Origin of the sequence: Pseudophaeobacter sp. EL27, from assembly GCF_900313025.1 — a bacterium.
Lineage (GTDB): Bacteria > Pseudomonadota > Alphaproteobacteria > Rhodobacterales > Rhodobacteraceae > Pseudophaeobacter.
Genome location: NZ_OMPQ01000010.1, coordinates 1 through 110,683, shown reverse-complemented (window position 1 = coordinate 110,683; position 110,683 = coordinate 1). Strand labels below are relative to the sequence as shown.

113 protein-coding genes, 3 tRNA genes, 2 pseudogenes and 1 riboswitch are annotated in these 110,683 nt (G+C 59.0%); of the genes and pseudogenes, 58 read left to right on the top strand and 60 right to left on the bottom strand.

The annotated features are described in order from the left end of the window. The 4 genes and pseudogenes from ED661_RS12370 to ED661_RS12360 all read right to left on the bottom strand — a co-directional run. Positions 1-383, bottom strand: a pseudogene (locus ED661_RS12370) (transposase); the annotation flags it as partial. A 242-nt stretch (positions 384-625) separates the two neighbouring features. Then, positions 626-757 carry a hypothetical protein gene (locus ED661_RS22340; RefSeq protein ID WP_256385560.1) on the bottom strand — a complete coding sequence of 44 codons (132 nt, stop codon included), beginning with the start codon at positions 755-757 and terminating at the stop codon, positions 626-628. Next, complete coding sequence (locus ED661_RS12365; RefSeq protein WP_122074229.1) at positions 757-2,169, bottom strand: DnaB-like helicase C-terminal domain-containing protein; 1,413 nt, start codon at positions 2,167-2,169, stop codon at positions 757-759. The genes ED661_RS22340 and ED661_RS12365 overlap by 1 nt, the downstream gene beginning before the upstream one ends. Continuing rightward, positions 2,166-2,324 (bottom strand): hypothetical protein, encoded by a 159-nt coding sequence (locus tag ED661_RS12360; protein WP_162930127.1) that lies wholly within the window; start codon positions 2,322-2,324, stop codon positions 2,166-2,168. Before ED661_RS12360 ends, ED661_RS12365 begins: the two co-directional genes overlap by 4 nt. Before the next feature lie 104 nt (positions 2,325-2,428). Between ED661_RS12360 and ED661_RS12355 the strand changes: the two genes are divergently transcribed. Further along, on the top strand, positions 2,429-3,655 hold the full coding sequence (locus tag ED661_RS12355; protein WP_122074227.1) for a recombinase: 1,227 nt from the start codon (positions 2,429-2,431) through the stop codon (positions 3,653-3,655). 78 nt (positions 3,656-3,733) lie between these two features. On the opposite strand, the gene ED661_RS12350 is transcribed toward ED661_RS12355, so the two are convergent. Continuing rightward, a tRNA-His gene (locus ED661_RS12350) sits at positions 3,734-3,810 on the bottom strand. A gap of 43 nt (positions 3,811-3,853) precedes the next feature. Continuing rightward, positions 3,854-4,336 carry a GNAT family N-acetyltransferase gene (locus tag ED661_RS12345; RefSeq protein WP_122074226.1) on the bottom strand — a complete coding sequence of 161 codons (483 nt, stop codon included), beginning with the start codon at positions 4,334-4,336 and terminating at the stop codon, positions 3,854-3,856. An 87-nt stretch (positions 4,337-4,423) separates the two neighbouring features. Between ED661_RS12345 and ED661_RS12340 the strand changes: the two genes are divergently transcribed. After that, complete coding sequence (locus ED661_RS12340; protein ID WP_122074225.1) at positions 4,424-4,612, top strand: DUF6324 family protein; 189 nt, start codon at positions 4,424-4,426, stop codon at positions 4,610-4,612. A 19-nt stretch (positions 4,613-4,631) separates the two neighbouring features. Here the strand turns inward: ED661_RS12340 and ED661_RS12335 are convergent, their stop codons facing one another. From ED661_RS12335 to ribB, 5 genes are all read right to left on the bottom strand, one after another. After that, positions 4,632-5,135 (bottom strand): MmcB family DNA repair protein, encoded by a 504-nt coding sequence (locus ED661_RS12335; protein ID WP_122074224.1) that lies wholly within the window; start codon positions 5,133-5,135, stop codon positions 4,632-4,634. A gap of 413 nt (positions 5,136-5,548) precedes the next feature. After that, positions 5,549-5,878 carry a hypothetical protein gene (locus tag ED661_RS12330; RefSeq protein WP_122074223.1) on the bottom strand — a complete coding sequence of 110 codons (330 nt, stop codon included), beginning with the start codon at positions 5,876-5,878 and terminating at the stop codon, positions 5,549-5,551. Between the two features lie 200 nt (positions 5,879-6,078). Beyond that, the gene (gene nusB / locus ED661_RS12325; RefSeq protein ID WP_122074222.1) at positions 6,079-6,561 is read right to left on the bottom strand and encodes a transcription antitermination factor NusB; all 483 of its coding nucleotides are present in this window, start codon (positions 6,559-6,561) and stop codon (positions 6,079-6,081) included. Beyond that, positions 6,558-7,109: a 6,7-dimethyl-8-ribityllumazine synthase gene (locus tag ED661_RS12320; RefSeq protein WP_122074221.1), complete on the bottom strand. Its 552-nt coding sequence runs from the start codon at positions 7,107-7,109 to the stop codon at positions 6,558-6,560. The genes nusB and ED661_RS12320 overlap by 4 nt, the downstream gene beginning before the upstream one ends. A 1-nt stretch (position 7,110) precedes the next feature. Then, positions 7,111-8,232 carry a 3,4-dihydroxy-2-butanone-4-phosphate synthase gene (gene ribB / locus ED661_RS12315; protein ID WP_122074220.1) on the bottom strand — a complete coding sequence of 374 codons (1,122 nt, stop codon included), beginning with the start codon at positions 8,230-8,232 and terminating at the stop codon, positions 7,111-7,113. A 182-nt stretch (positions 8,233-8,414) separates the two neighbouring features. Here ribB and ED661_RS12310 point away from each other — a divergent pair, with 182 nt between their 5' ends. After that, a complete protein-coding gene (locus ED661_RS12310; RefSeq protein WP_122074219.1) occupies positions 8,415-9,467 on the top strand; it encodes a proline racemase family protein in 1,053 nt (350 codons plus the stop codon). Between the two features lie 124 nt (positions 9,468-9,591). On the opposite strand, the gene ED661_RS12305 is transcribed toward ED661_RS12310, so the two are convergent. Beyond that, positions 9,592-10,179 carry a riboflavin synthase gene (locus ED661_RS12305; RefSeq protein ID WP_122074218.1) on the bottom strand — a complete coding sequence of 196 codons (588 nt, stop codon included), beginning with the start codon at positions 10,177-10,179 and terminating at the stop codon, positions 9,592-9,594. Positions 10,180-10,473: 294 nt separating this feature from the next. Between ED661_RS12305 and ED661_RS12300 the strand changes: the two genes are divergently transcribed. The 3 genes from ED661_RS12300 to ED661_RS12290 all read left to right on the top strand — a co-directional run bounded on the left by ED661_RS12300 (position 10,474) and on the right by ED661_RS12290 (position 15,036). Then, positions 10,474-11,766: a capsule biosynthesis protein gene (locus ED661_RS12300; RefSeq protein ID WP_122074217.1), complete on the top strand. Its 1,293-nt coding sequence runs from the start codon at positions 10,474-10,476 to the stop codon at positions 11,764-11,766. Positions 11,767-11,861: 95 nt separating this feature from the next. Then, the gene (locus ED661_RS12295; RefSeq protein WP_122074216.1) at positions 11,862-12,998 is read left to right on the top strand and encodes a polysaccharide biosynthesis/export family protein; all 1,137 of its coding nucleotides are present in this window, start codon (positions 11,862-11,864) and stop codon (positions 12,996-12,998) included. 4 nt (positions 12,999-13,002) lie between these two features. Further along, positions 13,003-15,036 (top strand): capsular polysaccharide biosynthesis protein, encoded by a 2,034-nt coding sequence (locus tag ED661_RS12290; protein WP_122074241.1) that lies wholly within the window; start codon positions 13,003-13,005, stop codon positions 15,034-15,036. A gap of 7 nt (positions 15,037-15,043) precedes the next feature. Here the strand turns inward: ED661_RS12290 and ribD are convergent, their stop codons facing one another. The 18 genes from ribD to ED661_RS12200 form a co-directional block, all read right to left on the bottom strand. Beyond that, entirely contained in the window at positions 15,044-16,141 is a 1,098-nt protein-coding gene (gene ribD, locus ED661_RS12285) for a bifunctional diaminohydroxyphosphoribosylaminopyrimidine deaminase/5-amino-6-(5-phosphoribosylamino)uracil reductase RibD (RefSeq protein WP_122074215.1), read from the bottom strand. A 126-nt stretch (positions 16,142-16,267) separates the two neighbouring features. Further along, positions 16,268-16,735 (bottom strand): transcriptional regulator NrdR, encoded by a 468-nt coding sequence (nrdR, locus tag ED661_RS12280; RefSeq protein WP_122074214.1) that lies wholly within the window; start codon positions 16,733-16,735, stop codon positions 16,268-16,270. A gap of 120 nt (positions 16,736-16,855) precedes the next feature. Further along, on the bottom strand, positions 16,856-17,275 hold the full coding sequence (locus ED661_RS12275) for a secondary thiamine-phosphate synthase enzyme YjbQ (RefSeq protein WP_122074213.1): 420 nt from the start codon (positions 17,273-17,275) through the stop codon (positions 16,856-16,858). An 82-nt stretch (positions 17,276-17,357) separates the two neighbouring features. Further along, complete coding sequence (locus tag ED661_RS12270) at positions 17,358-17,801, bottom strand: hypothetical protein (RefSeq protein WP_122074212.1); 444 nt, start codon at positions 17,799-17,801, stop codon at positions 17,358-17,360. A gap of 87 nt (positions 17,802-17,888) precedes the next feature. Further along, complete coding sequence (locus ED661_RS12265) at positions 17,889-18,299, bottom strand: hypothetical protein (RefSeq protein WP_254054833.1); 411 nt, start codon at positions 18,297-18,299, stop codon at positions 17,889-17,891. A 202-nt stretch (positions 18,300-18,501) separates the two neighbouring features. Then, on the bottom strand, positions 18,502-18,909 hold the full coding sequence (locus ED661_RS12260; protein WP_122074211.1) for a hypothetical protein: 408 nt from the start codon (positions 18,907-18,909) through the stop codon (positions 18,502-18,504). Positions 18,910-19,052: 143 nt separating this feature from the next. Then, positions 19,053-19,361 carry a hypothetical protein gene (locus ED661_RS12255; protein WP_122074210.1) on the bottom strand — a complete coding sequence of 103 codons (309 nt, stop codon included), beginning with the start codon at positions 19,359-19,361 and terminating at the stop codon, positions 19,053-19,055. 102 nt (positions 19,362-19,463) lie between these two features. Beyond that, positions 19,464-20,000: a DUF4166 domain-containing protein gene (locus ED661_RS12250; protein WP_122074209.1), complete on the bottom strand. Its 537-nt coding sequence runs from the start codon at positions 19,998-20,000 to the stop codon at positions 19,464-19,466. Next, a complete protein-coding gene (locus tag ED661_RS12245; protein ID WP_254054832.1) occupies positions 19,993-20,463 on the bottom strand; it encodes a thiol-disulfide oxidoreductase DCC family protein in 471 nt (156 codons plus the stop codon). Before ED661_RS12245 ends, ED661_RS12250 begins: the two co-directional genes overlap by 8 nt. Then, on the bottom strand, positions 20,464-20,952 hold the full coding sequence (locus ED661_RS12240; protein ID WP_122074208.1) for a hypothetical protein: 489 nt from the start codon (positions 20,950-20,952) through the stop codon (positions 20,464-20,466). 46 nt (positions 20,953-20,998) lie between these two features. After that, the gene (gene rpoD, locus ED661_RS12235; protein ID WP_122074207.1) at positions 20,999-22,987 is read right to left on the bottom strand and encodes an RNA polymerase sigma factor RpoD; all 1,989 of its coding nucleotides are present in this window, start codon (positions 22,985-22,987) and stop codon (positions 20,999-21,001) included. A 126-nt stretch (positions 22,988-23,113) separates the two neighbouring features. Further along, entirely contained in the window at positions 23,114-25,144 is a 2,031-nt protein-coding gene (dnaG, locus tag ED661_RS12230) for a DNA primase (RefSeq protein WP_122074206.1), read from the bottom strand. Between the two features lies 1 nt (position 25,145). Further along, positions 25,146-25,484, bottom strand: coding sequence for a hypothetical protein (locus ED661_RS12225; RefSeq protein WP_122074205.1), 339 nt, complete (start codon positions 25,482-25,484; stop codon positions 25,146-25,148). Between the two features lie 36 nt (positions 25,485-25,520). Then, entirely contained in the window at positions 25,521-26,066 is a 546-nt protein-coding gene (locus ED661_RS12220; protein ID WP_122074204.1) for a sarcosine oxidase subunit gamma, read from the bottom strand. Continuing rightward, entirely contained in the window at positions 26,059-29,004 is a 2,946-nt protein-coding gene (locus ED661_RS12215; protein ID WP_122074203.1) for a sarcosine oxidase subunit alpha family protein, read from the bottom strand. Before ED661_RS12215 ends, ED661_RS12220 begins: the two co-directional genes overlap by 8 nt. Next, complete coding sequence (locus tag ED661_RS12210; protein ID WP_122074202.1) at positions 29,001-29,270, bottom strand: sarcosine oxidase subunit delta; 270 nt, start codon at positions 29,268-29,270, stop codon at positions 29,001-29,003. Before ED661_RS12210 ends, ED661_RS12215 begins: the two co-directional genes overlap by 4 nt. 150 nt (positions 29,271-29,420) lie before the next feature. Further along, on the bottom strand, positions 29,421-30,674 hold the full coding sequence (locus ED661_RS12205) for a sarcosine oxidase subunit beta family protein (protein ID WP_122074201.1): 1,254 nt from the start codon (positions 30,672-30,674) through the stop codon (positions 29,421-29,423). Between the two features lie 418 nt (positions 30,675-31,092). After that, positions 31,093-32,523: a Glu/Leu/Phe/Val dehydrogenase gene (locus ED661_RS12200; protein WP_122074200.1), complete on the bottom strand. Its 1,431-nt coding sequence runs from the start codon at positions 32,521-32,523 to the stop codon at positions 31,093-31,095. A 343-nt stretch (positions 32,524-32,866) separates the two neighbouring features. Here ED661_RS12200 and ED661_RS12195 point away from each other — a divergent pair, with 343 nt between their 5' ends. Genes ED661_RS12195 through ED661_RS12185 form a run of 3 tightly spaced genes read left to right on the top strand, consistent with a single transcriptional unit; the run spans position 32,867 to position 35,607 of the window. Continuing rightward, the gene (locus ED661_RS12195) at positions 32,867-34,456 is read left to right on the top strand and encodes a pilus assembly protein TadG-related protein (RefSeq protein WP_122074199.1); all 1,590 of its coding nucleotides are present in this window, start codon (positions 32,867-32,869) and stop codon (positions 34,454-34,456) included. Next, complete coding sequence (locus ED661_RS12190) at positions 34,453-35,004, top strand: TadE/TadG family type IV pilus assembly protein (RefSeq protein WP_122074198.1); 552 nt, start codon at positions 34,453-34,455, stop codon at positions 35,002-35,004. The genes ED661_RS12195 and ED661_RS12190 overlap by 4 nt, the downstream gene beginning before the upstream one ends. A gap of 3 nt (positions 35,005-35,007) precedes the next feature. Further along, positions 35,008-35,607: a TadE/TadG family type IV pilus assembly protein gene (locus tag ED661_RS12185; protein ID WP_122074197.1), complete on the top strand. Its 600-nt coding sequence runs from the start codon at positions 35,008-35,010 to the stop codon at positions 35,605-35,607. A gap of 19 nt (positions 35,608-35,626) precedes the next feature. Here ED661_RS12185 and ED661_RS12180 read toward each other — a convergent pair whose 3' ends face one another. Next, on the bottom strand, positions 35,627-36,100 hold the full coding sequence (locus ED661_RS12180; RefSeq protein WP_122074196.1) for a hypothetical protein: 474 nt from the start codon (positions 36,098-36,100) through the stop codon (positions 35,627-35,629). Between the two features lie 163 nt (positions 36,101-36,263). Between ED661_RS12180 and ED661_RS12175 the strand changes: the two genes are divergently transcribed. Together ED661_RS12175 and ED661_RS12170 are read left to right on the top strand one after the other, a co-directional pair. Continuing rightward, positions 36,264-37,463, top strand: coding sequence for a 4Fe-4S double cluster binding domain-containing protein (locus tag ED661_RS12175; protein ID WP_122074195.1), 1,200 nt, complete (start codon positions 36,264-36,266; stop codon positions 37,461-37,463). 107 nt (positions 37,464-37,570) lie between these two features. Beyond that, positions 37,571-38,497, top strand: a complete 927-nt coding sequence (locus ED661_RS12170; protein WP_122074194.1) for a pirin family protein — start codon at positions 37,571-37,573, stop codon at positions 38,495-38,497. Positions 38,498-38,727: 230 nt separating this feature from the next. On the opposite strand, the gene ED661_RS12165 is transcribed toward ED661_RS12170, so the two are convergent. After that, on the bottom strand, positions 38,728-39,315 hold the full coding sequence (locus ED661_RS12165) for a TetR/AcrR family transcriptional regulator (protein ID WP_122074193.1): 588 nt from the start codon (positions 39,313-39,315) through the stop codon (positions 38,728-38,730). 200 nt (positions 39,316-39,515) lie between these two features. Between ED661_RS12165 and ED661_RS12160 the strand changes: the two genes are divergently transcribed. The 6 genes from ED661_RS12160 (at position 39,516) to ED661_RS12135 (ending at position 44,717) form a co-directional block, all read left to right on the top strand. Beyond that, positions 39,516-39,779 carry a hypothetical protein gene (locus tag ED661_RS12160; protein WP_254054831.1) on the top strand — a complete coding sequence of 88 codons (264 nt, stop codon included), beginning with the start codon at positions 39,516-39,518 and terminating at the stop codon, positions 39,777-39,779. 193 nt (positions 39,780-39,972) lie between these two features. Further along, positions 39,973-41,259 (top strand): homoserine dehydrogenase, encoded by a 1,287-nt coding sequence (locus ED661_RS12155; RefSeq protein WP_122074192.1) that lies wholly within the window; start codon positions 39,973-39,975, stop codon positions 41,257-41,259. A 156-nt stretch (positions 41,260-41,415) separates the two neighbouring features. Next, positions 41,416-42,387, top strand: coding sequence for a class II fructose-bisphosphatase (gene glpX / locus ED661_RS12150; protein ID WP_122074237.1), 972 nt, complete (start codon positions 41,416-41,418; stop codon positions 42,385-42,387). Between the two features lie 124 nt (positions 42,388-42,511). Beyond that, a complete protein-coding gene (gene recJ / locus ED661_RS12145; RefSeq protein ID WP_122074191.1) occupies positions 42,512-44,257 on the top strand; it encodes a single-stranded-DNA-specific exonuclease RecJ in 1,746 nt (581 codons plus the stop codon). A 120-nt stretch (positions 44,258-44,377) separates the two neighbouring features. Then, positions 44,378-44,452 (top strand) — tRNA-Glu (locus ED661_RS12140). A gap of 190 nt (positions 44,453-44,642) precedes the next feature. Continuing rightward, a tRNA-Glu gene (locus ED661_RS12135) sits at positions 44,643-44,717 on the top strand. Between the two features lie 228 nt (positions 44,718-44,945). Here ED661_RS12135 and ED661_RS12130 read toward each other — a convergent pair. The 5 genes from ED661_RS12130 to ED661_RS12110 form a co-directional block, all read right to left on the bottom strand. Then, positions 44,946-45,968: a GGDEF domain-containing protein gene (locus ED661_RS12130; protein WP_122074190.1), complete on the bottom strand. Its 1,023-nt coding sequence runs from the start codon at positions 45,966-45,968 to the stop codon at positions 44,946-44,948. After that, positions 45,965-46,552, bottom strand: coding sequence for a heme NO-binding domain-containing protein (locus ED661_RS12125; RefSeq protein ID WP_122074189.1), 588 nt, complete (start codon positions 46,550-46,552; stop codon positions 45,965-45,967). Before ED661_RS12125 ends, ED661_RS12130 begins: the two co-directional genes overlap by 4 nt. A gap of 581 nt (positions 46,553-47,133) precedes the next feature. Beyond that, entirely contained in the window at positions 47,134-48,687 is a 1,554-nt protein-coding gene (locus ED661_RS12120) for a trimethylamine methyltransferase family protein (RefSeq protein WP_122074188.1), read from the bottom strand. A gap of 280 nt (positions 48,688-48,967) precedes the next feature. Beyond that, positions 48,968-49,657, bottom strand: coding sequence for an HAD family hydrolase (locus ED661_RS12115; RefSeq protein WP_122074187.1), 690 nt, complete (start codon positions 49,655-49,657; stop codon positions 48,968-48,970). Positions 49,658-49,741: 84 nt separating this feature from the next. After that, positions 49,742-50,026, bottom strand: a complete 285-nt coding sequence (locus tag ED661_RS12110; protein WP_122074186.1) for a DUF3572 domain-containing protein — start codon at positions 50,024-50,026, stop codon at positions 49,742-49,744. A 115-nt stretch (positions 50,027-50,141) separates the two neighbouring features. Here ED661_RS12110 and ED661_RS12105 point away from each other — a divergent pair, with 115 nt between their 5' ends. After that, positions 50,142-51,596: a diguanylate cyclase gene (locus ED661_RS12105; RefSeq protein WP_122074185.1), complete on the top strand. Its 1,455-nt coding sequence runs from the start codon at positions 50,142-50,144 to the stop codon at positions 51,594-51,596. Positions 51,597-51,693: 97 nt separating this feature from the next. Here ED661_RS12105 and ED661_RS12100 read toward each other — a convergent pair whose 3' ends face one another. The 4 genes from ED661_RS12100 to ED661_RS12085 all read right to left on the bottom strand — a co-directional run bounded on the left by ED661_RS12100 (position 51,694) and on the right by ED661_RS12085 (position 53,803). Then, positions 51,694-52,197 carry a periplasmic heavy metal sensor gene (locus tag ED661_RS12100; RefSeq protein WP_122074184.1) on the bottom strand — a complete coding sequence of 168 codons (504 nt, stop codon included), beginning with the start codon at positions 52,195-52,197 and terminating at the stop codon, positions 51,694-51,696. Next, positions 52,194-52,604, bottom strand: a complete 411-nt coding sequence (locus ED661_RS12095) for a hypothetical protein (RefSeq protein ID WP_122074183.1) — start codon at positions 52,602-52,604, stop codon at positions 52,194-52,196. The genes ED661_RS12100 and ED661_RS12095 overlap by 4 nt, the downstream gene beginning before the upstream one ends. Next, positions 52,597-53,160 carry an RNA polymerase sigma factor gene (locus tag ED661_RS12090; RefSeq protein ID WP_254054830.1) on the bottom strand — a complete coding sequence of 188 codons (564 nt, stop codon included), beginning with the start codon at positions 53,158-53,160 and terminating at the stop codon, positions 52,597-52,599. Before ED661_RS12090 ends, ED661_RS12095 begins: the two co-directional genes overlap by 8 nt. A gap of 136 nt (positions 53,161-53,296) precedes the next feature. Then, positions 53,297-53,803 carry an EF-hand domain-containing protein gene (locus ED661_RS12085; RefSeq protein WP_122074182.1) on the bottom strand — a complete coding sequence of 169 codons (507 nt, stop codon included), beginning with the start codon at positions 53,801-53,803 and terminating at the stop codon, positions 53,297-53,299. A 210-nt stretch (positions 53,804-54,013) separates the two neighbouring features. Here ED661_RS12085 and ED661_RS12080 point away from each other — a divergent pair, with 210 nt between their 5' ends. Both ED661_RS12080 and ED661_RS12075 read left to right on the top strand, forming a co-directional pair. Further along, entirely contained in the window at positions 54,014-54,436 is a 423-nt protein-coding gene (locus tag ED661_RS12080) for a DUF983 domain-containing protein (protein ID WP_122074181.1), read from the top strand. A 36-nt stretch (positions 54,437-54,472) separates the two neighbouring features. Further along, a complete protein-coding gene (locus ED661_RS12075; RefSeq protein WP_122074180.1) occupies positions 54,473-55,204 on the top strand; it encodes an NUDIX hydrolase in 732 nt (243 codons plus the stop codon). Between the two features lie 35 nt (positions 55,205-55,239). Here the strand turns inward: ED661_RS12075 and ED661_RS12070 are convergent, their stop codons facing one another. The 3 genes and pseudogenes from ED661_RS12070 to ED661_RS12060 form a co-directional block, all read right to left on the bottom strand. Next, a complete protein-coding gene (locus ED661_RS12070; RefSeq protein ID WP_122074179.1) occupies positions 55,240-56,142 on the bottom strand; it encodes a DMT family transporter in 903 nt (300 codons plus the stop codon). An 18-nt stretch (positions 56,143-56,160) separates the two neighbouring features. Continuing rightward, positions 56,161-57,090 carry a fatty acid desaturase gene (locus ED661_RS12065; RefSeq protein ID WP_122074178.1) on the bottom strand — a complete coding sequence of 310 codons (930 nt, stop codon included), beginning with the start codon at positions 57,088-57,090 and terminating at the stop codon, positions 56,161-56,163. A gap of 55 nt (positions 57,091-57,145) precedes the next feature. Next, positions 57,146-57,340 (bottom strand): annotated as a pseudogene (locus tag ED661_RS12060) (DUF2061 domain-containing protein); the annotation flags it as partial. 110 nt (positions 57,341-57,450) lie between these two features. On the opposite strand from ED661_RS12060, the gene ED661_RS12055 reads away from it, so the two are divergent. After that, the gene (locus ED661_RS12055; RefSeq protein ID WP_122074176.1) at positions 57,451-58,332 is read left to right on the top strand and encodes a helix-turn-helix domain-containing protein; all 882 of its coding nucleotides are present in this window, start codon (positions 57,451-57,453) and stop codon (positions 58,330-58,332) included. 114 nt (positions 58,333-58,446) lie between these two features. On the opposite strand, the gene ED661_RS12050 is transcribed toward ED661_RS12055, so the two are convergent. The 3 genes from ED661_RS12050 to ED661_RS12040 form a co-directional block, all read right to left on the bottom strand. Continuing rightward, positions 58,447-59,217, bottom strand: coding sequence for an SDR family oxidoreductase (locus ED661_RS12050; RefSeq protein ID WP_122074175.1), 771 nt, complete (start codon positions 59,215-59,217; stop codon positions 58,447-58,449). Next, positions 59,214-60,686: a carnitine 3-dehydrogenase gene (locus ED661_RS12045; RefSeq protein ID WP_122074174.1), complete on the bottom strand. Its 1,473-nt coding sequence runs from the start codon at positions 60,684-60,686 to the stop codon at positions 59,214-59,216. The genes ED661_RS12050 and ED661_RS12045 overlap by 4 nt, the downstream gene beginning before the upstream one ends. Before the next feature lie 194 nt (positions 60,687-60,880). Beyond that, positions 60,881-61,798, bottom strand: coding sequence for a 3-keto-5-aminohexanoate cleavage protein (locus ED661_RS12040; protein ID WP_122074173.1), 918 nt, complete (start codon positions 61,796-61,798; stop codon positions 60,881-60,883). 133 nt (positions 61,799-61,931) lie between these two features. Between ED661_RS12040 and ED661_RS12035 the strand changes: the two genes are divergently transcribed. Then, on the top strand, positions 61,932-62,969 hold the full coding sequence (locus ED661_RS12035; RefSeq protein WP_122074172.1) for a GlxA family transcriptional regulator: 1,038 nt from the start codon (positions 61,932-61,934) through the stop codon (positions 62,967-62,969). 238 nt (positions 62,970-63,207) lie between these two features. Here ED661_RS12035 and ED661_RS12030 read toward each other — a convergent pair whose 3' ends face one another. Then, positions 63,208-64,251 carry an aldo/keto reductase gene (locus tag ED661_RS12030; RefSeq protein WP_122074235.1) on the bottom strand — a complete coding sequence of 348 codons (1,044 nt, stop codon included), beginning with the start codon at positions 64,249-64,251 and terminating at the stop codon, positions 63,208-63,210. Between the two features lie 208 nt (positions 64,252-64,459). Between ED661_RS12030 and ED661_RS12025 the strand changes: the two genes are divergently transcribed. The 3 genes from ED661_RS12025 (at position 64,460) to ED661_RS12015 (ending at position 67,054) form a co-directional block, all read left to right on the top strand. Then, positions 64,460-64,861, top strand: a complete 402-nt coding sequence (locus ED661_RS12025) for a rhodanese-like domain-containing protein (protein WP_122074171.1) — start codon at positions 64,460-64,462, stop codon at positions 64,859-64,861. Between the two features lie 276 nt (positions 64,862-65,137). Beyond that, entirely contained in the window at positions 65,138-65,743 is a 606-nt protein-coding gene (locus ED661_RS12020) for a YceI family protein (protein WP_122074170.1), read from the top strand. Positions 65,744-65,824: 81 nt separating this feature from the next. Then, entirely contained in the window at positions 65,825-67,054 is a 1,230-nt protein-coding gene (locus ED661_RS12015) for an MFS transporter (protein WP_122074169.1), read from the top strand. A 52-nt stretch (positions 67,055-67,106) separates the two neighbouring features. On the opposite strand, the gene ED661_RS12010 is transcribed toward ED661_RS12015, so the two are convergent. Together ED661_RS12010 and ED661_RS12005 are read right to left on the bottom strand one after the other, a co-directional pair. After that, entirely contained in the window at positions 67,107-68,813 is a 1,707-nt protein-coding gene (locus ED661_RS12010) for a flotillin family protein (protein ID WP_122074234.1), read from the bottom strand. A 105-nt stretch (positions 68,814-68,918) separates the two neighbouring features. Continuing rightward, positions 68,919-69,689, bottom strand: a complete 771-nt coding sequence (locus tag ED661_RS12005; RefSeq protein ID WP_122074168.1) for an OB-fold-containig protein — start codon at positions 69,687-69,689, stop codon at positions 68,919-68,921. Positions 69,690-69,936: 247 nt separating this feature from the next. On the opposite strand from ED661_RS12005, the gene metG reads away from it, so the two are divergent. From metG to glpD, 13 genes are all read left to right on the top strand, one after another. Then, positions 69,937-71,655 carry a methionine--tRNA ligase gene (metG, locus tag ED661_RS12000; RefSeq protein ID WP_122074167.1) on the top strand — a complete coding sequence of 573 codons (1,719 nt, stop codon included), beginning with the start codon at positions 69,937-69,939 and terminating at the stop codon, positions 71,653-71,655. A 310-nt stretch (positions 71,656-71,965) separates the two neighbouring features. Further along, complete coding sequence (locus ED661_RS21955; protein WP_162930125.1) at positions 71,966-72,133, top strand: hypothetical protein; 168 nt, start codon at positions 71,966-71,968, stop codon at positions 72,131-72,133. Continuing rightward, positions 72,130-72,300, top strand: a complete 171-nt coding sequence (gene hemP, locus ED661_RS11995) for a hemin uptake protein HemP (RefSeq protein ID WP_122074166.1) — start codon at positions 72,130-72,132, stop codon at positions 72,298-72,300. The genes ED661_RS21955 and hemP overlap by 4 nt, the downstream gene beginning before the upstream one ends. After that, positions 72,297-72,776 (top strand): hypothetical protein, encoded by a 480-nt coding sequence (locus tag ED661_RS11990; protein ID WP_122074165.1) that lies wholly within the window; start codon positions 72,297-72,299, stop codon positions 72,774-72,776. The genes hemP and ED661_RS11990 overlap by 4 nt, the downstream gene beginning before the upstream one ends. 42 nt (positions 72,777-72,818) lie before the next feature. Further along, the gene (locus ED661_RS11985) at positions 72,819-74,087 is read left to right on the top strand and encodes an imelysin family protein (RefSeq protein WP_122074164.1); all 1,269 of its coding nucleotides are present in this window, start codon (positions 72,819-72,821) and stop codon (positions 74,085-74,087) included. A 92-nt stretch (positions 74,088-74,179) separates the two neighbouring features. Further along, a complete protein-coding gene (locus ED661_RS11980; protein ID WP_122074163.1) occupies positions 74,180-75,196 on the top strand; it encodes a porin in 1,017 nt (338 codons plus the stop codon). A 231-nt stretch (positions 75,197-75,427) separates the two neighbouring features. Continuing rightward, complete coding sequence (locus ED661_RS11975; protein WP_122074162.1) at positions 75,428-75,721, top strand: bacterioferritin-associated ferredoxin; 294 nt, start codon at positions 75,428-75,430, stop codon at positions 75,719-75,721. Next, positions 75,669-76,157 (top strand): bacterioferritin, encoded by a 489-nt coding sequence (gene bfr, locus ED661_RS11970; protein ID WP_122074161.1) that lies wholly within the window; start codon positions 75,669-75,671, stop codon positions 76,155-76,157. The genes ED661_RS11975 and bfr overlap by 53 nt, the downstream gene beginning before the upstream one ends. Further along, complete coding sequence (locus tag ED661_RS11965; protein ID WP_122074160.1) at positions 76,147-77,700, top strand: di-heme oxidoredictase family protein; 1,554 nt, start codon at positions 76,147-76,149, stop codon at positions 77,698-77,700. The genes bfr and ED661_RS11965 overlap by 11 nt, the downstream gene beginning before the upstream one ends. Positions 77,701-77,710: 10 nt before the next feature. After that, positions 77,711-78,706: an imelysin family protein gene (locus tag ED661_RS11960; RefSeq protein ID WP_122074233.1), complete on the top strand. Its 996-nt coding sequence runs from the start codon at positions 77,711-77,713 to the stop codon at positions 78,704-78,706. A gap of 24 nt (positions 78,707-78,730) precedes the next feature. Next, on the top strand, positions 78,731-79,816 hold the full coding sequence (locus tag ED661_RS11955; RefSeq protein WP_122074159.1) for a DUF1513 domain-containing protein: 1,086 nt from the start codon (positions 78,731-78,733) through the stop codon (positions 79,814-79,816). Positions 79,817-79,948: 132 nt separating this feature from the next. Continuing rightward, positions 79,949-80,746 (top strand): DeoR/GlpR family DNA-binding transcription regulator, encoded by a 798-nt coding sequence (locus tag ED661_RS11950; RefSeq protein WP_122074158.1) that lies wholly within the window; start codon positions 79,949-79,951, stop codon positions 80,744-80,746. Continuing rightward, the gene (gene glpD / locus ED661_RS11945) at positions 80,739-82,316 is read left to right on the top strand and encodes a glycerol-3-phosphate dehydrogenase (RefSeq protein ID WP_122074157.1); all 1,578 of its coding nucleotides are present in this window, start codon (positions 80,739-80,741) and stop codon (positions 82,314-82,316) included. Before ED661_RS11950 ends, glpD begins: the two co-directional genes overlap by 8 nt. Positions 82,317-82,391: 75 nt before the next feature. Here glpD and cobO read toward each other — a convergent pair whose 3' ends face one another. After that, entirely contained in the window at positions 82,392-83,027 is a 636-nt protein-coding gene (gene cobO, locus ED661_RS11940; protein ID WP_122074232.1) for a cob(I)yrinic acid a,c-diamide adenosyltransferase, read from the bottom strand. Positions 83,028-83,078: 51 nt separating this feature from the next. After that, positions 83,079-83,315: riboswitch (cobalamin riboswitch) on the top strand. Between the two features lie 97 nt (positions 83,316-83,412). Here cobO and ED661_RS11935 point away from each other — a divergent pair. The 7 genes from ED661_RS11935 (at position 83,413) to cobJ (ending at position 91,594) form a co-directional block, all read left to right on the top strand. Next, a complete protein-coding gene (locus tag ED661_RS11935) occupies positions 83,413-83,844 on the top strand; it encodes a DUF1636 family protein (RefSeq protein WP_371412440.1) in 432 nt (143 codons plus the stop codon). Positions 83,845-83,849: 5 nt separating this feature from the next. After that, entirely contained in the window at positions 83,850-84,884 is a 1,035-nt protein-coding gene (gene cobW / locus ED661_RS11930) for a cobalamin biosynthesis protein CobW (RefSeq protein ID WP_122074156.1), read from the top strand. A gap of 160 nt (positions 84,885-85,044) precedes the next feature. Continuing rightward, positions 85,045-88,290, top strand: a complete 3,246-nt coding sequence (gene cobN, locus ED661_RS11925) for a cobaltochelatase subunit CobN (protein WP_122074155.1) — start codon at positions 85,045-85,047, stop codon at positions 88,288-88,290. After that, positions 88,287-89,459 (top strand): precorrin-3B synthase, encoded by a 1,173-nt coding sequence (cobG, locus tag ED661_RS11920; protein WP_122074154.1) that lies wholly within the window; start codon positions 88,287-88,289, stop codon positions 89,457-89,459. Before cobN ends, cobG begins: the two co-directional genes overlap by 4 nt. Before the next feature lies 1 nt (position 89,460). After that, complete coding sequence (locus ED661_RS11915; RefSeq protein WP_122074153.1) at positions 89,461-90,090, top strand: precorrin-8X methylmutase; 630 nt, start codon at positions 89,461-89,463, stop codon at positions 90,088-90,090. A gap of 2 nt (positions 90,091-90,092) precedes the next feature. Further along, entirely contained in the window at positions 90,093-90,809 is a 717-nt protein-coding gene (locus ED661_RS11910; protein WP_122074152.1) for a precorrin-2 C(20)-methyltransferase, read from the top strand. After that, complete coding sequence (gene cobJ / locus ED661_RS11905; RefSeq protein WP_122074151.1) at positions 90,806-91,594, top strand: precorrin-3B C(17)-methyltransferase; 789 nt, start codon at positions 90,806-90,808, stop codon at positions 91,592-91,594. Before ED661_RS11910 ends, cobJ begins: the two co-directional genes overlap by 4 nt. Here cobJ and ED661_RS11900 read toward each other — a convergent pair. Further along, positions 91,591-92,331 (bottom strand): cobalt-precorrin-6A reductase, encoded by a 741-nt coding sequence (locus ED661_RS11900; RefSeq protein WP_122074150.1) that lies wholly within the window; start codon positions 92,329-92,331, stop codon positions 91,591-91,593. The two genes, cobJ and ED661_RS11900, sit on opposite strands and share 4 nt — an antisense overlap. Between ED661_RS11900 and cbiE the strand changes: the two genes are divergently transcribed. The 6 genes from cbiE to cobF all read left to right on the top strand — a co-directional run bounded on the left by cbiE (position 92,330) and on the right by cobF (position 97,972). Beyond that, positions 92,330-93,538, top strand: coding sequence for a precorrin-6y C5,15-methyltransferase (decarboxylating) subunit CbiE (gene cbiE, locus ED661_RS11895; RefSeq protein ID WP_122074149.1), 1,209 nt, complete (start codon positions 92,330-92,332; stop codon positions 93,536-93,538). The two genes, ED661_RS11900 and cbiE, sit on opposite strands and share 2 nt — an antisense overlap. Continuing rightward, positions 93,535-93,912, top strand: a complete 378-nt coding sequence (locus ED661_RS11890; protein ID WP_122074148.1) for a cobalamin biosynthesis protein — start codon at positions 93,535-93,537, stop codon at positions 93,910-93,912. The genes cbiE and ED661_RS11890 overlap by 4 nt, the downstream gene beginning before the upstream one ends. Then, the gene (gene cobM, locus ED661_RS11885) at positions 93,909-94,703 is read left to right on the top strand and encodes a precorrin-4 C(11)-methyltransferase (RefSeq protein ID WP_122074147.1); all 795 of its coding nucleotides are present in this window, start codon (positions 93,909-93,911) and stop codon (positions 94,701-94,703) included. Before ED661_RS11890 ends, cobM begins: the two co-directional genes overlap by 4 nt. A gap of 156 nt (positions 94,704-94,859) precedes the next feature. After that, complete coding sequence (locus tag ED661_RS11880; RefSeq protein WP_122074146.1) at positions 94,860-96,176, top strand: cobyrinate a,c-diamide synthase; 1,317 nt, start codon at positions 94,860-94,862, stop codon at positions 96,174-96,176. Further along, positions 96,173-96,925, top strand: a complete 753-nt coding sequence (cobA, locus tag ED661_RS11875) for a uroporphyrinogen-III C-methyltransferase (RefSeq protein WP_122074145.1) — start codon at positions 96,173-96,175, stop codon at positions 96,923-96,925. The genes ED661_RS11880 and cobA overlap by 4 nt, the downstream gene beginning before the upstream one ends. A 291-nt stretch (positions 96,926-97,216) precedes the next feature. Next, positions 97,217-97,972, top strand: a complete 756-nt coding sequence (cobF, locus tag ED661_RS11870) for a precorrin-6A synthase (deacetylating) (RefSeq protein ID WP_122074144.1) — start codon at positions 97,217-97,219, stop codon at positions 97,970-97,972. A gap of 22 nt (positions 97,973-97,994) precedes the next feature. Here cobF and ED661_RS11865 read toward each other — a convergent pair whose 3' ends face one another. Next, a complete protein-coding gene (locus ED661_RS11865; RefSeq protein ID WP_122074143.1) occupies positions 97,995-98,861 on the bottom strand; it encodes a DMT family transporter in 867 nt (288 codons plus the stop codon). Between the two features lie 37 nt (positions 98,862-98,898). Further along, positions 98,899-100,284 carry a PLP-dependent aminotransferase family protein gene (locus ED661_RS11860; protein WP_122074142.1) on the bottom strand — a complete coding sequence of 462 codons (1,386 nt, stop codon included), beginning with the start codon at positions 100,282-100,284 and terminating at the stop codon, positions 98,899-98,901. 192 nt (positions 100,285-100,476) lie between these two features. Between ED661_RS11860 and ED661_RS11855 the strand changes: the two genes are divergently transcribed. Both ED661_RS11855 and ED661_RS21950 read left to right on the top strand, forming a co-directional pair. After that, a complete protein-coding gene (locus tag ED661_RS11855) occupies positions 100,477-100,902 on the top strand; it encodes a DUF983 domain-containing protein (RefSeq protein WP_122074141.1) in 426 nt (141 codons plus the stop codon). Positions 100,903-101,056: 154 nt separating this feature from the next. Further along, positions 101,057-101,335, top strand: coding sequence for a hypothetical protein (locus ED661_RS21950; protein WP_162930124.1), 279 nt, complete (start codon positions 101,057-101,059; stop codon positions 101,333-101,335). Here the strand turns inward: ED661_RS21950 and ED661_RS11850 are convergent. The 5 genes from ED661_RS11850 to ED661_RS11835 all read right to left on the bottom strand — a co-directional run bounded on the left by ED661_RS11850 (position 101,302) and on the right by ED661_RS11835 (position 104,476). Beyond that, a complete protein-coding gene (locus tag ED661_RS11850; RefSeq protein ID WP_122074140.1) occupies positions 101,302-101,682 on the bottom strand; it encodes a VOC family protein in 381 nt (126 codons plus the stop codon). The genes ED661_RS21950 and ED661_RS11850 overlap by 34 nt on opposite strands. Before the next feature lies 1 nt (position 101,683). After that, positions 101,684-102,697: a zinc-binding alcohol dehydrogenase family protein gene (locus ED661_RS11845; protein ID WP_122074139.1), complete on the bottom strand. Its 1,014-nt coding sequence runs from the start codon at positions 102,695-102,697 to the stop codon at positions 101,684-101,686. A 64-nt stretch (positions 102,698-102,761) separates the two neighbouring features. After that, on the bottom strand, positions 102,762-103,859 hold the full coding sequence (locus tag ED661_RS11840; RefSeq protein WP_122074138.1) for an L-dopachrome tautomerase-related protein: 1,098 nt from the start codon (positions 103,857-103,859) through the stop codon (positions 102,762-102,764). A gap of 135 nt (positions 103,860-103,994) precedes the next feature. Then, positions 103,995-104,156, bottom strand: coding sequence for a hypothetical protein (locus ED661_RS21945; protein WP_162930123.1), 162 nt, complete (start codon positions 104,154-104,156; stop codon positions 103,995-103,997). Positions 104,157-104,185: 29 nt separating this feature from the next. After that, complete coding sequence (locus ED661_RS11835; RefSeq protein WP_122074137.1) at positions 104,186-104,476, bottom strand: putative quinol monooxygenase; 291 nt, start codon at positions 104,474-104,476, stop codon at positions 104,186-104,188. A 104-nt stretch (positions 104,477-104,580) separates the two neighbouring features. On the opposite strand from ED661_RS11835, the gene ED661_RS11830 reads away from it, so the two are divergent. From ED661_RS11830 to ED661_RS11810, 5 genes are all read left to right on the top strand, one after another. Beyond that, positions 104,581-105,477: a LysR family transcriptional regulator gene (locus ED661_RS11830; protein WP_122074136.1), complete on the top strand. Its 897-nt coding sequence runs from the start codon at positions 104,581-104,583 to the stop codon at positions 105,475-105,477. 757 nt (positions 105,478-106,234) lie between these two features. Next, positions 106,235-107,374 (top strand): AraC family transcriptional regulator, encoded by a 1,140-nt coding sequence (locus tag ED661_RS11825; RefSeq protein WP_162930122.1) that lies wholly within the window; start codon positions 106,235-106,237, stop codon positions 107,372-107,374. A gap of 144 nt (positions 107,375-107,518) precedes the next feature. Further along, entirely contained in the window at positions 107,519-108,739 is a 1,221-nt protein-coding gene (locus tag ED661_RS11820; RefSeq protein ID WP_162930121.1) for a DUF1566 domain-containing protein, read from the top strand. A 73-nt stretch (positions 108,740-108,812) separates the two neighbouring features. Further along, positions 108,813-109,343, top strand: a complete 531-nt coding sequence (locus ED661_RS11815; protein WP_122074133.1) for a ricin-type beta-trefoil lectin domain protein — start codon at positions 108,813-108,815, stop codon at positions 109,341-109,343. Between the two features lie 94 nt (positions 109,344-109,437). Continuing rightward, on the top strand, positions 109,438-110,334 hold the full coding sequence (locus ED661_RS11810; RefSeq protein WP_216822453.1) for a hypothetical protein: 897 nt from the start codon (positions 109,438-109,440) through the stop codon (positions 110,332-110,334). 31 nt (positions 110,335-110,365) lie between these two features. Here ED661_RS11810 and ED661_RS11805 read toward each other — a convergent pair. Next, the coding region (locus tag ED661_RS11805) for an integrase core domain-containing protein (protein WP_162930120.1) at positions 110,366-110,683 on the bottom strand (318 nt) is incomplete at its 5' end.

Below are 110,683 nucleotides of genomic sequence, written 5' to 3'. Positions count from 1 at the left end.
CCGTTGTGTGGACCGGTGTTGGCCCAGGACACGGCAAACGCGACGCTCGGAAACCTTCATCTTGCTGCGAATGAGGTCGATGCAGGCACGGCGGCGCGAGGGGCTCAGAAGTTTCCCTTTGCGGCCTCGGACAGGATCAATTTGTCCAGCGTCAGGTCCGTTACCGCCCTGCGCAGGCGCTCGTTTTCCTTCTGGAGCCGCTTCAGTTCCTTAAGCTGCTCTGTGCCCATTCCGCTGTACTTCTTCTTCCAGCGGTAATAGGTTTGCTCCGTCACGCCGATCTGACGGATTGCATCAATCCGGGGCATCCCTTGCCCCATCAACACTTCAACCTGCCGTAACTTCACGACAATCTCTTCGGGCTTCGGTCTCTTAATAGCCATCTATGGTCCTCCGCTTTTCTAAACATAGGGGCGGACCACTTCATTGGGGGAGGCTCAATGCAGCAAAAAGCGGGAGTATTCCGCTCTATATTTCGCTCGATGACCTGGCTCTCGGCAAGGTACATAACGTTGCTTTTCGCCTAGCAGGGATGTCCGATATGTCCTAAAATTAGCACGATTTTCTTCTCATAAGCAGACATCATTTGGCTTTTCAGATTGATGATGTGATAGAATATAACCCCTTACATGCCGCCCTTGTCTTTCCAGCTCATCACCTTTTCTCGCTCTTCGCTGGCCACCTGCTCCACCTCCTCGACAGCGGTGCAGGCCCGCAGCCGGTCTTTGATCCAGTTGGCTTCGGCCAAGACGGTCATCAGAACGCAATCTCTTCCTGCCCGTCATCCAGATCCCAGAATCGGTTGGTGCTGAGATCACAGCCGACTTTGACGCTGCAAATCTCCCCCATGCGGGCCTTGCCGATGATGATTTCCGCCTTGCCCTTCCACTGCAAGAACTCGGCCTCCCAATCTGCCCGGTCCTCCGGCTTCTTTGGCACCGTGAAACGTGGCGGGGTCAGGTAGTATTCAGGCCGGAAGATGAACATCACATTGTCGGGGGCGTTCTCGAGATCACCGGAACCACGCAGGTGGGCGAGATTTGGGCGGGCCTCTGAAAAGTCGTCCACCTTGCCAAGGTTCCTGTCGATCTGAGCCAGAGCGATGACATGCACGTCCAGCTGCTTGGCTATCTGCTTGAGATCATTGGCGACCTGAGACAGCCGCACGAACTGGCTTTCCCCACGCCCGCGAACAAGCTGAATGTAGTCGATAATCAAGAGCTTAAAGCCTTTGAAATTCTCAGTCTCTTTCCACTTGCGCTTGAGCTTTTTGCCCTCTGACAGGATGGCCGGCACATCACGCACCCGTTCTGAAAAGACTTCCAGTGGCAGGTTCTGGAGATCCTGCGCCGCATTAACCACCTGGCCAAAACTGGCGTCACCCATGGGGCGATCATAGCCACGGTACTCGATGCCGCTGACTGCGCTGTTAATCCGGTTGGCCAGATCCTCCTCCGGCATCTCCAGAGTGACGAACCCGACCCCATAGCCAGCTCTGGCAGCAGACAGGACCATGTGCAGGGCCAAGGCTGTTTTCCCCATCGAGGTTGCCCCACCGAGGATCGTGTAGCGCTTGGGCGCCAGAGAAACCTTGTCATCCAACGTCTTGAGACCGGACGGGACGCCCCGCAGGTTGCCTTGCTTGATCTCGTGCATCTGTTCCAGCGCCAGCTTCTGCGCCTTGAGGAAAGACATCGTGCGTGGCTCTGAAGAGGTCTCTTCGCGCTGGTGCAAGATCATTTCCATCTCGGCGGCCACCTCGTCAGAGGACCGACCGTCGCGCAGCTCTCTGGTCAGCTTTTCCAACCGACCGGCAAGCGACCGGCGGCCATGGGCCTCTACCACGATGTTGGCATAATCCTTGATCGCAAAGGCCGAGACCGAGCCTGTAATCAGTTTTGCCAGATACGCCATGCCCCCAAGCTGTTTCAGCCCTTCATGGTCTGCCAGATCTTCTTTGAGGGTGATCGGGGAGGCCAGGTGGTCGCGCTCGATGCGCGCGCTGACGTTGCGCCAAATGGCAGCATGGGTGGGGTCGCGGAAATGTTCGTCTCGGATCTGACCGGAAATTTCGTGATAGCGATCATTGTTGGCCAAGACCGCGCCCAGGATCTGCTGTTCGGTTTCTGGAGCAAAGCCGTCACCGGCTGGGTTGAAATGCTGGGTCATCGCTTACATCCATATTTCTTGAGCCAAAACTTCGCCGCTGCATTGGGCTCGCCATCAGTCTCCATCGAGGGCGGCACCCTGCCCGCCTCCAGCGCCCGGCGCTGGCTATTGCTGAGATCTTCGATTGCAAACTCCTCGCCACCGGCTTCTGCCAAGAATGGTTCCCACCCGGGTTGCCGCAGCCAGGGGAGCGTTCCCTTGAACGACAATGTTGTCATCAGTGGTGGTGCTCTTGAACCCCTCAAGGAGGTAAACCTAGATGCACTTTAAAGAAGGATTATGGGACGGTTCCGACCCGCTCTATGCCCCAGGCATAAGCTGGGGTGGCAAAAACAAAGAACGGAGGCATGCACACTGGAAGTGCCCAAAGAAGTACTCAGAAGCGGGATACGCGATCACGAATGTCAAACTCCCACCGCCTGGCAAGCCAACCGATGAGCATCAGCCTGGCCGGGCCCTCAAGTGCCGAGAGCTGACCCGCGAAATGCTCAAGTGGTTCGATGAGCAGGACCAGCCCAAGGTAAATCCTGAAACATGGAAGTACCTGATTGGTCGCTACAAGACCGACGACTTTTCTCCTATTCAAGAAGTCAAAGACAACACTCGCGTCGGCTATCACGAGCAGTTAGCCAAGCTGGAAGAAGTCATTGGGCACACCAAGGTCGCGGATATGTCCTATGAGGTCATCAAGACCATTCAGCAGGCTATGGTCACAAAGGGGCGTTCAACTTCCTATATCCATCGTTTCTTCAATACCCTCCGCCGAGTTGCCAGATACGGCAAAGCCCTGAAAACTCCAGCGGCAGCCGAAGTGGCCAGTGTGCTTTCCGAGGTGAAACTGAAGAACAGCCCAGCAAGACAGACGGTGCCTACACGTGAGCAAGTTTACTCGATTATCCACCAAGCAGACCTGGAGGGTTCCACTCACTTCGCACTAGGCATCATGATCCAATACGAGTTTGCACTTCGCGCCGTGGATGTTCGCGGACAATGGCTGAAGACGGACGAAACCAAAGGTGGGATCATTCGCAACGGAAAGCGTTGGCAGGACGGTTTGACTTGGGACATGTTCGATCCAGATCTCACCACCATGACCAAGCTCATCTCGAAGACACAGAACTCTTTGCCTGAGCCATACGAGTTTGACCTGACAGCAGCTCCAGAAGTTAGGAAAAGGCTCTTGGCTATACGTCCTGATAATGCCGTTGGGCCAGTTTTGCTTGCTCGCCGTAGCGGAGGCCTCCCCTTCACCAAGAGCGGGTGGACACAAGCCTGGTCACGTTTACGGGGGAAGGCAAAGGTGCCTAAAGAGATCTGGATGATGGATTTGAGAGCTGGTGCTGTGACTGAGGCCAAGGCCTTGGGTGCGGATCCGTATATGCTCCGCGATGCAGCTCAACATGTGCAATCGCAAACCACAGATCGCTACTCTCGATCCCGGTCAGATGGGGCGAATAACGTGGTTCGACTCAGGAACTCTGGCTAGGTCGGATCAAAATTACCGAAACCTTGATCCGACAATAATCCGACACCATTTTGAAAAACTTGTAAGTTATTGATTTTGTGGTACCACCTCCCCGGCTCGAACGGGGGACCTCCTGATCCACAATCAGGCGCTCTAACCTACTGAGCTAAGGCGGCACTGCGGGCGATTTAGCCTAGAGAAAACCGAAGCGCAAGAGCTTTATAGCACAACTTTCCAGCTTTGTTCGATCAAATCCTGCCCAAAGGAGTGAACCGGCTTGCTTGAGACCAGTTGCCAGCCAAAAGCCGCATAAAGCGCGCAGGCGGCATGATGGCTTTCATGGGTCCAAAGCTGCATGTCGTGGTAGCCAGAGCTGCGGGCAAAGGACATGCACTGGCGCAACAGTTCTTTGCCCAATCCCTGCCCACGGGCCTCAGGTGTCAACAGAAACAGCCGCAGCTTTGCGGTAGTTTCACCCTGGCGCACACAAAAGATCGACCCCAGCCGTATCGCACCACGATGCGCAATCCAGCCCCGTTCGCACTGCGGATCGTGAGTTTCACAAAACTTTTGCAAAATCTCAGCCACCAAAGGGCCAAAACTGTCATCAAACCCCTCATCGCGGGCATAGAGATCCTGGTGGCGCGCCACCAGCCATTGACAATCTGAAGGTTCGAATCGACGCAGTGCTACATCTGCCATACCTCATCAAAGCCCAGAGCAGCTTGCCTTTCAAGCCACCGCAGGCTAGCACCAAAGACTGCAATAGACCTGCGGCAGGAGAAGACAATGGGTATCAATACCGAACGCGATATCGAAGCAAACATCCAAATCGGACCCACCGATCAGGGCATGGTCCGGTTGTTCATCGAAGCCGATGGCGTCGAAATCCCGATGGACTTTGACCCTGAAGAGGCCGAAGAAATCGCCGACGAGCTGCGCGCCGCAGCCCAGGCTGCCCGTATTGTTTCGGGTTAAACAATCCTAGCTCCGGCCTTCAGCCCCGGATAGGGGGATCAGTGAAAAGCTGACCTCCCCGACCCGGGCGCGGATCGCAGAGCGACTGCAGGCGCCGCGCCGCATCCCTGGCAAATTTCTGGGTCAGTTTCCTGCGCCGGGGGGCTGCCAGCTTCTCTTCTGGGGCCATACGGATCACCTCAGCATCATAGCCATCCGCTATGATCAGCCCAGTGCCCTGAGGCAGCAGATCAACGGGGAATTCCGTGTCCACCGCCCAAAAATAGCGGTCACACCATTCCAGATACCCCTGCCACTTCCTGTCAGACTGAAAATCCGCCCGGCTAGATTTGCATTCAACCACCCAGAGCTCCCCCTTGGGCCCCAGCCCCAGCACATCCACCCGCAGCCCGCGCGTGGGCACGAACTCTTGTAAGGAGGCAAAGCCAAGAGCGTGCAGATGGCGCGAGACCCCACGGGCCAGTCGCTGACCTGGTTGCAACTGCCCTTGCGGCGCGGGATTGGAACGGCGAAAGGATGTCATAAAATCACCGTGAACAATTAGGGAACAAAAGGCAAGCCCTGGGCCTACTGTCTGGCGCAGGGCGCCCTGGAAAAACAGATTGCTCTTTGCAGCTCTTGCTTTGCCCGCGTCAGGGCACTACCTAGAAGGCGTGGCGGGTTCTGCCCCTTCAGTGACCGGAAGCATTCCAGTGGCCTTAAGCAATTCCACGGGAGCTGGCTCTGTTCGGACCCTGGTCCGTTTACCTGGCGCCCACCTGTACATACAGGTCCCCGGGAATCAAAACCGCACGTCTGCGGTGGTCCCGTCACATTTCACCCCCTCGGGGCTCGATATAAAAAGCCGCGCAGCTCTGCCCAGAGCGCGCGGTTTTTTGTCTCTCACTCATCAGTGCAATCTGCTGTACCAGCCAGCGGTTGGCTAATGGTGCAGGCTTAGCGGCGTTTGCTCAGTTGGCGCTTTTGCCCGGAAACAGCCTCGGCCCGCACAGGTGCGGGTTCAAAACGATGGGCAACCGGTGTTCCGCCGCGGGGGCCATCGTCCTTTTGGGCCATCGACATGATCACCCAGGCAAATTGCACCCCGGCAAAGACGATGCCATTCATGAACCAGAGCAAGAACACCGCCAGCAGGCCATCACTGGACTGGCTGATCAGCCCCCAAAGGTTCATCACATTGAACCACAGCAGCATGGCAACAAAACCAGCGGCGATGCAGAAACCAATGATAACATTCTTGATGTAGAGTTTTACCAGCTTGGGCATGACGACCTCATCTCTGTTACAGGCAAAGACTAGCACTCCGCGCCGCAGGGTCCAGCCATACTGGCGTCAAATGCTATCGCTGGCACAGAAATAATGTCGCACCCTGGGGTAAGCCCACCGGGAAGGGCTCAAACAAAAAGCGCACCTCAAGGGCGCGCTTTTATAAATGTCGAATCAGATCAGTCCCAAAAGGTTCTGGATCAGAAGGCTTCCGGCTTTGCCTCGCGCGCCATGTGATCAAGCACGGCATTGACGAATTTTGCCTCTTTGCCCTCTGGAAAGAAGGCGCGGGCAATGTCGACAAACTCGTTGATCACCACCTTTGGCGGGGTGCTGGACTGAGTGAACTCAGCCCCAGCGGCCCGAAACAGCGCCCGCAGCGTCGGGTCAATGCGGGCAATCGGCCATTTTGCCACCAGCGCCCGGTCGGTCATCTGATCGATTGGAGCCTGAAAGTTCACCGCATCTTTCAACAGCTTACGAAACAGGCCGGTGTCGCCCTCGGCCATTTCCCCATCTTCATAAACAGCGCCAAAGCGATGGTTTTCAAATTCAGCACTCACCTTGTCAAAGGTCAGATCGCTGTGCTCCATCTGAAACAGCGCCTGCACGGCATAAAGCCGGGCGGCAGATTTCATCTGGGTTTTGCCATTGCCCTTAGGGGCGCTGTCCGAATTGGTCATGCTGTGCGGGGTCCGTTTTCTGTGCCAGCCAGCTGAATGGCTTCGGAAGGCGCCTTGAAGCCGACTCCCTTGGTCTGGGCGCCCCACTTACGCGTGAGCGCAATAAGATGCAAGGCCGCAGCCGCCGCGCCGCCCCCTTTGTTCTGATCCGCAGGATCTGCACGCACTTCGGCCTGTTTGCGGTTTTCCACGGTCAGAATGCCATTGCCAATGCACAGGCCCTGCAGACCCAGCAATTGGATGGCGCGACTGCTGTCGTTGCAGACCGTATCATAATGGGTGGTTTCGCCGCGAATGACGCAGCCCAGCGCAACAAAGCCGTCAAAATTGGAGCTGCGATCCGCAATGGCGATGGCCGTCGGGATCTCCAGCGCGCCGGGCACTTCAACCACCTCGTAAGAACCGCCAGCAGCCTCGATCTCGGCCTTGGCACCGACCAGCATGTTGTCGGCGATATCCTTGTAATAGGGCGACATCACGATGGCGAGTTTCACCGGCTTGTCGAATTCGGCGCGCGGCATGATGTAGTGCTGTTCGTGTCCGGCCATATCAGGATTCCTTCAGAATGGGGCGGGTGCCAACAATGGAGAGCCCATAGGCGTCAATGCCAAGATAGGTGGTAGAAGGGGAATCAGTCAGTAGCTCCAGTTCCTCGACCCCCAGTTTTGACAGGATCTGCGCGCCAAGGCCGGTGTTCTTGATGGTGCGCGGGCCTTCATCCTCGGGCGCATAGAGCGAATGACGCGGTTCGCGGAACAGGCAGACAACGCCGCGCCCTTCCTCGGCGATCAGCTCCATGGCGCGGGGCAGTTCCTTGACCGGTTTGGGGCCAAGGCCCAGAATGTCAGAGGCTTCATGCAGGGCATGGGTGCGGGTCAGCACTGGGCCACCCGAAGCAATATCGCCCTTGATCAGCACCACATGCTCAACCCCATGGGTCTGGTCGGTAAAGATACGCATATCCCACTCACCACCAAACTCGGAGGTCACTGTGCTGCGGTCGGTTTCCACCACCAGATTGTCATTGCGCGAACGATAGGTGATCAGATCCGAAATGGTGCCGATCTTGAGATCGTGTTTTTCAGCGTAATCCACCAGATCGGGCAGACGCGCCATGCTGCCATCTTCATTCATGATCTCGCAGATCACCGAAGAGGGATAATGCCCGGCCAGACGTGCCACATCGCAGCCTGCCTCGGTATGGCCGGCCCGCACCAGCACTCCACCGCGCCGCGCGCGCAGCGGGAAGACATGGCCCGGAGTGGCGATATCAGCCGCGGTTTTTTCGGGGTCAATCGCGGTCGCCACGGTCAGGGCGCGGTCTGCGGCAGAAATGCCGGTGGTCACGCCTTCGCGCGCCTCGATCGAGACGGTAAAGGCGGTCTCATGACGCGACGAGTTGTGCATCGCCATCATCGGCAGACCAAGTTCTTCGATACGTTCCGCAGGCAGGGTCAGGCAGATCAAGCCGCGCCCATGGGTGGCCATGAAGTTGATCGCAGTCGCATCGGCGCTCTGCGCCGGAATGACCAGATCGCCTTCGTTTTCGCGATCCTCATGGTCGACCAGAATGAACATCCGCCCCGCACGGGCCTCATTGATGATCTCTTCGATTGGGCTGATCGCCGCGCGCAAACGGGCCTCGACCGGCCCCGGTGTTTCAAAGCTCATGCTGATAGCCTTTCGGTACAGATGCCCCAAGGGCCCATCGCCCGGCGGGTATATAGGCGAAATAGCCCAGCCTCGCGACAAAGGCCAGCCCCACCAGCGGCACAGCTTAGGCTAGACGCGGCGTTTTGCTTCGGGCAGAAAGGTGATATTGGATACAATATTCACAAACCCGGAGAGAGTCCATGCGTGCATCCCGCATTCTGCAAGCCGTTGACGCCCATGCCGAGGGCGAACCAGGCCGTGTCATCACCGGTGGCATGCCTCTGCTAAAGGGCAATTCTGTCTTTGAGAAAATGCAGGATATGGCGCAAAATCATGATGATATCCGCCTGCAGATGCTGCGCGAGCCGCGTGGCAATCCGGGCCTTTGTGGCAATGCCATCGTGCCCCCCTGCCATCCGGAGGCTGATGCGGGGTTCATCATCTTTGAACAGACAGAATATCCGCCCATGTCTGGCTCCAACACCATCTGTGTGGTGACTGTGCTTTTGGAAACAGGCATTGTGCGCATGGTGGAGCCGGTGACGGAACTGACGCTGGAGGCGCCAGCTGGGCTGATCAAGGTGCGGGCCGATTGCTGCGACGGCAAGGTGACGCGCGTGTCCTTTGAAAACGTCCCCGCCTTTGCCCTGCATCTGGATGCCCCGGTTGAGGTTGCAGGTCTTGGCACCATCAAGGTTGATGTGGCCTGGGGCGGCATGTTCTTTGTGCTGATCAACGGGGAGACCATTGGCCTGGATCCCAGCGCCGAGAATGGCGGCGAAATTGTGCGCATCAGCGAAGCCATCCGCCATGCCACAGCAGAGCAATTGCCCGTGGCGCACCCCAAAAACCCGGAGATCACCGGCCCCACCATCACCAATCTCTGGGCACTGCCGCAGGCGGAGGGCACCCATGGGCGCGGTACTATCACCATTTCAACCGGGGATTTTGATCCCGCGCGCCCACAGGATGCCAGCGGCATTCTGGATCGCTCCCCCTGTGGCACCGGCACCTGCGCCAAAATGGCGGTTCTGCACGCGCGCGGTCAGCTTGGGATCGGCGAGGACTATGTCAATGCCGGTCCTCTGGGCACCACATTTACCGGACGCATTTTAAAAACCACGACAGTAGGAGGCCACCCGGCCATCGTGCCTAGCCTGTCAGGCCAGGGGTGGATCTATGGCCTGGCCTCTTACACGCTGGATCCAAGCGATCCCTTTCCGCAGGGCTATACCGTTGGAGATATGTGGTAGGAGGCGGTAAAAAGAGGGGCGCTGCCCCTCGGCCTCGCGGCCTCACCCCGGAATATTTTTGGAAAGATGATATCAGAGGAGGCTGCCAACCCCGGCGGCACGGCAGACTGGCAGGAGTGGAAAATCAGCCTGCCTCATGCAGCCGGGCCACATAACGCGCCAGGGTGTCGATCTCAAGGTTCACCTGATCGCCCAGCTTTACATCCCCCCAGGTTGTCATCTCTTTGGTATGCGGGATGAAGTTGATGCCAAAATCGCGGCCCTGCACATCGTTCACCGTCAAGGACACCCCGTTTAGGGCAACCGATCCCTTGGTGGCGATAAAGCGCGCCAAGGCCTGAGGCGCGCGCAGGGTAACACGGGTGCTGTCGCCTTCGTCGCGCAGCTCAACCACTTCGGCAATCCCATCCACATGCCCCGAGACGATATGGCCCCCAAGCTCATCGCCGACTTTTAGGGCGCGCTCCAGATTGACCCGTTTGCCCAGCACCCAGGCGGCGACATTGGTCTTTGACACAGTTTCGGCAGAAATCTGCACGTCGTACCAATCGGTACCCAGCTCGATCACTGTAAGACAGACCCCATCCGAGGCAATAGAGGCCCCCAGGTCAATGCCTGCGGTGTCATAACTGGTCGTAATCCGCGCGCGCAGATCTCCCTGCTGGTCCAGCTGGGCAATGGTTCCAATGTCAGTGACGATACCGGTGAACATCGTAAGCGCTCCTAGGCTTTGGCTACGGCGGGAATTTCCTATGTCAGAGGTAGCCCAAGCAGCCCCAGTTTCACAAGCCCTCCTCTGCACCCGGCCAACGCCTCTGCCCAATCGGGTAACAAGAGCAATGCACCCGAAATCTCAAGTCCCGAAGGTCGGCTTGCTGCCCCCCTCTATTGGCCTTAATGTGGCACATACCCCTTGTTGGCACTCCTGGTCATAGTTATGCCCCAGTCAGGCGTTAATCTCTGATGCAAGATTAGCAAAACCTTAAAGCAAAATGCCGCAACTCTGATGCAACACAACAGCTCCAAACGACGCGCCTTTCTGCTCCTTCAGGGACCACATGGGCCGTTCTTCAACGCTCTGGGCAGGATGCTGTGCACTGCGGATTGCGAGGTTTGGCGCATTGGCTTTAACGCGGGTGATCAGGCCTTTTGGCGCGACAAGGCGCGGTATCTGCCCTTTCGCGACGCCCTGCCCGAGTGGCAAGGTTTTTTCGAACAGACCTGCCGCGACAAGGCAATCACCGATATTGTCCTTTATGGCGACACCCGACCAATCCACGCTGAGGCCATTCTTGTCGCCCGGCGTCTGAGCCTGCGGGTGCATGTGTTTGAAGAGGGTTACCTGCGCCCCTATTGGGTCACCTATGAACGGGACGGGTCTAATGGCCATTCACGGCTGATGCAGACAAGCGTCGGTGAGATGCAGAAGGCCCTGGAACTCTCGGATATGGAGGCCCCACTGCCGCCCTCTCATTGGGGCGACATGCGTCAACATGTATTTTACGGCGCGCTGTATCATTGGTTTGTGATGTTCTGGAATCGCAAGTACCGCAATTTTCGCCCCCACCGCACCCTGTCCGTGACCCAGGAGTTTCGGCTTTATCTGAAACGGCTGCTTCTGATGCCGGCGCAGGCATTGGAACGTCGTCTTGCAACACGCCGCATTCGCAATGGCGGCTTCCCCTACCATCTGGCACTGCTGCAATTGGAACATGACAGCTCGTTTCAGATGCATTCCCCCTTTGACAATATGAGCAGCTTTCTGGCGGAAGTGATCTCAGGCTTTGCCGCCGGTGCGCCGCGTCACCACCATCTGGTCATCAAGGCCCATCCCTTGGAAGACGGCCGAAGCCCGAACCGCCGTGAGCTGCGACGCCTGGCCCGCGCTCATGACATATTGGATCGTGTACACTACGTACGAGGCGGCAAACTGGCGGAACTGCTGAACGAGGCGCGCACCGCAGTCACCGTGAACTCCACCGCTGGTCAACAGGTGCTTTGGCGTGGCATTCCGCTCAAGGTCTTTGGCGATGCGGTCTATGACAAGGACGCATTCACCTCAGCGCAGCCCCTGGCCCAGTTCTTTGCCGCACCAACCCGGCCAGACAACCGCGCCTACAAGGACTACCGGCGTTACCTGCTGGAAACCTCGCAGGTGCCAGGGGGGTTCTATTCCCGCTCTGGGCGACGCCAATTGCTGCGCCATGTTGTTGATATGATGCTGTCACCCCATGATCCCTATGATGCGCTGCGCCACGGCACAGCGGCTCCGCGGCAACAGTTATCGGTGGTCCGGTAAACGAAACCTCTCGCAAGACTGGATTTTCTCCTCAAACCGCGCTAGCCTATCCAAAAAACTGAGGCAGAACAATAATAGGTCGAGGAGACCGAGCAGTGAAAAACGTCCCCTTTTCATGGGTGCGGCCCGTGGCGATTCTCGCTGCATTGACGCTTGCGGCGTCTTGCGGTCTGCCCAAAGTTGGCCCCAACAAACGCGAAATCTTTGCCGGATCGGTGCAAAAGGAAGGCGATGCCTTTATCGTCTCCGTCAATGACCGTGTCACCCGCGCCACCGCAGTGGTTCCCGCGCTTGGCTTCTCTCAAGGCTTTATCAATGCCGGGCGCTTGACCTCGGACACCATCCGACCCGGCGATGTCCTGGGACTGACCATCTGGGAAAACGTCGATGACGGGCTCTTGGCCAATGAGGCCACAAACGCCACCACTCTCGAAGAGGTACAGGTCGATAGCGCCGGCTATATTTTTGTCCCCTATGCCGGACGTTTGCGCGCCTCAGGGAATACGCCTGAACAGCTGCGCGAAGAGATCACCAAAAAACTCGAAGACCAAACCCCCGACCCGCAGGTGCAGGTACGCCGTGTGGCCGGGGATGGCTCCACCGTCAGCCTGACTGGCGCCGTGGGCGGTCAGGGTGTCTATGCCATCGAACGCCCCACCCGCACTCTATCGACCATGCTGGCCCGTGCGGGCGGCGTCGCGATTGAGCCCGAGATAGCCCAGGTCACCGTGATCCGTGGCAAGGAACAGGGCAAGATCTGGTTCCAGGATCTGTTCAACCATCCAGAACTGGACATCGCCCTGCGTGGCGGTGACCGTATTCTGGTTGAGGCCGACAGCCGCTCCTTTACCGCTCTCGGCGCCACCAGTGCCCAGGCGCGGGTGGCCTTTGAAAGCCAGGATCTGTCAGCGCTGGAAGCCATCGCTCAGGTTGGTGGCTTGATCTCCACCACCTCTGATCCCACCGGGGTTTTCATCTTCCGCAACGAGCCGGCAGAAATTGCCAATCAAGTTCTGGGGCGCGACGATCTGGTTGGCGCACAGCGCATGGTCTATGTTCTGAACCTGACCCAGCCCAATGGGTTGTTCATCGCTCGCGACTTTGTGGTGCGGGATGAAGATACGCTTTATGTCACCGAAGCGCCTTATGCACAGTGGACCAAAACCATTTCGCTGCTGGCCAGCCCGCTGACACCTCTCGCCAGCGTCGAAACGCTGTTTGGCGGCAGCTAACAACGTGACCGGCTCATCTGCCAAAACCAAAGCCGGGAGCCAAGGCTCCCGGCTTTTTGTTTATAATGGTGGCTTTGTCACCCAAACACGGCTGCGCCGAATTCTCGATCTGGCGGGTTACAAGGTCCGCCTCGGCCTGCCGCGACAGGATGATCTTGTTGCTGTCTGGGGCAATTCTCCAACTGCGCACCGTGGCCGCGCCGTGGCCGCCAAATATAGCGCCGAGCTGCTGCGCGTGGAAGACGCCTTTTTGAGGTCAATCCATCCCGGTCGCGCCGGGGAGCCGCCCCTGGGGCTGCTTTTGGACCGCAAGGGTGTGCATTTTGACCCTGCCCAGCCGTCGGATCTGGAAGAGCTCCTGGCCACCCACCCGCTGGACGACAGCCATATGATGCGGCGTGCCCGCAATGCCATTGGCCGAATACAAGACGCGCATCTCAGCAAATACAACGGCTTTCTGCCCAATGCTCCAGTGCCGGATCCTGGATATGTCCTGGTGGTGGACCAACTGCGCGGCGATGCGTCAGTCACCGCCTCTAAGGCGGACCGCGCGCGTTTTCTGGAAATGCTGGTCTTTGCCCAGGAAGAACACCCTGGCGCCCGCATTTTGATCAAGACACACCCCGAAACCCGCGATGGCCACCGGCCCGGGCATTACGCTGACAAAGACGCCCAGGGACGGGTTGAGATATTCAGCGATGCGGTTTGTCCCTGGATGCTGCTGGAGGGGGCAGTTGCGGTCTATACCGTTTCTTCGCAGCTTGGCTTTGAGGCCATACTTGCAGGCCATAAGCCGCGGGTCTTTGGCCAGCCTTTCTATGCCGGCTGGGGCCTGACCCAGGATGAAGACCCGGTGGCGCGACGACAGCGCAAACTCACCCGCGCCCAGTTGTTTTCGGCGGCAATGTTTCTCTACCCTACCTGGTATGATCCCTATAACGACCGCCTCTGCGAGCTGGAGCGGGTTATCGACACCCTGGAGGCAGGCACCCGCGCCTGGCGTCAGGATCAGGTCGGTTGGGTGGCCTCTGGCATGCGACTCTGGAAACGCAAGCCACTACAGGGGTTCTTTGGCCAGACCCGCAAACTGACCTTCACCGAGAGCCCGGAAGAAGCGCGCAAAAGCGGGCGCAACTGGATGATCTGGGCCAGTAAGGCTGATGCCAAGACCCATGCAGGCGCCACCCGTGTTGAAGATGGCTTTCTGCGCTCACGCGGCTTAGGTGCCGATCTGGTGCCGCCGATGTCCTTGGTGCTGGACCGTCAAGGCATCTACTACGACCCACGTCAGCCCTCTGATCTGGATGATCTGATCAGCCAGCGCGCCGACCTTGGCCCCGCCGAGGCGCTGCGGGCAGAGGCCCTGATCCAGCAGTTGATCCGCAACAGCCTGTCAAAATACAACCAGTCGGGCGAAACGCCCGCCCTGCCCGAAGGCCATCGCATTCTTGTTCCCGGACAGGTGGAAGATGACGCCTCTATTCTGGCCGGATGCGGGCGGATCAACAGCAATCTGGAATTGCTGCGCGCTACCCGCAAGGCCAACCCCAAGGCTGTTATCATCTATAAACCCCACCCGGATGTCGAAGCAGGCCTGCGCCCAGGGGGGCTGTCCGCGACCGGGATCCCAGAGGATCTGGCCGATGTCGTAGCCAGAAATTGTGATCCTATGGCGCTCTTGGATATGGTGCAGGAGGTCTGGACCATGACCTCGCTATTGGGCTTTGAAGCCCTGCTGCGCGGCGCCAAGGTCACCACCCTGGGACTGCCCTTTTATGCCGGCTGGGGGCTCACCACCGACAAGCGCACCGCACCGCCCTGGCGCGCAGCACGGCCCGACCTGCTGGGGCTGGCTCATGCAGTGCTGATTGACTATCCGCGTTACTTTGACCCCGTAACCAATCGCCCCTGCCCCCCCGAAGTTGTGGTGGAACGGTTGATTTCAGGGGAGCTGCCACAGCCAAGCCTGAGCAACCGCTCCCTGTCAAAGCTGCAGGGGATCTTTGCCACCTATGCACATCTGTGGCGCCGCGGCTGAACTCTGGTTAGCTCGCCCGCCGCCAGCGATGCATTACATCGGCGCCAATGACGCTGGTTTCTACCAGATCAAACCGATTGGCTGCCTCAAGACTGTGCAGCCCCAGAGCCCCGATCGAGGGCAGCCCCTCGGCGCCGATCCCCAGACCGGCAGTAAAGCCGATCAGCTCATCCACCAAGTCAAAAGCCAGCAGCGACGCAGCAAGTGCGGAGCCGCCTTCGCAGAACACTCGCGTCAGCCCAGCATGGCCCAGCTGTTGCAAGATATCATGCGGGTCCAGCTGTACACCTCGGCTGGCACAGGGCAGTAGCCGCGCCCCCAAGCCCTCCCAGGCCTGTTTGCGCTCAATATCCGCGCCTTGGCCGTGGCACAGCCACAAAGGCACCTCAGCGGCAGAGGTGGCCAACTGGCTGATGAGAGGCAGGTCCAGATGGCGAGAGATCACCACCCGCACCGGCTGATGCTCAACGCCAAGGTCGCGCACCGTCAGTGAGGGATCATCCGCCCGCGCGGTCCCCGCGCCGACCATGACTGCATCATGGCGGCTTCGCATCGCGTGAACTGCGCGGCGCGCCTCTGGTCCGGTGATCCATTTGCTTTGGCCCGACCCGGTGGCAATACGGCCATCAAAACTGCTGGCCATCTTAAGCGTCACCAGCGGGCGGCCTTGTTCGGTCTTGTAAAAGAACCCGGCGTGATCGCGCGCGGCCTCCTCAGCCAGCACTCCAACCTGAACCTCGATGCCAGCCTTGCGCAGCATCTCAAACCCCTGCCCCGAGACCCGCGGATCGCTATCGCCAACGGCTGCCACCATCCGGGCAATCCCCGCGTCAATCAGTGCCTGGCTGCAGGGTGGGGTTTTGCCGTGATGCGAGCAAGGCTCCAGCGTGACATAGGCGGTGGCACCGCGCGCCTGATCGCCAGCCTGCGCCAGCGCCACGACCTCGGCATGGGGGCGGCCACCGGGTTGGGTCCAGCCGCGCCCGACAATGCGCCCGTCGCGCACCAGCACACAGCCCACCGCCGGGTTGGGCCAGCATTTGCCCTGACCTCGTCGCCCCAGCGACAGGGCCAGCGCCATAAATCGACTATCCGTTTGGGTCACGTCTCGCCCACCTATCTGTTGTCACACACGCGCCCGGATCAGGCCTTAGCCAATCCGGGCGCGGGAAAGTCTGAGTTCAAGCCTGAAACTGGCCGTGCCCTCGGTTAGGGGCGCACGGCACTGGCGTCATTCTTCGTTTGGCGTATCAGGGCGCAATTCATGGACAAAGTCCTCAAAATCATCCGCCGCCTGGAAGTTCTTGTAGACACTGGCAAAGCGCACATAGGCCACCGTATCGATCCGGGCCAGCGCCTCCATGACGATCTCGCCGATCTTGCTGGACGAGATATCCGTCTCCCCCATGCTTTCCAACCGGCGCACAATACCCGAGATCATCTGATCAATGCGTTCGGGGTCGATGGGACGTTTTTGCATGGAAATACGGATCGAACGCTCCAGCTTGTCGCGATCAAAATCTTCACGTTTGCCGTTGGTCTTCACCACCACCAGATCGCGCAGCTGCACCCGCTCATAGGTGGTGAACCGGCCACCACATGCGGGGCAAAAACGACGTCGACGGATTGAAACGTGATCCTCGGCGGGACGTGAGTCCTTTACCTGAGTATCGATATTCCCGCAAAACGGACAGCGCATCTGCGGATCCCCTTTTCCTGATATCTGTCATTTGTGCTAAAACCCGCACAGTTATCCACAACTATAGGGCAGCCGCTAGGAATTGGGTAGAGGGGAAATTCAACCGCTAGATCAAGCGGCTTAGCCACTGATATGTGCAATGATTTGACGTCTGTGGGGGGCGTCGCGATGTTCAAACAGGTAGATCCCCTGCCAGGTGCCCAAGGTCAGCGCGCCATCCGTGATTGGGATCGACAGGCTGACAGGCAGCAGAGCCGATTTGATATGGGCTGGCATATCATCCGGGCCCTCATAGGTATGGCGCAGATAGGTCATCGAAGGGTGGGTTGAGGGCGGGACCAAGCGAGAAAAGAAGGCCTGCAGGTCGTCCTGCACCTCTGGATCGGCATTTTCCTGTATCAGCAAGGAGCAGGAGGTGTGACGTACAAACAAGGTCAGAAGCCCCTGGTCACAGTCCAGATCCGCCAACCAGCCCCGAACCTCTCTGGTGAATTCATAAAGTCCCGGACCACGGGTCGCGATGTGAAACAGTTTCTGCATGGGTAAGCTCTGCTACAGGCCATGAGGTTTCGCAAGGGGCTCTCTTGACCCGGTGCGCCTATCGGTCCCGCCCCATGAGCGCTCAATTGAAGCGAAAGCGAAAATCGTCAACCCGATCATAGCAGTAATTCCGCGCGGTCGCGGCGTTCAGATTGTCCCCTCTGACCTTAACGCTCAGTGACAGGCGCGGAGTGGTGTCGCTGCCCGGTGGCGGTGACAGTGAGAACTGCACCGACCTACGCCCCGGACGATTCACTGCAGGGCCGATTCCTTGCCAAACATAGATCCGCTGGGTGGCCTGGGTGCGCAGCTGTCGAATGGCAAAATCACCAATGCCACACCAATAGTCCTGCGCGCCAGAACCCACCCTGTTGACGACTTCCCAGACACCTTTGGAAACCGGCAGAACCTCATGGCGGTTCCAGGCCCGCCAGGCCTCTGCGCTCAATGGCAGACAGATCAGGCTGCCCAGCAGCCCTGCTGCCAGCCATGATTTAGATCCGTTTTTGCCAACCCTCTTTTGCATCTCAAAGCTACCTTTTGCAGCGAAGCCCGCGTTACCACTGTCAAAAAGACACTAACAGGCTTCGACAAATCCGCCAAATGGGCGCTATCAAAATCCCACAGGCAGCTGATTACAGAGATTGAAGGCATCGCGAACCCGCATATTGTCACCGCGCGCCAACGCGTTAACACTGCCAAAGGCGCCGGTTGGCGGAGAGCCCGCTAAGGAAGGCTGCAAAGTGAACTGTACCGCAGAGCGTCGGTTTGTAGTCTCACTCGCCCCACGAGATCGGGAAATGTAGAGATGCGCCTCCCAGGGGGACTTTAACGCGCGCTGTGCGTAGTCTCCAGCCGCGCACCAATAATTGCGCCCCAGACCACCAGCCTTGGGAACAACTTCAAACACCGCGTCAGAGACAGGGTTCACCCGACTTCCATCGCGAGCCGAGAATGCACTGGCACCCGTTGCAACCAGGCCCACCAGGCCAAGAGACAGGACTGTAGAAGAGAGAATTTTCATAGCATATCTTTCCCTTGTCATACCAAGAGGCAGGGATTTCTAAGCCAGCAAACCTGGCCTAGTCTCCGCATGCCTGACCACAGGATAGGCGTGCCGCCCCGCAGCGCCAGTCACGTCACTGTGCTACACGCAACCGTGTGGCCTGACCGGCATCCCAAAGGAACACCATGCCAAGGAACGCGTCCCCAAGCATGTGGTGGTATTAAAGTCGAACGGGGGATTGACCACAGTAGCTACGGGCCTCTTGCACTGACATTCTATTTCCAGGCTTGATCCCCAGAGCCAGCCACCCCTGCAGAGGCGGCGCCACCCCAACCTGTTCAGGCGACAGAGTGAACTGCACAGCCGAACGTCGTCCGGTTGTCACGCTGGCGCTGCGCCCCTGAACGACATGCACCAAGTCCTGCCATCCCGCTCCTTTGACCCGGCGCGCATATTCAGACGCCCCGCACCAGAACTCAGAAAACGTCCCGGAGGATTTTGGAATCACTTCAAAGACCAGATCATTGACCGGGTTCACCCGTACCCCACCTGGGGTGGTAAAGGCTTCAGCCACGACAGGCGCCACAAGCGCCGCAGTCAAACCAAATGCAAGTAGTGTGTTTTTCATAAGAGGCGCTCCTGGATTTCGACCTACATAGGGAGCACATTGCGGGGTTCCAAGGGGAAAGCTCACAAAACCGTAATGCCGTGTGAAGAGCGTTTCCGATGGTTATCAGATCGCTTCAGGCCGCTTGTCACGGATTGCCGCGATCAATCCGCTTGCTTCACTGCAGTGCCGGGAAAGGGGATGATTTCAGCCCCAAGACCTGAGCCCAGACTTTTCTCCAGGATATTCAACACCGCCGCATCAGGAGAGGCTCCCTGCTCGGGGCTGAACTGGGCCCGCGCCTGTTGCCGCAACATCTCGCGGGCTGGCTCCGCCTCCATGGATTTCAGGGTGTCGCCCTGTTCTTTGAGGGCCGAGACCATAAACTCATTTGCATTGGTCAGGGTTTTCAGCGCTTCCAGCTGATCTTGCAGCACGGCCAGCGCCGCAGTCAGGTTTTGATTTGCAGACATCGGTCCCCCATTGGCGTTTAGATCTCAGACAGGCAGCGAGACAGGTAACTCCATTCTAGAGGCCGAGGGCTGAGCACGACAAGCCATGATGTTAAGCAATGGTTAACGCGGCATGGGAACCTCAAAACTGCCTTGATATCGAACCAGCAAACCGACCCCTGGCAGACTGGCTGAAATATCAAAGCCAAAATCACCTTGGGATGTTTCAAACTCTGACGAGACAGACCTCGGGGTCAGCCAAACAGGCAAAGGAATACCCATGAAACATGTGCGCAACACGTCAACAGCCAGCCCCTCTCCCTGCATCCTCAACCCCATCTCAATCCGAATGGGACCAAAGCTTTCAACCGCACAGTGCCGCCCATTGTCATATCTAAGATACGAGGAGGTCGTGCTGCGGCCAAAGCGACGGGACCACAGGTGACCCTCGCCCTCTGGGCGTGTTGTAATCTCAAAATCCACTGTCAGACCCGGAGGCGGAAACCCGGCAAACCGGGCAATCAAGCGGGCCACAAGATTGCCTCCCTCAACCTTGGCACTGCCGCGATACCGCCCGGTATCGGCAGCGTGAAAACGTGCAACTACTGATGGTACTCGCAGACCCTTCTCTGCGACAATGCGGGCAAAGGCATCACTCATCTGGCGCCGCCTTACCCCGGGCAGGTTTCCAATCCACAAACCGTGCTTGGATCTCTGGCGCGGGCACCATGCAAACCTCGGTCCGACCAAAGAGGCGGTAGCGATTTCGAGCCACCGCATGATAGAGCGGATCTTTCACAAAGGCGGGCAGAAAACGGCACAGCCCAAGAACCGGCCATAGCCCCGGCAAGGCCCGCATCGCCGCAGCAAAAGCATCCAGCCGCTGGTAGCAGCGCCCCTCGACAAAAACGAGATTGGTCTCAAAGTCATCCATGGGCAGACCCCGTTCGCGGTAGAGCCGCTGACCAAATTCGGATTGCGCCGTGGCAAAGGAGAACCGCTGGCCCTTGTCATGGCGCAGCATGAACTGGAAGAAATGTGAGCACAGCACACATTCGCCGTCAAAGACGATGAGGTCTGAGGTCAGCTGGCTAAAGTCATTTCCGATTGAACTCGCCAACACCTATCGCCAGCTCCTGGTTTCAAGTGAATAGATCTGTCCTGCGCGTTCCTTGGCCTCATACAAGGGCAAGCCATAGCCGGAACTTTGCACGCTCCCCGGGTCGCATTGCAAATGCGCCAGCTCCTTACCGCCTTGCTCGACAATGACACCGCCAGCCAACGGCAGCTCCGCGCTCGGATCGCGCTCCTGGCTGTAGTAAACAGTGTAGGACGTGCCCTCATTGTCAAAAGTGAACTCCTCCCAAATCGACCTGCCAATCCCTGGCCAAGGCACCATATTCACTTCCCGCACGTTGCGCTGCAGCGCCAGATCGGCATCAGCGCCCCTGCGGCCAAAGGCATAGCTCACTTGATCACCCTGCAAACAGGTCGTGAGCACCCTGCTGCCGCCTTTGAGAGAACAGGAGACCAGCGTTTCCGAACCGGCAGGACAAGCTATCGCGGGCAAGGCAGAAGCAACAAAGAAAAGAGACGAAAGAAAAAGGCGCAAAACAAAACTCCAAATAGAAAAAGGCGCCCCGCAGGGCGCCCTTTGATTACTGATCCAGGAAGCTGCGCAGCTTGCGGCTTCGGCTGGGGTGCTTCAGTTTCCTGAGCGCCTTGGCCTCGATCTGGCGAATTCGTTCCCGCGTAACCGAGAACTGCTGGCCGACCTCTTCCAGCGTATGGTCGGTGTTCATGCCAATGCCAAAACGCATCCGCAGAACCCGTTCTTCGCGCGGGGTGAGCGAGGCCAGAACCCGGGTGGTGGTTTCCTTGAGGTTTTCCTGAATGGCGCTGTCCAGCGGCAGCACGGCATTCTTGTCCTCGATGAAATCGCCCAGCTGGCTGTCTTCCTCGTCGCCAATCGGCGTCTCGAGGCTGATCGGTTCCTTGGCGATCTTCATCACCTTGCGGACCTTCTCCAGCGGCATCTGCAGCTTTTCTGCCAGCTCTTCCGGGGTTGGCTCGCGACCAATCTCGTGCAGCATCTGGCGGCCAGTACGGACCAGCTTGTTGATGGTTTCGATCATATGGACTGGGATACGAATGGTCCGGGCCTGATCCGCAATCGAGCGGGTGATCGCCTGACGGATCCACCAGGTCGCATAGGTGGAGAACTTATAACCGCGACGGTATTCGAACTTGTCCACCGCCTTCATCAGGCCGATGTTGCCTTCCTGAATGAGATCGAGGAACTGCAAACCACGGTTGGTGTATTTTTTGGCAATCGAGATAACCAGACGCAGGTTGGCCTCAACCATTTCCTTCTTCGCCTGACGAGCCTCTTTTTCGCCCTTCTGAACCTGCTGCACAATGCGGCGGAATTCAGAGATATCCAGACCAACATACTGACCAACCTGAGCCATGTCAGCGCGAAGCTCTTCGACCTTGTCGGTAGAGCGCTCAATAAACATCTGCCAGCCACGACCGGGCTTTTCACCCATGTCAGAAAGCCAGTTGGGGTCGAGTTCACGGCCCCGGTAGGCTTCGACAAATTCACGACGGTTGATGCGCGCCTGGTCGGCCAGTTTCACCATGGAGCTGTCAATCTGCATGACGCGGCGGTTGATGCCATAAAGCTGGTCGATCAACGCGTCGATACGGTTGTTATGCAGGTGAAGACCATTCACCAGCTCAACAATTTCAGACCGCAGCGCCTGATAGGTGGCCTCGTCCTGCTTGCCAAAGGAGCCGTCCTCATTGAGGGTCGCAGAGATCCGGCTGTCCTGCATTTCTGACAACTGGGCAAAATCGGTCGAAATACGTTCCAGCGTGGTCAACACGCGGTCCTTCAGGGCCGCTTCCATCGCTGCAAGCGACATATTGGCCTGTTCGTCCTCATCGTCGTCATCATCCGAGGCAATGGGATTGCCATCAGCGTCCAGCTCCTGGGTTTCTTCCTTGGCAGCCGGGGCCGCAGCCGCCCCTGGAACCACGGGAACCACAGGTTCTGCGGCTTCGCCATCCTCATCCATCTGGTTGCCAAATGTGGTCTCCAGATCGATCACATCGCGCAGCAAAATGTCTTCAGAAAGAAGTTCGTCGTGCCAGATGGTGATCGCCTGGAAGGTCAGCGGGCTTTCGCAAAGTCCGGCGATCATGGTGTTCCGGCCGGCCTCAATCCGCTTGGCAATGGCGATCTCGCCTTCGCGGCTCAGCAGTTCGACCGTGCCCATCTCACGCAGATACATCCGTACCGGATCATCGGTCCGATCCAGTTTCTCGGAAGCGGCGCCAGCAACGGCAACTTCGCGCGGGCTATCGGCGGAAACCAGTTCGGTTGAGCCTTTTTGCTCTTCCTCTTCGACTTCCTCGTCTTCGATAATATTGATGCCCATTTCAGAGAGCATCGACATCACGTCCTCGATCTGCTCCGAGCTGACCTGATCGGGCGGCAGCACCTGGTTGAGCTGATCATAGGTGATGTAGCCCTTCTCACGGGCTTCGGCGATCATCTTCTTGACCGCAGCCTGGCTCATGTCCAGCGAGATTTCAGCGTCCTGATCGTCAGGTTTACGGTCGTCGTTATCTTTGGCGGCCATTCAATGCTCCCTAAGAGGCTGGGCGATTCGGATGCCGAATCATTAGCGCGATCTTGTGATTCGTCACCCGGTTTAGCGAATTTTCTTTGGCTCTTCCTTAGCAAAACGACTCGTGCGCCATACGAATCACTTCTCAGAGAAGCCAATCCTGTCCAAAAGGGCGCCAAAAGCGTCGAGCTCCTCGCGATCGAGCCGCGCGCCATTCTCACCCACATCAAAGTTGGCTTTGTCCTCATTCTCACTGCGCACGGCGCGGTTCCGGGCTTCTGCCGCCTGCTTTAGGCGCCAGGTCAGGGCCTCATCCGCCAGTCCTGTCAGGTCTTCTGCGGCTTCAGCCAGCTCTGCATCCAAGCCCCGCATGGCTTCCAGTTTGGCAAATTCTTCGGCCAGGGTCTGTCGGGCCGCATCTAGATCACTGGGTCTGCGTAGGCAGGGGATGATTGCCACATGGCGAAGCGCCATCAGGTTTTCAAGAGCCTGCGCCCCCAGATTTTCGTTGATGCGGGTTTTCAGATCCTGGGGAGCATCGATGCCAAATCGCAACACTTGGTCCCGCAAGCGGCCCAGATCGACATCGGCACAGTGCATGCGTTCCAGGTTACCTTCGAACTCAACAACCATTTCCGGCGTCGAAATGACCACCGCCAGTACAACTGCCTCACGGGCTCGGGCGATCTCAGCGTCATCGGCGGCGGCAACCAGCGAGCTGCGGGTGCTGGCCAGTGGCGCAGGCGCAACTTTTTGCCCCTTCCAGGGTTTACGCGCGCCATCGCCAAAACCGCCCTTGCGGCCCGGTTTCCAGTCATTACCGCCCTTCCACCCGTCGCTGGAGCCGCCGGTGTCAAAATCACGATCGCGCCCTTCGGGGCGATTGCCCCGAAACAGCTCCCAGCGCAGATCCTTGATATCCTCGCCGTAATGTTTGCGAATGGAGGGATCACGGATCAGTTTGATCTTCTCGCGCAGCGCCTTATCCAAAGAGGCCTTGCGTTCAGGGCTGTCAAAAACCTTACCTTCGGTTTCGCGCTGCCACAGCAGTTTCACCATTGGCATGGCCTGATCCAGCACCGCCTGCACGGCTTCCGGCCCCTTGCTCTTGATCAGATCATCAGGATCCTGCCCATCCGGCATGATAGCAAAGCGCAGGGATTTACCTGCCTGCAACAGGGGCAGGGCCAGATCGATCAGCCGCATCGCTGCCCGCAACCCGGCGGTATCGCCATCCAGTGCAATGATCGGCTCATCCGCCATGCGCCACATCAGCTGCAGCTGGTTTTCCGTCACCGCTGTGCCCAGTGGCGCCACCGAGGACGCAAAGCCGCCCTCAGACAGGGCAATCACATCCATATAGCCCTCGGCCACGATCAGCGGCGTGCCGCGCCCCGCCGCCGCGCGCGCAGGCGCGTGATTGTAAAGACTGCGGCCTTTGTCAAAGAGTTCGGTTTCAGGAGAGTTCAGATATTTGGCATTGTCATTAGGATCCATTGCGCGGCCACCAAAGGCAATGGCGCGGCCACGGGCATCACGGATCGGGAACATGATCCGGTTGCGAAAGGTATCATAGGAGCGCCCCCCCTTGGTCGAGGGTTTCGCCAGACCCGCCGCCATGATCAGATCTTCGGGGACATTCTTGCTGCGCAGATGATCCCAGAGGTTTTGCCAGCCATCCGGGGCAAAGCCAATCTCCCAACGCTCCAGCGCCGCTGGTGTGAGACCGCGCCGCTGCAGATAGCTGCGCGCCATTGAGGCATTGTTGGTCTTCAGCTGCAGGCGGAAAAACTGCACCGCCTGTTCCATCACCTCGATCAGCAGGGTGCGGCGGTCCTGTTTCTGCTGGGCTTTTGGATCGCGCGCGGGCATCTCCATCCCGGCCTCGCGTGCCAGGATTTCCACCGCTTCCATAAAACCGACGTTTTCGGTCTCCTGGACAAATTTCAGCGCGTCACCCTTGGCCTGACAGCCAAAGCAATAATAGTAGCCCTTGCGATCATCGACGTGAAAAGACGCGCTTTTCTCATGGTGAAAGGGACAAGGCGCCCAGAGGTCGCCCTTGCCCTGATTGGATTTACGCTGGTCCCACATGACTTTGCGCCCGACCACATCAGAGATGCTGATCCGGGTGCGCAGTTCATCTAGAAATCCGGGCGTCAAAGACATATCAGTTAGATTTCAGCTGTCGCTTCATTTCCTGAATCTGATCCCAGTTCTCCAGACATTGCTGCTCCAGCAGCGGGCCAAATTCAGTGGCCTTCAGATCCCGGCGCTTCATGGCGTAGATATGCTCGGCCAGCTGCGGGATTGCATTGGAATACTGTTCAGGCCAACCCGGTTCGCCGTCCAGAATGACCTGTTCAACATCGGCCTTGCTGACGCGCTCCAAGCGGGCAGTCTGAACGGCGGCCATGACCTGGCCCTGATATTTGCAGCTGTCTTCTTTGTTATCAGCGGCATAGGCCGGTGCCGCCAAAAGAACGGCGGCAAGGGTGATGCGGATCATGGATCGCTCCCGGAATCAGTTGATGATCTGGGCAGATTACCCCCGCGCCGCCCGAGCTTCCATCGCTGTTTTGAGATCATGATGCAATGTCCGGGCCATGGAGCGGAACACCATGATCTGAAAGCGATCTTTATCCAGGCGGCAGATTGAGGCCATCATGTGCTTGGCTTCTGTGCGCAGGGATGCTCCGACCTCAAACTGTGTCAGCCGCAGATCTACTGGACATAGCCGCGCCAGAACGTCTTCAGCACCACTTCCGGCCAGTTCCAGTACCGCCCAGCCAGAGCTTTGATCGGTGAGGGCTGCATGCCTGGCCAGGCCCGGATCAGGTTCAGGCCCGATCAACAGCGCCATGTCACGACCAAACCAGATGGCGCGCGCGCCCTTGCCTGTGGTCGACCCATGGACGGCCGGGAAGCCCAGGCCATGCGCCGCCTTCATCGCTTTGCCCAGCGCCGCTTGCTGACCCTTATAGGGGGCAAGCGTGGTCATAGCCTGCGGCGCGCTCTCGGCCAGGGACAGCGACCCAATCTCGAGCGCCTCAAGCCCGTCACAAGCGGTTCTGGTAAGCAATTCAGCCACGGGTCCGTTCTCCCTCTGGATCATAAAACACCGGCTCCACCACTTCGCAGAGCGTATCAATGCCGCGCATATGGTCCACCAGGCGGATCTCATCGCTGATCCGCTTAGCGCCCCGCTTCAAAAAGCCCAGCGCGATCATATGCCCGAACTCAGGCGAGAACCCCACAGAGGTGACATAGCCCTGATCATGCACCCGCTCGACCGGATCTTCAGGAACAAACAGATGCGCACCTGCGCTCAGCTCCTTTACTGCACCAATCGGTTTCAATCCGATCATCTGCATACGCTCCGCATCCACCAGCCCCGGCCGATGTGCCATGGCCTTGCCGATGAAATCCTTTTTCTTAGACAACATGCCCGCCATGCCCAGATCATGCGCCGTCACGGTGCCGTTGATCTCGGCATGGGTGATAAAGCCCTTCTCGATCCTGAGCACATTCAAAGCCTCCATGCCATAGGCCCCACCGCCAAGCGCCTCGGCGCGGGCCAGCAGGCTGCGATACAGGCTGTCGCCATAGCGCGCTGGCAGGGCCAGTTCATAGGCCTCTTCCCCGGAAAAGGAGATCCGGAACAGCCGCCCTTTGACGCCCATCACCGAGATCTCACCACAGGCCATGAAGGGCCAGCTCTCACTATCAATCGGCTGATCCAGCAATCCGTTCAGCAGCTCTCGCGAATTGGGGCCTGCAACAGCAAACTGCGCCCATTGCTCCGTAACGGAGGTAAAGCGCACATCCCACTCGGGCCGCAGTACCTGGGCCACAAACTCCAGATGCGCCATCACCTCGCCCGCTGCGGCCGTAGTGGTGGTCATCACGTAATGCATCTCGTCCAGCCGCGCACAGGTGCCGTCATCCATGACAAAGCCATCCTCGCGCAGCATCAGCCCATAGCGGACCCGCCCCTGCTTCAAGGTGCTAAAGCTATTGGTATAGACAAAATCCAGCAGCTTGGCCGCATCCGGGCCCTGAATGTCGATCTTACCCAGCGTGGAGACATCACAGATTCCAACCGCACGGCGCACCAACATGACCTCGCGGTCGCAGGATTGGCGCCAGTTGGTCTCGCCCTGTTTGGGGAAATAGGCCGCACGATACCAGAGCCCAACCTCCAGCTGACTGGCCCCGCGTTCATCTGAGGCAGCATGCGAGGTGAGAAACCGCTGTGGTTTAAAACCCTGATCAACCGCTCCGGCACCCATGGCCCCGATTGACACCGGCACAAAGGGCGGCCGAAAGGTCGTGGTTCCCGTTTCAGGAATCGATCGCCCCGTCACATCCGCCAGCACCGCCAGCGCCGCCACGTTGGAGTTCTTCCCCTGATCTGTGGCCATGCCCTGGGTGGTGTAACGTTTCATGTGCTCGACCGAGCGGAAGTTTTCAGTCGCCGCCTGGGTCACATCCTTGACGGTGACATCGTTCTGAAAATCAAGCCAGGCACGCCCTTTCCCTGGCACCGCCCAAAGCGGCGCAATTTGATAGGGCGCATCCTCGGCAACAGGCACCTCCGCTCGCGCGCCCTGCAGGCCCAGCGCATCGAGCACCGAAGCCGCAGCTGCAGCACCTTCGTTCAACGCACCCTGCGTTGAAAAAACCCCATTGCAGGCGCCCACGGCCTGCATGCCCGGCACCGCCTGGGGGGCAGGTACAAAGGCCAGCAAATCGCGCCGCCAGACAGGCCGCGCATTCAGGTGACAGGTCAGATGGACCGAGGGGTTCCAGCCGCCCGACATCGCCAGGCAATCGGTCTGTATCTTTTCCTCACCGCGCACCGAGCGCACCGTGATGCTCTCCAGCCGTTTGCCGCCGCCGGTATCGCAGATCTGCGCCCCCTTAATCACTGGATATAGATCGCTCTCTGGCGCATCATGGCGACTGTCGATCACCGCCGCCAGATGCACACCCGCCTTTGCCAGGTCACGGGCCGTACGATGAGCATCATCGTTATTGACAAACAGCGTCACCCGCTCGCCCGGGGCAACCCCCCAACGGTTCAGATAAGCGCGCACGGCGCTGGCCATCATCACCCCGGGGCGATCGTTGTTGCGAAAGGCCACCGGGCGCTCAATCGCGCCGGCTGCCAGGATGCAGTGTTTGGCCGCAATGCGCCAGAAGCACTCCCGTGGGCGATGGCTGCCCTTTAGCGAATGCCGCCGCATTTCATGATGGCCCACCTGCTCCAAGGCCCCATAGGTCCCCTGATCATAAGCGCCTGTCACCGCGGTGCGTGCCATCAGCCGGACATTCTCCAGGGAACCCAGCTCTGCCAGCACCTCCTGCAGCCAAACAGCGGCCGGTTTGCCATCGATTTCTTCTTGCTCAACCAAAAGGCGCCCGCCCAGACGACTGTCCTCTTCCAGCAATAGGACATCCGCCCCGGCGCGCCCCGCCGTCAAAGCGGCCATCAAACCAGCGGGCCCGGAACCCACCACCAAGAGATCGCAAAAGGCAAAAGCCTTTTCATAGGTATCCGTATCCGCCTCTGCGGACAGCGCACCCAGCCCCGCCGCCCGACGGATCATAGGCTCATAGAGCTTTTCCCAAAAAGCCGCCGGCCACATAAAGGTCTTGTAGTAAAACCCGGCTCCAAAAAACGGTGCCGCCAGATTGTTAACCGCCAGAACATCATGCTCCACGGATGGCCAGCAGTTTTGACTGCGCGCCTCCAGCCCCTCATAAAGCGCCTGCGTGGTGGCGCGAATATTGGGATCCTGCACCCCGCCTGTGCCTAGGGTAACCAGCGCATTAGGTTCTTCACTGCCCGCCGTCAGAATGCCGCGTGGGCGGTGATATTTAAACGACCGCCCGACAAGATGAATATCATTGGCCAGCAGCGCCGAGGCAAGCGTATCCCCCTCCAGCCCCATCAGGTGCCGTCCATTAAAGGTGAAATTGACCGTCTTGCTGCCGGTTGCAAGCCCCTTACCCGCGATCCTCATGCCGCACCTCCCAGCCCGGACTCAGAGGCCAGCTCGACCTCCAATACCTCATGCGTCGAAGTGTTCCGCGTCACGGTGAGCCAGCTGCCGCAGCCCATCTCGTGATACCACAACTCAGCCATGACCCCGGCGGGGTTTGCCCGCAGGTTCACATGAGCATGCCAAGCCTCCAACCCAGCATCTTCAACAGGGCGTTCCAAGGCGGCGCCTTTGACATAAAATTCGCGGCGGTCACGCTCACCACAGATCGGACAGGCAATTCTCATGACGCTCTCCCCATCATCTTTCCAAAAATATTCCGGGGGGAGAGCAGGCTACCCGGAAACCCTCCCAAGGAGGGTTTCGCCTGCGAACGGGGCAGAGCCCCAGATCCCGCCGCCACATCCACCTCCCTCACGAGATGGCACGCGACACACTCAATGCAGGTTATGTTGTGCACCGGTTCCCTCCTCGTCCATCAAACCATAGCCAGACCGAAACCGATCCAGCTTGAACCGGGTTGCGGCCCCATGAGGGCGATCCGTGGCAATAAGATGTGCATAGGCATTGCCCGATCCCGGCGTTGCCTTGAAGCCGCCGTAACACCAACCACAATTGAGATAGAGCCCCTCAATGGGCGCGTGATCAATAATGGGCGAGCCATCCGGAGTCATATCCATGATCCCGCCCCAGCTGCGCAACAGCCGCGCCTTGCTGACCGCCGGCACCATGGCCACACAGGTCTCCATGGTATGTTCCACCATTGGCAGGTTGCCGCGCGCGGCATAGGAGCTGTAAAAATCCAGGTAGCTGCCAAAAACCAACCCGCCCTTGTCGGACTGGCTGATATAGAGATGCCCCTCGGCAAAGGTGATCACCTGATCAATCAGCGGCTTTACCCCTTCCGAGACAAAGGCCTGCAAGACATGGCTCTCAATCGGCAGGGTCAGACCTGCCATGGCCGCCACCTGACCGCTGCGGCCCGCGGCAGCCAGCGCCACCTTTTTGGCGCGGATCGGCCCGCGTGCGGTCTGCACGCCCGTTACCTTGCCGCCCTCAATATCAATCCCGGTGACTTCGCAGTTCTGGATCAGGTCCACCCCGCGCATATCCGCCCCCCGCGCAAAACCCCAGGCCACCGCATCATGGCGCGCGGTTCCGGCCCGGCGCTGCATCAGCGCCCCCATGATCGGAAAGCGGTTGTTGTCAAAATTCAGATAGGGCGCCAATTTGCGCACCCCCTCGCGATCCAGCAGCTCCGCATCATCGCCCTGGTTGATGATTGAATTGCCCCGGCGCACCGCCGCGTCACGCTGGCCGTCATTATGATAGAGGTTCAGGATGCTGCGCTGCGACATCATCGCATTATAGTTCAGCTCCTGCTCCAGCCCCTCCCAGAGCCGCAGCGAGTGTGAGTAGAATTCGGAGTTGCCCGGCAGATAATAGTTGGCCCGCACAATAGTCGTATTGCGCCCGACATTGCCCCCACCGAGATAGCCCTTTTCCAGAACCGCAATATTGGTGATGCCGTGCTCAGAGGCCAGATAATAGGCGGTGGCCAACCCATGACCACCGCCGCCGATGATCACCACGTCATATTCACGCTTGGGTTCCGGATCACGCCAATGCGGGCCCCAGCCCTTGTTGCCGGTCAGCCCTTCCTTGAGCACCCGCCATCCCGAAAACCGCATCACGCCCCTCCCCTGTTCGCATCTCGCCCAACACCAGCCAGCGGATGATGATAAACCTGTGATATTGCTAGCCGCTTTGCCGCAAGCCGCCTAGCCCCAGAGGTCAAAAATTCCACAACAGGCGTGCTCTTTCCGGTCATTGCACAGGAAATGGACACAAATGTCCAGATCGAGAGGACCACTCGAAAGCCACCAATGTATCAGTCACGTCAGTTACTTGCCTCTGGCACCCTGAATTCACCGAGAGTACGGTATCCGATCCGGCCAGCGCACACCGTCGCGTTCTGCCAAAACATAGATGTCGTTGCCAAAGTTCCGCAAAGCTGCCCGGCCATCGACTGACGGTTCAGCAAAAGAAATGGCGGGCACGAGGCCCGCCATCAAGGTCAGAAACCTGACGAATGTTTTCAGAATCTCTTCAGAGCCCTTTTGCCCGGTAGCTGGCCGCCACCTTGCTGATGGAGACCAGATAGGCTGCGGTGCGCAGATCGGTGACATCGTCACGGCTGTGCCAGACTTCGCGCATGGACTGATAGGCAATCCGCATGGTGTCATCGAGACCCGAACGCACCAGTTCCAGCTCATCAGCGCCGCGCAGGTACTTCTCCTTGAAGTCCTCGTTCAGGCTCCAGGTTTTCCCCATGCTTTCCGACAGGCCTTCCAGCTCATCCACCACCAGCTGATGGCGCGCCTCTTCCTGGCGACGCTGCATACGGCCAAAGCGGATATGGCTCAGGTTCTTGACCCACTCAAAGTAGGAGACCGTCACACCACCCGCATTGGCATACATATCAGGAATGATCACCGTGCCCTTTTTGCGCAGGATCTCATCTGCACCCGCAGTCACAGGACCATTGGCGGCCTCGATGATCAAAGGCGCCTTGACCCGATCAGCATTGGACAGATTGATTACACCCTCCAAAGCCGCCGGAATAAGGATGTCGCAATCCAACTCCAGCAATTGGGCCCCATCTTCCAGCAGGGTTGCATCCGGGTAGCCAGCAATACCGCCATGTTTGACGATCCAGCTGCGCACTGCCTCCACATCCAGCCCTTCTTCACGATGCAGAGCACCGTCACGTTCGATGATGCCGGTGATCAAGGATCCGTCTTCCTGGCTGAGGAACTTGGCTGCGTGGTAGCCCACATTGCCCAGCCCCTGCACGACGATACGCTTGCCTTTCAGCTTACCGTCGAGACCCGCCTTAGCGATGTCCTCTGGATGGCGGAAAAACTCCCGCAGGGCATATTGCACGCCACGCCCGGTGGCCTCGACACGACCCGCAATGCCGCCGGCATTCAGCGGTTTGCCGGTGACACAGGCCTTGGCGTTGATGTCGGTGGTGTTCATCCGCGCGTATTGGTCGGCGATCCATGCCATTTCCCGCTCGCCTGTCCCCATATCCGGGGCCGGGACGTTCTGGCTGGGGTGGATCAGATCGCGTTTGGCCAATTCATAAGCAAAGCGGCGGGTGATCAGCTCCAGCTCATGTTCTTCATATTTGCGCGGATCAATGCACAGCCCACCCTTGGAACCACCAAAGGGCGCTTCGACCAGGGCACATTTATAGGTCATCAGCGCCGCAAGCGCCTCTACCTCATCCTGGTGGACATTGATTGCGTAGCGAATACCGCCCTTCACGGGCTCCATATGCTCCGAATGCACCGAGCGATACCCCGTGAAGGTCACCATCTCGCCGCGCAGGCGCACGCCAAACCGCACCGTATAGGTCGCATTGCAGACCCGAATTTTCTCCTCCAACCCTGGTGGCAGATCCATCAGGGAGACGGCTCTGTTGAACATGAGATCAACGCTCTCACGGAAACTGGGTTCTTGGTGGCTGCTCATTCGCGGTTCTCCGTACTCATTCAACGACTGATTCCTATCGTTACGGCAACTCTATGCACGGAAGTTTAAAGAGTGCGACCTTTTTGACCATTCCCTTTCAAAAATTGTTCGAAATCAAACCTACGCTCGAATCGACCGAGCCATTGCCACAGACCTGAGGTTTTGCTGAGAAAACGTAAACAATCGCCCGCCTGGCGCAGAATTGGCCCCTTATTAAGAAAATTGAAACTAAATGGACTTAGGGCCGCCGCATTTCCGCCATCTTCCCCAACCAAATATGAACGTGACGAAAACCCGTTCCACTCCTATGCCCTGTTTTTGGGGGCCGAAGAGGCCGTTAGCCATGACCCAGCGTTTCAAAACCGCCACAGCTCTGCCGCTCTATGTCCTGAACCAGGGCGTGAACCGGTTGCGTGCATTCCGGCGTGATGATGATGGCGCCATGACCTATCCGACAATTGCATTTCTTTTGATGATGCTCGGCATCGGCGGCATTGGCGTGGACTTCATGCGGATGGAGAGGGACAGGACCCATTTGCAGGCAACGCTGGACCGCGCGGTTCTTGCCGCTGCTGACCTGGACCAGACGCTGGATGGCAAATTGGTGGTGCAAGACTACCTGAACAAGGCCGGTTTGGGAGAGTATTATTCGCCGGAAAATGTCGTGGTCGATGACGCTACCCTCGGCCGCAAAAGCGTGTCAGCTAGCGTCACCTCCACCTTTGAAGCGCACCTGCTAAAATTCTCCAATGGCAGCGACATGCCTATCTATGCAGCTTCCAAAGCGGAAGAGAGCATCGACAACCTGGAGATCTCGCTGGTTCTGGATGTCTCCGGCTCAATGCGGGGGAGCCGTCTCAGCAACCTGAAAGTGGCCGCAAAAGACTTCATCGAAACTATGGTGGCAAACACCGAAGACGGCAAAATGTCTATTTCGATTGTTCCTTACGCCACCCAGGTTTCGGTCTCAGATGATCTGATGGCGCAATTCAACACAACGGGTGTGAACGCCTTTGCCAATTGCATAAACTTTGACGGATCGGACTTTAACACAACGGCGATGCCGCTGTCGGCCACCTATGAACGCACCATGCATTTTGATCCGTGGTACAGATATAGAAAGACCCCCCTGGGCAACTACCATATCAATAACGAAGTCTGCGACACAGAAAACTACCGCGAAGTCCTGGTAATGGAGAAGGATGAAACCAAGCTCAAAAACTTCATCCAAGCTCTTCAGGCCTGGGGCAATACATCCATCGATATCGGGATGAAATGGGGCACGGCGCTGCTGGATCCTTCGACCCAGCCCGCCATCGCGAACCTGACCACCGGGTCAGATGTTCCCGATGTTTTTTCAAACCGTCCCTTTGCCCATAATGACCCTGACGCGGATACGCTGAAGATCGTCGTCCTGATGACGGATGGACAGAACACCAGCCAATATTTCATCGATTCGCCATATCGTTCTGGCGCTTCAGATATCTATTACGACACACGCAGAACGGACGAATGGGGCTATTCGTATTATAATGCATATCGCTCGAGCAGCAAAAAGTACTACCAGCGCTACACCGGAAGATGGGAGTACGATCCCAGAGGTGGAAGTAACTACGCCCATCGGCTGACCTATCCAGAGCTCTTTTCATATACGTCAGTAAGATGGGTGCGCGATTACCTTGTTAACCGCAGTTTTGTCGAAGCCCATGGCAACTCAACAAAGAACGCGCGCACCAAAGCGATCTGCGACGCCGCCAAGGCACAGGGCATCACTGTCTACACCATTGGCTTTGAAGCGCCCTCCAATGGGCGGGCGGTCCTGCGGGACTGCGCCAGCACCGACGCACATTTCTATGATGTCGACGGGCTGGAGATCAAAGAAGCCTTCAAATCCATTGCAACCTCAATCCGCCAGCTGAGGTTGACCCAATGATCTGTTCCGCCACACGTGCCCTATTGCGCCGGTTCAGGCGGGAAGATGACGCTGTTGTCACCGTCGAATTTGTGCTTCTCATGCCGCTGTACTTTTTCATGCTCATCTCGACCGTGGAGCTCGGACTGGTCAATCTGCGTCATTCCCAACTGGAGCGGGCTCTCGACATCACGGTGCGCGAGGTCCGCCTGAACACCGGAGCAGTGAAGGACCACGACGCAATGCGCGACACCATCTGCGATCTTTCGGGGTTGATCGACAATTGTGCGAGCTCCTTACGGCTTGAAATGATCCAGCTGGATCCCTTCGCCTGGGTAGCGCCCAACGCGGAACCTGACTGCATCAGCGACCCGGAAGTGATCAATTCCCCGCGTGAGTTCAACAGAAGCGGCAACTCCAACGACCTCATGCTGATCCGCGCCTGCATGCGGTTCAAGCCGATCTTCTCAAGCTGGGGCCTTGGCGAAGATCTTGCCAATGCCGATGGCAGCGATTTTGGACTGGTCAGCCTGGTGGCCACATCAGCCTTTGTGCAGGAACCGAGGTAAGTCATGTTGAATTCATTGCACAAAAACATGCGCAGCTTTCGCCAGAACTCCGAGGGGGCGCTAACGGTCGAGTTTATGATCCTGGCTCCACTGCTGTTGTGGACATTTGCCGCGATCTACACCTTTTTTGATGCCTATCGTCAGGATACCGTCAATCTCAAGGCTGCCTATACCATTTCGGATCTGGTCTCCCGAGAAACCACCGAGTTGAACGACGACTATATCGACAGCATGTATGCGATGAGCCAATTGCTGATCCGGTCAGACTCAGCCACCTCCATTCGCATTTCGGTGGTCCGCTGGGACGAAGAGGATGATCGCTATTACCTTGATTGGTCCAAAGAGCGCGGCGATGCCTTTGTTGAATGGACCAATGCGACCATCAGTGAAGTCGAAGACAACTTGCCCGTCATGCCCGATCAGGAACGGGTGATCCTGGTAGAAACCCGCAATGATCTGGAGCCCGCCTTCAAGGTTGGCTTGCCCTCAATGGATCTGGACAATTTTGTCTTTTCCCGCCCGCGATTTGCCCCCCTGGTTCATTTCGAAGGCGTCGAAATTGCTGCCGGCTCTCATGTCGACGAGGCCCCTGCGGAAGAGTAGACGGAGCGCTTACTGGCTATCAGAAGCTACGCTTTGCAATCATCGCCGACAAAATTTCTGACATGGTTTTGCTTTGCGACCCCGGCGTTACGCCGCCAATACCGATACGACGCCCAGCGCGCCACCACAGGCCCGGAAACCAAATCCGGGCGCCGGGTGTCGCTGTGCGGATCAAAAACCCGTTGGACGGCTTAAAGGCAAAAAAGCCGCGATCAATAGCCTCGATATCAGCAACCTGCGCAATCACCGTGCCGTCTGTGCAGCGCAGCACCTCTTCTGTCAGCTCGATCTTATGAAGGGTCGCCTGCCACATCCGCACTGAGAGCCACAGCGCCCCGAGCCCGACAACCAACAAAAACACCAGCCAGGCCAGCGATGGTGGTTTTGATGCAGCCACATAAAGCAGGGTCACGCCAATCACTGCCAGCATGGTCACGCCCATGACACGCCGCAGGCCTGAGGCCTCAACTGTTACCAAGACTTCATCTGTCATCCGTCGCTCTCCTGCCATCCTCAGCCCCGCACGGAGCCCATGTTACGCGGGACATAGCCTGAATATTGCCGAACGAACAGCCCCAGCCGCACTGCTGTTCAAAGGCACAAGCTCCTAGAACAGGCCTCTTGCCTGCTCCACTACGGGCCAGTACCGTCGCCCGATGAGTTGGCCACAAAACACCCCGCCCCGCCAGGACAGCGATCCCGCAGCCGGTATTGAGATCACGGAAGAATTCGAGCGTTTCACCCAACGCAACGATATCTTCACCCGCGCCTTTTGGGACCCAAAGGTCAAATCAAAACACACCGCAAAATTCTTTGCCTCCTACCGGATGGAGGCCGCGCCACGGCGCGGTGATGGCTTCACTCAGCGCGACTTTGCCCTGCGTAATGCCGCCTGGCTGATCTCGGATGTGATCTCGAACCGTCGCGGCGGTGACGGCATCCGCGAAGGGTTTCAGGCCGCCATTCAAAGCGACACCCCCGTCGCCCCGGAGCCCATCGAGATTGAAGATCCCACCCGGATGAGCGCCGAGGTCAAACGGATCTCAAAATTCTTTGGCGCAGATCTCTGTGGCATTACCGATCTGGATGAACGTTGGCTCTATAACTCTCGCGTGGATACCCGTGATTTCTCAGAGGCACCGCATGATCTGCCCGATGGATTGAACAGCGTCATCGTTCTGGGCCATGAAATGGAGGCTGATCTGGTCGCCACCTACCCGTCTGCCCTGGCCGGTGCCGCCACCGGGCGCGAATACAGCCATGAGGCCTCTGTGGTGATGCAGCTGGCCGCCTATATTCGCAATCTCGGCTACGAGGCCGTGCCCTCGATGAATGATACCGGGCTGGTAATCCCCTATGCGGTCAAGGCGGGCCTCGGAGAATATGCCCGCAACCAGATGGTGATCACCCCCGAATTTGGCCCGCGCCTGCGGTTCTCCAAGATCTTCACCAATCTGCCGCTCACCCATGATGCGCCCAAACCGCAGGGGGTGCGGGCCTTTTGCGACATCTGCACCAAATGCGCCGATGCCTGCCCTGTAAAGGCGCTGCCCTTTGGCCCACCACAAGAGGGCGGCAACAATATCTCGGCCATCAAAGGCGTGCGCAAATGGACCTCCGACGCGGAAAAGTGCTTTTCCTTCTGGGCCAAGATGGCCTCGGACTGCGCCATCTGCATGCGGGTCTGCCCGTTTAACCGTGACTATACCAAGGCCAAAAACCGGCTCTGGTTGCGGCTGGCACTCTCACGATTCCGCAAACTGGCCCTCCGCCTGGCCAAAACCCATGGCAGCCGCGTCAAGCCCGGCGACTGGTGGGCACAGGATGGAAAACGGGGCGACAGTAAGAACAGCTGATGGAAATATGTGCATCTTTGCACAGCATCGGTGGTTCCTTGGGTGTTTTGTGCTGCAGCCTTGCTCCTTAGCTTTGTGCAACAGCCACCACACACAGGACTGCCCCCATGTCACTCAGCCCTTCTTCGCCCCGACCGATACTCGAAACCCGTCAGGCCCGCCCAACGCTGGAGGGCGCTGGCGTCAAACTGCACCGCGCCTTTGGCTTTCAGGATCCCAGCGAGCTGGACCCTTTCCTGCTGTTTGACGATTTTCGCAATGAGATCCCCGCCGATTATCTGCAGGGCTTTCCCTGGCACCCCCATCGCGGCATTGAAACCATCACCTATGTGCTCTCCGGCGAGGTTGAACACAGCGATTCCCTAGGCAATACTGGCAGCCTCGGCGCAGGCGATGTGCAATGGATGACCGCCGGATCCGGCATCCTGCATCAGGAGATGCCGCGCGGCAATGCCAGGGGCCAGATGCACGGCTTCCAGCTCTGGGGCAACCTGCCTGCAGATCAGAAAATGTGCGCACCGCGTTACCAGGACGTCATGGCCCGCGAAATCCCCGAAGTAACCGATGATGACGGCACCCATGTCCGGGTCATCACCGGAGAATTCTGGGGCAAACGCGGCCCTGTGGATGGCATTGCCGCAGATCCGCAATATCTCGATATCTCAGTTCCTGCCGGGGTCACCAAGCGGTTCAAGATTGACACCTACAGACGTGCCTTTGCCTATGTCTTTGAGGGCGCCGGCGCCTTTGTCGATGCCGCCGCTCCTCAGGGGGTGTTGCTGGAAAAAGAAGTGGCAGGCCAGGAGGTCAATATCCGCGACCTCTCCGGCGATCGCACCCTGGTCCGCTTTGGCACCGGGGATGAAATCACCGTACAGGCCGGCCCCGAAGGTCTGCGGTTCTTGCTCATTTCCGGCGCGCCGATCCAGGAACCTGTTGCCTGGCATGGCCCCATCGTCATGAACACAAAGGCAGAGCTGCAACAGGCCTTCAAGGATCTGCGCAACGGCACTTTTATCGCTCCGGCCCATTGATCCGATGCGGGTCAAGGAGGCCGCAGGCCCCGCCCAGAGGGCGGCTTGTCCTTGACGCGTAAATCTTGAAAAATCGCATTCGGCTTTGACGGGCAGATCTGCCCGTCAAAGCCATCTCAGCATCTTTTCGACCCTACCGCCACAAGCCCCATTTCCTGCTATCCATCACCTGTCCAAATGCTGAATAAACTCGCGCGGTAGCGCTCCTTTTGATCACGCCAAACAGGCGCTCAGGCGGTGACGGATTTGCGCACCATATCCCAATAGACGCTTTCCACCTCATCCAGCGACAGACGCCCGCCGCTGCGATACCAGGTCATCACACCATTCAGCATGGCAATCACCGCCAGGGTGGCAATCTTGGTATCCGGCAGGGTGAACTGCCCGGCCTCTACCCCCTGTTTCATCACCGCTTCCAGTGCATCCTCATAGGAACGCCGCAGGGTCTCGATGACGGCAAAGTTCTCGTCGCTCAGATTGCGCAGCTCCATATAGGCGATAAAGACTGCATCTGGTCGCTGCATATGGAACCCGATGTGAAACCGCACAAAACGCTCCAGACGCGCCAAGGCGTCTCCGGTCTCATCAACGGCCTGCCAGGCCGCCAACAGCTCACGCATATGCCCCTCCATCAAAGAGTGCAGCAGGCTTTGCTTATCCGGCGTATAGTTATACAATGCCCCGGCCTGCACGCCGACCTCTTTGGCAATCTGCCGCATCGAGACCGCAGCATAGCCATGCCGAGCAAACAGCTGTAGCGCCGCACTGCGAATGCGCGGGCCGGTGATATCGGAATGAGAACCTTGGGTACGTGCCATGAGGCAAGATTAACTGAACATTCGTTCAGAAAAAAGCCCCTACCGAAAGATACATTCGCCCGCGCCTGCAGACACCAGGAACGCGCTGTCCAACCAGGCAAACAAACCAGCACAGACCGGAAATCTACGCCCAAAAGACTTGGCTGTCTTGTACCCTGTGCTATGATTGTGCATCAAGAGGCAGGCCAAAGGAAAATCACATGACCCGCTCCCTGCCTCTGATCCTGCTCTGCGCCAGTCTTGGCTTTGCGGCTCTTGCGGGCTGTAGCAACAGTCCAGAGCTGAACAACCAACTCACTCCTGATCTGCGCAATGCCGATTACCCGCCTCTGTTGCCGGTAGAGGATCTGGCTCCGCTGCTGCCTGCTCCTGAAACAGAGAGCACTCAGCTGGAAGAAAATCTGAATGCGCGCAGTAACAACCTGCAACGCCGGGCCGAGGCCCTACGTCGCGCGACAAACTGATCCCCCCCCGGCGCGGCTCATCCCGAGAACCCCTTCGCCTTGCCCGACCTGTGCTCCTGCAGCACCCAAAAGGACAGCAGCTGAGCTTGTTGTAAGCGGCGATTTTCCCTCGCCTCTTGCCAGCGCCGTTGCACCCTTTCTCTGAACCCGATAAGGCGAGACAGCAAATATGGAACAAAAAGGATCTCCGGCTATGACAAAACCGCTTCGTCTTGGGATTGCAGGTTTGGGCACGGTTGGCGTTGGCGTGGTGAAAATCATCCGCCGTCAGGCCGAAATGCTGGAGATGCGCACGGGCCGCCCGGTGGTGATCACTGCGGTCTCGGCGCGGGATGCAGCCAAAGACCGTGGCGTAGCCCTCACCGGATATGCCTGGGAAAACGACCCGGTTGCGCTGGCCAAACGAGATGACGTCGATGTCTTTGTCGAACTGATGGGTGGCCATGAAGGGGCCGCTAAGGAGGCCACCGAGGCGGCTCTGGCAACGGGCAAGGATGTGGTCACCGCCAACAAGGCGCTGCTGGCCATTCACGGCCAGGCCCTGGCCGAACAGGCCGAGGCTGCAGGTCAGGTGATCCGCTTTGAAGCCGCCGTGGCCGGTGGCATCCCTGTTGTTAAATCCCTCACTGAAGGTCTGGCCGGAAATCAGGTCACCCGGATCATGGGGGTGATGAATGGCACCTGCAATTATATCCTCACCCGGATGGAAGCCACCGGTGACGGCTATAACACTCTGTTTGAGGAATGTGGCCGCCTAGGCTATCTCGAAGCCGACCCTAATCTGGACGTGGGCGGTATTGATGCGGGGCACAAGCTGGCGCTCCTGTCTTCAATCGCCTTTGGCAGCAAACCCGCCTTTGACGATGTTGTGCTGCAGGGCATTCAGCGCATTGCCATTGATGACATCCGCCACGCCGCCGACATGGGCTACCGGATCAAGCTTCTTGGCGTGGCGCAACGCACAGCCCGTGGGCTGGAACAACGCATGACCCCCTGCCTGGTGCCGGCAAATTCACCCCTCGGCCAGCTGGAAGGCGGCACCAATATGGTGGTGATCGAGGGCGATGCGGTAGAACAGATCGTGCTGCGCGGCCCCGGTGCCGGCGAAGGCCCCACCGCCAGCGCCGTGCTCGGTGATATCTGCGATCTGGCGCGCGGTTTGCGCATTGCCACCTTTGGCCAGCCCGCCACGACGCTACAAGACATCCCCGCTGCACAGACCGGCCTGCCCGCACCTTACTACCTACGCCTGGCGCTGCAGGACAAACCCGGCGCTCTGGCCAAGGTGGCTGCCGCTCTGGGAGACGCCGGAATTTCGATCGACCGGATGCGCCAGTATGGCCACTCCGAACCCACCGCCCCGGTGTTGATCGTCACCCATAAATGCACCTCGGCGACGCTGGAGGTGGCCCTCAGCGCTTTGGCCCAGACCAGCGTTGTGGATGGGGAACCCGTCGCTCTGCGTATCGAAGAGCTCTAACAGGCGCAAAATTGGCGGTGAGGCGCGCAGAATCTGCTCCTTTGAGGGCACAACGCGCGTCTTCCTGTCCAAGCTTGCGCTATCATCCCTTGCCCGCCCCCCCTGCAAAAGGCTATGCGACGGGCAACCCGCCCGGATTTGAACAGGATTTTGAGTATGACCGTGACCTCCTCCGACGCCGCCTTTAACGACCGCATGCTGTCTCTGGGCCTGGCCCGAGTCGCCGAACAGGCCGCCCTGGCCTCTGCCTCACTGATCGGGCGTGGTGACGAAAAGGCTGCTGACCAGGCGGCTGTGAATGCCATGCGCGAGCAGCTGAACCTGCTCGATATCAAAGGTGTTGTGGTGATTGGTGAAGGCGAGCGCGACGAAGCGCCTATGCTCTTCATTGGCGAAGAAGTTGGGACCGGCACCGGCCCCGGCGTGGATATCGCCCTGGACCCGCTGGAAGGCACCACGCTGACCGCCAAAGACATGCCCAATGCGCTGACGGTAATTGCCATGGGGCCGCGCGGCTCCATGCTGCACGCCCCTGACACCTATATGGACAAGCTGGCCATTGGTCCCGGCTATCCCGAAGGCGTTGTCTCCCTGGATATGTCCCCCCGTGAGCGTGTTGAGGCCCTGGCCGCCGCCAAGGGCTGTGCGCCCTCTGACATCACAGTCTGCATTCTGGAGCGTCCCCGCCATGAGGCGATGATCGCTGAAGTGCGCGAAACTGGTGCAGCGATCCGCCTGATCACCGATGGTGATGTTGCCGGCGTGATGCATTGCGCCGAATCGGAAACCACCGGCATTGATATGTATATGGGTCAGGGCGGCGCTCCTGAGGGCGTTCTTGCTGCCGCCGCGCTGAAATGTATGGGAGGCCAGATCTTTGGCCGCCTGTTGTTCCGCAACGACGATGAAAAGAGCCGCGCCGCCAAGGCGGGCATCACCGATCTGGACCGGATCTATACCCGCGACGAGATGGTGACCCAGGATGTGATCTTTGCCGCCACCGGCGTCACCGGCGGTTCACTGCTTCCCGAAATCAAGCGCCAGCCCGGTTGGGTTGAGACCACGACGCTGTTGATGCGGTCCAAAACCGGCTCGGTGCGGCGTATGTCTTATCGCACGCCAGTTTAAGCGTCAGAGGCTGATCTGTCTGGAGAATGCGGCTTGCGCCGCGGCCTCCGGCGGGGATATTTTTGACCAAATGAAGGGCTGGATCCATTCGGATCTGGCCTTTTTTCATAGATGAGGTAGAGCCATGAGCTTTCTTGGGGTTGAGAAATCGCTGACCGGGCGCCGCTGGCTGGGGCTTGGCATTGATCTGGAACGTGCGGCCGAGCATATGGTGCAGCAGACCGGCCTGCCTGCGGCGCTCTGTCAAGTATTGGCCCGTCGCGGCGTGCCTGCGCATGAAGCCCTTGGTTTTCTCACTCCACATCTGAAAGACCTGCTGCCGGATCCGCGCAAAATGAAGGATATGGAGCTGGCCGCCGCCCGGTTCCTTGCAGCGGTGGAGAAACGCCAGCGCATTGCTATCTTTGCCGATTACGATGTTGACGGTGGTAGCTCGGCAGCGCTGCTGCTGGTCTGGCTGCGTGCCATGGGGCTGCAAGCGACACTCTATATTCCGGACCGTATCGACGAGGGTTATGGCCCCAATGACGAAGCAATGGCCGGGCTGGCACGCAGCCATGATCTGATTGTCTGCGTCGACTGCGGCACGCTTTCGCATGGGCCCATTGCGGCTGCCAAGGGGGCCGATGTTATCGTCCTGGACCACCACCTGGGCGGCGAGACTCTGCCCGATTGCGTTGCTGTGGTGAATCCCAACCGTCAGGACGAGGATGGCGAGCTGGGATATTTCTGTGCCGCCGGGGTGGTGTTTTTGATGCTGGTCGAGGTCCGCCGTCAGGCCCGGGAAAAGGGCTTGGGCACCGGCCCCGATCTGATGAGCCTGTTGGATCTTGTGGCGCTGGCAACTGTGGCCGATGTTGCGCCTTTGATCGGGGCAAACCGGGCGCTGGTGCGCCAGGGGCTGAAAATTCTGGGGGCACGTCAGCGTCCCGGTCTGGTTGCCCTGGCGGATGTGTCCCGGATGGATGCGGCGCCCTCGACCTATCATCTCGGCTTTTTGCTGGGGCCAAGGGTCAATGCGGGGGGGCGCATTGGCAAGGCCGATCTGGGTGCCCGCCTGTTGGCGACGGATAATCCCCATGAGGCAGCCGCCCTCGCTGAGCGTCTGGACCAGTTGAACACGGAAAGGCGTGACATCGAAAACGCGGTGCGGGCCGCTGCGCTGGAGCAAGCCGAATCGCGCGGATTTGATGCGCCTTTGGTCTGGGCAGCTGGCGAAGGCTGGCATCCTGGCGTTGTTGGCATCGTGGCCTCACGCCTGAAAGAGGCTGCGGGTCGCCCGGCAGTGGTCATCGGCCTGCACAATGGTGAAGGCAAAGGATCGGGCCGCTCGGTCAGTGGTATCGACCTTGGCGTCGCCATCCAACGTACCGCAGCAGAGGGGCTGCTGATCAAAGGCGGTGGCCACAAAATGGCCGCAGGGCTGACGGTGGCTGAAGACAAGCTGGAGGAGGCCATGCAACGCCTGAGTGATCTGTTGGCCAAGCAGGGGGCTGACAGTCTGGGCCCGGCAGATTTGAAGCTGGACGGCATGCTGATGCCCGGGGCGGCCAGCATCGATCTGATCGAACAGATCGAACAGGCTGGCCCCTTTGGGGCCGGAGCAGCGGCGCCGCGCTATGGCTTTCCCGATCTTGCCGTGCGCTTTGCCAAGCGGATTGGCGAAACCCACCTTAAGCTCTCACTGACCGATGGGGTTGGCGGCAATCTGGATGCCATCTGCTTTGGCGCCTTTGACACGGCTCTGGGACCGCGTTTGCTGGAACATGGTGGAGCGCGATTCCATTTTGCCGGTCGGCTGGAGATCAATAGCTGGGGAGGTCGACAGAGCCCACAACTGCGTCTGGAAGATGCCGCAGAAACCAGCTGATCCGCTCGCAAACTATTTAAAACATAAAGAAAATTCGCGACCCTGAAAAAAAACCTCTCGGAGGCAATTTTTATCTTGCGGCTTGGGCCTAGAGAAACTAAACACCGCTCCACAGCAAGTGGCCCGTTCGTCTATCGGTTAGGACGTCAGGTTTTCAACCTGAAAAGAGGGGTTCGACTCCCCTACGGGCTGCCACTGTACTCCTCAAAGAAAATGTCGATTGATGCCAAAGCGCATGCCCGGATGCGTCGGTCCATCGTTGGCAATATTGCCAGCGGTTCAAGCACTTAGGCGGGTTCGCTCTTTTCGAAAGAAATCTCTGGATTTTAAAAAATTGCCCCTTGCGCAGCGGCCCATGACTAAGTAATACACCGACATCAACAGTGGCCCGTTCGTCTATCGGTTAGGACGTCAGGTTTTCAACCTGAAAAGAGGGGTTCGACTCCCCTACGGGCTGCCACTTCATCCTTTGATGTCAGACAGAAGCGACTGCAGTACCCATTGGTTTGTTGCTTAGGTTTTCCTGAGAATGACGCAGCACGCAGGGGCCATTGCCCGCAGCTCCTTTGCCCCTTGTTGAAGGCTCCTGATTGCGCGTTTTGTAAAACGACTTGCGAACAGAACACTCTGCACAGGCTTGGCAAAGAAAATGGGAGGGAGGCCCAATAGCCCGATTTGAAAACGGGCTTTAGGCGCCGCCCTGGCAGCTTGCTTGCGGTTCGTCCTTTTGCATGCCCTGCTCAAAGAACAAATGCTGCGAGCGCCCCGCCCGCTTGGCCGCATAGAGCGCCAGATCAGCCTGATGCAACATCACTGCCGCCTCAGTAGGAGCCTCATTCCAGCTCGATAAGGTCGTACCGGCACTGGCAGATATCTTGCACAGCCTTCCCCCATAGGGCACGGGCTCCTCCAGGAGGCTGATCAAGCGTTTGGACAGGGCCTCAAGGATTTTTGGCTCGTTGACACCTTCAAAAATGATCACAAATTCATCCCCGCCGACACGGGCTACGGTGTCGGTATGGCGGGTGCAATCGACCATCACCTTGGCAACGCTTTGTAAAACGGCATCCCCCGCCGCATGTCCAAGAGTATCATTGACCTCTTTGAAGAAGTCGAGATCTACATGCATCAGGGCAAAATCCGTCCCGGCGCCAATCAACCGCTCGAGGATATGATCCATGGCACGACGGTTCTTGAGGCCCGTCAGCGTGTCGGTAAAGGCCTGTTCTTCAGCGGCGATCTTAGCCCCTTGCAGACGCAGATTTAGCTGCCGAGACGCCTCCATCGCGGCAGATTTTGCCTCCACCAGGTAGAGCATTTCGATTGTAAGGTCGGTGGGGGAGAAATCAGCGCTGGTCAAATCATAGTCGCGCACCGCCTCAAGCACCGAAATACCAAAAGAGAGGTTGATCAGCGCGCCGTTACCGTCTGGCAACGGTGCCAAAACGCCCTTTAGACTGGTTTGGGGCGTCTCGCGAAACTGCAAATGCAGCTTGGCGCCTGCAGTCTTGAGCAGATCATCCATGGAATTGACCCGGCGTGGCCGCTGCAGGTCAAAAACATCGAAGAAGGTCTTCCCTTTCCAGCTCATGTCAGGGCGCAGTTTTTGTAGCGTTGGCCCGGCAAAGCCAACCCGCCCGGCAGCATCTACAACGAGATACATTGGACAGATTTGGGCAATGACACCAGTCAGCTCATCCGCAGTCATCATAAGGCATGGGCTCCCAGGTCAAAAGTGCGCCCTTCGGCAAAATCGGTCTCAACCAGTGTGACCGAGATCACCTCGGCACCGTCTTGTGTCCCGCGATGATCAAGAATAACCAAATCACCATAGTCATCCGCCATAGCACGCAGAACCCCCATCATGACATAGGCAAAGCCGGGCAGGCCCGGTTGGCAGATCAACTCGAACTGGCCTGGTGAGTTTTCCACCAACTCCAAAGCAGGCAGATGGAGATCGGCTACGGCCAAACGGGCCCGATCTGGCAAATCATCCAGTGAATGCAGGAATTCAACATAGTTGACACCGCCAAAGCGCAGCAGACGTCGCAACGCCTCAACCTGAGGATTGGACACCAAAAACGTCCCCGTATCCTCAAGTATTTCAGGCAGCGGACGTTCCAGCATCTTTTCCATAGCGGAGAGCATCTTGTTGGATTGCTCATCCGTATAGAACAACATGGCCTCGAACTGAGCAAAGCCAAGATCCGCAGTATCCATAATGTCGCCCCACCGCTCTTCCCCGTAGGTACTGACGACGAATGCCTGAATCGCTCTGTTGATCAGACCATGCATAAATTGGCCCCTTGTTACACTTTGCCCATACTTGGCGCAGGATCGTTAAGATACGCCGAACATTTAAATTTTGAGATAATTTCACCATCGACCCTTGTTCAGGTACATTCCTTCGACCTGACGTCCCAAGACTAACACCTTCCTGGCACGTCTCAAACAAGGAGCACCGCAAAAAATCACAGCGGTTTGCTTTATCGTCAGATGTCTATCCCTCCCGTGCCGACACATCCGCATTGCAGGGGACATACCCCTTTCCAATGAAACGGGGAAGAAAAACCACAGATCGGCCGCTCAGCTGTGACAAGAAATCCCACAGGGCAAGGAACCCCAGCGGGTATCTGCATCAAAATTCAAGCTTCAAACAACCTAACCTATTACTTCTATTGATGAAAAATATCGTGCCTTCCGGCAGCGAGCCCGACCACTAAAGGCAACAAGCCGCCGAGCCAGAATTCACAACTGCAAAGCCTTTGCTCTGCCGTCGAACCGATTCCTTCCGACAGCTCACAAAGGCCAAGAAATACCGATCGGCGCGGCTCCGGGCCATTACCACGGCAACCGCTATAAAACCCTTAGTTCTGTTAAAAGTCAGTGGGCGCCCCGCCCTCTGATTTGCGACGCGCGACAAAATCCTTCAACTCGTCGTCCCGCGCCTCCTCCAGGGGTGGCGGGGTAAACTCCTGCAATATGTCCTTGTAGATCTTATTGGCCCGCTCCGGTGTCCAGACAGATCCAGCGGCCTCCCAGGCCTCATAGTTGCGCCAATCGCTCAGGTAGGGTTGATAAAAGGCCGTTGCATAGCGATCTTGGGTATGCTGGATCCCAAAGAAATGGCCCTCATTGCCAACCTCACGCACCGCATCAAAGGCAATGTCTTCCGGCCCGGTGGCACAGATTTCAGGCTGCATATAGCGCTGGATCTGCTGCAATATTTCGCAATCCATGATGAATTTTTCCGGGCTGGCGATCAGCCCGCCTTCCAGCCAGCCAGCCGCGTGGTAGACCATATTTGTCCCCGATTGCACCGCGGCCCAAAGTGAGTTTGACGTCTCCCACATGGCCTGTCCATCCGGCACATTGGCGGCACAAACGCCGGAGGACCGCATCGGCAGCCCATAGTAGCGCGCCATCTGTCCAGTCATCTGGGTGGCGCGCATATATTCAGGCGTGCCAAAAGCCGGAGCACCCGATTTCATATCCACATTCGAGGTAAAGGTGCCAATGGCGCAGGGCGCACCTGGACGAACATATTGGAACAGGGCAATCGCGCATAGCGCTTCGGCCAGGCTTTGCGCCACAGCGCCCGCCATGGTGACAGGCGCCATGGCTCCAGCCAGGGTAAAGGGGGTCACCACCACCGCCTGCCCCTTGCGGATCAGGCGCAGACAGCCGTCGATCATCGGGTAGTCATGTTTCAGAGGTGAGGTGGAATTGATATTGGTATACATCCGTGGCGTGGCTTCAAACTCTTCATCGCTGAGCCCCCCGGCGATGCGCACCATCTCCATCACATCCTCGACCCGCTCCTTGCCTAACGAGTAGGCATGCATAGCCTTATCCGTCAGCGTCAGCTTGTCATAAAGCACGTCAAGATGTCGTACCGAAGCATGGATATCTACCGGCTCCACCGGGTAGCCACCGGCAAAATGGATGCAGTTGAAATACTGGGTGAGCTTGAGCAGGTTGCGGCATTGCTCTCGATTGCCGGCAACCTTTTTGTTCAGATCCATATCCCAGTAGTTGGGCGGCGACGAGACATTGCCAAACAGCAGATTATTGCCGCCGATCGGAATCGTTCGGTCTGGGTTGCGCGGGGTGATGGTGAATTGGCTTGGCGCCTTGCCAACCATCTCCATGACAAATTCCCGGTCCATCCGCACCAGATCTCCCTCGACCCGGCACCCGGCTTCTTTCAGGATTTCCAAGGCCTCGGGGTTGAGGAAAACAATGCCGATCTCTTCGAGGATCCGCATGGCGCCGTCGTGAATGGCCGCGACGCCTTCTTCCGTCAAAGGCTCGACGGGGCGGTCAATGTTCTGCGGGATGCTCCAGGGCATCTGTTGCAGGGCCGCCGCGCCGCGCCGTGCTGCCGCGCCTGCACGCCCACCGCCTCGTCTGCTTTTGTCCCGTGCCATGCGCCTCTCCCTGGTGGTTGTGATCCAGCGCTTTGGCCTACCCCGCCCCGCGCCGCCGGGAACGCCCCGGTCTTGGTTCCAGCAGGCCCAATCCAACGCGGCAGTGACTGCCATTTCACGACATCTCCTGTCGCTTTCTCACCTCAAGCAGGGAGAAACACACATTTCTGTACATATGTGCCCAGTTCCACGCAGTTTACCCCTGCCCCAAGCCACCGGGGGTGCCTCACCCGCCGCCTGGGCTCACAGGATCAGAATGTAACGAGGAGGCCTAGCCGCTTCAGCGGTCCAACCAAGCCGGGATATGGCCGATATGGGGCAGCACCACATCCGCGTGAGCGGCCAGATCACCATGCTCTGCCATACCAGTGAGCACCCCGATCCGGGTCATACCCGCAGCTGCGCCTGCGATAAGGTCATGCAGGCTGTCGCCCACCATGGCCGTATCCTGCGGTGCAACGCCGATTGCCGCGCAAAAGGCCAGCAGTGGATCGGCGTCCGGCTTTGCCCCATGACCACTATCGAACCCAGCCACAAAGGCAAAACGATCCAACACGCCAGAACGTTTCAACTGGCTGATGGCAGAGATCTCCGCATCATTGGTCATCACCCCCAGCACCTTGCCGCGCGCCAGCAAGTCATCCAGAAACTCAGCCAACGGAACCGCCTCGCTGAGCGCAGCCGCAGCGGCGCTTTTGGCCAAGAACCGTTCGAGTTCGGCCTCTTCCATCTGCGGCACAAAGGGGGATAAGACAGCGGCAACTTCGCCATTGGTACCGGCAATCACCATGCTGTCAGCCCGAAACGCCTGTGTCTCGAGGTCAAAGCTGACGGCCTCAGCCATGGCCTCAACCCGCGCCTGATCCCCCTGGCCAAGCTGCATCAGCATATCTGCCGCCCAGCTGTTCCAGGTGGAGGCAAAATCAAACAGCGTTCCGTCTTTGTCGAAGAGAAAAGCATCTACCGGCATGGGGTTTCCTTAGGCCAATTTATCTGCCGCGAACCGTATCGGCAAATTGCCATGGCGCAAGTGCTTTCTGACTGCAGCTGCGCCTCAGGTCCAATGCACCTGCGCGCCCCCCGGCAGCGCCATCCGCGCATACATCGGAACCTCATAGGCGATTCCTGCCTGATCACAGAATTGCACCACCCAGGCATCGTCCATCGTTAAGAAATCGAGCAATGAGCCCAAAAACGCGGGATCGGCGGCATTTTCCCGCAAATCCGCCTCTGATGCGCCGGTGGCCCCCATAAACACCGGTAACAACTCATCATTTGTCATCAACCAGGCAAGCGCCTTTAGCGCAATCACCTCGGCCTGATCGGCGGAAATCTGCATGGCGGACCCATTCCTGACATGTTGCGGACAAATTAGTAAAAACCCGAAACAGTTTATTAACCAGTCTGGCGGAAACTTCCAGTGTAGCGAGCAAAAGGTTTGAAAGGCGAACCGTGTGCAGGGAACGATCCTAGTCATAGATGGTATATCCACCAACCGTATCATGCTGAAGGTTCAGCTGGCGGGGGCCTGCTATGGTGTGGAACAGGCGGATTGTATCGCGGATGTTCTGGAGGCGGCCCGCTATTGCCGCCCCGATCTGGTCCTCACCGCCATGAGCCTGCCCGATGGCACAGCAGCGGATGTCAAGCATGCCCTGCGCCAGGATGAAATGCTCGCCGATATTCCCGTCATCGCCATCACCCAATCCAATGCACCGGAACGTCGTCTGCATGCTCTGTCGGCAGGGATTGATGATGTGCTGCCGCAGCCCGTGGATGATGTGATCCTGCAGGCCCGTATTCGCAGCCTGTTGCGCTCGCGCAGTGCCAATGAAGAATTGCACATGCAGCGCGATGCCTCGCATGGCTTTGTCCTGCCGCTCTCGGATCGGGCTGGACATGAAGAATGCAGCGGTGCCAGCGTTGCGCTGGTGGCACAGGACACCAAGACCGCACAGGCCTGGGCCAAGCGGTTGGGCGATCAGGTCCCCTACGAGCTGCACTGCCATGATCTGGACGATATCAAGCTGATGATGAGCGCCCCTGTGGCGGATGTCTTTATCATCGAGCTGAACGAGATTTCTGCAGGCCCTGGCCTGCGCTTGCTGGCGGATCTGCGCGCCCGGGCTGCCACCCGGCAGTCGGTGGTGATCGCGGTGCCAAACCCTGCCGACCCAATGATCGCCGCCGAGGCGCTGGACCGTGGCGCCCATGATGTTTTGCAGGCCGGCTTTGACGTTGACGAGCTGGCCCTGCGTTTGACCACACAGTTGCAGTATAAATCCCGCAATGACCGGTTGCGCGACAGTGTCCGCAATGGACTGCGCGCCGCTGTACAGGATCCGATGACCGGGTTGTACAATCGCCGCTACGCCAAACCCTTCCTGGACCGCACCGCCAAGCGCGCTGCCGAAACCCACGACAGTTTTGCCCTGATGCTGGCTGATCTGGATCACTTCAAGCAGATCAACGACCAATACGGCCACCCCGCAGGTGATGCGGTGCTGATCGAGGCCGCCCGGCGCTTGCAGGCGCAGATGCGACCCGTGGATCTGGTTGCGCGGGTTGGTGGGGAAGAATTCATGATCGTCCTGCCCGGCGCAGATGAGATCAGCGCCGGCATCGCTGCCGTGGAGCTGTGCAACGCCATCAACAGCAAACCCTTTCATGTGCCCGGCATCGCCGAGCCAATTGAAGTGACCATCAGCATCGGCGCTGTGGTTGGCCGCGACCTGACCCGCAAAGACGACCTTGGCGACTGGGTGGAACTGAGTGAGACCCGCGGACAGAACAGGGGGGCCAGTAATGTAACCGAGCTGATCTCCCTTGCCGATCGCGCATTGTATGACGCCAAAAACGCCGGCCGCAACCAGGTCACTCTAGGCAAAAACTCAACCGCTGCGGCCTAGGCATGCGGCAATAAAAACTCACAAAAGGAAAAAGGCGCGACCTGAGGCAGCGCCTTCTTTTGGGGCCAGTAAATCTAACCGCCTAATTCTTGCTGATCTAGTGATCGCGAGTTCTGTCTCCGGAATGGCGCGACCTATGATCCAATTGGTGCTGCATCCGATCTGCGATCCTGCGCCGCTCTTTCAGGCTCAACCCCTCCAGTTGCTGCTCCCAGGCATCGGCAACGGCACGCATAAAGCCGTGGGTCTCGACGATATGGGTGTCAACAATGACACTGACTGCCGTGAGATCCAGATCTTCGGCGCGCATCAAGACAATGATCTGTTCCATCTCGCCACGTCGCCGGTTGCGCACGCTATCCGATGCGCCACCGTGATCCTGCACCAAACGACGGATCTCCCGTCTGCCGACATCCTTAAAGATGAACCGGCCCAACATCGGCGGGCCATCCTTGTCGTGGCCGCCTCCATGGAAACGCCAGGCTGCCCCTGCCCCGATACCGATCACAGCGAGGTTCAGAGCCAGCGACAGGGCCAGAACGACCTTTAACCAGGGGCGCATCCCGCTTCGCGGGTTAGGGTTTTGTTGGTCATTGCTCATTCGAACACCTCATCGCTCACCAAGAAGCTCACATCATAGTCCAGGTCGGTTATCAGCTGCGACCCGCTGGAATAAGAGGCAAAGCTCTCAACCGGGTCGGGCAGGAAAGAGGGCGGCGCCAAGCCGATCCAAAGCCCCGTCAAACTGGCCGCTGCCAAGCCGCCCAAAGCGGGCCACCCCCCGACTGCGGAAATGAACTGCTGCCAAAGCCGCTGTGGTAACTGACGCGACTGACCTGTGGCGCGGGAAGTGTCAGAAGCCATGGCCCGGTTGTTTTGTATCTGTTGGGCATCGGCCAATATGGCGGCTTGTAATGCCTGCGGCACCGGGGTCGGGTCACTGCGGGCGGCGGCAAACAGATCCTCCAAGTGATCCATTTCGCTCAAAGACTTATCTGTGTCAGACATCGCTATACCCCAGTTCCTCTCGACGGTTGGCCAGGCATTTGGCCAGTGCCCGTTTGCCGCGTGCTGTCAGGCTTTCTACTGCCTCGACGCTAATCTCCATGATTCCGGATATCTCCGGGTTTGTCAGTTCTTCTATGTGGCGCAAGACCACCGCCTGACGCTGCCGTTCCGGCAGTTGCATCAGGGCCTGTTGCAAAGCATCCTGACGGGCCAGATCCTGCAACTTCTCTGCCGCAGAGGACGCCGGATCGGGTGGTTCTGGAATGGCATCCAGATCCACATGGCCGCCGCGTTGGCGTCGCTTTAGATCAATACAGAGGTTCATGACCACACGGTACAACCAGGTCGAAACCTTGGCCTGGCCGGGCTGCCACTCTGGCGCCATACGCCACAGGCGCATCATGGCTTCCTGGGTGACATCCTCGGCCTCTGCCCTACTGCCGAGAACCCGTATCGCCACGCCCAGGGCACGCGGTGCCAGGCGCTGCATCAATTCGGCAGCCGCCGCCGCATCACCATTGGCATAGAGCACCAGCAGGGCATCATCGCTTGCCAAGGCTTCAGCACCTAGCAGGCTGTAAGCCCTGCGTTCTGCAAAGCCCCCGGTCACCGCAGGCCTGCCCCGCGCTGGCAGCCCCTGAGAGAGGGGCTGCACGGGTGATATGGGTTCTGAATGCACCACAGGCGTTTGATCAGTTCTGCTCCACTTTGCTGCCACGACCGCCGCAGTCACCGTTCTGGCCTCCGTGACCACCACGATGCTTGCCACCGCGATGCTGTTTGGCCTGCTCGAACTCCTCCTTGGAGATCGCGCCATTGCCATCGCTGTCGGCGCGTTCGAACATATTACCATGACGGCCGCCACGATTGGCCATTTCTTCATGGCTCAGCATGCCGTCACCATCCTTATCAAGGCGGCTGATCATTTTCTCAACCCGTTTTGCCGCACGTTTTTGGGCCTGCGCAACCAGCTCTTCAGCCGACAGTTTGCCGTCGCCATTGCTGTCAGAGGTCGCAAAGCGCGCAGCTTTATGGGCTTCCATTTCAGCCTTGGAGATTTCTCCGTTGCCATCTGTATCAAGCTCTTCAAACTGCATCTTTGGCCCCATGCCACCGCAGCCCGGTTTGGCCACAACAGTGGTCGCCGCCAATGCGCCGGCGGTTGCAAGGATCACGGCGAGGATTTGGGTCTGTGTCATATCTGCTCTCCTAGGCGTTCCTAAAGCAGCCCTTCGCTGCCGGATACACAGACTAAACGAAGCCCTGCAGCCTTTCCGTCGCCACCTTTCCAAAAAAATCCAGTCTCATGGTTTGGCTTCCGGATTGCGGCATCGGGCCGCAGAGATTTCCTTTGGCTTTTCTTTACCTCATAGACAGAGGATGATTGCGCCAAAATCACAGGATTTCCAATGACCGAGACCTCAGCTACCAGCGAAGTGACAGGCGGGCTCGCGGCCCCAAACGCCGCAGACCGCCCCACCTGGCCCGCCCTTGCCAAGGGCTGGCGGCGCAAATGTCCAAGCTGCGGCAAGGGTGAGGTGCTGCATTCCTATCTCAAGGTCAACGACACCTGCTCGGAATGTGACCTCGACCTCTCACAGGCACGCGCAGATGATGGGCCTGCCTACCTGACAATTTTGCTGGTAGGGCACATCATGGCGCCGCTCCTGCATGTGGTCTATTTCACCTGGCGGCCGGAACCTCTCGTAACGTTTTCTGTTTTCTCGATTGGCTGCATTGTCTCTTCTCTCTATCTTTTGCCAAGACTAAAAGGGGTTGTGGTCGCCTATCAATGGGCGCGCCGGATGCATGGCTTTGACAGCAAGAGCTGACATCCCCCAAAAGCAACACACGGGAGAGGCCGGTCGATGAGTGATACAGCAATTCAGGGCGTGACATCAGAGGACCGCAGCGCGATCCGCAATGCGGCAACCATCATCGCCCTGCGTGACCGGATGAGCGAGAACCCAAGGGTGCTGATGGGACAACGCGGCGCCAAAGCCGCCTTCATGCCCAATAAATTTGTCTTTCCCGGCGGCGCGGTTGATCTGGCCGATGCCACTGTGCCCCTGGCCCAGCCCCTGCCCGAGGTCTGCCGCGCCCGCCTTGCGGAACAGGCCAGTAATGGGCTGGATCACACCCTGGCGATTGCCGCCATTCGGGAGCTTTGGGAAGAAACCGGCTTGATCCTGGGGCATCCAGGCGACTGGCAGGAGGAAATTGCCGCCGATTGGCAGGGCTTTGCCGCCACCGGTCATTTGCCATCGGCCCGCGCGCTGCAATTTGTGTTCCGTGCCCTGACGCCGCCCGGTCGGCCCCGGCGCTTTGATGCTCGGTTCTTCCTGATTGATGCCGATGAAATCAGCGGTGATCTGGATGATTTCTCCCAGGCCTCAGATGAGTTGTCGCATCTGCAATGGATCCCTCTGAGCGAGGTACGCAGCTTTGATCTGCCCTTTATCACCGAGGTGGTTCTGGCCGAGGTCACCGGCCGGTTGCAAGACCGCAATCCGCCAACCAGCGTGCCCTATTTCTGCAACAATGACGAAGAGAGCCTGTTCCTGCGCCTCAAGGGCCACCCGATGCCCGAGGTCGACTGAGCCCGTTCAAATCTCCACAGCGCTGCAAGGCTGGTTTAAAGCGCTAGCCCCAGCGCTAGGATGGACAGCACCAGCAGGGCCATGCCAGCCACTTCGCGGCGGCTGATTTTTTCCTTGAAAAACAGCAGGGACGCCAGGATAGAGAGCAACAGCTCCACCTGCCCCAGCGCTTTGACATAGGCGGCATTCTGCAGGGTAAAGGCCCAGAACCAGCAGAATGAGCCACCCAGACTGGTCAGCCCCACCCAGATCGCAACCCGGCGCGCCTGCCAGACACGGGTGATCTCACCCTTTTCACGCCAGGCAAGCCAGATCACCATCAAGAGCGTCTGTAGCGAGACCACAGAGGCCAGCGTTACCGCCGCCCGGAACATCGGCGCCAGATCGCCCAATTGCAGTGAAGCTCCGCGATAGCTGACGGCCGAAAAAGCAAAAAGCACCCCGGCCCCAAGCCCAAGTTTGGAGGCGCGATTGGTGAGATGTGTCCACCAGGCCCCTGTTGCCTCGGGTGGTTTGGACAGCACCAGAACAGCACTCAACCCCAACAGGATTGCCACCCAACCCCAGGCACTGATGCCGTCTCCCAAAATAACCAGACCAACAATCGCTGTCTGGATCACCTCGGTCTTTTTAAAGGTAATGCCAACGGCAAAATTGCGCTGCTTGAACAGCGCGACAACGCAGATCGTTGCCAGAATTTGCGACACGCTACCAATCAGCGCAAAACCCCAGAACTGCCCGCCCAGATGCGGCAGACTCTGGCCACTGGAGTATAGATAAACCGCCAGGCCACTCAGGATGAACGGCGCCGAATAGGCAAAGCGGGCAAAGGTGGCGCCACCGGGCGACAGGGTGACTGTGCTCAGTACCTTTTGCAGCATAAAACGAAAGGTCTGAAAAGTGGCGGCGGCAATTGTGACAGGGATCCAGGTCAGCATGGCCGCCTTTATGCAGAGCTAGTCTTTGGAAGACCAGAGCGGATGTGGCACCGGATCCTTGCTGCGCAGAAGATAGCGGGCAAAGACCTCGCTGTAGCTGCGATAGTGATAGCCCTGGTTGGCCTCCAGGTAGCTCTCTCGGTTGGCCTGATACAGCCTTGGCAGCGCATACCAGGGCACGCCGGGGTGCAGGTGGTGCACGATATGCAGATTATTGTTCAGAAACAGCCAGGCCAACGGTCCGCGATCCTCAATCACCACAGTACGGCTGTGGCAGTCCTGATGCGCGCGATGCTCCAGAAAGGTGCGGATCTTCACCAGAGCCAGCCCGATATAGGCCCCAAAACAAAGCGCCCAGAGCGGCGTTGGCGTCGCAAGGGCAATCCATAGCACCAGCCCCACGCCCAATGCATGCAAGACCCAGTCCCTCAGAACGCCCCTGTCGCCCATCCGCACCAGATGCCAGTCCTCTGCCATAAAACAGATCTGTCCCATCAGTGGCCCCAAGACCACCCGCCCCAGCAGCGTATTGTTTACCCGCATCAACCGCCGCCGCCAGCCCGGCATCTGCGCCCAGACTGCGGGATCCTGAAAATTGCTCTCTGGATCATCATAGGGATCTGTCAGCCGCTCATCCTGGTGGTGCGCCAGATGGGTGTCACGGAACCTGCCGTAGGGAATAAACAGGGTGAGCGGCAGGAACAGCAACGCCTCGTTCAGCAGGCGGTTGCGAAACGGGTGCCCATGCAGCGCCTCATGAGTGAGCGAGGAATGCAGCGCCGCCAGCCCGCCAAGACAAATCACCGTCAGGGTTAGGCTGACCTGCGGCAGCAGGGCCAACACCAAGATCCAGAGCCCGTAGCAAACCAGGATCAGCGCCAGAGTGCCCCATTCCACACCACGCGGCATCGCAATACCGCAGTCGATGTTGTGTTGCGGCTCAGACATTGGCTTGCCCGCCAACCTGGCCACCAACCTGAGCAAAGCTCCCAGTCTCGCTGCAGCGCCCCCAGCTGACCCGGGTCCAGACCCGCTCATAGATCACATAGCAAGCGAACCCAAGCGCGGTATTGATCACAGCCATTGTACCGCCCAGGCTGGCAGACCCTGTCGCCAAAAACCCAACCAGTGTCATGGAGGCAAATCCAATTGCGTTCCAGACCAAAGCCTTAACAAGGGATCGTTTGCGTGTTTCCATCTGGATCTTGCTCCTACTGATGTCGTTAGGCGAGTAGTAGAGCCAGAAGGTGTTGTGCAGAATTCTGAATGTAGTTAACTTTTCTCATCAATGATGATACTTATCACCACATGCCGCATAAAATCGACAAACGGCTTCGCGCCGAACAGTTTCGCCACCGTCTCATTCGCGCCCTCAAAGACAGTGGCCTCAGCCAAAGCGCTTTGGCGCGCGATACCGGCGTTGATCGCTCGACCATTTCTCAACTGCTGAACGATGAAGGCGCCCGGCTGCCCAATGCCCATGTTGTTGGCGCCTGTGCCTCGGTGCTGGGGGTCTCAGCCGATTGGCTGTTGTCGCTCTCGGACCGCCCCGAAAGCGCCGCTGAACTGATGGCCTCCAGCCTGTCCTTAAGCGAGGCGCCGCGCGCCCTCGTGGATCAGCGGATTTTTGACTGGCACCGCGAGGCGGCAGGCTACAAAATCCGCCATGTGCCCGCGGCGCTACCGGATATGCTCAAGACCCGCGCCCTGCTTGAATGGGAATATGCACCGCATCTGGGGCGGACGGCGGATCAGGCGATTGGCGCCTCAGAGGACCGTTTGTCCTGGATGCGCCAGTCGCAGTCGGACTATGAGATCGCCATGCCAATCTACGAGCTGGAGAGTTTTGCCCATGCCACCGGCTATTACTCAGGCCTGCCGTTGGAGATCCGCCTGGAACAGCTGGATCAGTTCGAACGCCTCACCACCCAGCTCTACCCGCGCCTGCGGATCTATCTTTTTGATGCCAAACGGTTGTTTTCCTCACCGCTGACCATCTTTGGTCCGCTGCTCTGTGTGTTTTATGCCGGCAGCCATTACATCGCGTTTCGAGATCTCGAGCGGATCGAGACCTTTACCACCCATTTCGACCATCTGATCCGCGAGGCCGATATCACCGCGCGGCAGGTCTCCGGTCGCCTGCGCGCCCTCAAGGCCGCGATCAGCAACCAGAGCCCGCCCCAGCCATAACGCCGGGTTGGCGTTCTGCAGCGTACCGATGCGCCCTGCGTCAGGTGCGCGCCAGCGCACCGCTCAGGCTCAAGCCGTGGCAACGGCTTGAGCCTGAGCAAGTTTCACCCGACCCTAAATTTTGGGATCCGGGTTCTCCGTATGGCCATCCACCGCAATCACCTGGCCTGAAACCAGTCGTGCCGCATCAGAGCCCAGGAACACCGCCATATTGGCGATATCCCGTGCCTCAACAAAGCTGCGCATCGAGGTGCCAGAGGCATAGCCCTCGTAGACCTGATCCCGGGTCATACCCTTGGCTGCGGCTTCACGCTCCAAAACCCCCTCCATACGAGGGCCTTCCACCGCGCCAGGACAGATCACATTGGCGCGAATGCCAAAGGGGCCCAGCTCCATCGCCAGGGTTTTGGTCAGCCCCACCATGGCCCATTTGGCGGCTGCATAGGGCGCCCGGTTTGGATAGCCGTACTGCCCCGCCGTTGAAGAGGTCACAATGATTGACCCGGCCTTGGCTGCCTTCATCATCGGGGTGGCATATTTTGCGGCCAAAAATGCCCCCTCCAGATTGACGCTGACACAAGAGCGCCAATCGTCCAGAGCGACATCCTCAACCAAAGCCGTGGGCCCGGCAATGCCGGCATTGGCGCAAAGCACCTCCAGGCCGCCCCAGTGCTCTGCGATCTCCGCAAACAGCGCCTGCACGGATGCTTCATCGGCCGCATTGGCGACTGTGCCACGCCAGCCCTCAGGCAGATTGGCCACGGTTTCGGGATTGAGATCGGTAACCCAGACCTCAAACCCTGCCGCGGCAAACCCCTCGGCCATGGCGCGGCCAATCCCGGAGCCACCTGCGGTGATCAGAACCCGTTTTGACGCAGTGCTCATCTTGGTGCTCCGATGGCCCGACCCAGCCCTTCTGGCGCCTCCAGCGCGGCATGCGCTTCGGCCAGTTTCACCAGATTGGCCTCAATATGCGCCGCAGGCGGTGCCGAGCGGCGGGTTTTCAGATCCACATGCAACAACATATGCTCGCCAGTGGCCAGCAGCCGCTCCCCTTCATACATTTCATGCCAGAGATGCATCTTCTTGCCTGCTCCCATGATCACTCGAGTTCTGATCTGAATAGGCTGGCCGGCATGCACCTCATCAATATGGCGGATATGGGTTTCAGCAGTAAAATAGCTGCCACCATTGGCAATGTATTCGGCGTCACAGCCAATCACCGCCATCAACCGGTCGGTCGACTGGGCAAAGGCATCCAGGTAGCGGCTCTCGGTCATATGGCCGTTATAATCCGTCCAATCCAGCGGCACGATACGGCTCTGGGTCAGCACCGGCTGGCTCAGGTCAGTCAACTCTGCAATGGAATTGACCAGTCCCGCCCCGTCTTCCAGGCTTTTGTCATGGGCGTTTTGCAGCGCACCGGTGCCCCAATCATTGGCCCCCAGCGCCCGCATCATCCCCACCAGATTGTCATCGCGAATACGCTCCATCTCGCGGATCGACAAATGCCCGGACTGCGCATCCGATTGGCCCGCAATCAGATCCACCAGCTCATCAGTGAACTCCGGCACATCCATCAGCTTGGTCCAAGGCGAGGTAAGGCAGGGGCCAAACTGCGCCATGAAATGCTTCATGCCCGCTTCACCGCCCGCCACGCGGTAGGTGTCGAACAGACCCATCTGCGCCCAGCGAATGCCAAAGCCATAGCGAATGGCATTGTCAATTTCCTCGGTGGTGGCGATGCCATCCTTGACCAGCCAAAGCGCCTCACGCCAGACCGCCTCAAGGAAGCGATCCGCCACATGGGCGTCGATCTCGTTCTTCAGATGCAGCGGGAACATGCCAATGCCTGTCAGGATCTCTTTGCTGCGCGCGATCACCAGTTCGGAATTGGCGGCAGTGGTGACGACCTCGGCCAGCGGCAGCAGATAAACCGGGTTAAAGGGATGCGCCACCACGATCTGGCCCGCATTGCCCCGCCCCTGCTGTAGCTCGGAAGGCTTGAAGCCCGAGGTGGAAGAGCCGATCACCGCATCCGCATCGCAGTGTTTTTCAAGATCGGCATAGACCTTCTGCTTCAGATCCAGCCGCTCTGGTACGCTTTCCTGAATCCAATCCGCACCCGACACAGCCTCGGCCAGGCTGGCGTGAAAGCTGAGGTTTCCCTCTGCCGGCAAGGCCACATTGCCAAGCCCCGGCAAGGAACGCCGCGCATTGTCCAACACCTCGCCGATTTTGCGCTCGGCCTCGGGATCGGGGTCAAAAACCCGCACATCCCAGCCATTGAGCAAGAACCGCGCGGCCCAGCCGCCGCCAATAACACCGCCACCGATGATTGCTGCTGTTTTCATGAATTCATTTCCACTTGCGATTGCCCCGTGCATCTGCACGGGCAGCGCCCGACCCTCCCCACGGGAGGGCGCTTTGCTTCCTCCCCGGGCCGGGCCCAGCCCTCTTTATCTTTGTCAAAACACCACTTGGTCTGTCCACACGTGCTGCACAGGCGTTGCAATGGGGAGCACATATGCTCCCCATTGCCGTCTGTTTACTTCGCGACGGGTGCGCGTTTGGTCAGGCCCAGCTGCGCGCGCACCTCTTCCGGCCCCATCAGCTTGCCGCCCATGTTCTCAATGATGGTGCCAGCGCGTTCTACCAGCTGGTAGTTCTCGGCCAGCACGCCCTTATCGAGCCAGAGATTGTCCTCAAGCCCAACCCGCACATTGCCACCTGCCAGGATTGCTGCCGCCACATAGGCCATTTGATCCCGCCCCAAGGAAAAGGCCGACCAGTTCCAGCTCGTCGGCACATTGTTGACCATGGCCATGAATGTATTGAGATCATTTGGCGCGCCCCATGGCACTCCCATGCAGAGCTGCACCAAAGCAGGACTTTGCAGGATGCCCTCTTTTTCCAGCTCTTTGGCAAACCAAAGATGGCCAGTGTCAAAGGCCTCAATCTCGGGCTTCACGCCCAGATCCGCCATCATCTGGCCCATAGCGCGCAGCATGCCAGGCGTGTTGGTCATCACATAATCGGCTTCGGCAAAGTTCATGGTGCCGCAGTCCAGCGTGCAGATCTCTGGCAGGCATTCGGCGATATGGGCCATCCGCGCAGTGGCGCCGATCATATCAGTCCCGGCCTCATTGACCGGCAGCGGGTTCTCAACATCACCAAACACCATATCGCCGCCCATGCCGGCGGTCAGGTTCAGCACCACATCAGTATCGCTGTCGCGAATGCGGTCGGTCACTTCACGGTAAAGCGCCAGATCGCGCGAAGGCGCGCCTGTCTCGGGGTCGCGCACATGGCAATGCACCACAGCAGCGCCAGCCTTGGCCGCAGCGATCGCGCTTTCAGCGATTTGCTGGGGCGAACGCGGCACGTGCGGGCTGCGATCCTGGCTGCCGCCAGAGCCGGTCACGGCACAGGTGATAAAGACGTTTTTGTTCATATTCAGAGGCATTTTGGTTTTCCCCGCAATGTACAGGGTTTTGCCTAGAGTTATCCCCAAGCTCTTCCCCAGATTCCTGTTTGCTTCAAAGCCTAGTCTGCCTCAGCCTTTGCACAGACAGTTTACACCAAGCGAATCGAAGTTGATGAAATCCGCAAAAAACATCCTGCAACCCGAACATCGCCCGCTGAAAACAGCGGTGCTGGTGCTTGATGAATGCAACACGCTCTCTTTTGCGGCCGCCGTCGATCCGATGCGCGCCGCCAACCGGCTGGCCGGGCGCTGCGTCTTTGACTGGGACTATGTCAGCGCCACCGAGGAGCAGCCAATGCTCACCAGCGGCCTCACCGTGCCCGGCTTTCCGCTGGCCCGCCTTGAAGACTGCGAGCTCCTGATCGTGGTGGCCGGCTTCCAGCTGGCCCGCCAGGCCACCCCAAGCCTGCTGGCAGGTCTGCGTCGTATCGCTGCCAAAGGCACCACCATTGCCGGCATTGATGGCGGCCCCTGGCTGATGGCAGAGGCCGGCCTGTTGCAGGGCCATCCAGCCACCACCCACTGGGAAGATCTGGAGAACTTTGCCAATCGTTTCCCTGAGGTAGACTGCCGCAATGACCGTTTCACCGTCTCGGAGGAACGCCTGACATCCGGTGGCGCCACCCCGGCGATTGAGATGATGTTGCATATCATCAGCTGCCGCCACGGGGCCGGCTTTGCCGCTCGGGTTGCCGGCCTGTTCCTCTATGACGGCCCTGCGGCTCCGACACGGCCCCAAAGCCGCCTTGGGGGGCATAAGCACAACGCCCTGACAGCCAAGGCCAATGCGCTGATGGAATCCGCTCTGGATGAGCCGCTCACCCTGAGCAAAATTGCCGAACGTCTGGGCACCAGCCCGCGCAGCCTGCAACAGCAGTTCCGCCTGCGTCTGGGGACCACGCCGCAGGACCACTATCTGCACCTGCGCCTGGCAGAAGCCCGCCGCCTGGTCAGCGACACCGATCTGTCCCTGATGGAGGTGGGCTTGGCGACAGGGTTCACCTCGCCCTCCAGCTTTGCCCGCGCCTTCCGTGTGGCCCATGGCACCTCGGCACGAGAGCTGCGTCAGGCCCGCAATACCCCAGACAAGGCCAGCTTTGGCAGCTCGGGACAGTCCCGCCCCGAAACGCCGCGCCCCACCACCCATTGACCTTCACCCGGCAGGCGCCGGGTCAAGGGCCGCCTCGCGGCCCTGCGCAGCAGGGTTTACCCTTGAGGTGGAGCCTGTGGGATTAGACTTGAGCTGGCCGCTCAGAGGCAGCTCTGCCCCTGAGCGGCTTCTCAGCAGTCTCTTCCTTTTTCTTGCGCCGCGCGTAGCGCGGCGCCGGGCCCAACTGCAAAGAGGCATTTTAATGCATCTGGCGCAGGCGGGAGCTCCTCCTCCCCCATCAATAGGGCATCGGATGGGCGCGATGGGCCTGGTTGATCTCTGCCAGCACCTCGGCAGACAGATCCAGCTCAGCCGATTTCAGCGCATGTTCCAATTGGGCTTGCGTTGTCGCGCCAAAGATCGCACTGGCCATAAAGGGCCGGGTGCGGCACCAGGCCAGGGCCATATGTACCGGGTCCAACCCGTGACGTTGCGCGATCTCCAAATAGGCCGCTACCGCGCCGTAGACCCGTGGGGAATGGCGCCCGCCCAGCTCAGGCACGATGGATTTACGCGACCCTTCCGGCACTGCGCCCTCCTGATACTTGCCCGTCAACAACCCCGTGCCCAGCGGTGAAAAGGCCAATAGCCCCACCTCCTCATTGACGCTCAGCTCGGCTAGGTCGGTGTCATACATCCGGCAAATCAGCGAATACTCATTCTGGATCGACGCCACTCTGGGCCCCTGCCCCTCCTCGGCCAGTCGCAGCCATTGCGCCGTGCCCCAGGCGCTTTCATTGCTCAGACCAAAGGCGCGGATATTGCCCTTATCGACCTGCCCCTGCAGCGCCTCCAGACAGTCGCGCATATTGTCCAGGGTCTCTTCCCGGTTCTGGCTTGAGGGATCATAATCCCAATTTTTGCGAAACATATAGCTGCCGCGATTGGGCCAGTGGAACTGGTAGAGGTCGATGTAATCCGTCTGCAACCGCTTCAGCGACCCTTCAACGGTGCTGGCGATGGTCTGGGAGGAAATCGGCGCGCCCTCCCGCACTGCCGCCAGCCCCTCGCCCGAGTGTTTGGTGGCCAGAATATAGTCGCCCCGCCGTCCGGTCTTTTTGTGCCAGGTACCCAGGATTTCTTCGCTGCGCCCGGTGGTTTCTGCCCGCACCGGGTTCACCGGATACATCTCGGCGGTGTCGATGAAATTCACCCCCGCTGCCAGCGCATAGTCAATCTGCACATGGGCATCTGCTTCCGGTGTCTGGGTGCCAAAGGTCATGGTGCCAAGGCACAGTTCTGACACCTGCATCCCGGTGCGTCCCAAGGGGTTCATCTTCATCGCGCGTTCCTTCATTTCTCAGCCGCCGATCGCTCCGACGGTCTGGCCAGACGGTTATCCTAACAGTTTGGCCGTTTTTTCCGGTTGCGACCTTACCCTCCCATAATCTGGGTGCAAGTTCCCACCAGTCCTGCTTGTACTTGCCTGCGGAATGCGAGAGCTTACCGGTAAACACACAGCACCACAGCAAACCTAGGGAGTGCTCTTTATGGCGCAGACTATCACCAAGGGCGTCAAGGCCCTCCTCGCCGAGGCCAATGAAACGGTCACCACCCTGTCCATCGACGAGGCCAAAGAAAAGGCGCAGGATCCGTCTTACGTCTTTGTCGATCTGCGTGACATCCGCGAGTTGCAGCGCACTGGGCTGATCCCCGGTGCCTTCTCCTGCCCGCGCGGCATGCTGGAGTTCTGGATCGATCCCGACAGCCCCTATCACAAGCCCGTTTTTAATCAGGACAAGACCTATGTCTTCTACTGCGCCAGCGCCTGGCGCTCGGCCTTGAGTGCCAAGATTGCCATGGAGATGGGCATGGCGCCGGTGATGCATCTGGAGGGCGGCTTCACCGCCTGGGAAAAGGCTGGCGGCGCCATTGTGCCACGCACCAGCTGAATAACTGCCCGGGGTGGCTCACAAATTTGCAGCCTGTAAATCAAACGCGGGAGTTAGGCCCAAAAAGAGAGCAATCCATACCAAGCCCCCGTCGGCGCACCAGCTCGCTCGCCACGGCCCCACCCAGACCAACAGGCCCCGCGCCCCCTGCCTCTTGCGGCAAGAGGCAGGGAAAACTAAAAGTGATCAATCTCCTCCTAGTGCGGATGGCAGTATCAGCCTAAGCTTCTGCAGGGCCGCGAGATCTCCGCAGCCAGATACAGCAGGGGCGCGACCATGCTTTCACGACGCCAAACTCTTTTGGGCTTGATCAGCCTTGTCGGGAGCACAGGGTTAGCTACGGCTGCAAGCCCGAGCCAAAGCCTGGGCTACGTGCTGGATCTCGCCTCTACCAAGGTGAAATTCGGATTTCAGCTCAATGGGTTTTGGCAAAATGGCACGATGCCAATTCTGCGCTCGCAAATCGCACTGAACCCAAAACGACTCGCCACCACCCGCGTTTCTGTCTCTCTGGATGCCAGCGCTGCCAAAACCGGGTTGATCTTTGCCACCCGGGCTATGACCAGCCCGGAGGTTCTCAATGTTGAAAAGTTTCCCACCATCAGTTTTGCCACCCGGCGCGTCCTCTTGAGCGCCGAGGGGCGCCTGTCCAATGGCGCCGAGATGATAGGCGATCTCACCCTGCGCGGGGTTACACGGCCTCTATCTCTGGCGGTCGCGCTTTATCGTCGCCCGGGCAGCGCCGTAGATGATCTCAGCCGTCTGGATTTCACCCTACGCGGCAGCCTCAGCCGTGCAGCCTTTGGCGCCTCCGGCTATGCCGGATTGGTCGGAGATAGGGTGCGCCTGGACATTCATGCCAGCCTCCGGCAAATGACATAAAACACCGGCAACACGCTGGAAGCGACATTTACGTCGAAAAACCTCTTGCCCCTCTCCGGCTTAGAGCATTGAGTGCCAATCATGCGTATGATCATCTCCTTTGCCGCCCTGTTCCTCTCTGTGGTGCTGTTGCAATTTTCAACCGGAGGTGTCGGCCCACTCGATGCGCTCTCGGGCTTTGCCCTAGGGTTTAGCAAAGAACAGATCGGCCTGTTGGGCTCGGCGCATTTTCTGGGCTTCTTTATTGGCTGCTGGTGGGCCCCACGCCTGTTGGGCACTATCGGCCATTCGCGTACCTTTGCCGTTTGCACGGCGCTCGGCGCCATGGGGCTGATTGGCCATACTTTGACCAACGACCCCTATGCCTGGGCTGTCATGCGGATCGCAACCGGGGTCTGTGTGGCCGGTGCCTATACGGTGATCGAAGCCTGGCTCAATGCCAAGGTCACCAACGAGACACGCGGTCGCGCCATGGGGACCTATCGGTTGGTGGACATGGGCGGTTCACTCGGTGCGCAGCTGTTTATCGCGGTGCTGCCTCCAGCCTATTATGTCTCTTACAACATGCTGGCGCTGCTGTGCTGTGCCGCATTGCTGCCGCTTACCCTGACCCGTGCCAGCCAGCCGGAAACACCTGCTGCGCCGCGCCTGCGCCCCAAGCTGGCCTGGCACTGCTCGCCGCTGGCCGTAGTTGGCGTTACCATTGCAGCGCTCAGCTCCGCCTCGTTTCGTATGGTCGGACCAATCTATGGCCAGGAAGTCGGCCTGGAGATTGACCAAATTGCTTTTTTCCTCGCCTCCTTTGTTTTGGGCGGCGCATTGGCGCAATACCCAATGGGATGGCTGGCCGATAAATACGACCGACGCTGGGTGCTAATCTGGCTTTCGGTGGCAGCGGTGGCAAGCTGCGGCATCACCATGGCGGCGAGCCAGACCGGCACCCTAGGGGTGATGTTGGCGGCTGGTTTCTTTGGCCTGACCACCTTTCCAATATTCTCGCTGTCCTCGGCCCATGCCAATGATTTTGCTTCGTCCGAACAACGGGTTGAGCTCTCAGCCGCCTTGATGTTCTTTTTTGCGCTCGGCGCCATCGCGGCCCCCTATGTGGCCTCCAGCCTGATCAGCAGCTATGGGCCACCGGCCTTGTTTGCCTTTGTCGCCTTGGGTCATGTCTTACTGATCATTTTTGGCCTCACCCGGATGCAGGCGCGCCCTGTCCCGGATCTCGAAGACCGGACCCGCTATGTCTACGCGCCGCGCACATCCTTCACCATAGGTCGCCTGCTGAAACGCTCACGCGAGCGCAAATAAGAAAAGGGGCCGGAAACGCCGGCCCCTTGGTTTGGTGTGGAGGTGTTTAGGATCAGGCCGACGCGTCAGGCTCAACCTCGGTTGCTGAGCTGTCGACAACTGGAGGTACCTGATTTGCAGGCTTTGCCTCATTGGCGCCCAGAGCTGCACTGGCGATACCGCTGACCCCGTCTTCCATCGACAGGCCCAGCTCTTCGCCGAGCTTTTTCAGCGCGGGCATCTGCACCGCCATGCCCATGATAGAATCCAGCGCTTGGTTCACCACCGGCTTTTCACCAGCCCCAGCCTGCACAGTCTGACCAGCGCTACCGGAACCACCCGCAGCGCCAATGCCGCTGACCTGATGGATCTTGATCGAGTCGATCTTCTCCGCAGGTTTGACCATTTCAGCAACAATGGAAGGCATCGCCTCCAGACGGGCCAGGTCAATCTTCATCCCAATCAGCTCAGCCGAGAGCGCATTTTCAGCGTCGACAATGGCGCGCTTACCCTCGGCTTCGGCCAGCATATCGTTCTTTTTCGCCTCGGCACGAATGTTGAGCGCATCGGCCTCAGCCTGAGCTTCCTCGCGGCGGGCCTCGGCCCGGTCAGCTGCTGCGTCTTTTTCGGCCTGCGCCGCCAGACGAATACCAGTGGCCTGACGTTCGGCTTCGCGGGTGGCCTGAATCAGCACAATCTGCTTTTCACGCTCGGCTTCGGCCACCTGACGGGCGGTTGCCACCGCTTCGGTTGCCTTGGTGGCCTCGGCACGGGCCAGATCAGCTGAGGCACGGGCGCGGCTTTCCTCTTCGGACTTCTGCTGGATGATGATCTGGCGCTCCTGCTCGGTCACTTCCAGCTCGCGCTCTTTGGCGATCTCGGCGACGCGGATCTTGCGTTCGCGCTCAATATCGGCTGAGCGGATGGCCTCTTCCCGAGCAATACGAGAGCGTTCGGTTTCACGGACAGAATCTTCGGTCCTGGCAGCGATCTCAGCTTCCTGAGCCACGCGCAGGGTTTCAACCCGCTCCTTCTGCTCGATACGGGCCTGTTCTTCGTCCTGTTCAATCAACAGCTTCTGACGCTGGGCTTCCATCGCCGCACGACGCACCGAAACATCCGCATCCGCATCAATTTGGGCACGCTCCATCTTTGAGGTAGCAATCACCTCGGCCAGTTTACGCATCCCAACAGCGTTAAAGGCGTTGTTCTCATCCAAAGCCTCAAACGGCGTCTGGTCCAGCGCGGTCAAGGATACAGATTCCAACGAAAGACCGTTTTTGGTCAGATCCTCGGACACTGCGTTTTGCACTTCCTGCACAAAGTCAGCGCGGTTTTCATGCAGACCATCCATAGTCATCTGTGCCGCCACCGCGCGCAGACCATCAATCAACTTGCCTTCGATCATCTCGCGCAGCTGTTCTACGTCAAAGGTGCGATCGCCCAGCGTCTGGGCTGCGCGGGCAATCCCTTCCGCCGTCGCCATGACGGAGACGTAGAATTCCACACCGACGTCAACCCGCATCCGGTCCTGGGTGATCAGGGCCGCCTCGCCGTCGCGCTTCACTTCCAAACGCAGGGTCTTCATGTTGACGGGGCTGACCTCATGCATAAGCGGCACCACAAGAACGCCACCGTCCATGATGACCTTCTTCCCGCCTGAGCCCGTCCTGATAAGGCTGACTTCGCGGGTTGAGCGCCGGTACAGGCGACCAAGCACCAGACCAACAACAAGAAGAAATGCCAGAAAACCGGGCACAGCAATAATCAGAAAATCCATTTGAATTCCTCCATCGTTCAATAAAATTTCGGCAGTTTGCTTGGCTGTCTTTTTGGCCATTTCAAACCTGCCTTTGTGTCAGCAGCCCCATGGTGGCGCTGGGTCTCATTCCGACAGCGGGATCAGGACATAGGCGTCTTGCCGCCTGTCCCGGATCACCAGAACTTCGGTGCCCTGCGTGATTTCCTCGCCCTGGGCAAAGGGTTCAGCGCGCAGGTAGTGGGTATTGCCGTAGCGATCCGTGACCCGCACTTCGGCTGGGCGCCCCTTGGCCGCTGTGCCTTGGGTGATCACGCCGCGACGGCGGCCCAGACTGCGCTCAGACAGGGCTTCGGTCTCCACCTGCGGCAGCAGACGCGCAAAAACGGAACCAAAGCTGCGCGCAAGCCAAATGCCAAAGGCACCGGCGGGCACCCCGATCACCCAGGGGGACAGGGCAGAGCCAATAAGCGACTTCACCCCCAACTGAAGCCCGACACCGCTCAGACCAAAGCCCAGCAGCAAGGTCGCCAGCCAGATCAGCATCGGCATTTTGCCAATCCCCAACCAGCTGCTCACCCCACCAGAGGCCTCTACCGTCGCCGCGCCTTCGGTAAGATCCATGCCGTCGATATCCGCAAGGTCCAGATCGCCCAGATCTCCAAAATCGCTCAGGGCATCGGCATCTATAGAGAGATCGCCACCGATATCGCCCAGATCCGGCGCGTCGGGGCCATCGATACCGTCAACCCCGCCCAGATCCGCATCTGAATCCCCACTGCCCAGAAAGCTCGCCCCGATCAGCAATGCCGCCAGCTCCAATCCCGCCAGGCCAAACAACAGCGCCAGCGCAAAGGTGAAGGGCAGGAAATCTGGGTCAAACAGGTAGTCAAACATCTATGGGCAAGATCCTCGGGTCAAAATGGGCAAACAGTATGCAACGGTATGCAGATAACTTGGTCACGCGCCTGTGATATTTCAAGGCATTGGGAAATGATTTCCCGTTATAGGTGCGCCAGAGCGAAGCGCAACGCAAGGCAAAGCTGGCTTTGCTCCCAAAAATCCCGGGAAAGGCTCAGCCGGGGTTTTCGTGTCGCCCTGCATGGGGTAGACGAGCCCCTGACTTAATTCATGGGTGGATGGCATGGCACGCGTTCTGATCACTTCGGCAATTCCCTATATCAACGGGATCAAACACCTCGGAAACCTGGTGGGCAGCCAGCTTCCGGCCGATCTTTATGCCCGGTTCCAGCGCGCCACTGGAAACGAAGTGCTGTTTCTCTGTGCCACCGATGAGCACGGTACACCGGCAGAACTCGCCGCTGCCAAGGCTGGCAAGCCCGTCGATGAATTCTGCGCCGAAATGCACGAGGTTCAGGCCGATATCGCCAACGGCTTTGGCCTCAGCTTTGATCACTTTGGCCGCTCCTCCAGCCCACAGAACCATGCGCTGACCCAACATTTTGCCGGCAAGCTGGCCGAAGCGGGCCTGATCCGCGAAGTGGACGACAGCCAGATCTATTCCCATGCCGATGGCCGCTTCCTGCCGGACCGCTATGTCGAAGGTACTTGCCCCAACTGCGGCTTTGAAAAGGCCCGCGGCGACCAGTGCGAGGAATGCACCAAGCAGCTGGACCCCACCGATCTGATCAATCCACGCTCGGCGATTTCTGGCTCTACCGATCTGGAGGTCCGTGCAACCAAACACCTGTTCCTGTGTCAGTCCCAGATGAAAGATCAGCTGGACGCCTGGATCAACAGCAAAGCCGACTGGCCCGTACTGACCACCTCGATTGCCAAAAAATGGCTGCATGACGGCGATGGTTTGCAGGATCGTGGCATCACTCGTGATCTGGACTGGGGCATCCCAGTCAAAAAGGGCACCGAGGACTGGCCCGGTATGGAGGGCAAGGTCTTCTACGTCTGGTTCGACGCCCCCATCGAATATATCGCTGCGGCGGGCGAATGGGCCGAGGCCAATGGCAAGACGGATGCCGATTGGCAGCGCTGGTGGCGCACCGACATGGGCGCCGAAGATGTCAAATATGTTCAGTTCATGGGCAAGGACAATGTGCCTTTCCACACCCTGTCTTTCCCCGCCACGATCCTGGGCTCGGGCGAGCCCTGGAAACTGGTCGATCACCTCAAGAGCTTCAACTACCTGAACTATGACGGCGGTCAGTTCTCCACCAGCCAGGGCCGCGGCATCTTCATGGATCAGGCGCTGGAAATCCTGCCCGCTGATTACTGGCGCTGGTGGCTGCTCAGCCATGCGCCCGAAAGCTCAGATTCCGAATTCACCTGGGATCAATTCCAGCAATCCGTGAACAAGGATCTGGCCGATGTTCTGGGCAATTTTGTCAGCCGCATCACCAAATTCTGCCGTTCCAAATTTGGCGAAGAAGTTCCCGAATCCTCCCCCTACGGCGCACCGGAGCAGGCGCTGATCGCCGATCTCACCAGTCGCGTTCGCGCCTATGAGCAGCACATGGAAAACATGGAGGTGCGTAAATCCGCGCAGGAACTGCGCGCGATTTGGGTTGCCGGCAACGAATACCTGCAAAGCACCGCTCCCTGGTCCACCTTCAAGACCGACCCCCAGCTGGCCGCAACCCAGGTGCGCCTCGGCCTCAACCTGATCCGTCTCTATGCCGTGCTGAGCGCGCCTTTCATTCCCAATGCCTCTAGTGTCTTGATGCAGGCGCTGAACTGCGACGACAACAGCTGGCCCACAGACGTCGAAGCTGCCCTCTCCGCGCTGCCAGTTGGGCATGCGTTCACCGTACCTGATAATCTCTTTGGCAAAATCACTGACGAGCAAAGCGAGGAATGGCAGGCCCGTTTCGCTGGCACCCGCGACTAAATCACGCCCCCTGCCCCAAGAACCAATCCGGCGCGCCCAAGCGTGCCAAGACCTGCAAAGCCCGCCTTTTTTAAAGGCGGGCTTTTCTATCTGGCAACATCACCAATAGGCCGCCCCACCCCTTATCGCTCGGAGCGCAACGCTGGACTGGCGCGGCCTCCAAGCAAAAATCATGTATCGCGAAGTATAATTTTCTGACAAAAATAGTCAGAAAGGGTTTTCTGATTAAAATAATCAGGTATAAAGCCCGCAGCCAACCTGACTCGACAGGCCAGCCCTGACCCGCATCTCTCAAATAGAAATCGCCACCATGTCGATCAAAGCCCCACAGACCTTTACGGCCCAGTCCCGCCCAGAACAGGCGATAGAGCGCGACGCGCTTTGGGTCCCGGTTTTTGCCCCCAGCGGATCCCTCACCGGACTCTGTCTGGAATGGCTTTTGGACAAGGCGGAATTCAACAATGGGCGACCCACATGAACCAGATGACATCCGAACCGGTGGCAACCACCGCCTCCCCCGAAGTTTTCCCAACTTATCACGCCGAAGATCTCACACGTGGCGGCATTCAGGCCCGCATCCTGCTCAATGGCCAGATCTATAGCCTGCGCATCACCCGCGCCGGAAAGCTGATCCTGACAAAATGACCGCGCGCAACACCCCACTGCGCGGCGGCGCCTCCGTTGGCCTGTTGACTGATCTGCCCCCGCTGGAAGCCGGGGCAGTGCGCTATTTGCGCCATTGGTTCAGCGGTGCGGAAGCCCGCGCCGAGCTGCATCAGGCCTTTTGCGGCACTCTGGAGCCGGGCCTTGCAGACAGTGCCTTTGAAAGTTTTGGCCAGCTCTGCGATTTCTGCGTCACCCATGGGCGTCGCCCGCTGGTGCGCCATGGCATGACCTGCTCTTGCCTCGGTGCGGATGAAAACTGTTTTGCCAACTTGGTCGCAGCGGCTACCGAAGGCGAAGCGAGTGATGCCGAACTCCTCGCCTCGCTGATTGTCTCCCCCAAACAGGCCCAGGCGCTCAGCAGTCTGGCTGCCCAGACCGGCCTGTTGCTGCAACATATGACCGGCGGCGTCACACCACGACGCAGCTATCGCCCCGGCACCGCCACTCTACACTGAACAATCGCAATCAATAACCCCACTTTATCAAGGACTTCACAGATGAAATCTCTGTTTCTTACTGGTTCAGCCCTGGCAGGTTTTGCACTTGCCGCCACACCGGTTCTGGCCGCAGACAAAGCCGCCGTTCTGACCAACTACGCCAATATCGCCGAGGCAAAGTACCAGGACAGCCTGATCACGGCCAAGACCCTGCAAGCCGCAGTGGAGGCCTTGATTGCCACGCCATCTGCTGAAGCCCTGCAAACCGCCAAGGACGCCTGGCTGGCCGCACGCGTGCCCTATCAGCAGTCCGAAGTCTTCCGCTTTGGCAATGCCATCGTTGATGACTGGGAAGGCAAAGTGAACGCCTGGCCGCTGGACGAAGGGCTGATTGACTATGTGGATGCCTCCTACGGTGGCCCCAGCGACGAAAACACCCTGGCAGCGCTGAATGTGATCGCCAACCCCACCTTTGACCTCTCGGGCAAATCCATCGACACCAGCGCAATCACCCCCGCATTGCTGTCAGAGACCCTGCACGAAGCAGATGGGGTCGAGGCCAATGTGGCCACCGGTTATCATGCGGTTGAATTCCTGCTCTGGGGCCAGGATCTGAACGGCACCGATCATGGCGCCGGCACCCGGTCCTGGACCGATTATGCTGCTGGTGAGGCCTGCAGCAATGACAACTGTGACCGTCGTGGCGAATACCTGAAAGCCGCCACCGATCTGCTGGTCACTGATCTCGAGTGGATGGCTGCCCAATGGGCTGAAGCCGGCGAAGCCCGTAGCACACTGCTGGCTGATGAGGCCGCTGGTATCTCGGCGATGCTGACTGGAATGGGCTCGCTGTCCTATGGCGAACAAGCTGGTGAGCGCATGCGCCTCGGCCTGATGCTGAATGATCCGGAAGAAGAGCACGACTGTTTCTCCGACAACACCCATAACAGCCATTACTATGACGGTTTAGGCGTACAAAACGTCTATTTGGGCGAATACATCCGTGCAAACGGCGCGCTCGTTTCCGGCCCCTCCCTGTCGGATTTGGTTGTTGCCAGTGATCCCGCCCTGGATATCGAAATGCGCTCGAAGCTTTCCAACACCATGCAAGCCCTTGGTAGAATTAAACTAACCGCTGAAGCAGGCATGTCTTATGACCAGATGCTCGAGGCAGGAAACACAGCAGGCGAAGCCCTCATCATGGGCGGTGTAAACGGTTTGGTCGACCAGACCCAGTCCATCGAACGCGTCGTTAAACTGCTGGACCTTGACGCTCTGGAAATTGAAGGATCCGACAGTCTTGACAATCCTGCGGCAGTCTTCGAATAAGACCTTCGCAAGGTAATAACATAACACAAAGAACACTTGAGAGCCTGGCTGATACCTGCAGCCGGGTCTCTACATCGGAAAGAAAAGATCACATGACCATCAAGACCTCTGCCGCGCTGGCTTTCGGCGCGCCTGTACTGCTGTGCGCAAACGCGGCCTTTGCCGAGCAGGGTTTCGCTTGGGAAGGCGAAATCGAAATCGGCAACGAGCAGGTTGTCTCCTCCGACAATGCGGCCAATGAAATCCGCAACACCTATGCCATCATCACCGCCACCGGCACCTACACCTTTGGCAATGGCGTCGAGATCTTTGCGACCCTGACCGGCGAGAGCGTCACGGACACAACCGTTGACCGCACCTTCAAAGACATGGGTCTCTATGTTGAAGAACTCGGCTTTAGCTTTGGCATTGGCGAAAGCACCACCGTCACTGTTGGTAAACTGGCGCCTGCCTTTGGTTCTGCCTGGGATGATACAGCTGGCTTCTTTGGCGGCACGCTGGCCGAAGACTATGAGCTGACCGAACAGCTGGGCATCCTGGCTGACGTCGAGCTAAACGGCGCCGGCACCCTTTCCTTTGGTGTGTTCTTTGCTGATGACACCTCGCTGAGTCGCTCCTGGGGCGAAGACCGTGGTCGCAACCGCTCCAATACCGGTGGCGCCGGCAACACCGGCAAGCTCGACAGCTTTGCCATTCAATGGGCCCATGAGGTGGACAATACCCGTTTCCACATTGGTGCGCGTCACCTGAGCGCCAGCATTGGCGACGTGGGTGATGAGCAGGGCTTTGTTGCCGGTCTTGGCCATTCCTTTGACAGCGGTCTCGACCTCTTTGGCGAAGTTGCGAGCTTTAGCAACTTTGGCGGCGGCGCAGATGACGCGACCTTTGTGACCCTGAACGCGGCCTATGCCATTGGCAACCTGACCCTCTCTGGCACCCTGTCGCAGCGCGACCTGGATGCCTCGGGCGAGACAGATCTGCACTCGATCGCAGCCGAATATGAGTTCCAGAATGGCATGACCCTGGGCGGCGCCCTGGCGCGCCAGGATGATGGTGGCGTCAAAGACACCATTGTTGGGCTGAACCTCATCATCCCTCTGGGTGGCTAAGCCGAAATTTAGGCAAGTGACTCTGTCAGATACGCCTTCCCTCGGGTCTGACAGCATTTCTTTCTAACCCGAAAAGGGCCGCAGATTCTGCGGTCCTTTTTGTTTGCCAGGCCAAGACTTGCTTATCCGATAAAAACAATAAGTTTTTGAACTTGTATCCCTATTCTTTTTGTCAGATATTGCGATCAGCCCAACAAACTATGGGCTTTGGCCACTCTAGGGACCCTTCGCATGATCATATGCCACTGTACCCAGATCTCAGATCATGACATTCACGCTGCCATCGATTGGATGCGGAATGCCGACTCGGAGACGATTATCACCCCTGGAAAGATCTATCACGCCCTTGGCAAGGCTGCGGATTGCGGTGGCTGTATGCCGCTCTTTCTCGACACCATGCGCAGCAATGATAAGATGAAAGTTCCGGCAGGACTGCAGAACCTACGCCGCAAAACAACTCAGGAGAGCACCTATGAAGGGCGACCCCAAAGTCATCGACTATCTCAACAAAGCGCTGCGTCATGAGCTGACCGCCGTCAGCCAGTACTGGCTCCATTATCGTCTGCAGGACGACTGGGGTCTGGGCAGCATGGCCAAGAAAAGCCGCGAAGAGAGCATCGAAGAGATGCAGCACGCGGATGATCTGATTGAGCGCATTCTGTTCCTCGGCGGCCATCCCAACCTGCAAAAACTGGACCCGCTGCGGATTGGCCAAACTCCCAAAGAAACCCTGGAATGTGATCTTGCCGCCGAAGAGAGCGCCCGCGCACTCTACAAAGAAGCCCGCGAGGTTTGCAGCGAGGCGGGCGATTACGTCACCATGAAGCTGTTTGAAACCCTGATGGCCGACGAAGAAGGTCATATCGACTTTCTTGAAACTCAGCTTGACCTCCACGACCGAATTGGTGCCGAAAACTATGCACAACTCAACGCCACCAAAATGGAAGCGGTTGAAGAGTAACATCTTTCTGGCTGCCGCGTTTGCGGCAGCCTCCCCTGCCTCTGCCCTTGACCCAAAGCCGCTACAGCCCACTGATCTTTCGGCTCTGTCACTTGGTGATCCCCACCTCAACACCCTGCCCCGCAGCACCACAGAACAGGCCCGCATTGCCTCTGTCACCGCCGCGACCCAGGATTTCACCGCCCCCGAAATGTTTGAGGAAAACCCCGCCGGCAGTGCCACTGTCCGGGCGCGCAGTGATGACGAAGCCTTCTCTCAGCACAGTGCCAATCTCTCCTTTGAGCAGGAGCTGGAATTCAAACTCGGCAATGGCTTGTTCAAAAAGATCTGGGTCTTCTCTCCGGCCTCTACTCTGGCCTCTGATGGTCTGGGTCCGCTGTACAATGCGCGCAGCTGCCAGCGCTGTCACATCAAGGATGGGCGCGGTTCCGTCCCAGATGGCCCCGACTATCGCTCTGCGGCGATGTTCCTGCGCATCTCCATTCCCGGCGAGACACCGCAGAACCTGAAAGCGGTGACCGACTACATCGCCACCGCGCCTGATCCCAACTATGGTGGGCAGCTTCAGGATTTCTCGCCCCCCGGCATCGCCCCGGAATACCGTTTCCAGGTCAGCTATAGCCCCCTGCCCATTACCCTCTCAGACGGTGAAATCATCACGTTGCGCGCCCCAAGCTACAGGGCCGAACAGCTCGGCTATGGCCCGCTCCACCCCGACGCCATGCTGTCGCCGCGCCTCGCACCACCTATGATCGGCCTTGGCTTGCTTGAGGCGATCTCAACCGCTGATATCCTTGCCAATCTCGATGAGGCCGACCGTGACGGCGATGGCATCTCGGGCCGCGCCAATCTCACCTGGTCACCCGAGCATGATCAGATCATGTTGGGGCGTTTTGGCTACAAGGCTGGCATGCCAACGGTGCATCAACAGTCTGCTGCTGCATTTTCAGGCGATATCGGCATCTCAACGCCGCTGTTTCCCAACCCTGCAGGCGATTGCACCGCCGCTCAGGAGGCTTGCCGGGCTGCGCCCCATGGTGATGGTGACATCCGCGGCCGTGAGATTGATCAGGCCAATATGGATCTGGTCACCTTCTACAGCCGCAATCTGGCTGTGCCCGCCCGCCGCGACACGGACAACCCGGAGGTGCTGCGTGGCAAAGAACTCTTCTACTCCCTTGGCTGCACCAGCTGCCATACCCCCAAATTTGTCACCCAGCGCCTGGTGGACCGGCCCGAGAACAGCTTTCAGCTGATCTGGCCCTATAGCGACCTGCTGCTGCATGACATGGGGCCGGGCCTCGCCGACAATCGCCCCGAAGGCCGCGCAACTGGGCAGGAGTGGCGCACCCCACCGCTCTGGGGGATAGGGCTGACCAAACAGGTGAACCCAAAGGCCACCTATCTGCACGATGGTCGCGCCCGCAGCCTGCTGGAGGCCATCCTATGGCATGGCGGCGAAGCAAAAGCCGCCCGTGACCAAGTGATCACGTTGGCGCCAAAGGACCGCGCTGCCCTCATTCGTTTTCTGGAAAGCCTCTGATTTGAAACATATGCTCCTCACGCTGGCCTCTGTGCTCAGCCTTACCGCCACCAACCTGCAGGCCGATATGGTTGATGAAATTCTTGACGATCAGATCCTGCCTGCGATGCAGGCCCTGGCTGAGAGCAGCCAGGATCTGGCCGAGGTCGCCGGAACCATCTGCCGCCCCGGCGCTACCCCGTTGCGAGACGCCTATGGTCAGGCCTTTGACGATTGGATCCGGGTCAGCCATCTGCGGTTTGGCCCCACCGAGACCGACAACCGCGCCTTTGCCCTGGTCTTTTGGCCCGACAGTCGCGGCAAGACGCCTAAAACCCTGGCAAAACACCTGCGCGAAGCCGACCCAGACCTGCTGACCCCCGAAGGTTTTGCCCAGTCCTCCATTGCCGGGCGCGGCTTTTATGCGCTTGAATTCATGTATTACGATGGGCATTTCGCCAGCGCGGAGCCTCATGCCTACCGCTGTGCCCTGACCACCGCCATGGCCCAGGACATCGCGGCAAATGCTGCGGCGATCCATCAAGACTGGCAGGGCTCCTACGCTGATCAGATGCGCATGGCTTCGGGACGGTATCAAAACAAGACCGAAGTCAAACAGGAGCTCTACAAATCCCTGAACACAGGTCTGCAAATGCTGGCGGATATGCGCTTGGGCCGCCCCCTTGGCAGCTTTGACAAACCACGTCCCAAACGCGCCGAGGCCTGGCGCTCTGGCCGTAGCCAGCACCATATCACCCTTGCATTGCAAGCGCTGCATCCGCTGGCCATTGCGTTGGCCGAGGGCAATCAAGACCTCATGGAACAGCTGGACGCCGCCTTTCAAAAGCCAATTCTACGCGCCCAGCGGCTGGAGGACCCAAGACTCGAAGGGGTTGCCGATCCTGCCAAACGCTTCCGCATCGAGGCGCTCCAGCAAGAGGTCAACGACCTGCGGGCCCTGATCGAAAGCGATCTGGGCCCCTCATTAGGGGTTCTGGCGGGCTTCAACTCGCTGGACGGCGATTAACAATCCCGCAGAAAAGGACAAAACATGACCTCGCGACGCGGTTTTCTCGCCGGGCTTTTGGCCACGGGTCTGGCCCCAGCCCCCAGCTGGGCAGATCTTGGCGGGCCCGCCTTTCTGGCTGCGGCCAGACAGTCCGATGGCCACTTCCTGCTGGCAGGCCTCTCCGAGACCGGGGCCATCCGCTTCACCTGCCCGCTACCCAGCCGTGGCCATGCCGCCGCAGCCCACCCCTTACGTCCCGAGGCCGTCGCCTTTGCCCGCCGTCCCGGGCGATTTGCCGATGTCATAGATTGCCGGGACGGCGCACATCTTGCCCGACTTGAGCCACCGCTGGGGCATCACTTCTACGGCCATGGGGTGTTCTCCCCGGATGGCACCCGCCTGTTCACCACCGAAAACGACTATGAAAATGGGCGCGGCATTGTCGGCGTTTGGCAGGTTACCCGGGGCTATCGCCGCATTGGTAGCTTTGGCTCTGGTGGCATTGGCCCCCATGACATGGTGTTACGTCACACGCAGGGCATGCCACAACTTGCTATTGCCAATGGCGGCATCGAGACCCATCCCGACAGCGGTCGCGCCAAATTGAACCTGCCACAGATGCGCCCGAACCTCAGCCTGCTTTCCCTGGAGGGACAGGTTCTGGATGTGATGGAGTTGGACCCCGAACTGCACCTGAATTCGATCCGCCACCTGGCGCTATCGTCAACAGGCACCCTGGGGTTTGCCATGCAGTGGCAGGGGGATCCGGGCGCAGATCTGCCCATTTTGGGGCTCTATCAGCCAGGCACACCACCGCAACTGCTGGCCGAAGGGGACCCCCGCCTTCGCAATCTGCGCGGCTATGGTGGCTCTGTCGCCTTCAGTCCCGATGATCAGGCCATCGCCGTCACCTCCCCCAGAGGCGGATTGGTGCAGGTGATGGAAACCCACAGTGGCAAGATCATCCAAGAACACCCACTCACTGATGTCTGCGGGCTTGCTACCGCCAGCACGGGATTGATCGCCAGCACCGGCCTGGGTCAGATCATGACCCTAACCGGGGACACTGCAAAGCAACTGCGACACCACAACCTGGCCTGGGACAACCACCTTGTCCCGCTGACCTGAGGGGCGGCACGCGTCCTAAAAGAGAAAAACGCGCACAATCCCTTTCGAAAACACTAAACTCGCAAGCTAAACGAAAACTTGTAATGACAAACCTCGGTCATTCCGGTAGGCATCCTCTAAAAAGGAAAGCCCATGGACGCCGCGAGTCGTCACGACAAGATCCTGAACCTGCTGAACAGCCAAGAGCGGCTGGAGGTCGAGGACCTCGCCGCGCGCTTTGGCGTATCGCTGCAAACAATCCGCACCGACCTGCGGGATCTTTCTGCGCGCGGGGCGCTGTCGCGCGTACATGGCGGCGCGGTGCGGGTCAGCTCCGCTGCCAACCGCGCCTATGCCGACCGGCGCAAGCACAACGCCAACGCCAAACAGGCCATGGCTGCACTGCTGGCGGAGGTCATCCCCGACAATTGCTCTCTGGCGATCAATATTGGCACCTCAACAGAACAGGCCGCCCGCGCCCTGGAAAACCACCGCGGACTCACAATTTTATCAAACAACATCAATATTATAAACCTAATGATGGGTGGCGAAACAAAGGAACTCATCCTGGTTGGGGGCACCGTCCGACAAAGCGATGGAGCGATCATTGGCGAAGATGCCGTTGAATTCATCTCTCGCTACAAGGTGGATTACGCCATTATCGGCGCTTCGGCACTGGATGAAGACGGTGCCGTGCTGGATCATGATGCCCGCGAAGTCTCGGTCGCCCGCGCCATCCTGAAAAATGCCCGCACCAAAATTCTGCTCTGTGATGGCAGCAAATTTGCCCGATCCGCCCCGGTGCGGATCTGTGATCTGTCGGATCTGGATGTGGTCATTACCAATCAGCCTCCCCCTGCCCCATTCCTTGAGGCCGCTAAAGCCGCTAGCACCCGCATTCTGTGCGCAGAGGCGGGCAGCTCAAAAAACGAAAGTCGCGAAAATGGCTAATCCCAAAATCACCGATCTCTTTATCATTGGCGGCGGCATCAATGGCTGCGGCATCGCCCGAGACGCCGCCGGGCGCGGCCTCTCTGTCACCCTGGCCGAGATGAATGATCTGGCCTCGGCGACCTCTTCGGCCTCAACCAAACTGTTTCACGGCGGCTTGCGTTATCTTGAGTATTTTGAGTTCCGCCTGGTGCGTGAGGCGCTGATTGAACGCGAAGTGCTGCTACAGGCGATGCCGCATATTTCCTGGCCGATGCGCTTTGTGCTGCCCTTTCATAAGGATATGCGCTTTGACAATACCACGCCGACCTCAAAACTGCTGACCATGTTCATGCCCTGGATGAAGGGCCGCCGCCCTGCCTGGCTCATCCGTTTGGGACTGTTTCTCTACGATTCCCTAGGCAAACGTGGCATTCTGCCGGGCACCAGCACCGTCGATCTGACCACAGATATTGCCGGCCAGCCGCTGAAGTCAAAATTCAAAAAAGCGTTTGAGTACTCCGATTGCTGGGTCGAAGACGCCCGTTTGGTGGTCCTGAACGCCCGCGATGCACAGGCGCGTGGCGCACAGATCATGACCCGGACCGAAGTTCTGAGCGCCCAGCGTATGGCCGATCATTGGGTGATCACCGTCAAGGATCACAGCAAGGGTGAAACCACTGAGCACCACGCCAAGATGCTGGTCAATGCGGGCGGCCCCTGGGTTGCGGATCTGCTGCGTCAGACACTGGGACAAAACAGCCGCGAGACCGTACGTCTGGTGCGCGGCAGCCATATCGTGGTGCCAAAGCTCTTTGACCACGGGCGCTGCTACTTTTTCCAAGGCGAGGATGGACGCATTATCTTTGCCATCCCCTATGAGGAAGATTTCACCCTGATCGGCACCACCGATGCGGATCACCCCGACCCGCAGACAGCGCCGCAATGCACGCCACAAGAGCAGGATTACCTGATTGATTTTGCCTCGAACTACTTTGAAAAACCGCTCAGCCGGGCTGATATCCTCTGGACCTATTCCGGGGTGCGCCCGCTCTATGATGATGGTGCCAGCTCAGCCACCGCAGCGACCCGTGAATATGTGCTGACACTGGACCAAACCCAAGCGCCACTGCTCAATGTTTTTGGCGGCAAGATCACCACCTACCGCAAATTGGCAGAGGCCGCGCTGGCCAAAATCGGTGAGGCCTTGCCCGGAGTGCCCGGCAATTGGACCGCCGGTGTTGCGATGCCCGGCGGCGATTTCCCAGTCGCGGATGTGGCGCGGCTGACAGACAAACTGGCCAGCGACTACCCCTTCTTGTCGCCCTATGCGAGCCGCCGCCTGATCCGGGCCTATGGTCTGGAGGCCTGGGAGGTTTTGGCAGAGGCAAAAGCACCCGAAGATCTCGGGCAGGATTTTGGTGCGACAATCACCGCGCAAGAGCTGGACTGGGTGATCCAAAACGAGTGGGTGCGCACGGGTGAGGATTTCCTGCTGCGCCGCACCAAGCTCAATCTGCGACTGGATAACGCCCAGCGCGCAGCCGTAGATGCCTATATTCAGGGAAACCCACAACCGCTAGAAGCCTAACTCCTTAGGGGAGCGCCCTCCCCTGGGGAGGGGCGGGCGCTCCCCGGCCTATCGACCGGGGATGGGGTTTATCGCCTAAAACTCCACGCCTTTTTGTGCCTTTACGCCAGCGCGGAAGGGATGCTTGATCTGGCCCATTTCGGTGACCAGATCGGCAATCTCGATCAGCTCTTCCTTGGCATTGCGCCCGGTCAGCACCACATGAGTCATGGCTGGCTTTTCTTCCACCAGAAATTCCAGCACCTCCTGCAGATCGATGTAGTCATAGCGCAGCGCGATATTGATCTCATCCAGCAGCACCATGGTATTGCGCTCATCGCGGATCATCTCTTTGGCCTTTTCCCAGCCCTTTTGCGCCGCCGCAATATCGCGCGCCTTGTCCTGGGTCTCCCAGGTAAAGCCCTCACCCATGGCGTAGAACTGGCACAGATCACTGAAGTTTTCTTCGATCAAAGTGCGCTCGCCGGTCCGCCAGGCGCCCTTGATGAACTGCACCACAGCCGAGGGCATACCATGGGCAATACAGCGCATGATCATACCGAATCCCGAACTGGATTTCCCCTTGCCGGGGCCGGTGTGGACGATGATCAGCCCCTTTTCACCGTCTTTGGTTTTCATCATGCGATCACGGGCGGCCTTTTTCTTGGCCATCTTGGAGGCGTGACGTGCCGCTTCCTCTTCTGAAACGCCGGTTTCGGACTTCTCACTCACGGGGGTCACTCCTGCTTGTTTGCCCAACTCTTGACAAGGAAGCCCCCAATAGCGCAAGGGGTTTTTGTTGGTTCCTGCAAATTGCAGGCGAAGAGGGAATGTGACAGCTCAAACCTCCTGTAGGTTAGGGTCTCAAGCACAGCCGCCCCCGCGACCGTGACCGGAGAGGGTTCTGATGCCACTGGGCCGTGCGTATTGCACATAACCGGGAAGGCAAGAGCACGCAGACAGGCCCAGGCCTGTTGAAATCCGCAAGCCGGGAGACCTGCCAACGCAGGAGACAACGAGCGGACGGGGTGTTTCGCGACTGGTTGTGGGAGTGCGCCTTTGCCCTTCCCCTGCTGGCTCAGCCCCGATCCGTCGCAGATAAAGGAAACGCGCGCTGATGGCTGAAGATATGGCGGAAATTGCCACTCAAGACACTGCAGAGGTCCCTCTGAATACTGCAGAGGTCACTTTGACGATCTGTACCACCTGCAAACGCGAAGGCGTTGACCCCGAGGCCACGCGCCCCGGTTCCTTGCTGAAGGCAGCCCTTGATGAGGCAACCCTCCCTGCTGGTGTCAAAGTGCGTGGGGTCGAATGCCTCTCGGCCTGCAAGCGCGGCTGCGCCATGGTTTTGACCGGCGGCGAGGAGCGCTGGAGCTATATCTACGGCGATCTTGACCCCGACACCCATGTTGACGAAATCCTCGCCGGAGCCGCCGCCTATGCCGCCACAGCGGATGGCCTGGTACCCTGGCGCGAACGCCCACAGGTGTTTCGCAAACAGTCCATCGCCCGTATTCCCCCGATCAAACTGCCTTCCAAGGATTAATCCCCATGAGCGACCTCAACAAAATCCCCGTCACCGTCATCACCGGATTTCTGGGCGCGGGTAAAACCACGCTGATCCGTCACCTGATGCAGAACCCGCAGGGCAAACGTCTCGCCGTTTTGGTCAATGAATTTGGCACCGCTGGCGTTGATGGCGACATCCTGAAATCCTGTGCCGATGAGAACTGCCCCGAAAACAACATCGTGGAACTGGCCAATGGCTGCATCTGTTGCACCGTCGCCGATGATTTCATCCCCACGATCGAGGCCCTAATGGCGCTGCCGGAACAGCCCGAGCATATCCTCATTGAGACCTCCGGCCTGGCCCTGCCCAAACCTTTGCTGAAGGCCTTTGACTGGCCCGCGATCCGCTCGCGCATTACCGTAGACGGTGTTATCGCCCTGGCCGATGCCGAGGCGGTTGCAGCGGGTCAGTTTGCCCCCGATTTGGCAGCTGTTGAGGCCCAGCGCGAAGCCGATGACAGTCTGGACCATGAAACACCCCTGTCCGAAGTGTTTGAGGATCAGATCTCCTGTGCCGATATCGTCTTGCTCTCCAAGGCTGATCTGGCTGGTGAGGCCGGTCTGGAGGCTGCCCGTAAGGTGATCGAGGCTGAAGCCCCGCGTCAGCTGCCCATCCTGCCGATGAGCGAAGGCGTGATTGATCCGCGCATCATCCTGGGCCTGAATGCCGCTGCCGAAGACGATCTGGAGGCCCGCCCCAGCCATCACGATGGCCACCACGATCACGAACATGACGACTTTGAGAGCATTGTGGTCGAAATGGGCGAAGTATCCGATCCGGAAGCGCTGCAAAATGCCATCGTGAAACTTGCCCGCACCCGCAATATTCTGCGGGTCAAAGGCTATGTCGCGGTAGAAGGAAAACCGATGCGCATGTTGGTTCAGGCCGTGGGTGAGCGCCTGCGGGCACAGTATGATCAGCCCTGGGGTGACACAGCACGTCGCACCCAGCTGGTGGTGATTGCCGAGCACGACAATATCGATGCGGCCGGTATCCGCGCGGACCTGGGAGCCTAAGACCTATGATCTCTCTCCCGACACGCTCAGTTTCAATGCGGAAAGGATCGCTCCCGTCCCGGGGTGGGCGCAATCGCGCCCGCCTTGTGGGCGGGTCGGGCGCGATCCGGGGCATTCGCCCCGGGCCTGAAAAAACACCTGCTGCGCGAGGTCGTTTCTGATGCATGTCGTGTTTCGCGAAAGCCACGGGCTGGATCAAACCGATACCCCACAGGATCTGGGCCAGACCCCTGCGGATTTGGTCGCGCTATCTTTTTCTGACAGCGACCTTGGCGCTTTTGCGGCAGGTTGGCACCGTGCAGATGGAAAACTGCCCAGCCTCCGGCTGGCCAATTTGGTTGCGCTGAAACACCCACTGTCGGTCGACACCTATGCGGAACAAACGCTGGAGGGGGTCAAGGGCATTCTGGTGCGCCTCATTGGCGGCGAAAGCTATTGGTCCTACGGGCTGGCCACGCTGCAGGATCTGGCGCGACGCAAAGGCATTGCGCTGGCAATTCTGCCAGCCGATGGGCGCGAAGACCCGCGGCTGGATGAGCTCTCAACCCTGCCAGTGTCCACTCTACGGCGCCTGCAGGCGCTTTGCGATGCGGGCGGTGCAGTGGCGGCCCAGGCCGCTTTGGCACAGCTGGCGCTGGCGGCGGGGCTTTATGCAGGGCCAGTTTTGGGCCTCAAAACCACGCCCGGCCATGGGTTCTACGACCCGGACAAAGGCGTCATTCCCACGCCTGTCCAAAGCGATAAACCGCTCGTCCTGGTGAGCTTCTATCGCTCCTACCTGACCGCGGCAGATACCGCCCCAGTGGATGCGCTGATTGCGGAGCTGCGAGACCGTGGCTACGCCGCCTATGGCGTCTTTGCCGCCAGCCTCAAATCCCAGCAGACCGCCGCCTGGTTGCGCGAGACCCTGCCCACCCTGTCCCCTGCCGCCCTTATCAATGCCACAGCTTTTTCGGCTCAGGGCAGCGATGGCAGCGCCTCACCGCTGAATACAACTGGTTGTCCAGTGTTTCAGGTGGCGCTCTCAACCGCCCGAAAAAAGGACTGGTTGGAGGCCGCACGCGGATTGTCGCCCGCTGATCTGGCGATGCATGTGGTCCTGCCCGAAGTGGATGGCCGCATCCTCGCTGGAGTAATCAGTTTCAAATCTCCGGGCAAGCAAGACCCGGAGCTGCAATACTCCCGCTTTGCCCATCGTCCGGTGCCGGATCGCATCAAGGCCACCATTGACCGGATCGAGGGCTGGTTGCGCCTTGCCTCCCAGGCGAATGCGCAAAAACGGCTCAGCCTGATCCTGTCGACCTACCCCGGCAAGGCGCATAACCTCGCCCATGCGGTGGGGCTAGACGCTCTGGCCTCTTGTTCTGAAATCCTCACCGAGCTCGCCACGCAGGGCTATGACGCCACGCCACAGGGTAATCTGGGCCAACGGCTGGGCTCAGAAACACTTAGCTATTCTCTTGCGGCCTATTCTGCAGCACTGGCAACCCTACCCGAACCCCTGCGTGCAGATCTTACGGCAGCCTGGGGCGAGCCCGAGACGGATCCGGACGTGCTCGACGGTGCCTTCCATTTCAAAGCTATCGAGGCAGGCAAGGCTCTGATTGCCCTGCAACCAGAACGCGGCGAAGTGCAGTCCCGTGTCGAGGATTACCACGATCTGGACCGCACCCCGCGCCATGCCTATGTCGCCTTCTACCTCTGGCTGCGGAAAAACAGCGATGCCCTGGTTCATATCGGTGCCCATGGAACCCTGGAATGGCTGCCCGGCAAGGCAGTAGCCCTCTCGGGCAATTGCTGGCCCGAAGCCCTGACCGGTACCCTGCCGGTCGCCTATCCCTTTATTGTCAACGACCCCGGCGAGGCCGCCCAGGCCAAGCGGCGCATTGGAGCCGTAACCCTCGGACATCTGCCGCCACCGCTGGCGCAGACCAACCTCCCCGAAGGCATGGCCCGTCTGGAAAGCCTGCTGGACGAATACTCCACCGCAGATGGGCTGGACCCGGCGCGGCGTGACCGCTTGCTGGAGGATATCCGCGCCGAGGCACAGGGAACCGGCGTCGAGGCAGATCTGGGCCTCACCCCTGACAGCTCCGCCGCCGAAGCCATCACCCGCATTGATGCCTTTGTCTGCGACATCAAGGAAAGCCAATATGGCGAGGGGCTGCATATCTTTGGCAAGGGGGACTGCGGCGTTGAGGAACGCGCCGGGTTGATTGCAGCGCTCTCTGGCAAGATGGTTCCGCCCGGCCCTTCCGGATCTCCCTTTCGCGGGCGCTCGGATGTGCTGCCCACTGGGCGCAACCTCTTTACCACCGATCCACGCTCGGTCCCGTCGCGGGCGGCGCATGCGCAGGGGGTCAAACTGGCGGAAGAGCTGCTGCGCCGCCATCTGCAGGACCATGGCGACTGGCCACAGGGGTTGGTGATTGATCTCTGGGGCTCTGCCACGATGCGGACCGCCGGGGAAGAATTTGCCATGGCATTGCATTTGGCCGGGCTTGCCCCCCAGTGGGACAAAAATTCAGAGCGGGTCTCGGGTTTCGAAGTGCTGCCACTTTCGATGCTGGGCCGCCCCCGCATCGACATTACCCTGCGGGTCTCGGGCCTGTTTCGCGATGTCTTTCCCGGCCTCGCCCAGATGTTCGAAGCCGCAGCCACCACTCTGGCCTCCCGCGAAGAGAGCAGGGGTGACAATCCCTATCTGGCGCAGACCCCCCGGGTCTTTGGCCCCAAACCCGGCCAATACGGTCTCTCCATGGGACCCCATATCGACACGTATAGCGACAGCTCCCGCGCCGCAGCAGGCGAGGCCTGGCTCAGCGCCTCTTCTCATGCCATCGATGCCAAGGGAGAAATCTCGGAAGCCCGCAACGCGTTGGAAAACCGCCTAAAAAACGCGGATAGCTTTGTACATCTGCAGGACCTGCCAGAAACCGACCTGCTGGTTGCCTCGGATTATGCCGCACATGAGGCCGGCTTCGCAGCGGCCATGGCGCGGCTTGGCTCCCCCGCCCCGGCGCTCTACCACATGGATGCAACCCGCCCGGATCGCCCCCAGGCGCGCTCTCTGGGGGAAGAAATCGCCCGGGTCACCCGGGCCCGTGCGATCAACCCGGATTGGGCCAGTTCCATGATGCGCCATGGGTTTCGAGGCGGCGCTGAAATCGCCGCCACCCTGGATCACATGGCGGCCTTTGCCCATCTGGCGCAGGTGGTGCCAGCGCATCTGTTTGATCTCTATTTTGAGGCCACCCTGGGGCGTGAAGATCTGGTGAGCTTTATGGAGGTGGAAAACCCGGCAGCCCTGCAGGCCATGCGCGATCGTTTCCGCGCCCTGGCCGAGGCTGGGCTTTGGGCCAGTCGTCGCAACTCGATCATCGCCAGTCTGGAGGGAGTCGCATGACGAGCAAATCCCCGCCTGCCACACCCAAGATCTATGGCTGGTGCCCCGGCGCTCTGCGCCCGATGATGTCCGGTGATGGGCTGGTGGTACGCATACGCGCGCCCCTGGGACGGTTGAGCCAGAGGCAGGCAGAGGCAATTGCAGCCTTGTCGCGCCAATATGGCAATGGGCTGATTGACCTCTCGGCCCGGGCCAATCTGCAATTGCGCGGTATATCCGCCGAAACCCATGACGCCGTAATCGCTGGCCTTAAGGCGTTGGGCCTACTGGATCAAGACGCGGCAACGGAAAGCCGCCGCAATATTCTCCTTACTCCCTTTTGGCAGGAGGACAATCTCAGCCATGAGATCGCCTGCAGGCTTGAGCGCGCCTTGCTGGCGGCAAAAGATCTGCAACTTCCGGGGAAATTTGGCTTTGTGGTTGATACAGGGGCAGCGCCCTTGCTGCAAAACTGCGCCGCAGATATCCGGATCGAACGCAGTGGCGCCGAGATCCTTTTGGTTGCGGATGGGGCGCAGCTGGGCCTTCCAGTGACGGTCGAGACAGCAGCGGACAGGGCCATAGATCTGGCCCGCTGGTTTCTGGACCAAGGCGGCGCGTCCAAGGGGCGCGGCAGGATGCAAGCGCTGCTTTCGCGCCGCGCAGCACCTATCGCGCATTCCTCGCCGCGCAGCTCCAGTGCGCCCCAGCCGGCCTTAGGAAACACAGCCGACGGTCAACTTGTTGGCCTGGAGTTCGGCCAGATCACCGCCAAGACCTTTGCTGCATTGGCTAAAATCGGCCCCCTCCGCCTGACCCCCTGGCGCGCGCTGCTGGTCGAGGGGGCGCGTGACATCGCCCCCCTGCCCGGTGTGATCCTTGACGCAACAGATCCGCGCCTGCAGGTGCGCGCCTGCACCGGAGCCCCCGGTTGCCTGCAGGCGCTATCTGCAACCCGCGATCTGGCCCGTGATCTGGCGCCCTTTGTCCCCAAAGGCCAGACCTTACACATCTCCGGCTGCGCCAAGGGCTGCGCCCACCCGGGTTCAGCGCCCCTCACGCTGACCGCCACAGCCGCCGATACATTCGATCTGATCCACCATGGCAGAGCCAGCGATCATCCATTAAGAGAAACCCTAAGCGCCAGCGCCCTGCGCACCGCGCCTCAAATACTGACAGAGGGCTGCTGACATGCTCCACACCTATGAAACCAACGGCGCCGCAATCTACGCTGAGAGTTTTGCCACCATCCGCGCCGAGGCCAATCTGACCCGCTTCAACAAGGACGAAGAAAGCGTCGCGGTCCGCATGATCCATGCCGCCGGCATGGTTGGCCTGGAAGAGCACATCCGCTTCTCTCCCGGCATGGCTGAGATCGCCCGCGCCGCCCTGGCCAAGGGGGCCCCAATCCTGTGCGACGCGCATATGGTCAGCGAAGGCATCACCCGTCCGCGCCTGGCCGCAGACAATGAGGTCATCTGCACCCTGCGCGATCCCAAAGTGCCGGAGATGGCCAAGGAAATGGCCAACACCCGCTCCGCCGCCGCCCTGGAACTCTGGCGCCCCAAATTGAGCGGCGCAGTCGTGGCGATCGGCAATGCCCCTACGGCGCTGTTTCACCTGCTGAACATGCTCAAAGATCCCGCCTGCCCGCGCCCTGCTGCCATCATCGGTTGCCCGGTTGGCTTTGTCGGCGCGATGGAATCCAAAGAGGCGCTGATGGAAGATCTGCCGGTGCCTTCAATGATCGTCAAAGGTCGCCTGGGCGGCTCCGCCATTACCGTGGCCGCCGTCAACGCGCTGGCCTCCTGGAAAGAATGAAAATGGGCAAAGTCATCTGTGCCGGCCTGGGGCCGGGCGACCCCGAGTTGATGAGCGTCAAGAGCTGGCGCGCCATCCAAGGCGCCCGTCATGTGGCCTATTTCCGCAAGGAAGGCCGTAAAGGCCAGGCCCGCACCCTGGTGGAGGGCCTCTTGCCCGAGGGGGTCATCGAGCACGCGATGGAATACCCGGTGACCACCGAGATCCACTTCTCCGACCCAGAGTACAACCGGGTGATGGCCGCCTTCTATGACCTCTGGGCGGATACCCTGGCGGAAATTTCCCAGAGCGAAGACGTTGTGGTGCTCTGCGAAGGCGATCCCTTCCTCTATGGCTCCTACATGCATCTCTACACCCGTCTGCAGGGCCGCGCCGAGCAGGAGATCATTCCCGGCATCACTGGCATGTCCGGCTGCTGGACGGCCTCGGGCCAGCCTATCACCTGGGGGGATGATGTGCTCACCGTGGCCATGGCCACCCTGCCTGAGGAAGAGCTGACCCGCCGCATCAAGGAAACGGATGCGCTGGTGGTGATGAAAATCGGCCGCAACCTGCCAAAACTGCGCCGCGCTTTGGAGGCCGCAGGCAAGGCGGATGACGCCTGGCTGGTGGAACGCGGCACCATGCCCAGCCAGACGGTCCAAAAGCTCTCCGAGATTTCCGGCGACGTGCCCTATTTCTCGATTGTTTTGATACATGGACAGGGGCGCAGACCATGACAGGCAATCTGAAGGACAGGCCAACTGACACAGCCCCCAAAGGCTGGGTGAAAATTCTCGGCCTTGGGCCCGGCGATGAGACCATGGTGACCGCTCAGGTCCAAGAGGTGATTGCTGAGGCCACGGATGTCGTCGGCTATATCCCTTATGTAAAACGCATTCCCGAACGGCCCGGCCTGACCCTACATGCCACGGACAACCGGGTTGAAGTCGAACGCGCCACCCATGCGCTGGAGATGGCAGCACAGGGCAAGCGTGTGGCGGTGGTCTCCTCCGGCGATCCGGGTGTTTTTGCCATGGCCTCTGCAGTTTTTGAGGCGCTGGAGCTGGCCGATCAGCCGAATTGGCTGGAACTGGATATTCAGGTACTGCCCGGCATTACTGCCATGTTGGCAGCCTCGGCCCGGATTGGCGCCCCAATGGGGCATGACTTTGCCGCCATCAACCTCAGCGACAACTTGAAACCCTGGAGCCTGATTGAGAAACGCCTGCGTCTGGCCGGGGAAGCCGGGTTTGCCATGGGGTTTTACAATCCGCGCTCAAAATCGCGCCCGCATCAATTTGCCCGCGCGCTGGAAATCCTGCGTGAGGCCTGCGGCGGCGAGACGCTGATCTCCTTTGCCCGCGATGTCTCCAAACCCGGTGAAACCATCACTACCGTCACGCTGAACGAGGCGACCGAAGAGATGGCGGATATGCGCACGGTGGTGATCGTAGGCAACAAGGACACCCGCCGGATCGGCCCGCATGTCTATACCCCGCGCTATGCGCGGGACGAGGGTTAACCGGGGGTATGAAACAGCCAGGCCATCACCTCTGCCAGATCACCGTAGGTCATACGGGGCGGCACCTGCGGTCTGTCGATCATCACGATCGGCAGGTTGAGGGCACGCGCGGCAGCAAGCTTGGCCGAGGCACCACGGCCTCCGGCATTTTTGGACACCAGATGGGTGATACCATGGCGCTGCAGCAGGGCAAGATCCCCGGCCTCATCAAAGGGGCCGCGCGCGATCTCGACGCTACAGTTGGGCAATGGCAGGTCTGCCGCGGGCGCGTCCACCAGACGCAACAGATAGTGGTGCTGCGGCTTGGCGGCAAAACCCGCAAGGTTCTGCTTGCCAATGGCCAGAAACACCCGCGCGGGCGCCTCCGGCAGTGCCTGAACCGCCGCATCGATATCGGCAACATGGCTCCAGTCATCTCCCTTCCCCGCCTGCCAGGCCGGGCGTTCAAAAGCACACAGGGGCAGGCCCGCCTCGGCGCAGGCCTGTACCACATTGAGGCTCATCTGCGCGGCAAAGGGATGGGTGGCATCGACCACATGGCTGATCGCCTCATCGCGGAGATAGGCATGCAGCCCCTCCACCCCGCCAAAGCCGCCGACCCGCGTGGGCAGAGGTTGTTCAACAGGACTGGCAGTGCGTCCGGCATAGGAAAACACCGCATCTTCGCCCGCCTCAGCCAAGGCCTTGGCCAGCCTCGAGGCCTCGGTGGTGCCGCCCAAAACAAGGGTTCGTGTCATGTCTGATCCTACTCACACAACCGGTAAAGCCGCCTGGCTCACGGTGATTGGTCTAGGAGAGGATGGACTGGCGGGCCTCTCGGATGCAAGTCGCAAAGCATTGCAGTCGGCGGAGGTCATTTTTGGCGGGCCCCGCCATCTGGACTTGGTGAAGGCCGGAACAAAAGGCCAGCCCTGGCCGGTGCCCTTTTCAACCCAGCCGGTTTTGGCGCGGCGTGGCAGCCCGGTGGTGGTGCTGGCTTCGGGCGATCCGTTCTGGCATGGCGCCGGTGGCTCGCTGATGCAGGATTTGGAGACGCATGAATGGGTCTCACACCCGGCACCCTCCTGCTTTGCACTGGCGGCCAACCGGCTTGGCTGGAAACTGGAAGACACGCTCTGCCTTGGGTTGCATGCTGCACCCTTTGCAAAGCTGTTGCCTCTCTTGGGCCGGGGTCGCCGGGTGATCTGCACCCTGCGCGACGGGGAGTCCCCCGCAGAATTGGCGGGCTGGCTGGTTGAGAATGGTCACGACGCGGCGCGGCTGCATGTGATGGAGCGGCTCGGCGGCCCGCTGGAGCGCCTGCGTCACAGCACGGCCAGGGATTGGGATCTGCCGCCCGGGGGGGCTCCGGTCCTCGTTGCCATCGAGGCAACTCAGCCCGGGCTACCGCAGGCATCGGGGCTGGCGGATGCGCATTTCGCCAGCGATGGGCAGATCACCAAACGCCCTATTCGCGCCCTGACCCTATCGGCGCTGGCCCCCCGCACGGGCGAGCTGCTCTGGGATATTGGTGGCGGATCCGGCTCTGTTTCGGTTGAGTGGTGTCTGGCAGCCCCCGGCGCCCATGCCCTCACCTTTGAGCCCCGCGCCGAGCGGCTGGAGAACATCCGCGCCAATGCCGAAAGATTTGGCCTGACCCACCGCATGGCAGCGGTGCATGGCAAGGCCCCTGAGGTGCTGACAGGCCATGAGCTGCCGGACTGCGTCTTTATCGGCGGCGGTGGCTCGCAGGCGCTGCTGGATCATCTGTGGATGATCCTGCCCGAAGGCACCCGGCTGGTGGCCAATGGCGTCACATTGGAAACCGAAACCCTGCTGATGCAGGCCCATGCGCAGCACGGTGGACACCTGCTGAAGGCAGAAATCGCCGAGGCAGGTCCATTGGGCAGCATGCGCGATTGGCAACGCGCCCGTCCCGTCATTCAGTGGAGCATCACACGATGAGGGTGGCAGGGTTTGGGTTTCGCGCCGACGCAACAGTGGCGGATCTACGCAACGCCCTGGCGCTGACCGGTGCGCGCCCGGATGCCCTGGCCAGCCTGACGGCAAAGGCAGCAGCGCCCGCACTGCAAAACCTGGCGCAGGAACTTGCACTACCCCTGATTGCGCTACAGGAAGAAGACATCGCCGGAGAACAGACCCTCACCTGTTCCCCGCGCATCAAATCCCGATTTGGCACCGGCTCCGTTGCCGAGGCCTGCGCCCTGGTGGCTGCCCGCCAGGGCCCAGGCCCGCAGCGGTCCCGCCTGATCACCCCCAGAGTTACCACCGCGGATGGGATGGCCACCGCGGCCCTTGCAGAAAGACTTGAGCCATGACCGTTCATTTCATTGGCGCCGGCCCCGGTGCCGCCGATCTTATCACCCTGCGCGGACGCGACCTGATCGCCGCCTGCCCGGTCTGCCTCTATGCGGGGTCCTTGGTGCCCGAGGCCCTGCTGCAGTACTGTCCGGCAGATGCCAAAGTGATCAACACAGCCTCCCTGTCGCTGGACGAGATCATGGCCCATATCAAAGAAGCCCATGACGCAGGCCATGACATCGCCCGGCTGCATTCCGGCGATCTGTCGGTCTGGTCTGCCCTGGGCGAGCAGCTGCGCCGCCTGCGTGCGCTGGAGATCCCCTATGATATCACCCCCGGCGTGCCCGCCTTTGCGGCAGCGGCGGCCGCCCTTGGTGCAGAGCTGACCCTGCCAGGCGTGGCCCAATCACTGGTGCTGACGCGCACCTCAGGCAAGGCCTCGGCCATGCCCGACGGTGAAACGCTGGAGAATTTTGGCCGCACAGGTGCGACCCTGGCCATTCACCTCTCGGTGCATGTTTTGGAGGATGTGATCGCCCGCCTGACGCCGGCCTATGGAGCCGATTGCCCGGTTGCCGTGGTATGGCGCGCCACCTGGCCGGACCAAAAGGTGGTCAAGGCCACCCTGGGCACCTTGGAAGAGGCCACAGATGGTATGCGTGGACGCACCGCTCTGATCCTGGTTGGTCGGGCCCTGGGCAATGAGGATTTTGACGAAAGCTGCCTCTATGCGCAGGATTATGACCGCCGCTACCGCCCCCAAAGCGCCGAGAGCCAATGGGCCAATTGGAGCGAAGGTGATGAGTGAGTCTCCCGTGACGAAAATCACGGCGGCCAGCCCCCGACCTCGAGTGGGGGAGCAAGCCCCCTCCCATAGGGGAGGTCGGGGGCTGGCCGGCCTATCGTCGTCCGGACCTAAAACTTCTCGCAACGCAGCCACTTGCCACACAACCGGAGCCCAGTGATGACCACATTCCCCAAAGGCCTGATGATCTCGGCCCCGGCATCGGGCACCGGCAAGACCACGGTGATGCTGGGCCTGTTGCGCGCGCTGGCCGAAGACGGGCTGGTGGTGCAGCCCTACAAGAGCGGCCCCGACTATATCGACCCCGCCTTTCACCTGGCCGCCGCCAAACGCCCCAGCTTCAACCTCGACACCTGGGCCATGGATGGCGGGTTGTTGGACGCGGTTGCGGGACAGGCAACCGGCGCTGAGATCTGCATCGGCGAGGGCTCGATGGGGCTGTTTGACGGGGTTGCCACCCGCGGACAAACCGGCTTTGGCTCCTCGGCAGAGACCGCCAAGCGCATGGGGTGGCCGGTGGTGCTGGTGATTGACGTTGGCGGTCAGGCGCAATCCGCAGCCGCCACCGCGCTGGGGTTCAAATCCTATGACCCTGAGGTGCCCTTTGCCGGGGTCATCCTCAACCGGGTGGCCAGCCCCCGCCACGAGCGCCTGACCCGGCTGGGCATGGAACGCGCGGGCGTCAAGGTTCTGGGCTCCCTGCCCCGCCGTGGTGACCTCGCCCTGCCCGAGCGCCATCTGGGCCTGATCCAAGCCGTGGAACACCCAGATCTGGAGGCCGCCATTGCAGGCTATGCTACATTCCTGCGCGAACATGTGGATCTGGACGCCATTAAGGCGGCAGCCCTGGGCGCTGATGCTCCTGGCACCAGCACCTTGCCTGCACCACCCGCACAGCGCATCGCCCTGGCCCGTGATGCCGCCTTTTCCTTTACCTATCCGCATCTTCTGACTGGCTGGCGCGCAGCCGGTGCCGAGATCCTGCCGTTTTCGCCGCTGGCGGATGAAGCCCCTGCGAAAGATGCCGATCTGGTCTGGTTGCCCGGCGGCTATCCCGAACTGCACGGCGGCACTCTGGCGGCAGCTGAAAGCTTCCGCGCCGGGTTGCGCAAACACGCCGAGACCAAACCCGTGCATGGCGAATGCGGTGGCTATATGGCCCTGGGCGAAGCGCTGATCGACAAAGAGGGCAACCGCCACCAAATGGCCGGTCTGTTGGGACTGGTCACCTCCTACGAGAAGCGTAAATTCCACCTGGGCTACCGCCGGGCCGTGCTACAGGCACAGATGCCCGGCTTTGCAGCTGGTGCAGCCCTGCGCGGCCATGAGTTCCACTACTCCACCATCCTCGATGAGCCCGATGCGCCGCTGGCCAATGTCATGGATGCCGATGGCAATCCGGTTCCTGAAACCGGGTCGATCAAGGGCCATGTCACCGGCACCTTCTTTCACCTGATCACCGGAGAAAAGGCATGACCGGCTTTGTCAGCTTTGTCTCATCCGGCCCCGGTGACCCGGAACTGCTGACCGTCAAGGCGGTAAAGCGGCTGGAAGCGGCGGATGCGGTGCTGTTTGACGACCTGTCTTCCGGGCCAATCCTGACCCATGCCCGCGCCGATGCGGATCTGGTGGGCGTGGGCAAACGTGCCGGGCGCCCTTCGCCCAAGCAGGATCACGTCAGTCAGCTGCTGGTGGACTACGCCCAAAGCGGCCTCAAGGTGGTGCGGTTAAAATCCGGCGACAGCGGTGTCTTTGGCCGCCTGGAAGAAGAGATCACCGCACTGCGCGCAGCTGGTATCCCGTTTGAAATTGTACCCGGTGTCACGGCCGCCTCGGCGGCGGCTGCCGCTGCCAATATTCCACTGACCCGGCGGCTGACGGCGCGGCGCATGCAGTTCATCACCGGCCATGATGTCACTGGCGGCCTGCCCGACAGTCTGAACCTTTCCGCCCTGGCCGATCCAGATGCCACGACAGTGGTATATATGGGCAAGCGCACCTTTGCCGCCCTTGCCGAAAAACTGGTCGAGGCCGGCCTGCCCGCCGAAACTCATGCGCTGGTCGCCCTGGGCGTTTCCACCCCCGAGCAGGAACTGAGCTGTCACACGGTTGGGGAATTGCCGCAGGTACTGCGACAGATGGAGACAACGGCGCCGGTGCTCATCCTCTATGGCCCCTTGGCAGATACCGACCTGCCAGAGGTCACCTCAGCGAAGGATCCCTAACCCCGAAACGCTGCAACGGCCTATGCCGCCAAAGAAACCATCAGCGATATGCACTGCACGCGCTGGCCCGCCGTATCTTTCCGGCAGGAACCGCCTAGGCAGATCTGGCCGTCCTTGCCACTGCCAAGGCCCTGCATGGTCCCGAAGGCTCAAGGGTGGCAAGACCTTAGCTGTAAAACCCTGCCCGGTTGGGCCCTTGCCCTGATCAGGACTTGATTTACCACGGGCACGGCCCCATAGCGGGCCGTGCTTCTTTTGCCCCTTTTCGGGAGCCCTCACATGAGCAGTAAAATGATCGAACTTTCTCTGATTGGCATCGGGACCGGCAACCCGGAACACCTGACCCTGCAAGCGGTTCAGGCGCTGAATGCCTGCGATCTGATCCTCATTCCCAACAAGGGCAAAGGCAAAGACGATCTGGCCGCGCTGCGTCAAGAGATCTGCGCCAGAGTAATCACCGCGCCGGGGCCACGCATTGTCGAGTTTGACCTGCCTGTACGCGATCCCGCAATTGCCGATTACACAGCGCGGGTTGATCACTGGCACGACGCCATTGCCCGCGTGTGGATCGAGACCATTCGCGACCAATTGCCCGATACTGCAGCAAAGGTCGGTTTTTTGGTCTGGGGCGATCCTTCACTGTATGACAGCACCATGCGTATCGCTGAACGGCTAAAGGGCACCCAGGAGATCAGCCTCCAGGTTGTTCCCGGCGTGACCTCTATTCAGGCCCTGACCGCGGCTCATGCCATTCCGCTGAACGAGATCGGCGCGCCATTTACCGTCACCACCGGGCGGCAGCTGCGCGAGTCCGGCTGGCCTGACAGCGCGGATACCCTGGTGATCATGCTGGATGGCGAATGTTCATTTCAGAGCATTGATCCAGCCGGGGTTGAGATCTGGTGGTCGGCCTATACCGGAATGGAGAACCAGATCAGCCTTTCGGGCCCGCTGAGCCAAGTCGCGGAACAGATTGCCAGCACCCGTGCTCAGGCGCGTGCGGATCACGGCTGGATCATGGATATCTATCTGCTGCGCCGCTCTTGAGGCGCGAACCGCTGCACGGGAGCTAGCTCTGGGCAAGGCGCCTGCTTGCCAACCAGAGCGACGACAGACCAGACAGAACAATCACCGTAAGCCCCACCAGCGCCAGTGCATCCGGTATATCGCCAAACACCACCACCCCGATAAGGGTGGCTGCCAGCAACTGGCTATAGACCAGAGGGGCCACCACATTTGCAGGGGTGGTGCGATTGGCCACGGCCAGCAGGAAATTCCCCGCAGCAGAGCCCAGCGCAGAGATCAGCACTAGACCTGTTCCAGCGTAGTCAATGCTCTGTGGGATTGATCCCAGGCTAAAGGGCAGCAAAACCAGTGCCCCGATGATCAACTGTGAGATCAACAGAAATCGCGGGCGATATTGGCCCGCCAACCAGCGCGTCGCCACCAGGTAAGAGCCATGGAAACACCCGGCCAAAAGGGCAAACCCCATGCCGATCTGCATGCCAAAGCCCGGCTTTACCACCAGCAGAACACCTGCAAAGCTCAGCAACAGCAGGACCATCCGCCCCAAATCCGCGCGCTCTTTCAGCAAGAGCGACGACAGGCCAAAGGCCACAATTGGTCCGACAAAAAAGCCGCCAAAGACATTGGCAATCGGTTCCGTTTTCAACGCGGTCAAAATACAGGAGATGCCGGCAGTGATCAGCAGGGCACGCAGAATGATCCGCCAATCCAAAAAACCGCGCAGTTCGGCTGCGGTCAAACCGCTGAACGGCAACAGAACCACCGCCGCCACGGTGAACCGGGACCAGGCCACAAACAGCGGGCTATACCCCTGAGCCGTCAACACCTTACCAGCGGCATCCCCGATCACGATCAAGGTCATGGCAAAGACCACCATTGCCAGAATCCGCAGCGATAAATGTGAGGTCATCGCAGGTTCCTCCCGCTGTGGGGCGCAAACACCCGCCTCACCCCAACCAATCCTTGCGCAGAATCGCATCACGCAGCGCAACCAGATCGTCACGCAGCTGCTCCAATCCGATGGGGCCCCCCAAGCAAACCCGCAGCGCCTCGCTGGGCTGGCCCAACACGGTGAAGGCGTCGCTGGGCATGATGCCAATCTGTCGGTTCGCCATACGGCCCATGACCTCTGCCCGACTGGTACCACGGGGCAGCTCCACCCAAAGATTGAACGCCTCTGCTGCGCCACCGGTCACAAAACACCCACACAGGATGTCCCGGGCCAATTCCTGCCGCTCCGCCGCTGCGCCTCGCACAAAGGACTGGATCTCGCCGGCGGTGCCGTCTTCGATCCAACGTCCCAGTAGGGCCAGACTGAGCGGAGAGGCCATGACATTGATACTGCGCAGAGCCTGAGAAAACTGTCCCATCTCAGCGCGTTGAGGCGCCGTTGTATAGGCCAACCGCAGGCCTGCGCCAAAACACTTGGATATCCCTGCAATATGCCAGGCCAGGTCTGGCAGATGACTGGATACCGGCGCTGGTGCCTCTGAGGCGACAAAACGGTAGGCATCATCTTCAATCAGCTGCACATCATACCGCTTGAGCACCTCTGCGATCTCACGACGACGGCTTTCGGGCATTGTCTTGGTGGTTGGGTTTTGCAGAGTCGGGTTCAGATAGAGCGCTGCGGGCCAATGTTCGGTGATTGCCCGCTCCAATGCCTCCGGGCTCACCCCGTCCCGGTCATGTGGCACCCCGACGAGCCGCAGACCAAGCTGCGCCGCGATCGCCCGGATGCCCGGATAGGTCAGCGTCTCGCAGAGCAGGGTCTGACCCGGCTCGCTCAGCAGCGTTAGAATCGCATGGATACTGGTATGGGCCCCCGGCGTGATGGCAAAGCGATCTGCGGCAAAACTCAGCCCATTTTCCTGCATCCAAACCCGGGCAATCTCACGATCAGCAACGCTGCCGCGAACCGATTGATAGCGCAGCAAAGGCACCAGATTGGCCGCCACATGGCTCAGACCGCTGGCCATACGCGTAACCAGGGCAGGATCCTGTGGTTCAGGGGGCATGTTCATCATCGGGTCTTCTTCCAAAATCCGGCGTGGATCCGGAGCCTCTGATGCGCCGCCGACCATAGCTGCAGGGGTGCGTACAAATGTTCCACGTCCGACAAAGGTCTCGATATCGCCACGCCGCACGGACTCAGCGTAGCCTCTTGAAACAGTGGAAAAATCTACCCCAAGATCCTGTGCCACCCCACGTTGGGGAGGCAGGCGGTCACCCGGCAGCAAAAGACCTGCATTGATGTCAGCGCGAATGGCATCCGCGATTTCCACATAGCGCGGCTTATCCGAGATCGGGAGTGTTGGGCTCCATTGTTTCAAAGGGTCTCTCCCCACAGCAATCTAAACTTACTCCGTCGCATGGACCGACCGTCATTACGCGGCGATCCAGCGCATGCTTCAGGTGCAATACCCGTAATCGACGCGCAATTGCAACCAAATTGATTGCATCATTGATTGCAATCAATTCACAAACACTTTAGGAGGTTTGACGACAGCAGATCCTAGATAGCGATGACCAAAATGACCCAGCACGACAGCACAGCAACACCCAGCTCAGATCAGACCGGCCAGCCCGTCGAAACAGAACTGCGCGCCTGGAAGCCTGCGGTGCTGCGCGGGCTCCGTCTGCGCTGTCCCAACTGCGGCGAAGGCAAACTGCTGAAGGGCTATCTTAAGGTCCAACACAGCTGTGGAAGCTGCGGTCAGGAGCTACATCACAATCGCGCCGATGATGGTCCTGCCTATCTGACCATTTTGTTGGTCGGCCATTTGCTCGGCTTTGCGCTGCATATTACCTACATGCAATTCCGCCCCGAACCCTTGACCCTGGCGTTGATCATGTCCCTGGTCACCATCTCAGCCTCTCTTTTCTTGTTGCCGCGCATGAAGGGGCTCGTGGTTGCCTATCAATGGGCCAAACGCATGCATGGATTCTAGACTCAGGACTTCGGTAACGGGACCGTCCGAGGCGAGGGGTTTTGCTCAAACGAATTGGGTCGCCAAAGCCGAGCTTTTTGTTCATCTTCTCCGTTCTTGAGCCTCCCCCAATGAAGTGGTCCGCCCCTATGATTAGGAAAGCGGAGGACCTGAGATGGCCATTAAGAGACCCAAACCCGAAGAGATTGTCGTGAAGTTGCGTCTGGTTGAAGTTCTGATGGGGCCGCCTCAGCTCGCCGTCGACGGCAGCTATGCGCAGAAAGCAGGCTTTGCAAAGCCGTGGTGGCTCACCAAAGCGTCGGGTGCGACAGGCCCTTACCTGCCATTGACGATTGGCCGCCACGCTGCAGTGCAGCTTCCCTCAAGCGGACGTTGGCGACCAGAGCAGCACATGAGCCGTCATTCGTCCGCGATGAAATCTATGTGGACATGATTACCATCGGGGTCGCGCAGGTGGAATTGGATTAACCCGATCGCGTCCAACACAAACCGTTGGTGTGGAACGGACCCTTTGCTCAGTGTTTCTTCAAATGCCACGCGGCCTGTCGCGGTGAGTGCGAAGTGTTCGAGCTTCAGTTTCACTTCGGAACCAACCGCAGGATCGCCGCTTTGCCCAACAAGATGTATCACGGCCGTATGGTCCGCATAAAGCCACGCGCCCGGAAATGGAAAATCCGGACGCGGGCCGGTGCGCATGCCCAAAATATCGCGATACCAAGCCACCATGTTTTCAACTTGGGTGGTTTGAATGTTGACGTGATCAAGCCTGCGCACCTGCATCTCAGAAGCCTTCCAATGTGATCTTGCCTTTGGCCTTGCCGCTTTCAATCAGCGCATGGGCACGTTTGAGGTTTTCGGCATTGATCGCCCCGAAGCTTTCGGTCGCGGTAGAGCGGATCTTGCCCGCGTCGATCAGGCCCGCCACGGTATCCAGGATTTCACCCTGACGCGCGATGTCATCTGTGCTGAACAAAGACCGCGTGAACATCAGCTCCCAGTGGATCGAAACCGCCTTGCCTTTGAACGGCATGATGTCAAAGCCTTTGGGATCGTCGATCAAGCCAAACCGGCCCTGCGGGGCGATGAATTCGGCGATCTGCGTTACATAGGTTTCGGAATAGTTGGTTGAGAACACAAAGGCTGGCGCGCCGATGTTGAGGGCTGCGATCTGTTCGGCCAGTGGTTTGGAGTGGTCGATGACGTGATGCGCGCCCAGTTCCTTGACCCAGTCTTGCGTTTCGGGACGCGAGGCTGTGGCGATGATCGTCAGGTCGGTCTGCTCGCGCAGAAGCTGGATCGCGATAGATCCTACACCGCCCGCGCCGCCGATGATGACGATGGCATTTGCAGCACCCGGCACCGGCCTTGTGACGTCCAGACGATCAAAGATCATCTCTTGCGCTGTCAGTGTTGTCAGCGGCAGGGCTGCTGCTGCGGCGGTGTCGATGGATTTTGGCGCATGGCCGACGATGCGTGCATCCACAAGGTGGTATTCGGCGTTGGTACCTTTGCGATTGATCGCTCCTGCATACCAGACCTTATCGCCCACGTTGAACTGCGTCGCCTTATCGCCCGTTTCAACGACCTCGCCTACTGCATCCCAGCCGAGGATCACAGGCGCATCGCCTTCTGCGGGGCGGTTCTGGCGGACTTTAACGTCGACAGGGTTGACTGAAACGGCGGCAACCTTGACCAGAATATCATGGCCTGTCGCTGTTGGTTTATTGATCTCAAGATCGATCAGGGCATCAGCGCGATCAATCGCGCCGTTTGTTGTATAACCGATGGCTTTCATGTCTCTTCTCCGAATGTGAAGGGGAATTGCGCGGCATCTATGTTGGACGCCGCGCGATGTTTGATTACGGTTGGGTTGTCAGAATGACATAGGCGTGGTCGCTGCCGTCTTCGCCCATGTTCAATGCGGGATGCGTGTGCAACTGGTTGGCGACGATATAAAGTGTGCCGTCAGGTGCGAAGGCAAAGCCATCAGCCCAACGCAACAGTGTGTCATCTTGTGCGAAGACCTCAAAGCTGTCGGGTGTAGAGACCGTCACGGCGTTGCGGGTCACATCGCCAGAGAACACGCGGCCCTCGCCGTCGATGATAAAGCCGTCATTTGGGCCTTTTTCGCCGTAGCGGGTGATCTGTGCGGCCAGCGCGGCGTCGTCTTGTGACGCGTCCGCCAAGGCAGCAGCCGGTATGGACAAGATATCGCGGCCATTCATTGTACCGAAGTAGACATTTTCAAATGTCGGATCGATTGAGATAGCGTTCATCGACAGGTGCCATGGGTTGGCGTTACCGTCCGCGTCTTTGAACCCGACAAGATTGCCGTCGATTTCCACATCTTCGTCAGAAGGCATGAAACGTGCCGTGGACTCCAACACGCGGCGGGCCGCACCTGTTTCAATATCGATCACAATAAACACGGGCTTCAGGTCGGACGCAGGTGCCGTGAAGGTCATGTCGGCGATGTAGATCTGGCCGCGTTCTTCATCGAGGGCGAAGTCCTGAAGGAAAGAAATCGGGGTCACAACGTCGGGCGGAATGTCGATGATCTTATGCAATGCATCGGCTTGTGTGTCCCAACCGACCAGTTTCGGCGCGCTGTCGGCTCCGCCCATATCGAGGATCCAAACGATGCCGTTTGCGTCTGACTTGATCCCGATCGAGCCAGCAATACCAACTTCGCCAGTTTCGGGGCCGTCGGCCCAGTCCTGCGTTGGGAACGGAACCTTCGCGCCGTCTTCAAGAACTTCAACAACCCGCAATTTCGGACCATCCAACGGCTGCTGAGTGATAATGACGCGGTTGTCGGGTGTCACAGTGATGTTGCCGGGGCGCGTGTCGCTTATTTGCGCAAAGGTCGTCAGATCAGCGATGGTGTCCGCAGATGTTTGCGTGGCGAATGCGAAGGACAATGCAAACGCGGATGTAAGCAGTTTTGTCGGTGTCATGGGGGCGCCTTTCAGGGATGCGAATGGGATTTAGGAATGGGGCAGCGTAGGGCACACCTCCCCCGTGATCTGGCAAGCAAGTGCCTGATTTCTGATATTCACGGGAAAGGGTTTTCGTGTTGGTTGCTCGGAGGGTTACTTGCGAAAGATGCGTCGTAACCACCCGGCCAGTTCGACGGCGGATGCCGCCGAGCCATGGCTCCGGATTCCAGCCAGGTCATGTGGCGACAGCCGCGCCACTGGGCGTTTCAAGTCTTTTGGCTGGACATGGACTGGGGTGGCGTGGGTCGATTTCATGATGCGGTCTCCGGTTGGTGTAACGTGGCTCAGTCGATGTGAGACATCTCGTGCAGAATGAATTCGGCAACAGCACCGTCAGTGGCTTCCATATAGGCCGCGAGGTGCGGCGCGCTCATGTGTGTCTGCCACAGCTCACGGCTTTCCCAGTTTTCATAAAACATGAAATGCGCTGGGTTTTCGTTGTCCTGGTGCAGGTCGTAGTTGATGCAGCCCTCTTCGGCGCGGGTGATCGGAACCAGCTTCAAAAGCTCGGCTTTGACCAGTTCGATTTTGTCTGCGTTGGCTGTGATGTTGGCGACGATTGTAAGCTTGGACATTGGGTTGTTCCTTCGAATTTCTGTTCTGATGATAAACATATACATCGCAGGTATTTACGGATAAACAGACTTCATTCGAAATGATAATCCGAGAAATTCGTTTAATGCTGATCGATAACATACGACTGTTTTTGACCATCACCGAAAAGGGAAGTCTCGTCGCCGCAGGGCGCGAGGTTGGGCTTTCGGCGACCACGGTTTCCGAACGTTTGGCAGCACTTGAGGCCCATTACGGCGTGGTTCTGTTCAACCGGACAACACGCTCGCTTAGCTTAACAGACGAAGGACGCACCTTGCTCAGCGGGGCCAAGGTCGTGCTGGGGGAGATCGAAGATCTTGAAACACGCATCCGGCACGGGGCCGAAACCTTGTCTGGCTCCATCCGTGTCAGCGCGCCAATCGACATTGGCCGCAGCATCGTGTCGGACGTGATATCGACCTTCACCGCAGATCATCCCGCAATCTCAATCGAGCTGCTGCTGTCAGATGGCTATGTCGATATTGTCGGCCAAGGATTCGATCTGGCTTTGCGGTTTGGTGCCGTAACGGACAGCACCCTGCGCACGCGTAAACTCGGCCATTTCCGCCGCATCGCTTGTGCCGCGCCATCCTACATTGCACGACATGGCGCGCCACAAACACCTGCTGATTTGGGCAAGCACAACTGTCTGATCATGCGGTTTGGAACGACCCTCGACAACGTCTGGCGCTTTGGATCAGGCAAGAAACAGCAAGCCGTAACCGTGCGCGGCAACAAGACCGTGAACGACGGATCACTGGTCCGGAGATGGGCGCTGGACGGGCATGGGATTATTTTGAAGTCAGAACTTGATGTCATCGGAGACGTAGGGTCAGGCAAACTTATCGCTCTGCTTGAAGCTTTTGCACCGCCGCCCAATCCGCTTCAAATGATGTTCCCCCCGGGCCGCGCACAACCACGGCGCGTGCGCGCCTTGGCCGACGCATTTTCGCAAGCATTGGCAGCACGGAAGCCAATATAGCGCCCTGAAAGTTCTTGAAACCATGCCTCCATCTATTGATGTCTGCTTTCACACTTTAATTCATATCGCGATCGTTGCGCAGCGAAGGTCCGTTTTCCGCCCAAACTGCTGAAGGGTCAAGGCGACCGGCCTCCGAACCAATGTCCGGGAAGGGCTGACAGCAGTCATCCATTGCCTTTGAAGGTTCGCGTGAGCATCGCGGCGCATGGGCAACCGCGGCTATGCGCAGATAGTGTACTTTGCAAAGTCGTGCTTTCGGCGCAAAGCCTCCTCTCGACACGATGCAACGTTGCTGCGGCTGCAGCCTAAATAGCCGCCATTCGCTACATGTGCGAATCCATTGTCTGCCCGAGCTGACACTCTGCGGAACGTTCCAGAGGAGCAGGTCAGTCAACTTTGCGTTCGTAAGTCTGAGGCATGCTCTGAGCTAGCCAGTGAAATCGATATCTACAAGGGAAACGTAGCAGACGTGCGGCGGTGCGGCTGCCGGATTACAGCAAGTCCAAAGTACCAATAAACCGCTCCCAGCCCGAAGCTGATTTTCGCTCTGGCTCTCACCTACGTCAGATACTCATGTAGGTCGGCCGGATTGCAGACGATAGCTGCTTCCATTGAATGCTGGCGACACTGGTTTTCAGTTGCGTTTTTCGTTGAGGATCGCCCTTTTCTCTTACACGTGTCGTTGATTTGCCACGCTGCGTTTAGAGTGTTAGCTGGAGACCTGCGAAACATGTGTCAGAAGGCTGCTCGGTTCAGGATGGAATACCTATTTGTCGTCGGTGTTGTGCAAGCGCTGTTTACTACTGTCTTTCTGGCCTCCAAACCGAAACGCGCACTGAGTGATCTGGTCCTGGCCGCTTGGATGATCTTTATTGCGCTTCCCATGATTGACATTTTGGCCATGCACCTTTGGCCTGATCTGCATGTTCCCATCCTGCAATCTGATCTGATCTACCCCCTGACCTATGGGCCGTTCATGTGGCTCTATGTTCGCGCAGTCACTGGAGCAATCAGCCGTATTTCACGACAGGACCTGATGCATTTTCTGCCATTTTCTTTGGTGAGCTTGGTTCAGATTGTGACAGGTTTGGCTCCTCCATTGCCCAACCCCGATCACATGGTTTTTGACACCAGTACACGCCTAGTCGGGGCGGTCAATCTCGTGTTGATCCTGTCCTATTCTTGGGCGGTCGCGCAACGTCTGTCGCAGCATGGTTTGAAGGTAAATCAGCATTTTTCCAATCTTCCCAATCGTGTCACGCTTAAATGGCTGTTCTGGCTGATCGCCGGTTTTTCGGCTGTTTCATTGTTGCTGTTTCTGGGGTCACTTCTGTCTTTGCCTGCGGTGTTGCATGTGCATCTGCCTGCAAAAATCGCAATTCTATTTGGTTTGAGCTTTTATGGTCTGCGGCAAAATCAGGTGTTTGACCACAAACAGGAACCCAGCGCTCAGGATAGGTCGGATCCGCAGGACCCTGAGCCCATCTTGACGGAGCCACAGGGCGGCTCTGAGGATAGCAAAAAGCGCTACAGTCGCTCGGGCCTCACAGAGGAACGGGCAGAGCGTATTTTGACACGACTTGAAGCCTATATGAAAACGGCGCGCCCCTACTTGTCAGCCGATTTGACCATCACAGACCTGGCAAAACAGATGTCAGTTCCACGCCATCACCTGACCGAAGTCATCAGCACACGGCATGAGAAGAGCTTCTATATCTTTGTGAATGAATACCGGATCGCGGCCATAAAGCAGGCGATGGAGAGCCCTGAGAATGCAAATGCAACGCTTCTTGAACTCGCCTACGCTTCTGGGTTCAACTCCAAATCCCCCTTCAATGCGGCGTTTAAGCAGCTGACAGGTATGACGCCTTCGCAGTACCGCCGCCAGCTGAGATGACCCGCCCCTTTGGGGGCAATAAGTGCTGACAAAGCGGGTCAGCACCGCCAAATCAAAGGTACGAGCTTAGCGGCGCGGACGAATGTTGTGGGGAGAGGCCTCATATCGCCCCTATTCGCACTGACTGATGCTAGGACCACTCCGTTGATACCGCTTTCAAACCATCCCACCGCCATATGCCTTGCAACTGCACTCTCCGTTGTGTCGTTTCATCCCGTTGTGGCCCAGAGCCTGACCTATCCCATTGTGGACACGATGCAGGACAGCTGTTTTGACCTGGGCGGTGATGTGATCAGCTGCCCCACCCCAGGCGCACCCTTGTCCGGTCAGGACAGCCAGCGCGCGGGCTTGGCAACCGCCTATGCTGACCAAAGGGACGGCACAGTACAAGACGACAACACGGGTCTGCTGTGGCAGAAAACGCCCCAGTTCAACCGGCTGCAATATGGTGAGGCTTTGTCCTATTGCGCCGCTTTGGACCTTGGGGCGCGCAGGGACTGGCGCGTGCCAACAATCAAGGAGCTGTATTCTCTGGCGGATTTTCGCGGCGAATTGCTGAAACCCGAAGAAGGCAAGGCACGACCCTATCTCGACACCACTGTGTTTGACTTTGAATACCCCAAAGGGCTGCCTTTTGCCGGACAATACTGGAGCAGCACGCTCTATGTGAAAGGCCCGGTTATGAACGAACGCAACCAGGGCACCTTTGGCTTTAACTTTGCCGACGGTCATATCAAAGCCTACGGCACCGGTCTTGATTTTTACAGCGGCGGACCTGCGATCAGCAGCGGTCTGCCCAACGGGCCTGCGGATGGCAAGGCACCCGGCAATTACATCCGTTGTGTTAGCGGCGACGAAGGCATCTACGGCGTGAACAGCTTTACCAACAATGGCGATGGTACCGTGACGGAGAGCGCCACGGGTCATATGTGGCAGCTGAGCGATGACGGCACCCGTCGCGAATGGGCCGAGGCACTGGCCTATTGCGAAGCGCTTGACCTGGGCGGCCATAGCGACTGGTACCTGCCCAATTCAAAGGAACTGCAAAGCATCGCCGATTATAACCGCACCAGCTTTCCCGCGATTGACGATAGCATCTTTGGCATCACTCAGGATGCAGAAAGCCTTGATTTCTGGACCAGCACCACATTTGGCGATTTCAAAAACTATGCCAACGTGATTGCCTTTGGCAAAGCCCTGAGCAAGGCCGGAGACCAGGTCGAATATACCGATTGGCACGGCGCAGGGGCGCAGCGTTCGTCAATCAAGACACTTACTGGCCAGGGCATGACCGAAGATACCACCTGTTCTGTCAACGCTTGCGACTACAATCGGTCGGACAATCTGGTGCGCTGCCTGCGTTGAAACCGGCTGTGACCCGCTGCGGCCAAAAATAGGCCGCAGCGCCTTAATTCCAAACCTATCAACGGACAAACCTATGATGAAACATCTGCTGAATGCCGCGGTTGCGGTAACTTTCCTGTCTGCTGTCGCCGCGCATGCCGATCCGGTTGAGATCTATTTGACGGACAAGCTGGACAATATTCAAAACGGCTACTGCCTGGACATTGGCGGTGCCAAAGGCTGGGACGCTAAACCCGAAAGCGGCCTTCAGGGGCATACCTGCTACAGCCCGCTGGGCGAACTTGGTGTTGATCAGGTCTTTGACACCGCCAAATTCGCGGATGGCGTGCTCTACATGACAAAATTCGATGTCTGTGCCGAATACTCTTCGGTTGAAGCCGGCACGTCCATTGAGTTGGCAACCTGTGACGGCAGCGCTGCACAGTCGTTTACCTTTGCAGGAGAAGGTGCCATCAGCCCCGCCTCTGCACCTGAGATGTGCCTGACACTAGCCGAAGATACCCGGTTCGGGCGCAGCAAAACCAACCAGATCAAGAACCTGTCGCTCGAGACCTGTGACGACAGTCTGGCAGACTACCAAACCTGGGCGGTTCGCAGCGAATAAATCGCCTGCTTCAATCACTCTCAGTGGCCCGATCAGCAGGACTGTTGATTGGGCCAACACGGCGCGTAGCGCAGCGAACGACAGGACGCATCCCATGAAATTTACTGGCTACATTCTGGCAGCAGCCACCACAACGCTCAGTGCCGCGCCGACCTTTGCCCAGGAGGTCAGCTTTTCAACCGGCCCGGCAAAGACAATCATTGAAGGCTTGATCGATTGCGGACCTCGGTCTCGCCCTAGCGCAGTCGGGGAAATCACCTCCGAGGATGGCGCAGTCCGCACCGTACCAGCAGCGACTCATTATCAGACAGGGCCCCATGCGCCAGATCTCTACAATGCCTGCGCCGGGATTAAACCTGACGCGCTCAGCGATATCGATCTTGACGCTATCCAGACATTTGATGCAGGCGGCACAGAGGCCTTTACCGCTTATTTCTTTGGCGACAATTATTTTGAGCTCTATGTGAACGGGCAATTGATCGCCGTGGATTCCGTGCCATTCACGCCCTTCAATGCAAGCGTGGTAAAATTCACGGCCGAGCGTCCGCTGAACCTGGCCATCATGGGGGTCGATTGGGAAGAAAACCTGGGCCTCGGTTCAGAAGCGGGACGGGGATCCAGCTATTACCCCGGCGACGCGGGCCTGGTAATGCAGCTGCAGGATGCCAGCGGTGAGATTATCGCCATTACCGATACAGACTGGCGCGCTCAAACCTTCTACGTCAGCCCTTTGAAGGACCGGGACTGTCTTGTCGCAGAGGGCCAGATCCGCGACAGCTCTTCCTGCAGCACGGCTGCAGCCAGCGATGGCCGCGCGTTTTCTGCGGCTTATTGGGATCTACCAGTAGATTGGATGACTGCCGATTTTGATGATAGCAGCTGGCCTAACGCGGTGGCCTACACCAATGAAACCGTGGGGGTAAATAACAAGCCGGGCTATACCAATTTCACCGAACTCTTTGATGCTGCAGATGCGGATGCGTCCTTTTGAGCAGCCCCACTTGAGTGGTCCAAATTGAAAGTTAGTGCATGGTTGGCCTTTGGTCCATCGGGACGATGGTCTCTGGCGCAGGTGGGCGGTAGCCCAGAGCACTGTGGGGTCGTTTGGTGTTGTAGTGTTTTCTCCAGCTTTCGATAATGATCTGGGCCTCTCGTAACGAATAGAAGATTTCACCGTTCAGCAATTCATCCCTCATTCGCCCATTGAAGCTTTCGCAGTATCCGTTCTCCCATGGCGATCCAGGCTCGATGTATGCGGCCTTGGCCCCGACAGCCTTGATCCAGCCTCTGACGGCCTCAGCAATGAACTCAGGGCCATTATCTGATCGGATGTAAGAGGG

Coding starts and splice junctions, on each gene's coding strand:
- ED661_RS22340 (WP_256385560.1), bottom strand. CDS start 757: ATGACCGTCTTGGCCGAAGCCAACTGGATCAAAGACCGGCTGCGGGCC.
- ED661_RS12365 (WP_122074229.1), bottom strand. CDS start 2,169: ATGACCCAGCATTTCAACCCAGCCGGTGACGGCTTTGCTCCAGAAACC.
- ED661_RS12355 (WP_122074227.1), top strand. CDS start 2,429: ATGCACTTTAAAGAAGGATTATGGGACGGTTCCGACCCGCTCTATGCC.
- ED661_RS12345 (WP_122074226.1), bottom strand. CDS start 4,336: ATGGCAGATGTAGCACTGCGTCGATTCGAACCTTCAGATTGTCAATGG.
- ED661_RS12340 (WP_122074225.1), top strand. CDS start 4,424: ATGGGTATCAATACCGAACGCGATATCGAAGCAAACATCCAAATCGGA.
- ED661_RS12335 (WP_122074224.1), bottom strand. CDS start 5,135: ATGACATCCTTTCGCCGTTCCAATCCCGCGCCGCAAGGGCAGTTGCAA.
- ED661_RS12330 (WP_122074223.1), bottom strand. CDS start 5,878: ATGCCCAAGCTGGTAAAACTCTACATCAAGAATGTTATCATTGGTTTC.
- nusB (WP_122074222.1), bottom strand. CDS start 6,561: ATGACCAATTCGGACAGCGCCCCTAAGGGCAATGGCAAAACCCAGATG.
- ED661_RS12320 (WP_122074221.1), bottom strand. CDS start 7,109: ATGGCCGGACACGAACAGCACTACATCATGCCGCGCGCCGAATTCGAC.
- ribB (WP_122074220.1), bottom strand. CDS start 8,232: ATGAGCTTTGAAACACCGGGGCCGGTCGAGGCCCGTTTGCGCGCGGCG.
- ED661_RS12310 (WP_122074219.1), top strand. CDS start 8,415: ATGCGTGCATCCCGCATTCTGCAAGCCGTTGACGCCCATGCCGAGGGC.
- ED661_RS12305 (WP_122074218.1), bottom strand. CDS start 10,179: ATGTTCACCGGTATCGTCACTGACATTGGAACCATTGCCCAGCTGGAC.
- ED661_RS12300 (WP_122074217.1), top strand. CDS start 10,474: ATGCAACACAACAGCTCCAAACGACGCGCCTTTCTGCTCCTTCAGGGA.
- nrdR (WP_122074214.1), bottom strand. CDS start 16,735: ATGCGCTGTCCGTTTTGCGGGAATATCGATACTCAGGTAAAGGACTCA.
- ED661_RS12275 (WP_122074213.1), bottom strand. CDS start 17,275: ATGCAGAAACTGTTTCACATCGCGACCCGTGGTCCGGGACTTTATGAA.
- ED661_RS12270 (WP_122074212.1), bottom strand. CDS start 17,801: ATGCAAAAGAGGGTTGGCAAAAACGGATCTAAATCATGGCTGGCAGCA.
- ED661_RS12265 (WP_254054833.1), bottom strand. CDS start 18,299: ATGAAAATTCTCTCTTCTACAGTCCTGTCTCTTGGCCTGGTGGGCCTG.
- ED661_RS12260 (WP_122074211.1), bottom strand. CDS start 18,909: ATGAAAAACACACTACTTGCATTTGGTTTGACTGCGGCGCTTGTGGCG.
- ED661_RS12255 (WP_122074210.1), bottom strand. CDS start 19,361: ATGTCTGCAAATCAAAACCTGACTGCGGCGCTGGCCGTGCTGCAAGAT.
- ED661_RS12250 (WP_122074209.1), bottom strand. CDS start 20,000: ATGAGTGATGCCTTTGCCCGCATTGTCGCAGAGAAGGGTCTGCGAGTA.
- rpoD (WP_122074207.1), bottom strand. CDS start 22,987: ATGGCCGCCAAAGATAACGACGACCGTAAACCTGACGATCAGGACGCT.
- dnaG (WP_122074206.1), bottom strand. CDS start 25,144: ATGTCTTTGACGCCCGGATTTCTAGATGAACTGCGCACCCGGATCAGC.
- ED661_RS12225 (WP_122074205.1), bottom strand. CDS start 25,484: ATGATCCGCATCACCCTTGCCGCCGTTCTTTTGGCGGCACCGGCCTAT.
- ED661_RS12215 (WP_122074203.1), bottom strand. CDS start 29,004: ATGAGGATCGCGGGTAAGGGGCTTGCAACCGGCAGCAAGACGGTCAAT.
- ED661_RS12210 (WP_122074202.1), bottom strand. CDS start 29,270: ATGAGAATTGCCTGTCCGATCTGTGGTGAGCGTGACCGCCGCGAATTT.
- ED661_RS12205 (WP_122074201.1), bottom strand. CDS start 30,674: ATGCGGTTTTCGGGATGGCGGGTGCTCAAGGAAGGGCTGACCGGCAAC.
- ED661_RS12200 (WP_122074200.1), bottom strand. CDS start 32,523: ATGAGCAGCCACCAAGAACCCAGTTTCCGTGAGAGCGTTGATCTCATG.
- ED661_RS12195 (WP_122074199.1), top strand. CDS start 32,867: ATGACCCAGCGTTTCAAAACCGCCACAGCTCTGCCGCTCTATGTCCTG.
- ED661_RS12190 (WP_122074198.1), top strand. CDS start 34,453: ATGATCTGTTCCGCCACACGTGCCCTATTGCGCCGGTTCAGGCGGGAA.
- ED661_RS12185 (WP_122074197.1), top strand. CDS start 35,008: ATGTTGAATTCATTGCACAAAAACATGCGCAGCTTTCGCCAGAACTCC.
- ED661_RS12180 (WP_122074196.1), bottom strand. CDS start 36,100: ATGACAGATGAAGTCTTGGTAACAGTTGAGGCCTCAGGCCTGCGGCGT.
- ED661_RS12175 (WP_122074195.1), top strand. CDS start 36,264: ATGAGTTGGCCACAAAACACCCCGCCCCGCCAGGACAGCGATCCCGCA.
- ED661_RS12170 (WP_122074194.1), top strand. CDS start 37,571: ATGTCACTCAGCCCTTCTTCGCCCCGACCGATACTCGAAACCCGTCAG.
- ED661_RS12165 (WP_122074193.1), bottom strand. CDS start 39,315: ATGGCACGTACCCAAGGTTCTCATTCCGATATCACCGGCCCGCGCATT.
- ED661_RS12160 (WP_254054831.1), top strand. CDS start 39,516: ATGACCCGCTCCCTGCCTCTGATCCTGCTCTGCGCCAGTCTTGGCTTT.
- ED661_RS12155 (WP_122074192.1), top strand. CDS start 39,973: ATGACAAAACCGCTTCGTCTTGGGATTGCAGGTTTGGGCACGGTTGGC.
- glpX (WP_122074237.1), top strand. CDS start 41,416: ATGACCGTGACCTCCTCCGACGCCGCCTTTAACGACCGCATGCTGTCT.
- recJ (WP_122074191.1), top strand. CDS start 42,512: ATGAGCTTTCTTGGGGTTGAGAAATCGCTGACCGGGCGCCGCTGGCTG.
- ED661_RS12130 (WP_122074190.1), bottom strand. CDS start 45,968: ATGATGACTGCGGATGAGCTGACTGGTGTCATTGCCCAAATCTGTCCA.
- ED661_RS12125 (WP_122074189.1), bottom strand. CDS start 46,552: ATGCATGGTCTGATCAACAGAGCGATTCAGGCATTCGTCGTCAGTACC.
- ED661_RS12120 (WP_122074188.1), bottom strand. CDS start 48,687: ATGGCACGGGACAAAAGCAGACGAGGCGGTGGGCGTGCAGGCGCGGCA.
- ED661_RS12115 (WP_122074187.1), bottom strand. CDS start 49,657: ATGCCGGTAGATGCTTTTCTCTTCGACAAAGACGGAACGCTGTTTGAT.
- ED661_RS12110 (WP_122074186.1), bottom strand. CDS start 50,026: ATGCAGATTTCCGCCGATCAGGCCGAGGTGATTGCGCTAAAGGCGCTT.
- ED661_RS12100 (WP_122074184.1), bottom strand. CDS start 52,197: ATGAGCAATGACCAACAAAACCCTAACCCGCGAAGCGGGATGCGCCCC.
- ED661_RS12095 (WP_122074183.1), bottom strand. CDS start 52,604: ATGTCTGACACAGATAAGTCTTTGAGCGAAATGGATCACTTGGAGGAT.
- ED661_RS12085 (WP_122074182.1), bottom strand. CDS start 53,803: ATGACACAGACCCAAATCCTCGCCGTGATCCTTGCAACCGCCGGCGCA.
- ED661_RS12080 (WP_122074181.1), top strand. CDS start 54,014: ATGACCGAGACCTCAGCTACCAGCGAAGTGACAGGCGGGCTCGCGGCC.
- ED661_RS12075 (WP_122074180.1), top strand. CDS start 54,473: ATGAGTGATACAGCAATTCAGGGCGTGACATCAGAGGACCGCAGCGCG.
- ED661_RS12070 (WP_122074179.1), bottom strand. CDS start 56,142: ATGCTGACCTGGATCCCTGTCACAATTGCCGCCGCCACTTTTCAGACC.
- ED661_RS12065 (WP_122074178.1), bottom strand. CDS start 57,090: ATGTCTGAGCCGCAACACAACATCGACTGCGGTATTGCGATGCCGCGT.
- ED661_RS12055 (WP_122074176.1), top strand. CDS start 57,451: ATGCCGCATAAAATCGACAAACGGCTTCGCGCCGAACAGTTTCGCCAC.
- ED661_RS12050 (WP_122074175.1), bottom strand. CDS start 59,217: ATGAGCACTGCGTCAAAACGGGTTCTGATCACCGCAGGTGGCTCCGGG.
- ED661_RS12045 (WP_122074174.1), bottom strand. CDS start 60,686: ATGAAAACAGCAGCAATCATCGGTGGCGGTGTTATTGGCGGCGGCTGG.
- ED661_RS12040 (WP_122074173.1), bottom strand. CDS start 61,798: ATGCCTCTGAATATGAACAAAAACGTCTTTATCACCTGTGCCGTGACC.
- ED661_RS12035 (WP_122074172.1), top strand. CDS start 61,932: ATGAAATCCGCAAAAAACATCCTGCAACCCGAACATCGCCCGCTGAAA.
- ED661_RS12030 (WP_122074235.1), bottom strand. CDS start 64,251: ATGAAGATGAACCCCTTGGGACGCACCGGGATGCAGGTGTCAGAACTG.
- ED661_RS12025 (WP_122074171.1), top strand. CDS start 64,460: ATGGCGCAGACTATCACCAAGGGCGTCAAGGCCCTCCTCGCCGAGGCC.
- ED661_RS12020 (WP_122074170.1), top strand. CDS start 65,138: ATGCTTTCACGACGCCAAACTCTTTTGGGCTTGATCAGCCTTGTCGGG.
- ED661_RS12015 (WP_122074169.1), top strand. CDS start 65,825: ATGCGTATGATCATCTCCTTTGCCGCCCTGTTCCTCTCTGTGGTGCTG.
- ED661_RS12010 (WP_122074234.1), bottom strand. CDS start 68,813: ATGGATTTTCTGATTATTGCTGTGCCCGGTTTTCTGGCATTTCTTCTT.
- ED661_RS12005 (WP_122074168.1), bottom strand. CDS start 69,689: ATGTTTGACTACCTGTTTGACCCAGATTTCCTGCCCTTCACCTTTGCG.
- metG (WP_122074167.1), top strand. CDS start 69,937: ATGGCACGCGTTCTGATCACTTCGGCAATTCCCTATATCAACGGGATC.
- ED661_RS21955 (WP_162930125.1), top strand. CDS start 71,966: ATGTCGATCAAAGCCCCACAGACCTTTACGGCCCAGTCCCGCCCAGAA.
- hemP (WP_122074166.1), top strand. CDS start 72,130: ATGAACCAGATGACATCCGAACCGGTGGCAACCACCGCCTCCCCCGAA.
- ED661_RS11990 (WP_122074165.1), top strand. CDS start 72,297: ATGACCGCGCGCAACACCCCACTGCGCGGCGGCGCCTCCGTTGGCCTG.
- ED661_RS11985 (WP_122074164.1), top strand. CDS start 72,819: ATGAAATCTCTGTTTCTTACTGGTTCAGCCCTGGCAGGTTTTGCACTT.
- ED661_RS11980 (WP_122074163.1), top strand. CDS start 74,180: ATGACCATCAAGACCTCTGCCGCGCTGGCTTTCGGCGCGCCTGTACTG.
- ED661_RS11975 (WP_122074162.1), top strand. CDS start 75,428: ATGATCATATGCCACTGTACCCAGATCTCAGATCATGACATTCACGCT.
- bfr (WP_122074161.1), top strand. CDS start 75,669: ATGAAGGGCGACCCCAAAGTCATCGACTATCTCAACAAAGCGCTGCGT.
- ED661_RS11960 (WP_122074233.1), top strand. CDS start 77,711: ATGCTCCTCACGCTGGCCTCTGTGCTCAGCCTTACCGCCACCAACCTG.
- ED661_RS11955 (WP_122074159.1), top strand. CDS start 78,731: ATGACCTCGCGACGCGGTTTTCTCGCCGGGCTTTTGGCCACGGGTCTG.
- ED661_RS11950 (WP_122074158.1), top strand. CDS start 79,949: ATGGACGCCGCGAGTCGTCACGACAAGATCCTGAACCTGCTGAACAGC.
- glpD (WP_122074157.1), top strand. CDS start 80,739: ATGGCTAATCCCAAAATCACCGATCTCTTTATCATTGGCGGCGGCATC.
- ED661_RS11935 (WP_371412440.1), top strand. CDS start 83,413: ATGGCTGAAGATATGGCGGAAATTGCCACTCAAGACACTGCAGAGGTC.
- cobW (WP_122074156.1), top strand. CDS start 83,850: ATGAGCGACCTCAACAAAATCCCCGTCACCGTCATCACCGGATTTCTG.
- cobN (WP_122074155.1), top strand. CDS start 85,045: ATGCATGTCGTGTTTCGCGAAAGCCACGGGCTGGATCAAACCGATACC.
- cobG (WP_122074154.1), top strand. CDS start 88,287: ATGACGAGCAAATCCCCGCCTGCCACACCCAAGATCTATGGCTGGTGC.
- ED661_RS11915 (WP_122074153.1), top strand. CDS start 89,461: ATGCTCCACACCTATGAAACCAACGGCGCCGCAATCTACGCTGAGAGT.
- ED661_RS11910 (WP_122074152.1), top strand. CDS start 90,093: ATGGGCAAAGTCATCTGTGCCGGCCTGGGGCCGGGCGACCCCGAGTTG.
- cobJ (WP_122074151.1), top strand. CDS start 90,806: ATGACAGGCAATCTGAAGGACAGGCCAACTGACACAGCCCCCAAAGGC.
- cbiE (WP_122074149.1), top strand. CDS start 92,330: ATGTCTGATCCTACTCACACAACCGGTAAAGCCGCCTGGCTCACGGTG.
- ED661_RS11900 (WP_122074150.1), bottom strand. CDS start 92,331: ATGACACGAACCCTTGTTTTGGGCGGCACCACCGAGGCCTCGAGGCTG.
- ED661_RS11890 (WP_122074148.1), top strand. CDS start 93,535: ATGAGGGTGGCAGGGTTTGGGTTTCGCGCCGACGCAACAGTGGCGGAT.
- cobM (WP_122074147.1), top strand. CDS start 93,909: ATGACCGTTCATTTCATTGGCGCCGGCCCCGGTGCCGCCGATCTTATC.
- ED661_RS11880 (WP_122074146.1), top strand. CDS start 94,860: ATGACCACATTCCCCAAAGGCCTGATGATCTCGGCCCCGGCATCGGGC.
- cobA (WP_122074145.1), top strand. CDS start 96,173: ATGACCGGCTTTGTCAGCTTTGTCTCATCCGGCCCCGGTGACCCGGAA.
- cobF (WP_122074144.1), top strand. CDS start 97,217: ATGATCGAACTTTCTCTGATTGGCATCGGGACCGGCAACCCGGAACAC.
- ED661_RS11865 (WP_122074143.1), bottom strand. CDS start 98,861: ATGACCTCACATTTATCGCTGCGGATTCTGGCAATGGTGGTCTTTGCC.
- ED661_RS11855 (WP_122074141.1), top strand. CDS start 100,477: ATGACCAAAATGACCCAGCACGACAGCACAGCAACACCCAGCTCAGAT.
- ED661_RS21950 (WP_162930124.1), top strand. CDS start 101,057: ATGGCCATTAAGAGACCCAAACCCGAAGAGATTGTCGTGAAGTTGCGT.
- ED661_RS11850 (WP_122074140.1), bottom strand. CDS start 101,682: ATGCAGGTGCGCAGGCTTGATCACGTCAACATTCAAACCACCCAAGTT.
- ED661_RS11845 (WP_122074139.1), bottom strand. CDS start 102,697: ATGAAAGCCATCGGTTATACAACAAACGGCGCGATTGATCGCGCTGAT.
- ED661_RS11840 (WP_122074138.1), bottom strand. CDS start 103,859: ATGACACCGACAAAACTGCTTACATCCGCGTTTGCATTGTCCTTCGCA.
- ED661_RS21945 (WP_162930123.1), bottom strand. CDS start 104,156: ATGAAATCGACCCACGCCACCCCAGTCCATGTCCAGCCAAAAGACTTG.
- ED661_RS11835 (WP_122074137.1), bottom strand. CDS start 104,476: ATGTCCAAGCTTACAATCGTCGCCAACATCACAGCCAACGCAGACAAA.
- ED661_RS11830 (WP_122074136.1), top strand. CDS start 104,581: ATGCTGATCGATAACATACGACTGTTTTTGACCATCACCGAAAAGGGA.
- ED661_RS11825 (WP_162930122.1), top strand. CDS start 106,235: ATGGAATACCTATTTGTCGTCGGTGTTGTGCAAGCGCTGTTTACTACT.
- ED661_RS11815 (WP_122074133.1), top strand. CDS start 108,813: ATGATGAAACATCTGCTGAATGCCGCGGTTGCGGTAACTTTCCTGTCT.
- ED661_RS11810 (WP_216822453.1), top strand. CDS start 109,438: ATGAAATTTACTGGCTACATTCTGGCAGCAGCCACCACAACGCTCAGT.